At 67.1% G+C, this 111,224-nt stretch carries 107 protein-coding genes, 4 tRNA genes and 1 riboswitch (2 of these 112 cut by a window edge); of the genes, 43 read left to right on the top strand and 68 right to left on the bottom strand.

Annotation, left to right across the window (positions count from 1 at the left end):
* The 4 genes in view from RCAP_RS12680 to RCAP_RS19645 are tightly spaced (at most 12 nt apart) and all read right to left on the bottom strand, a layout consistent with a single transcriptional unit that may run on beyond the window.
* On the bottom strand, positions 1-341 hold the 5' portion of the coding sequence (locus RCAP_RS12680; RefSeq protein WP_013068268.1) for a GNAT family N-acetyltransferase. The gene continues 136 nt to the left of window position 1, outside the view; only the first 341 of its 477 coding nucleotides appear in the window; its start codon is at positions 339-341; its stop codon lies beyond the left edge, outside the window.
* Between the two features lie 12 nt (positions 342-353).
* On the bottom strand, positions 354-833 hold the full coding sequence (locus tag RCAP_RS12685; protein WP_013068269.1) for a DUF2948 family protein: 480 nt from the start codon (positions 831-833) through the stop codon (positions 354-356).
* A complete protein-coding gene (gene murA / locus RCAP_RS12690; RefSeq protein WP_013068270.1) occupies positions 830-2,098 on the bottom strand; it encodes a UDP-N-acetylglucosamine 1-carboxyvinyltransferase in 1,269 nt (422 codons plus the stop codon). Before murA ends, RCAP_RS12685 begins: the two co-directional genes overlap by 4 nt.
* Positions 2,099-2,102: 4 nt before the next feature.
* A complete protein-coding gene (locus RCAP_RS19645; protein ID WP_013068271.1) occupies positions 2,103-2,264 on the bottom strand; it encodes a hypothetical protein in 162 nt (53 codons plus the stop codon).
* A gap of 122 nt (positions 2,265-2,386) precedes the next feature.
* Between RCAP_RS19645 and RCAP_RS12695 the strand changes: the two genes are divergently transcribed.
* Positions 2,387-2,461, top strand: a tRNA-Thr gene (locus RCAP_RS12695).
* A gap of 504 nt (positions 2,462-2,965) precedes the next feature.
* Here the strand turns inward: RCAP_RS12695 and RCAP_RS12700 are convergent.
* Positions 2,966-3,244, bottom strand: coding sequence for a hypothetical protein (locus RCAP_RS12700; RefSeq protein ID WP_013068274.1), 279 nt, complete (start codon positions 3,242-3,244; stop codon positions 2,966-2,968).
* 594 nt (positions 3,245-3,838) lie between these two features.
* Between RCAP_RS12700 and RCAP_RS12710 the strand changes: the two genes are divergently transcribed.
* The 9 genes from RCAP_RS12710 to RCAP_RS12750 all read left to right on the top strand — a co-directional run bounded on the left by RCAP_RS12710 (position 3,839) and on the right by RCAP_RS12750 (position 11,390).
* Positions 3,839-5,311 carry a reverse transcriptase domain-containing protein gene (locus RCAP_RS12710; protein WP_023925646.1) on the top strand — a complete coding sequence of 491 codons (1,473 nt, stop codon included), beginning with the start codon at positions 3,839-3,841 and terminating at the stop codon, positions 5,309-5,311.
* Between the two features lie 568 nt (positions 5,312-5,879).
* Positions 5,880-6,545, top strand: coding sequence for a recombinase family protein (locus tag RCAP_RS12715; RefSeq protein WP_013068276.1), 666 nt, complete (start codon positions 5,880-5,882; stop codon positions 6,543-6,545).
* A gap of 232 nt (positions 6,546-6,777) precedes the next feature.
* On the top strand, positions 6,778-7,014 hold the full coding sequence (locus RCAP_RS12720; RefSeq protein ID WP_131618315.1) for a hypothetical protein: 237 nt from the start codon (positions 6,778-6,780) through the stop codon (positions 7,012-7,014).
* A 25-nt stretch (positions 7,015-7,039) separates the two neighbouring features.
* Positions 7,040-7,387 carry a hypothetical protein gene (locus tag RCAP_RS12725; RefSeq protein ID WP_013068278.1) on the top strand — a complete coding sequence of 116 codons (348 nt, stop codon included), beginning with the start codon at positions 7,040-7,042 and terminating at the stop codon, positions 7,385-7,387.
* Positions 7,388-8,344: 957 nt separating this feature from the next.
* Positions 8,345-9,268 carry a hypothetical protein gene (locus RCAP_RS12730; protein WP_013068281.1) on the top strand — a complete coding sequence of 308 codons (924 nt, stop codon included), beginning with the start codon at positions 8,345-8,347 and terminating at the stop codon, positions 9,266-9,268.
* Between the two features lie 91 nt (positions 9,269-9,359).
* The gene (locus RCAP_RS12735; RefSeq protein ID WP_013068282.1) at positions 9,360-9,569 is read left to right on the top strand and encodes a hypothetical protein; all 210 of its coding nucleotides are present in this window, start codon (positions 9,360-9,362) and stop codon (positions 9,567-9,569) included.
* Positions 9,566-10,021, top strand: a complete 456-nt coding sequence (locus tag RCAP_RS12740) for a hypothetical protein (RefSeq protein ID WP_013068283.1) — start codon at positions 9,566-9,568, stop codon at positions 10,019-10,021. The genes RCAP_RS12735 and RCAP_RS12740 overlap by 4 nt, the downstream gene beginning before the upstream one ends.
* Positions 10,022-10,116: 95 nt before the next feature.
* Positions 10,117-10,251 (top strand): hypothetical protein, encoded by a 135-nt coding sequence (locus RCAP_RS20070; protein WP_013068284.1) that lies wholly within the window; start codon positions 10,117-10,119, stop codon positions 10,249-10,251.
* Between the two features lie 389 nt (positions 10,252-10,640).
* Positions 10,641-11,390, top strand: a complete 750-nt coding sequence (locus RCAP_RS12750; protein WP_013068285.1) for a phage antirepressor — start codon at positions 10,641-10,643, stop codon at positions 11,388-11,390.
* A gap of 191 nt (positions 11,391-11,581) precedes the next feature.
* Here the strand turns inward: RCAP_RS12750 and RCAP_RS12755 are convergent, their stop codons facing one another.
* Together RCAP_RS12755 and RCAP_RS12760 are read right to left on the bottom strand one after the other, a co-directional pair.
* Entirely contained in the window at positions 11,582-13,006 is a 1,425-nt protein-coding gene (locus RCAP_RS12755) for a site-specific integrase (protein ID WP_013068286.1), read from the bottom strand.
* An 86-nt stretch (positions 13,007-13,092) separates the two neighbouring features.
* Positions 13,093-13,167: transfer RNA gene (locus RCAP_RS12760), tRNA-Asn, on the bottom strand.
* Positions 13,168-13,648: 481 nt separating this feature from the next.
* Between RCAP_RS12760 and RCAP_RS12765 the strand changes: the two genes are divergently transcribed.
* Together RCAP_RS12765 and RCAP_RS12770 are read left to right on the top strand one after the other, a co-directional pair.
* Positions 13,649-14,662: an extracellular solute-binding protein gene (locus RCAP_RS12765; protein WP_013068287.1), complete on the top strand. Its 1,014-nt coding sequence runs from the start codon at positions 13,649-13,651 to the stop codon at positions 14,660-14,662.
* Between the two features lie 8 nt (positions 14,663-14,670).
* Positions 14,671-16,359: an ABC transporter permease gene (locus tag RCAP_RS12770; protein WP_013068288.1), complete on the top strand. Its 1,689-nt coding sequence runs from the start codon at positions 14,671-14,673 to the stop codon at positions 16,357-16,359.
* On the opposite strand, the gene RCAP_RS12775 is transcribed toward RCAP_RS12770, so the two are convergent.
* Positions 16,356-17,231, bottom strand: coding sequence for an MBL fold metallo-hydrolase (locus RCAP_RS12775; RefSeq protein WP_013068289.1), 876 nt, complete (start codon positions 17,229-17,231; stop codon positions 16,356-16,358). The genes RCAP_RS12770 and RCAP_RS12775 overlap by 4 nt on opposite strands.
* A gap of 39 nt (positions 17,232-17,270) precedes the next feature.
* Between RCAP_RS12775 and RCAP_RS12780 the strand changes: the two genes are divergently transcribed.
* Positions 17,271-18,611 carry an ATP-binding protein gene (locus RCAP_RS12780; protein ID WP_013068290.1) on the top strand — a complete coding sequence of 447 codons (1,341 nt, stop codon included), beginning with the start codon at positions 17,271-17,273 and terminating at the stop codon, positions 18,609-18,611.
* Between the two features lie 21 nt (positions 18,612-18,632).
* Here the strand turns inward: RCAP_RS12780 and RCAP_RS19650 are convergent, their stop codons facing one another.
* Positions 18,633-18,770: a hypothetical protein gene (locus RCAP_RS19650; protein WP_013068291.1), complete on the bottom strand. Its 138-nt coding sequence runs from the start codon at positions 18,768-18,770 to the stop codon at positions 18,633-18,635.
* 413 nt (positions 18,771-19,183) lie between these two features.
* Between RCAP_RS19650 and lon the strand changes: the two genes are divergently transcribed.
* The 3 genes from lon to RCAP_RS12795 all read left to right on the top strand — a co-directional run bounded on the left by lon (position 19,184) and on the right by RCAP_RS12795 (position 22,271).
* Complete coding sequence (gene lon, locus RCAP_RS12785; RefSeq protein WP_013068292.1) at positions 19,184-21,595, top strand: endopeptidase La; 2,412 nt, start codon at positions 19,184-19,186, stop codon at positions 21,593-21,595.
* Between the two features lie 135 nt (positions 21,596-21,730).
* Positions 21,731-22,177 carry an HU family DNA-binding protein gene (locus RCAP_RS12790; protein WP_013068293.1) on the top strand — a complete coding sequence of 149 codons (447 nt, stop codon included), beginning with the start codon at positions 21,731-21,733 and terminating at the stop codon, positions 22,175-22,177.
* Between the two features lie 19 nt (positions 22,178-22,196).
* Positions 22,197-22,271 (top strand) — tRNA-Val (locus RCAP_RS12795).
* Positions 22,272-22,391: 120 nt separating this feature from the next.
* Here RCAP_RS12795 and RCAP_RS12800 read toward each other — a convergent pair.
* Together RCAP_RS12800 and RCAP_RS12805 are read right to left on the bottom strand one after the other, a co-directional pair.
* A complete protein-coding gene (locus RCAP_RS12800; RefSeq protein WP_013068294.1) occupies positions 22,392-24,041 on the bottom strand; it encodes an FAD-dependent oxidoreductase in 1,650 nt (549 codons plus the stop codon).
* A 128-nt stretch (positions 24,042-24,169) separates the two neighbouring features.
* Positions 24,170-24,245 (bottom strand) — tRNA-Thr (locus RCAP_RS12805).
* A 102-nt stretch (positions 24,246-24,347) separates the two neighbouring features.
* Here RCAP_RS12805 and RCAP_RS12810 point away from each other — a divergent pair.
* Complete coding sequence (locus RCAP_RS12810) at positions 24,348-25,235, top strand: hypothetical protein (RefSeq protein ID WP_013068295.1); 888 nt, start codon at positions 24,348-24,350, stop codon at positions 25,233-25,235.
* 15 nt (positions 25,236-25,250) lie between these two features.
* Here RCAP_RS12810 and RCAP_RS12815 read toward each other — a convergent pair whose 3' ends face one another.
* The gene (locus tag RCAP_RS12815; protein ID WP_013068296.1) at positions 25,251-25,499 is read right to left on the bottom strand and encodes a DUF2312 domain-containing protein; all 249 of its coding nucleotides are present in this window, start codon (positions 25,497-25,499) and stop codon (positions 25,251-25,253) included.
* A gap of 140 nt (positions 25,500-25,639) precedes the next feature.
* Between RCAP_RS12815 and RCAP_RS12820 the strand changes: the two genes are divergently transcribed.
* Positions 25,640-25,855: a hypothetical protein gene (locus RCAP_RS12820; RefSeq protein WP_013068297.1), complete on the top strand. Its 216-nt coding sequence runs from the start codon at positions 25,640-25,642 to the stop codon at positions 25,853-25,855.
* Here the strand turns inward: RCAP_RS12820 and RCAP_RS12825 are convergent.
* The 10 genes from RCAP_RS12825 to RCAP_RS12865 all read right to left on the bottom strand — a co-directional run bounded on the left by RCAP_RS12825 (position 25,848) and on the right by RCAP_RS12865 (position 36,898).
* Positions 25,848-27,785: an enoyl-CoA hydratase/isomerase family protein gene (locus RCAP_RS12825; protein ID WP_013068298.1), complete on the bottom strand. Its 1,938-nt coding sequence runs from the start codon at positions 27,783-27,785 to the stop codon at positions 25,848-25,850. The genes RCAP_RS12820 and RCAP_RS12825 overlap by 8 nt on opposite strands.
* Positions 27,786-27,911: 126 nt before the next feature.
* Positions 27,912-28,235 (bottom strand): TraR/DksA family transcriptional regulator, encoded by a 324-nt coding sequence (locus RCAP_RS12830; protein ID WP_013068299.1) that lies wholly within the window; start codon positions 28,233-28,235, stop codon positions 27,912-27,914.
* Positions 28,236-28,320: 85 nt separating this feature from the next.
* The gene (locus tag RCAP_RS12835; protein ID WP_013068300.1) at positions 28,321-29,577 is read right to left on the bottom strand and encodes a FliM/FliN family flagellar motor switch protein; all 1,257 of its coding nucleotides are present in this window, start codon (positions 29,575-29,577) and stop codon (positions 28,321-28,323) included.
* 83 nt (positions 29,578-29,660) lie between these two features.
* The gene (locus RCAP_RS12840) at positions 29,661-32,393 is read right to left on the bottom strand and encodes a sensor histidine kinase (RefSeq protein ID WP_013068301.1); all 2,733 of its coding nucleotides are present in this window, start codon (positions 32,391-32,393) and stop codon (positions 29,661-29,663) included.
* A gap of 3 nt (positions 32,394-32,396) precedes the next feature.
* The gene (locus RCAP_RS12845) at positions 32,397-32,687 is read right to left on the bottom strand and encodes a hypothetical protein (protein WP_013068302.1); all 291 of its coding nucleotides are present in this window, start codon (positions 32,685-32,687) and stop codon (positions 32,397-32,399) included.
* Entirely contained in the window at positions 32,687-33,115 is a 429-nt protein-coding gene (locus RCAP_RS12850) for a response regulator (protein WP_013068303.1), read from the bottom strand. Before RCAP_RS12850 ends, RCAP_RS12845 begins: the two co-directional genes overlap by 1 nt.
* 60 nt (positions 33,116-33,175) lie before the next feature.
* A complete protein-coding gene (locus RCAP_RS12855) occupies positions 33,176-34,531 on the bottom strand; it encodes a helix-turn-helix transcriptional regulator (RefSeq protein ID WP_013068304.1) in 1,356 nt (451 codons plus the stop codon).
* Between the two features lie 230 nt (positions 34,532-34,761).
* Entirely contained in the window at positions 34,762-34,917 is a 156-nt protein-coding gene (locus RCAP_RS19655; RefSeq protein ID WP_013068305.1) for a hypothetical protein, read from the bottom strand.
* 108 nt (positions 34,918-35,025) lie between these two features.
* Positions 35,026-35,481 carry a hypothetical protein gene (locus RCAP_RS12860; RefSeq protein ID WP_013068306.1) on the bottom strand — a complete coding sequence of 152 codons (456 nt, stop codon included), beginning with the start codon at positions 35,479-35,481 and terminating at the stop codon, positions 35,026-35,028.
* A gap of 91 nt (positions 35,482-35,572) precedes the next feature.
* Complete coding sequence (locus RCAP_RS12865) at positions 35,573-36,898, bottom strand: aspartate aminotransferase family protein (RefSeq protein WP_013068307.1); 1,326 nt, start codon at positions 36,896-36,898, stop codon at positions 35,573-35,575.
* Positions 36,899-37,041: 143 nt separating this feature from the next.
* Between RCAP_RS12865 and RCAP_RS12870 the strand changes: the two genes are divergently transcribed.
* The 4 genes from RCAP_RS12870 (at position 37,042) to accC (ending at position 40,506) form a co-directional block, all read left to right on the top strand.
* Entirely contained in the window at positions 37,042-37,692 is a 651-nt protein-coding gene (locus RCAP_RS12870) for a TetR family transcriptional regulator C-terminal domain-containing protein (RefSeq protein ID WP_013068308.1), read from the top strand.
* Between the two features lie 111 nt (positions 37,693-37,803).
* Entirely contained in the window at positions 37,804-38,358 is a 555-nt protein-coding gene (locus RCAP_RS12875) for a hypothetical protein (RefSeq protein ID WP_131618316.1), read from the top strand.
* Positions 38,359-38,654: 296 nt separating this feature from the next.
* A complete protein-coding gene (gene accB / locus RCAP_RS12880; RefSeq protein ID WP_013068310.1) occupies positions 38,655-39,152 on the top strand; it encodes an acetyl-CoA carboxylase biotin carboxyl carrier protein in 498 nt (165 codons plus the stop codon).
* A 7-nt stretch (positions 39,153-39,159) separates the two neighbouring features.
* Positions 39,160-40,506 carry an acetyl-CoA carboxylase biotin carboxylase subunit gene (gene accC / locus RCAP_RS12885; protein WP_013068311.1) on the top strand — a complete coding sequence of 449 codons (1,347 nt, stop codon included), beginning with the start codon at positions 39,160-39,162 and terminating at the stop codon, positions 40,504-40,506.
* A 27-nt stretch (positions 40,507-40,533) separates the two neighbouring features.
* On the opposite strand, the gene RCAP_RS12890 is transcribed toward accC, so the two are convergent.
* Positions 40,534-41,241, bottom strand: a complete 708-nt coding sequence (locus tag RCAP_RS12890; RefSeq protein ID WP_013068312.1) for a methyltransferase domain-containing protein — start codon at positions 41,239-41,241, stop codon at positions 40,534-40,536.
* A 64-nt stretch (positions 41,242-41,305) separates the two neighbouring features.
* Here RCAP_RS12890 and aat point away from each other — a divergent pair, with 64 nt between their 5' ends.
* Positions 41,306-41,944, top strand: coding sequence for a leucyl/phenylalanyl-tRNA--protein transferase (gene aat / locus RCAP_RS12895; protein ID WP_013068313.1), 639 nt, complete (start codon positions 41,306-41,308; stop codon positions 41,942-41,944).
* Here aat and RCAP_RS12900 read toward each other — a convergent pair.
* From RCAP_RS12900 to RCAP_RS12920, 5 genes are all read right to left on the bottom strand, one after another.
* Positions 41,908-42,276 (bottom strand): DUF2155 domain-containing protein, encoded by a 369-nt coding sequence (locus tag RCAP_RS12900; protein ID WP_013068314.1) that lies wholly within the window; start codon positions 42,274-42,276, stop codon positions 41,908-41,910. The two genes, aat and RCAP_RS12900, sit on opposite strands and share 37 nt — an antisense overlap.
* Positions 42,273-42,746: an outer membrane lipid asymmetry maintenance protein MlaD gene (gene mlaD, locus RCAP_RS12905; protein WP_013068315.1), complete on the bottom strand. Its 474-nt coding sequence runs from the start codon at positions 42,744-42,746 to the stop codon at positions 42,273-42,275. The genes RCAP_RS12900 and mlaD overlap by 4 nt, the downstream gene beginning before the upstream one ends.
* A 44-nt stretch (positions 42,747-42,790) precedes the next feature.
* Positions 42,791-43,165, bottom strand: coding sequence for an NADH:ubiquinone oxidoreductase subunit NDUFA12 (locus RCAP_RS12910; RefSeq protein ID WP_013068316.1), 375 nt, complete (start codon positions 43,163-43,165; stop codon positions 42,791-42,793).
* Between the two features lie 122 nt (positions 43,166-43,287).
* Positions 43,288-44,562, bottom strand: coding sequence for an ATP-dependent Clp protease ATP-binding subunit ClpX (gene clpX / locus RCAP_RS12915; protein WP_013068317.1), 1,275 nt, complete (start codon positions 44,560-44,562; stop codon positions 43,288-43,290).
* A gap of 121 nt (positions 44,563-44,683) precedes the next feature.
* Positions 44,684-45,313, bottom strand: coding sequence for an ATP-dependent Clp protease proteolytic subunit (locus RCAP_RS12920; protein ID WP_013068318.1), 630 nt, complete (start codon positions 45,311-45,313; stop codon positions 44,684-44,686).
* Positions 45,314-45,520: 207 nt separating this feature from the next.
* On the opposite strand from RCAP_RS12920, the gene RCAP_RS12925 reads away from it, so the two are divergent.
* Positions 45,521-46,090, top strand: coding sequence for a hypothetical protein (locus tag RCAP_RS12925; RefSeq protein ID WP_013068319.1), 570 nt, complete (start codon positions 45,521-45,523; stop codon positions 46,088-46,090).
* Between the two features lie 13 nt (positions 46,091-46,103).
* Positions 46,104-48,746 carry a methyl-accepting chemotaxis protein gene (locus RCAP_RS18605; RefSeq protein WP_013068320.1) on the top strand — a complete coding sequence of 881 codons (2,643 nt, stop codon included), beginning with the start codon at positions 46,104-46,106 and terminating at the stop codon, positions 48,744-48,746.
* Positions 48,747-48,752: 6 nt separating this feature from the next.
* Here the strand turns inward: RCAP_RS18605 and uraH are convergent, their stop codons facing one another.
* Positions 48,753-49,109, bottom strand: a complete 357-nt coding sequence (uraH, locus tag RCAP_RS12935; protein ID WP_013068321.1) for a hydroxyisourate hydrolase — start codon at positions 49,107-49,109, stop codon at positions 48,753-48,755.
* A 133-nt stretch (positions 49,110-49,242) separates the two neighbouring features.
* Here uraH and puuE point away from each other — a divergent pair, with 133 nt between their 5' ends.
* Together puuE and RCAP_RS12945 are read left to right on the top strand one after the other, a co-directional pair.
* On the top strand, positions 49,243-50,658 hold the full coding sequence (puuE, locus tag RCAP_RS12940; RefSeq protein ID WP_013068322.1) for an allantoinase PuuE: 1,416 nt from the start codon (positions 49,243-49,245) through the stop codon (positions 50,656-50,658).
* A complete protein-coding gene (locus RCAP_RS12945) occupies positions 50,655-51,485 on the top strand; it encodes a bifunctional allantoicase/(S)-ureidoglycine aminohydrolase (protein WP_013068323.1) in 831 nt (276 codons plus the stop codon). Before puuE ends, RCAP_RS12945 begins: the two co-directional genes overlap by 4 nt.
* Here the strand turns inward: RCAP_RS12945 and RCAP_RS12950 are convergent.
* The 3 genes from RCAP_RS12950 to RCAP_RS12960 form a co-directional block, all read right to left on the bottom strand.
* The gene (locus RCAP_RS12950) at positions 51,482-52,744 is read right to left on the bottom strand and encodes a glycerate kinase type-2 family protein (RefSeq protein ID WP_013068324.1); all 1,263 of its coding nucleotides are present in this window, start codon (positions 52,742-52,744) and stop codon (positions 51,482-51,484) included. The genes RCAP_RS12945 and RCAP_RS12950 overlap by 4 nt on opposite strands.
* Positions 52,732-53,418, bottom strand: a complete 687-nt coding sequence (locus RCAP_RS12955) for a D-lyxose/D-mannose family sugar isomerase (RefSeq protein WP_013068325.1) — start codon at positions 53,416-53,418, stop codon at positions 52,732-52,734. The genes RCAP_RS12950 and RCAP_RS12955 overlap by 13 nt, the downstream gene beginning before the upstream one ends.
* A gap of 96 nt (positions 53,419-53,514) precedes the next feature.
* Positions 53,515-55,080, bottom strand: a complete 1,566-nt coding sequence (locus RCAP_RS12960; RefSeq protein ID WP_013068326.1) for a bifunctional metallophosphatase/5'-nucleotidase — start codon at positions 55,078-55,080, stop codon at positions 53,515-53,517.
* A 159-nt stretch (positions 55,081-55,239) separates the two neighbouring features.
* Between RCAP_RS12960 and RCAP_RS12965 the strand changes: the two genes are divergently transcribed.
* Together RCAP_RS12965 and RCAP_RS12970 are read left to right on the top strand one after the other, a co-directional pair.
* Positions 55,240-55,578, top strand: coding sequence for a DUF952 domain-containing protein (locus RCAP_RS12965; protein WP_013068327.1), 339 nt, complete (start codon positions 55,240-55,242; stop codon positions 55,576-55,578).
* On the top strand, positions 55,575-56,633 hold the full coding sequence (locus RCAP_RS12970) for a quinone-dependent dihydroorotate dehydrogenase (protein WP_013068328.1): 1,059 nt from the start codon (positions 55,575-55,577) through the stop codon (positions 56,631-56,633). The genes RCAP_RS12965 and RCAP_RS12970 overlap by 4 nt, the downstream gene beginning before the upstream one ends.
* 153 nt (positions 56,634-56,786) lie before the next feature.
* On the opposite strand, the gene acs is transcribed toward RCAP_RS12970, so the two are convergent.
* Both acs and RCAP_RS12980 read right to left on the bottom strand, forming a co-directional pair.
* Complete coding sequence (acs, locus tag RCAP_RS12975; RefSeq protein WP_044033718.1) at positions 56,787-58,721, bottom strand: acetate--CoA ligase; 1,935 nt, start codon at positions 58,719-58,721, stop codon at positions 56,787-56,789.
* A gap of 341 nt (positions 58,722-59,062) precedes the next feature.
* Positions 59,063-60,712 carry a SulP family inorganic anion transporter gene (locus RCAP_RS12980; protein WP_013068330.1) on the bottom strand — a complete coding sequence of 550 codons (1,650 nt, stop codon included), beginning with the start codon at positions 60,710-60,712 and terminating at the stop codon, positions 59,063-59,065.
* Positions 60,713-60,799: 87 nt separating this feature from the next.
* Between RCAP_RS12980 and RCAP_RS12985 the strand changes: the two genes are divergently transcribed.
* Positions 60,800-61,279 (top strand): HugZ family pyridoxamine 5'-phosphate oxidase, encoded by a 480-nt coding sequence (locus tag RCAP_RS12985; protein ID WP_013068331.1) that lies wholly within the window; start codon positions 60,800-60,802, stop codon positions 61,277-61,279.
* A 9-nt stretch (positions 61,280-61,288) separates the two neighbouring features.
* Here the strand turns inward: RCAP_RS12985 and RCAP_RS12990 are convergent, their stop codons facing one another.
* Positions 61,289-63,580, bottom strand: coding sequence for a glycosyl hydrolase family 28-related protein (locus tag RCAP_RS12990; protein ID WP_013068332.1), 2,292 nt, complete (start codon positions 63,578-63,580; stop codon positions 61,289-61,291).
* 239 nt (positions 63,581-63,819) lie between these two features.
* The gene (locus RCAP_RS12995; protein ID WP_013068333.1) at positions 63,820-65,424 is read right to left on the bottom strand and encodes a lysine--tRNA ligase; all 1,605 of its coding nucleotides are present in this window, start codon (positions 65,422-65,424) and stop codon (positions 63,820-63,822) included.
* 104 nt (positions 65,425-65,528) lie between these two features.
* Between RCAP_RS12995 and RCAP_RS13000 the strand changes: the two genes are divergently transcribed.
* Together RCAP_RS13000 and RCAP_RS13005 are read left to right on the top strand one after the other, a co-directional pair.
* Entirely contained in the window at positions 65,529-65,951 is a 423-nt protein-coding gene (locus RCAP_RS13000) for a tellurite resistance TerB family protein (RefSeq protein WP_013068334.1), read from the top strand.
* 67 nt (positions 65,952-66,018) lie between these two features.
* Positions 66,019-66,205: riboswitch (cobalamin riboswitch) on the top strand.
* Positions 66,206-66,289: 84 nt separating this feature from the next.
* Complete coding sequence (locus tag RCAP_RS13005) at positions 66,290-66,634, top strand: cysteine-rich small domain-containing protein (RefSeq protein ID WP_013068335.1); 345 nt, start codon at positions 66,290-66,292, stop codon at positions 66,632-66,634.
* Here the strand turns inward: RCAP_RS13005 and dacB are convergent.
* From dacB to RCAP_RS13040, 7 genes are all read right to left on the bottom strand, one after another.
* Positions 66,625-68,073 carry a D-alanyl-D-alanine carboxypeptidase/D-alanyl-D-alanine endopeptidase gene (gene dacB / locus RCAP_RS13010; RefSeq protein WP_013068336.1) on the bottom strand — a complete coding sequence of 483 codons (1,449 nt, stop codon included), beginning with the start codon at positions 68,071-68,073 and terminating at the stop codon, positions 66,625-66,627. The two genes, RCAP_RS13005 and dacB, sit on opposite strands and share 10 nt — an antisense overlap.
* Entirely contained in the window at positions 68,064-68,693 is a 630-nt protein-coding gene (locus RCAP_RS13015; protein ID WP_013068337.1) for a nicotinate-nucleotide adenylyltransferase, read from the bottom strand. Before RCAP_RS13015 ends, dacB begins: the two co-directional genes overlap by 10 nt.
* 77 nt (positions 68,694-68,770) lie before the next feature.
* A complete protein-coding gene (locus RCAP_RS13020; RefSeq protein WP_013068338.1) occupies positions 68,771-69,832 on the bottom strand; it encodes a GGDEF domain-containing protein in 1,062 nt (353 codons plus the stop codon).
* On the bottom strand, positions 69,829-70,419 hold the full coding sequence (locus tag RCAP_RS13025; RefSeq protein ID WP_013068339.1) for a heme NO-binding domain-containing protein: 591 nt from the start codon (positions 70,417-70,419) through the stop codon (positions 69,829-69,831). The genes RCAP_RS13020 and RCAP_RS13025 overlap by 4 nt, the downstream gene beginning before the upstream one ends.
* A gap of 61 nt (positions 70,420-70,480) precedes the next feature.
* The gene (locus RCAP_RS13030) at positions 70,481-72,211 is read right to left on the bottom strand and encodes a DUF4153 domain-containing protein (protein WP_013068340.1); all 1,731 of its coding nucleotides are present in this window, start codon (positions 72,209-72,211) and stop codon (positions 70,481-70,483) included.
* Between the two features lie 56 nt (positions 72,212-72,267).
* Complete coding sequence (locus tag RCAP_RS13035) at positions 72,268-72,963, bottom strand: HAD family hydrolase (RefSeq protein ID WP_013068341.1); 696 nt, start codon at positions 72,961-72,963, stop codon at positions 72,268-72,270.
* Between the two features lie 9 nt (positions 72,964-72,972).
* On the bottom strand, positions 72,973-73,239 hold the full coding sequence (locus RCAP_RS13040) for a DUF3572 family protein (RefSeq protein ID WP_051394397.1): 267 nt from the start codon (positions 73,237-73,239) through the stop codon (positions 72,973-72,975).
* A 104-nt stretch (positions 73,240-73,343) separates the two neighbouring features.
* Between RCAP_RS13040 and RCAP_RS13045 the strand changes: the two genes are divergently transcribed.
* Positions 73,344-74,744 carry a diguanylate cyclase gene (locus RCAP_RS13045; RefSeq protein WP_013068343.1) on the top strand — a complete coding sequence of 467 codons (1,401 nt, stop codon included), beginning with the start codon at positions 73,344-73,346 and terminating at the stop codon, positions 74,742-74,744.
* A 94-nt stretch (positions 74,745-74,838) separates the two neighbouring features.
* Here RCAP_RS13045 and RCAP_RS13050 read toward each other — a convergent pair whose 3' ends face one another.
* The 4 genes from RCAP_RS13050 to RCAP_RS13065 form a co-directional block, all read right to left on the bottom strand.
* Positions 74,839-75,411 carry a periplasmic heavy metal sensor gene (locus RCAP_RS13050; RefSeq protein WP_013068344.1) on the bottom strand — a complete coding sequence of 191 codons (573 nt, stop codon included), beginning with the start codon at positions 75,409-75,411 and terminating at the stop codon, positions 74,839-74,841.
* A 19-nt stretch (positions 75,412-75,430) separates the two neighbouring features.
* Complete coding sequence (locus tag RCAP_RS13055; protein ID WP_013068345.1) at positions 75,431-75,814, bottom strand: hypothetical protein; 384 nt, start codon at positions 75,812-75,814, stop codon at positions 75,431-75,433.
* Positions 75,807-76,391: an RNA polymerase sigma factor gene (locus RCAP_RS13060; protein ID WP_013068346.1), complete on the bottom strand. Its 585-nt coding sequence runs from the start codon at positions 76,389-76,391 to the stop codon at positions 75,807-75,809. The genes RCAP_RS13055 and RCAP_RS13060 overlap by 8 nt, the downstream gene beginning before the upstream one ends.
* Positions 76,392-76,465: 74 nt before the next feature.
* The gene (locus tag RCAP_RS13065) at positions 76,466-77,065 is read right to left on the bottom strand and encodes an EF-hand domain-containing protein (protein WP_013068347.1); all 600 of its coding nucleotides are present in this window, start codon (positions 77,063-77,065) and stop codon (positions 76,466-76,468) included.
* A gap of 170 nt (positions 77,066-77,235) precedes the next feature.
* Here RCAP_RS13065 and RCAP_RS13070 point away from each other — a divergent pair, with 170 nt between their 5' ends.
* Positions 77,236-77,979 (top strand): NUDIX hydrolase, encoded by a 744-nt coding sequence (locus tag RCAP_RS13070; protein ID WP_013068348.1) that lies wholly within the window; start codon positions 77,236-77,238, stop codon positions 77,977-77,979.
* Here the strand turns inward: RCAP_RS13070 and RCAP_RS13075 are convergent.
* The 8 genes from RCAP_RS13075 to putA form a co-directional block, all read right to left on the bottom strand.
* Complete coding sequence (locus RCAP_RS13075; protein ID WP_013068349.1) at positions 77,952-78,455, bottom strand: lipocalin family protein; 504 nt, start codon at positions 78,453-78,455, stop codon at positions 77,952-77,954. The genes RCAP_RS13070 and RCAP_RS13075 overlap by 28 nt on opposite strands.
* A complete protein-coding gene (locus tag RCAP_RS13080) occupies positions 78,443-78,787 on the bottom strand; it encodes a hypothetical protein (RefSeq protein ID WP_013068350.1) in 345 nt (114 codons plus the stop codon). Before RCAP_RS13080 ends, RCAP_RS13075 begins: the two co-directional genes overlap by 13 nt.
* The gene (locus RCAP_RS13085; RefSeq protein ID WP_013068351.1) at positions 78,765-79,811 is read right to left on the bottom strand and encodes an aldo/keto reductase; all 1,047 of its coding nucleotides are present in this window, start codon (positions 79,809-79,811) and stop codon (positions 78,765-78,767) included. Before RCAP_RS13085 ends, RCAP_RS13080 begins: the two co-directional genes overlap by 23 nt.
* 69 nt (positions 79,812-79,880) lie before the next feature.
* On the bottom strand, positions 79,881-80,531 hold the full coding sequence (locus tag RCAP_RS13090) for an aminotransferase class IV family protein (RefSeq protein WP_037091844.1): 651 nt from the start codon (positions 80,529-80,531) through the stop codon (positions 79,881-79,883).
* Positions 80,471-81,628 carry an aminodeoxychorismate synthase component I gene (locus RCAP_RS13095; RefSeq protein WP_238530199.1) on the bottom strand — a complete coding sequence of 386 codons (1,158 nt, stop codon included), beginning with the start codon at positions 81,626-81,628 and terminating at the stop codon, positions 80,471-80,473. The genes RCAP_RS13090 and RCAP_RS13095 overlap by 61 nt, the downstream gene beginning before the upstream one ends.
* A gap of 30 nt (positions 81,629-81,658) precedes the next feature.
* Entirely contained in the window at positions 81,659-82,807 is a 1,149-nt protein-coding gene (locus RCAP_RS13100; RefSeq protein ID WP_013068354.1) for a CaiB/BaiF CoA transferase family protein, read from the bottom strand.
* 92 nt (positions 82,808-82,899) lie between these two features.
* Positions 82,900-83,388, bottom strand: coding sequence for a cbb3 -type cytochrome c oxidase assembly copper chaperone PccA (gene pccA / locus RCAP_RS13105; RefSeq protein ID WP_013068355.1), 489 nt, complete (start codon positions 83,386-83,388; stop codon positions 82,900-82,902).
* Positions 83,389-83,455: 67 nt separating this feature from the next.
* Positions 83,456-86,839, bottom strand: a complete 3,384-nt coding sequence (putA, locus tag RCAP_RS13110; protein WP_013068356.1) for a bifunctional proline dehydrogenase/L-glutamate gamma-semialdehyde dehydrogenase PutA — start codon at positions 86,837-86,839, stop codon at positions 83,456-83,458.
* Positions 86,840-86,949: 110 nt separating this feature from the next.
* Between putA and RCAP_RS13115 the strand changes: the two genes are divergently transcribed.
* Positions 86,950-87,414, top strand: coding sequence for an Lrp/AsnC family transcriptional regulator (locus RCAP_RS13115; RefSeq protein WP_013068357.1), 465 nt, complete (start codon positions 86,950-86,952; stop codon positions 87,412-87,414).
* A gap of 2 nt (positions 87,415-87,416) precedes the next feature.
* Here RCAP_RS13115 and selD read toward each other — a convergent pair whose 3' ends face one another.
* On the bottom strand, positions 87,417-88,481 hold the full coding sequence (gene selD, locus RCAP_RS13120; protein ID WP_013068358.1) for a selenide, water dikinase SelD: 1,065 nt from the start codon (positions 88,479-88,481) through the stop codon (positions 87,417-87,419).
* A 181-nt stretch (positions 88,482-88,662) separates the two neighbouring features.
* Between selD and RCAP_RS13125 the strand changes: the two genes are divergently transcribed.
* Positions 88,663-89,517 carry a universal stress protein gene (locus tag RCAP_RS13125; protein WP_013068359.1) on the top strand — a complete coding sequence of 285 codons (855 nt, stop codon included), beginning with the start codon at positions 88,663-88,665 and terminating at the stop codon, positions 89,515-89,517.
* A 7-nt stretch (positions 89,518-89,524) separates the two neighbouring features.
* Here RCAP_RS13125 and RCAP_RS13130 read toward each other — a convergent pair whose 3' ends face one another.
* On the bottom strand, positions 89,525-90,013 hold the full coding sequence (locus tag RCAP_RS13130) for a hypothetical protein (RefSeq protein WP_013068360.1): 489 nt from the start codon (positions 90,011-90,013) through the stop codon (positions 89,525-89,527).
* 432 nt (positions 90,014-90,445) lie between these two features.
* On the opposite strand from RCAP_RS13130, the gene RCAP_RS13135 reads away from it, so the two are divergent.
* Entirely contained in the window at positions 90,446-90,883 is a 438-nt protein-coding gene (locus RCAP_RS13135) for an RbsD/FucU family protein (protein WP_013068361.1), read from the top strand.
* Positions 90,884-90,967: 84 nt separating this feature from the next.
* Here the strand turns inward: RCAP_RS13135 and RCAP_RS13140 are convergent, their stop codons facing one another.
* The 4 genes from RCAP_RS13140 to RCAP_RS13155 are packed head-to-tail and all read right to left on the bottom strand — an operon-like array spanning position 90,968 to position 95,692.
* Positions 90,968-92,431, bottom strand: coding sequence for an FGGY-family carbohydrate kinase (locus tag RCAP_RS13140; RefSeq protein ID WP_013068362.1), 1,464 nt, complete (start codon positions 92,429-92,431; stop codon positions 90,968-90,970).
* Complete coding sequence (locus RCAP_RS13145) at positions 92,428-93,390, bottom strand: transketolase family protein (RefSeq protein ID WP_013068363.1); 963 nt, start codon at positions 93,388-93,390, stop codon at positions 92,428-92,430. Before RCAP_RS13145 ends, RCAP_RS13140 begins: the two co-directional genes overlap by 4 nt.
* On the bottom strand, positions 93,390-94,214 hold the full coding sequence (locus tag RCAP_RS13150) for a transketolase (protein WP_013068364.1): 825 nt from the start codon (positions 94,212-94,214) through the stop codon (positions 93,390-93,392). Before RCAP_RS13150 ends, RCAP_RS13145 begins: the two co-directional genes overlap by 1 nt.
* Before the next feature lie 11 nt (positions 94,215-94,225).
* On the bottom strand, positions 94,226-95,692 hold the full coding sequence (locus tag RCAP_RS13155; RefSeq protein ID WP_013068365.1) for an L-fucose/L-arabinose isomerase family protein: 1,467 nt from the start codon (positions 95,690-95,692) through the stop codon (positions 94,226-94,228).
* A gap of 352 nt (positions 95,693-96,044) precedes the next feature.
* Here RCAP_RS13155 and RCAP_RS13160 point away from each other — a divergent pair, with 352 nt between their 5' ends.
* The 5 genes from RCAP_RS13160 (at position 96,045) to RCAP_RS13180 (ending at position 101,190) form a co-directional block, all read left to right on the top strand.
* On the top strand, positions 96,045-96,986 hold the full coding sequence (locus RCAP_RS13160) for a D-ribose ABC transporter substrate-binding protein (protein ID WP_013068366.1): 942 nt from the start codon (positions 96,045-96,047) through the stop codon (positions 96,984-96,986).
* A 63-nt stretch (positions 96,987-97,049) separates the two neighbouring features.
* Positions 97,050-97,697 (top strand): DUF2291 domain-containing protein, encoded by a 648-nt coding sequence (locus tag RCAP_RS13165; RefSeq protein ID WP_013068367.1) that lies wholly within the window; start codon positions 97,050-97,052, stop codon positions 97,695-97,697.
* A complete protein-coding gene (locus RCAP_RS13170) occupies positions 97,694-99,232 on the top strand; it encodes a sugar ABC transporter ATP-binding protein (RefSeq protein WP_013068368.1) in 1,539 nt (512 codons plus the stop codon). Before RCAP_RS13165 ends, RCAP_RS13170 begins: the two co-directional genes overlap by 4 nt.
* A complete protein-coding gene (locus tag RCAP_RS13175; RefSeq protein ID WP_013068369.1) occupies positions 99,229-100,287 on the top strand; it encodes an ABC transporter permease in 1,059 nt (352 codons plus the stop codon). Before RCAP_RS13170 ends, RCAP_RS13175 begins: the two co-directional genes overlap by 4 nt.
* Before the next feature lie 93 nt (positions 100,288-100,380).
* Positions 100,381-101,190: a DeoR/GlpR family DNA-binding transcription regulator gene (locus tag RCAP_RS13180; RefSeq protein ID WP_013068370.1), complete on the top strand. Its 810-nt coding sequence runs from the start codon at positions 100,381-100,383 to the stop codon at positions 101,188-101,190.
* 227 nt (positions 101,191-101,417) lie between these two features.
* Here RCAP_RS13180 and RCAP_RS13185 read toward each other — a convergent pair whose 3' ends face one another.
* Complete coding sequence (locus RCAP_RS13185) at positions 101,418-103,451, bottom strand: bifunctional aldolase/short-chain dehydrogenase (protein ID WP_013068371.1); 2,034 nt, start codon at positions 103,449-103,451, stop codon at positions 101,418-101,420.
* 83 nt (positions 103,452-103,534) lie between these two features.
* On the opposite strand from RCAP_RS13185, the gene RCAP_RS13190 reads away from it, so the two are divergent.
* Positions 103,535-104,506 (top strand): sugar-binding transcriptional regulator, encoded by a 972-nt coding sequence (locus RCAP_RS13190; protein WP_013068372.1) that lies wholly within the window; start codon positions 103,535-103,537, stop codon positions 104,504-104,506.
* Positions 104,507-104,732: 226 nt separating this feature from the next.
* Here RCAP_RS13190 and mtnA read toward each other — a convergent pair whose 3' ends face one another.
* The 6 genes from mtnA to fabA form a co-directional block, all read right to left on the bottom strand.
* Positions 104,733-105,836, bottom strand: coding sequence for an S-methyl-5-thioribose-1-phosphate isomerase (mtnA, locus tag RCAP_RS13195; RefSeq protein ID WP_013068373.1), 1,104 nt, complete (start codon positions 105,834-105,836; stop codon positions 104,733-104,735).
* Positions 105,837-106,012: 176 nt separating this feature from the next.
* The gene (locus tag RCAP_RS19365) at positions 106,013-107,881 is read right to left on the bottom strand and encodes a calcium-binding protein (protein ID WP_013068374.1); all 1,869 of its coding nucleotides are present in this window, start codon (positions 107,879-107,881) and stop codon (positions 106,013-106,015) included.
* A gap of 120 nt (positions 107,882-108,001) precedes the next feature.
* Positions 108,002-108,826 carry an alpha/beta fold hydrolase gene (locus tag RCAP_RS13205; RefSeq protein ID WP_013068375.1) on the bottom strand — a complete coding sequence of 275 codons (825 nt, stop codon included), beginning with the start codon at positions 108,824-108,826 and terminating at the stop codon, positions 108,002-108,004.
* Positions 108,827-108,880: 54 nt separating this feature from the next.
* Positions 108,881-109,669: an enoyl-ACP reductase FabI gene (locus RCAP_RS13210; protein WP_013068376.1), complete on the bottom strand. Its 789-nt coding sequence runs from the start codon at positions 109,667-109,669 to the stop codon at positions 108,881-108,883.
* 5 nt (positions 109,670-109,674) lie between these two features.
* Positions 109,675-110,904, bottom strand: coding sequence for a beta-ketoacyl-ACP synthase I (fabB, locus tag RCAP_RS13215; protein ID WP_013068377.1), 1,230 nt, complete (start codon positions 110,902-110,904; stop codon positions 109,675-109,677).
* Positions 110,905-110,927: 23 nt separating this feature from the next.
* Positions 110,928-111,224, bottom strand: partial view of a bifunctional 3-hydroxydecanoyl-ACP dehydratase/trans-2-decenoyl-ACP isomerase gene (fabA, locus tag RCAP_RS13220; RefSeq protein WP_013068378.1) — the 3' portion only. 213 nt of this gene lie beyond the right edge of the window; 297 of the gene's 510 nt are visible here — the last part of the coding sequence; its start codon lies beyond the right edge, outside the window; the stop codon is at positions 110,928-110,930.

Consider the following 111,224-nt stretch of genomic DNA (forward strand, 5'->3'; position numbering starts at 1 on the left):
ACGGCGCGCAATTCCTCTTCCAGCGCCGCCAGAAGCGCGCGGCCGCAGCCCTTGCCCTGCACTTCGGGGGCGGCAAAGAGCAGCCGGATCCGGCCCTCTCCGTCGGGCTGGTGGCGCCAGTCGATCGCGCCCACGGCGACGATGCCCTCGGGTTCCGCAACGAACAGCCGCTGGTCGGCGTCGTTCAGGATCGAGGCCAGCGCCTTCGGGCTGTTCGAGGCGACCCAGGGCCGGATGCGCTCCGGGTCGTCGCGGTGATCGGCCCGGCACAGGGCGGTGATCGAGGCGCCGATGACCGCCGACAGGACGGGAAGTTCCTCGGATCTTGCAGGACGGATCATGGTCTGGGCCTTCTATTCCGGGTGGGTCGGCGCCTGCCCCGAAACGGCCCGGTAAGGCCGCGTCACATCCCGCAGATCGACGGACAGGCATTCGACCCCCGCGGCAATCGCACCATCCCCCGCAAGGGTGATCACCACGCGCCCTGCCCCCTCGGCCTCCGGTTCGAAGCCGATGTCGAGCAGCGAGAGCACCAGATCCGGGTCCTTGCGGTCAAACCCCTGCGAGGCGACCTGGATCACATCCGAGAGCACCAGCAGCGCCTGCACCCGCTCGTAGGGGCGGCCCTCGGCCTCGGCTGCGGCCTTGTCCTCCCAGCGGAAGCGGTTGAGCAGCATCGAAAGCCGCCGGGCTTTCGGCTCGTAGCGGATTTCGGTCACCGGCAGGACGGCATCCTGAACCAGCGCGGCCAGCACGCCCAGATCCGCCGCGCTTTCCGCGCGCAGGCTCAGCGGCGCTTCGGCCCCGTCGTCAAACCGTGCATCCCGGCTCATTCGCCCTTCACCCGTTCGATCTGCGCCCCGACGGCGCGCAGCTTTTCTTCCACCCGTTCGTAGCCGCGATCAAGGTGGTAAACACGACTGACCACTGTCTCGCCTTCGGCGGCCAAGCCGGCCAGAATCAGGGAAACCGAGGCCCGCAAATCAGTTGCCATGACCCGGGCGCCTTTCAGCCGGTCGACGCCATGCACTTTTGCAACACCGCCATGCACCTCGATCCGTGCCCCCATCCGCGCCAGCTCGGGCGCATGCATGAAGCGATTCTCGAAAATGCGCTCCTCCAGCACCGAAGTCCCCTCGGCCGTGCACAAAAGCGCCATCATCTGCGCCTGCAGATCGGTCGGGAACCCCGGGAAAGGCTCGGTCACCACATCGACGGCGCGGATGCGGCCGTTCTTGCGTTTCACCTTCAGCCCGCGTGCGGTTTCCTCGACCGAGATCCCGGCGGCATCCAGTTTCTCGCAGAAGCTTTCGACCAGCGCGATCCGGCCACCCAGGCATTCCACCTCGCCGCCGCAGATCGCAGGCGCCAGCATGTAGGTGCCCAGCTCGATCCGGTCGGTGACCACGGGATGGGTTGCCCCGTGCAGCCGGTCGACGCCCTGAATGGTGATGTCCGAGGTGCCCTCGCCCTCGATCTCGGCCCCCATCGCGCGCAGGCAGCGGGCCAGATCGACGATTTCGGGCTCTCGCGCGGCGTTTTTCAGCACGGACGTGCCCTTGGCCAGAACCGCCGCCATCAGGAAATTCTCGGTCGCGCCGACGGAAGCAAAGCGCATCTCGTGCACCGCCCCTTTCAGCCCGCCGCGGGCCTGGGCGTGCAGATAGCCTTCCTTCAGCTCGATCTCGGCGCCCAAAGCGGTCAGCGCATCGATGTGAATGTCCATCGGCCGCGCCCCGATCGCGCAACCGCCCGGCAGCGAGACGACCGCATGGCCCAGCCGCGCCAGAAGCGGGCCCAGCACCAGATTCGAGGCCCGCATCTTCCGCACGATGTCATAATCGGCGACCGGGTTGATCGCGCCGTGGCACGAGGTGGCCAGCACCTTGCCGTCCTGCAGCGCGGTCACCTCGGCGCCGAGGCTGGCCAGAAGCTGCGTCATCGTGCGGATGTCGGAGAGCCGCGGCGCATTGGTCAGCGTCAGCGGTTCTTCCGACAGCAGCGTCGCGGGCATCAGCGCCAGGCAGGCGTTCTTGGCCCCCGCGATCGGGATTTGCCCGGAAAGCGGCCCGTTGCCGCGCACAAGGATGCTGTCCACTCGCTCACTCCTCCGGGCCGGTTTCGGCCGTCTTGTTGTTGTCTTCGGCCGAGCGCGCCCGTGCCTGCGCCTTGCGCCGCGTCAGATTGGCGCGCAGGGCGGCGGCCAGACGCTCTTCGCGCGTGGCGTCGGGGGGTGTTTTCCGGCCGGAGCTGTCCTTTGTCATGGGCCCTTTTAGCGAGGCCGATGAAATGTGTCGAGAGAGGGTGAATATTTGGCTTGCGCACCCCGCCCGAGTCGTCTAAATCCGCGCCACGGTCGGAAGCGACCAGCGTGAAAGCGCCGGATGCTGCAGTAGCTCAGTGGTAGAGCACTCCCTTGGTAAGGGAGAGGTCGAGAGTTCAATCCTCTCTTGCAGCACCATCCCTCCCAAAAAATCAATTGGTTAGGCGGAGATGGTGGCTGCTGCTATCTGTTACCCCGCGTTACCCCTGCCAGAATCACCCGCCCAAGCATCCACCAAACCTCGCTATTGCTTTCGCGCACGTCTGCCGCAGGGCCGAGGTGGCGGGCGTCGCTGCAGACGTTCCCGCGCGGCTCCTACCGATCAGCCGATCAGACGGTTGAATATCGCCTGCAAGCGAGCGTCGATGGCACCCCGTTGCCCTTCCGCGATCAGGTTCAGAAACTCGACCACCTGGGCATCCCCTAAAGCAATCATGAAGCCTCGGCCATCTTGGGCTGTGTCCCGGCACCGCGCGCACAGAGGCAGATGGATCCAGCACCATCCTGATAGGCGATGTGGCGGCTCCCGCCCGGGCGGCGGTTGAAGACACGCGCCGTCGCGCGGTCAAAGCTGACAGCTTCCATTTCTGTATCCTTGATGATGGGGAAATCGCCGCCCGACCTCACGCCGGGCGGCGGGGGTCAGGCGGCGCGGATGGCGACCCACCAGCCCTTGTGATCCACGACAAGGCGGAGGGCCGGGTCAGCCTTCATCGCGCCGTTCACCGTCATCATGGCGCGATAGACGACCGTGGTCGCGCCGTTGATTTCACGGGTTGCGTATCCACCACCCCAATCGACAGTGATCCCGCGTCCATCATCGTCACGGGTGATCTGGCAGAAGTCGGGCCGGAACGCCCGGTGCGCGCCATTTAGCACGGCAAGCGCGTCATCCAAGTTTTCAACATTCGTGTAGGCCATTGAGCGCCCCTTTCAGGGATAGGGCACTGGCGCGTGGGGGGCTCCGCCCGACCAACAAACACCAGCACCGGGTTTCGGTGTTCATGGTGAATCTGGTTCGGGCCATCTGGCGTGCTGCTCTCGGCAGGCCGCTCAAGGTTTCCGGTCCTGCCCCCGGGCCGTGGCGTGGCCCGAGGTCGGGCGCTCCTATCACAGGACAGCCTCGATATTGGCACCACCCTGCCACTTGTCAACCGCAAGATGTGGCTTGGCGCTCGGGGCGACGCGGGAACACAAAAAGAACATCGCGGGTCTTGTGCTGAGGGCTTCACGGCCCCATATTGGTGGTATGGCTCCCAGAAGGGCGGGCGCCAGTTACGTGTTTAAACTGTCAAGGCCAGCTTCCGGGGCGGTGCAGATCGCGAGTTCCATAATTCGGGCTCCTTTCGCCAGCCACGCGGGCGGCGTTGCGGCAATCCGGCAATACCACATTGCCAGGTGCGTCACAGTGTATACGACCACGTCAAAGACGAACGCACACCGCAGAACGGCGGGGGCGGAGATGTTAAGGGTCAGTGCGTTGACCCAATGCTCCGTCCCCACTCGTGGAGGGCCATGCAAGACGAGTTCGACTTCACCACCAAGGACCTGAAGCACTACCCCCATTTTGACGCCCCCCTCTCGCTGAGGGAAATCCGCCGCCTTGTCACCTCGCCAGAGAGGGTTGCGGCCAATTCGTTCTACCCGTTCTTCCTCTATGAGGAGTCATGGCAGCCGTACCGCTCTGCGGACGCAGCGAAGCCTGACAAGAAGACGCGCCCGATCCGGTACGGCGCCCGGCGCGATGCGTACATCTTCGCATTCTACCGGCGGAAGCTGTCGCGCCTCTATGAGGCGAGGCTTCGCACCTTGGGCATTGAGGACTGCCCCATTGCCTACCGCCAAGTTTCCAAGTCGGGACTGGGCGGCGGGAAGTGCAACATAGACTTCGCCAAGGATGCGTTTGACGAGATTGACCGGCTGGGCGACTGCGTTGCCGTCGCGCTCGACATCAAGGGTTACTTTGAGAACCTCGACCACCGGCGCATCAAGCAAATCTGGTGCGACCTGCTGGGCGTGGCTGAGCTTCCGCCCGACCACTATGCAGTCTTCAAGAATATCACCAAGTACCACTTCGTTGACCAGAGGACCACCTACAGGCGGCTGGGCTACTTCGGCCTGCGGGAGCGGAACGGGGAGATGATCGACGGCTTCCTGCGGCCCTACCGCGACATGCCCAAGCAGCTCTGCTCCAATGCTGACTTCCGGGCGAAGATATGCGGCGGGGACCCTGCCTATCCGTCCATCATCAAGAAGAACGACAAGCCCCATGGTGTGCCTCAGGGGGCGCCGATTTCAGACCTCATCGCCAACTTCTACCTTTTGGAGTTCGACGTGGTCATGGCGGCCTATGCTCGCGCCCGGGGTGGGCGCTACATGCGCTACTCTGACGACATCCTCCTGATCCTGCCCGGGGGTGCCAGCGAGGCCAGCGCCGCCGTCGCCTTCGCCACGGCGGAGATGCTGAACCACGGCCCCGAGTTGCGGATCAAGGACAGCAAGACCTGCGTGGCACAGTTTGAGCGTGTTGCGGGGGCGCTGCGCTTCCAACACCTCGCGCAGCGCCCGGACGAACCCGCCAAGAATGGCTTTGAGTACCTTGGCTTCCGCTACGATGGGCGCTGCGTTTATGTGCGCGACAGCACCATTTCCCGCTTCTTCGGGAAGGTCGCCGGGGCGGCCAAACGGGACGGGCGGCGGCATGTGGAGGCAAACCCGGCGATGGATGCCGGGGACCTGATTCGTGCGTTCGACTTCTCTCTGTTCTCGCAGCGCTTCAGTCGCGTGAAGAAGGAGAAGCTGACAGACGACTACCGCAGTTGGACGTTCTACTCATACCTCAAGCGCTCGGCAGAGGCGTTCGGCCCGAAGGGCGACCGCATCTTGAAGCAGGCTCGGGGCTTTGATGACTTCATGAAGGCAAGGGTTTCCGGGGCCATCGTCACGGCGGCAGCCAAACGCAAAGCGCCCGCCAAAACCGCTGCTTGAGCGGCTCCCAGCAGGCGCCTTCCGTCCTAGCTTCCCGTCTTAGGAGCCTCGTGGGCTGCAAGTCTTTGATTTCTTGGCTCCGGCGGTAGGCGCGGAGGGATTAAACCCAACTCGGCAGAATTGCCGATTAGTCCTTTAATATCAGGGCTTAAGCTGACCGCCCGTCCAGCCCGGCCATCATGCGTGTGTGCCTGACGTGCTTCGATTGTGTGCCTAGACTAGGCCGCCCGCACGGCAAGCGCCAGCCGCAAAAGCGATCAGGGCCGCATATTTTGGCGGAAAAATCCGAGCCACCACCTCGACCGAAGTGCAGCCGCGCAGCCCCCCCCCGGTGGCCGCCCGCCCTGGGCCCGTTCAGGTCGCCCAGCACGCTCCCGAGGCCGCCCCAGCGCCGCCCCTCCCGCCACCCCGGCACCTCTCCCGGTGCAGCCAAGGGCACCCAAATAGGCGTCCCTACTGCATGGGTGTCCGCCTCCCGGCTCAGTCAATTTACATTCACAACGTTCGTTGACATTTGATATTTGTTGCCCCACCTTGGTTCCGACAGATCAAACAGGGGGCCGCAGCCGTGCGCCAGTTCGTTATCTACCGCCGTGTCAGCACCGAAGAACAAGGCCGCTCCGGGCTAGGGCTTGAGGCCCAGAGCCGAGACGTTGACCTTTACCTTGCCAACTATGCCGAGACGCCCTTTGAGGTTCTGGGCGAGTTCCTTGACGTGACCTCGGGGCGGGACAACGACAGGCCAGAGTTGAACAAGGCGCTGGACCTGTGCCGCCGCACCGGGGCCGAATTGCTGGTCGCCAAGCTTGACCGCCTCTCCCGCCGCGTGTCCTTCATCGCCGCGCTTATGGATGATCCCAAGGTGAAGCTGCGGGTGGCCTCCATGCCGAACGCGGACAAGTTCCAGCTTCATATCTATGCCGCGCTGGCGGAACAGGAACGGGACTTCATCTCCCTGCGCACCAAGGCCGCGCTTGCCGAGGCGAAGGCCCGGGGTCAGAAGCTAGGAGGGCTGCGTGATGCCACCGGCAAGCGCAATGAGGCTATCCAGCGGGACGCCCGCAGCTTTGCCGAACGGGTGCGCCCGATAGTGCAGCCCATGCGCGCCTCCGGGGCCACCTTGGCGCAGATCGCAGAGGCCCTTGGCGGGGCTGGCATCGCGACACCGCGGGGCGGGGCGTGGACGGCAACGCAGGTCAAGCGGGTGCTGGACCGGCTGGATAGTGTTGCATAAATGTCACTCACCGTCACCCTATCTGTGTGTTTTCTCCGATTGTTTCAGCGGCAGCTTTTGTGACCACGCGACAACCCCCTGAGGCAGCGTAAGAAGTCACAGAAAGCTGCGCCCATATGTGCCCATTGCGGGATTATAACGTGATTTCCTTAGGTTGCACCGCGACGTTATGAAAGGGACACGTCAACAAACCGCAAGGGACACCACCGTGACAGCCGCCATAACCCACGCCATGGGCCTGTTCGAACAAGCCAAGGACCACGGCGTAACCCCCTATGGATCACCTAGCGCACACCGCGCCTTGGCAGCGTGTATCCAATCCTCCGGCCACCTCCTGACCATTGCCGAGGAAGTCGCGGCGGGGCGGCTGGATGGAGACATTGCGCGTCAGTTTCTGCGCGCCGCCGCCGTCTCGTTGCCTAGGGCCATGAAGGCCGTCGAAACCCTCCAGAACGCCGCCAAGCACTGACACAGCCAACCGATAGGAAACCGCCATGACCACCACCACGACCCCTGAAGCCGCCACCCTGAACGCCCTTCTGGCCGCTGCCGGGGACCGCCTTGACCAGATCGCAGGGGAACACCGCCTGAGCCGCGAACAGATCGTCGCCATGAACACCGCCCGCCTTACCGCTGAGTTTCTCTATGACCTTGCCGAGGGGTTTGCGCGGGGTGAGGCGGCAGCACCTATGCCCCGCAGCCCAGCAATGCCGCTTTCCGCCCGCATGGTCATGGCGAAGCTTGCAGAGCTGCAATTCGGCTGCGGCGTCCAGATCGCCCCCGACGCGGCGCAATGGCAGGGCCGGGACCATGCCAAGGGGCCGTTTGACGAAGCGGCGTAAGATCGCCCCTCCGGCATCTATCAGAGCAACAAGAGGCCCTGCTTCGGCGGGGCCTTCTGCTTTCCGCACGGGCCACGGCTAGCGTCTCCCATTCAAGTTGAAGGGGTGCCGAGGGGCATTTACCCCGCAAAGTTTGCGGGGTGAACACCCAACGAAATTCGTGGGGTGCGCATGTCCTCAACTTGAGGACTTACAGAAGCGCGAAATTCGCTCTTCCGTCTGCCCCCAGAAAGTTTCTGGGGAGGGAAGGCGGGCGGGCGGCGATCAAGCGCAATGACGCTGCGTTTGGTCACATGTCCCCTACGGGGGCCGTCCCCCCGAGGACGTAACCTTTACTCCGATTAAAACTATCCGACGAGACGGCGCTTCCCCCAAAAGTATTGGTGGGAAATTCCCGCCGCTTCCTCAATGGCGACGAGGTGAGTGAGATTTCTCGCTCCGATCTTGGAACAGGGTCTCAAATTGAGATCATGTTCCCGGCCGGGTATCGACACAGCCTCCGGTCTAACGTCAAAACTTCTGACGTTAGCTTCCCGAACACCCTGAAAATTTTTCAGGGTAAGTGCGTCCACACGGTCAACCTCGTCTCGGAAAGCGGCCTCTACAAGCTCATCCTCCGCGCCCAGAGGTCCGGCCCTGAACCCTCGGAGTTTTCGAGGGTATCGTCGGGAGAAGGTGGCGACGGGCGCAAGCCCGCAGATGCTTCAAATACGCCCGCACAGCGCCGTCCTCTCCCGCCCCATATCCCCCTAGGGGAAAACGGAAGGCGCGCCTAGGGGCAATCTTTGAGCCTCTCAGGGTCACCCATTTAGGACGCACTACAGGAACAGTCCACCCATTTAGGACGTACCACAGGAGCGGGCCAGTCCGTCCAATTTCCCCTTACTACAGGACACCCCAAGTCCGTCCCCCTCATCCCGTCAAACAACATCAACAATCCCAAGAGGAAACGACACAATGAGCCAGAACACCATCCACCTTACCGAGGCCGAGGCCGTCCGCATGGCCGATGAAGCCGCCGCCGCCCGCCGCAGCACACCTTACAACGGCTTCCAACCTGCCGCCATCACCTCCGACCGTCACGAAGTCATCATCCGGGGCGGTCAAGTTGCCGAGGTCAAGAGCGCCAGCAAGACGCTGGGCGTCCCGACCGGCTATGCCGAACATCACCGCCCCGGCTTCATCCGCATTCCCGGCGCCGGTGAGACGACGATTGCCGCCGCCAAAGCTGCCGGGTTCTTGCCGCATACCTGGCAGGAGGGCGATAAGCTCCCTTTTGACGACGCCCCCAAAGGTCCGCAATCGGACCCCCAGCGGGGCAGCGACAAGGCCACTGAGGCGGCCGAAGACAAGCCGCAGGAACGCACCGTTGCAGAGCACCGGGCCAAGGTCGCCGGGGACATTCTGGACCGTGCCGACAAGGCGCTGGGCGCAGAGGTGACGGACAAATACCTGAGCGATGCAGTCGAGACGGGGGTTATCCCCGAGGAAGGACTTCCCGAAGGTTTCACGCCGGTCATGGTGAAACAGGTCTACCAAGGATACGTCGCCCAAGCTGACGCAGTGCTGGCCCCCGTGGGCGCCTCCGTGGCGTTGCTGCAGGACATGCTGACCGATGACGAGCTTCGCCAAGCGCGCCATCATACCTTGTCCAAGGACAGCGACAGCCTTGCGGACCTCGGACGGGCTGCGGTCAACCGCCTCGCCATGCTGCCCAAGACCGACCCCGAGGGCTTCATGCAGATGGTCGCGGACATGCCCGCCGCCGAGCGCAAGTGCATCGACTTCGACAAGAAGCGCGGGGAATGGCTGGTCAAGATCCCCGGCAAGCCGACCATGAGTTACGGCGCTGCGGTCCGCATGGCCCTTGTCCGCGTCTGACGCTCTCCCCGAACACTGACTAGCGCCCCCGTTGACCACCGCGGGGGCGCCCTTTCGTCATTCTCTACCGTCACCCAGAGGAAACCCGACAATGACTGCTGAAATCTACACCATGCCGCCCCTGCCAACCGCGATCTGTCCCGGCTGCGGGGCCACCTTCACCCCGCCCGTGCTGCCCTCCCGCGCCCGAGGCAATGACACCACCTGCCGCGCCTGTGCCGCCGCCGCCATCGAAGCAGAGCGCGCAGCCGAACGCGCAGCTTACACCGACATGTGCACCACGGGGACCATCCTGAAATGAACGCAGAACACCCCATCGCCCGCCTTCTGAACCTCACCGCCGCCTTCGGCATCGACCCGGCCAAGCTGACAGCGCAATTCGACACGCTCCGGGGGGACCCGGACGCGGACGCCATGTCCGACAGCGAAGGCGCGGTTGTCGCCCGTGCCGTGCATGACCTCATTGAAGCCTGTGCCAGCGCGGATCGGATCATCAAAGCGGCGGTCATCGCCAAGGCCATCGGGGACTATCTGGCCGAGGCCCAGCGCCAAGCGCAAGAGCCGCCCCGACACCCCATGCAGCGCGCAAGGGACGCCATCGCAGCCCACGAACGGGACACCGGAACGCGCCCCTCTTGGGCCGACCGGAAGGCCGTTGCGGCCATCGCCAGAGCCGCCAGCGCGCCCCGTGACGTGGTGCGCTTCCTCTTGCGGTACCCCACCTGCACCCTCGGCATGGGGGCCTCTCAGTGAGCCGCAGCGTTGATTTGACGCCGGTCCCCGTATGGGTCGCCGGTAAGGGCTTGGTCAGTCCCCCCGGCTGGATCAGCCCGGAGACGCGGGCACTCATGGACAAGGCGCAGCGCGAATGCGCAGAGGCGGCAGAAGTCATCGCCGCGCGCAAGGCCAGTCCCCAGGGCGACGACAAGGGCGACGGGACACCTGCCGGGTTCGTCATCGACCCCACGGGCGGGCAGCGATAGGCCCACCGACTCACCCACAGGCCCGCCAAGGGGCCGTCTAGGTTTGCCATAGGCAGCCCACCTGAAACCCCGGAAGGCCCCTGTGCGGGCCTCTCCGTGAGTCCTGAGCGCCGCCCGCTCCGATCATCCACCTAGCCTTCGCATTGCCAGCTTCGTTTGTGTCGAGATTTCCCCTCGGCTGCCGATGCGTGCGGGGGTGACGGCCCGCCGCTGGGTGGATGATCCGAACGGGCGGGCGCTCTTCTCCTATCCTTCCATTCTCTCGCATGGCGCCCCTGCGCGACCCGTTCGGCTGATCCTTTCCGGCCCTTCGGGTGCCCGTGGTGGGGCTGCCGGGGGCGTCATGCCGGGGAATGGACCCCGATAACCACCACACAGAAAGGAAACCCATGAACGAACTGACGACCTTCCAATTCCAGCCCGCAGAGGGCACCGAAAGCGCCCGCCCGGTGCGCACCGTGACCATCGACGGTGAACCGTGGTTCATTGCCCGCGACGTGTGCGACGTGCTGGGCCTCGACAACGTGACGAAAGCACTCCTGAGCCTCGACCCCGATGAAAAGGCCCTGAATAATGTTCAGTCCCTTGGCGGCGCGCAGACGACAAACATCATCTCGGAAAGCGGCCTCTATGCTCTCGTGCTGCGGTCGCGACGGCCCGAGGCGAAAGCCTTCCGCAAATGGGTCACGGCGACCGTGCTGCCGACGATCCGCAAGACCGGCTCTTACGTTCGCGGCGAAGAAGCCTTTGACGTGACCACCGAGGCTGGCCTTGCTGCCGCGACGATGCACGTCATGGCCGCCCTGCAAGCGAAAGCGGACGGGTTCAAGGCGATGTATGAGGCCGCCAAGCCCAAGGCCGACGCCTTCGCGGTCATCGCAGAGGCCACGGGGTCTATGACCGTCACCGAGGCCGCCAAGGCCCTGAAAGCGAAGCGGGTGGACCTCTACGGCTTCCTTGAACATCGCAAGTGGGTCACGAAGGGCAAGGGGCGTCAGGCCACGGCATACGCCCTGCGCACCGGCTACATGGACACGCGGACCCATACGGACCCCCGAGGGCGCGTCCGCACGACCCCCGTGGTGACCCCCAAGGGCTTCGCCTATCTGGCCCAGGTCAAGGCTCAGAACAGGGCCTAGACGGTGTAAGGAAGGAGGGGGTTGACAGAGAGGTTTGCACCCTCCGGGCACCTGCGAATCAATTAGGACGCACTACAGGAGGGGGCCCCCCTTTACATGTTACTTAACATGTATGGGATGCTCAAAGTGAGCGACTAGGCGAGGGTATGACCAGCGTCCCGATAGCGCCTCCCACTCACTCCCCCTCCCCCTCATTCCTCCCCTGGGTGCTGACTATCAACCTCTGACAGGTCCACCCCGAGGGCCTTCTTCATCGCCTTCGTGGTCTGCCGCAGTTTCGCCACCTCGCCCCCATACACCCGATCCCCGACACTCCCGAGGGCGTGACCAAGGATCAGGTTTTGTTCCAGTGTCGCCACCTCGGCCAGAATGAGGGCGTCCTTCATGTTGTGCCGCAGCGAATGGACAACGTGTTTGGGGTCTTTGGTCACGGTGCGAAGGTGCTTCATCAACGACGCTGAGGCCGCGTCAGCGCCCCGCTCAGACGCATAGTCCGGGAACAGTAGGTTGCCCTGCCGGGGCAGCTTAAGGGCCTCCTTGGCGGCTTCCAGAGCGTCACCGACGAGGGGCACAGACCGGCGAGAGGCTTCGGTCTTGAGCCGCCTGTTTTCGTGCCATGTGACCTTGATATGCGGGAACTCCCCGCCCGTCGCCACGTCTTCGACCCGCAGCCCCGTGACCTCGGCAAGGCGGCATCCGGTCCCTTCAAGGATACGCCAGATCAGCCCCAAGTCGGCCTTGGCGTGGCCCATGATCCGCTCACGGACCTTCCGCAGCACAGTTGCAGGAAGGGGGTCACGTTTCTCCCCGTCCGACGCACGGCCCCGCACGGTGCCCAGAGTGAGCTTGTTAAACGGGTTCTGAAAGGTCGCCGGAAGGGGCAACTCAGTGGCCGCGAAGTTGATCACGGCTTTCAGCCCGTTCATGTCTCGCGCCACCGACGCGGGGCTGATCTTCTCGCCGTTGTCCTTGAACCGGGACAGCATGTAATCGCGGACCCTGCGCGCATCATCACGCGTCAGGTCAACAAGGACCGGATCAGACCCGAGGGCAGCGCGGACGTGGCCGACGATCCGCTCGACCTGCCCAGCAAACCGCGCCAGTGCCTCCTCTGCTTCGCCGCTCTTGGCCCGTTCTTCGAGATAGAGCCGCTTTGCGTCTTCGAGCGTCGCAGCGGGTGCGGGGTATCGCTTCGGCCCGAGGCGCAAAAGGTTGATCGTATGGCGCTCCACAGGGGGCACCCCGATAGGCTCAAAATGGTCTTGCGGGAAGCTATCGGCCAGTGAGTCGGCGGCAAGCTCTAACTCTCCCTCCGTCGCGCCGCGCTCGATCAGGTCAGCCCGACGACGCAGCGCCTCGGCATAGGCCGCCCGGTCTGACGCCTCCGACGACGACGCAGCCGCAGCCCCGGCAAGCCGCCGCTTGGCCTCGGCAATCTCGCGCTCAACTTCGGCATGGTAGCGGGGATAGGCGGCCAGAGCGGCCTTCTCAGAATCACCCAGCTTGCGCTTGAACTCGCGCTTGGTGATTACGGATGCGACCTCTTTGGGAACTCTCCGGCGATACTGCCAGCTTCCCGATTTGGTGCGCTCTACATGCTTCAAGACCATTCCCATGTGTGCCTCGCGTGTGCCGCAATGTGCACCGAGAGGGACGCAAAGTCACTGAAATCCTTGATATTCAGGACTTCAACTTGGGATTATGGCTCCGGCGGTAGGGATCGAACCTACGACCAATTGATTAACAGTCAACTGCTCTACCGCTGAGCTACGCCGGAACACGAGGGGGTGTATAGCGGCGGCTGAATCGGGGTGCAAGGGGGGGGCAACGTTTTTTTCGTCGCCCGGAAACATGTCTTCATCGACCGTTCCTGTCATCTTCATCAACCGCCCCTCTCGGCGTCAGGCGGGGGAAACGGGCGCGTCCCTTGGGCAAAAGGGCAATCGCGCCCGCAATCGCCTGCGCGCCCCGACGCCGGGTCCTCCGCGGGAACCGCGCGCGCAGCCCTCCGCCCCGGCCGTTCACGAAAACGTTTCCTGTCCGGGCGATGACCCCGTCGGCGCCGCAGCGGGGCGCGCGGCGAATCGCGCCCTCGCCCGTCGGGCCGACCGGGTCTCGCCGGGGCGGACACCCGCCGGGCCCGACACAAAGCTGAGGCAAATACTCATATTTATTTCTTGACGGATTTAGTCATGCATGCGATCCCGATCCGGCCCGACAGCGGGCGACATGACCTTTCCAGCCCCGGAGGCCCTGCCATGACCCTTTCCCCGCGCGCCCTGCTTCTGACCTCGGCCCTGCTTGCCCCCCTGCCCCTCGCGGCGGCCGAGCTCAATCTTTACACCTCGCGCGAGCCGAAACTGGTCGAGCCGCTGCTTTCTGCCTTCACCGCCGAAACCGGGATCGCCGTCACCACCGTCTTCCTCAAGGACGGGCTGGCCGAGCGCGTCGCGGCCGAGGGCGCGGCCTCGCCCGCCGATGTGCTGATGGCGGTCGATGCCGGCAACATGGCCGATCTGGCCGCCAAGGGCCTGACGCAAGCCATTGACTCCGAAGCCGTTCTGGCCGCCGTGCCGAAAGAGCTGCGCGACCCGGAAAACCAGTGGGTGGCGCTGTCGATGCGGGCACGCGTCGTTTATGCCGCCAAGGATCTGGGCCTGACCGCGATCACCTATGAAGAACTTGCCGATCCGAAATGGGCGGGCAAGATCTGCATCCGCTCGGGCCAGCACCCCTACAACACCGGGCTTTTCGCCGCCTATCTGGCGCATCACGGCAGCGCTGCGACCGAGACCTGGCTGACCGGGCTCAAGGCCAATCTGGCGCGCAAGCCCGGCGGCGGCGACCGTGACGGCGCCAAGGACATCCTGGGCGGCATCTGCGACATCGCGGTGGCGAATTCCTATTACGTCGGGCTGATGCGGACGAACGAGAAAGAGCCCGAGCAGAAGGCCTGGGGCGAGGCGATCACCGTGCTTTTGCCCAGCTTCAAGGACGGCGGCACGCATGTGAACATCTCGGGCGCGGCGATTGCGAAACACGCGCCGCACAAGGCCGAAGCGGTGAAACTGCTCGAATATCTCACCTCGGATGCGGCGCAAAAACTCTATGCCGAGGCGAATTTCGAATATCCGGTCAAGGGCGGGGCGGAGCTGGCGCCGATCGTCGCCGCCTTTGGTACGCTGACGGTCGATCCGCTGCCGCTGACCGAGGTGGTGAAAAACCGCAAGGAAGCCAGCGCGCTTGTCGACAAGGTCGGTTTCGACAACTGAGCCCGGCCATGGCCGTGACCGATCTGGCCCCGCGCCTGCCCGGGCGCCTGCGCCCCCGCCCCCTCCCGGGGGGCGGGTCGATCTGGCTTTGGGCGGCGGGCGGCATCGCCGCGCTGGTGCTGGCGCCGGTGGCGGCGCTGCTTTGGCAGGCGGCGCAGGGCTCGGACGGGCTTTGGGGCCATCTGTGGGCCTATGTGCTGGCGCCCGCGCTGGGGCAGACGGTGATCCTGCTGGCCGGGGTCGGGATCGTCGTCACGGTTCTGGGCACCACGCTCGCCTGGCTGGTGGCGGCGCATGACTTTCCGGGCCGCAGGCTGCTGGATTGGGCGCTGCTTTTGCCGCTGGCCGTGCCAAGTTACATCATCGCCTTCGTCTATCTGGAGGTGACCCATCCGCTCGGCCCGCTGCAAGACGGGCTGCGGGCGCTTTTGGGCTACGCCTCGCCGCGGGAGTTCCGGCTGCCCGACATCCGCTCGATGCCGGGGGCGATTTTGCTTTTGGGGCTGGTGCTTTATCCCTATGTCTACCTGCCGGTGCGGGCGATGTTCGCGATGCAGGCGGCGGGGCTTCTGGAGGCCGGGCGGATGCTGGGTTGCACGCGGCGGGGGCTGCTGTGGCGGCTGGCGCTGCCGCTGGCCCGTCCGGCGATCGCGGCGGGGGCAAGTCTGGCGCTGATGGAGACGCTCAACGACATCGGCGCGGCCGAGTTTCTGGGCGTGCGCACGCTGACCGTGTCGATCTATGCCACCTGGGTCACGCGCTCGGACCTGCCGGGGGCGGCGCAGATCGCGCTGGTCATGCTGGCCGTGGTGGCGGCGCTGGTGGCGCTCGAACGCTTCGCCCGGCGCAGGCAGCGCTTTGCGGGCGGGGCGCAACGGATGCGCCCGCTGGTGCCGGTGCGGCTGACGGGGCTGCGCGGCTTTGCGGCGCTGGGGCTGGGGCTGGTGCCGGTCCTGCTGGGCTTTGGCGTGCCGCTGGCCTGGCTTTTGTCCGAGGCCGTGACGCGGATCGCCGAGACCGGGATTTCCGCGCAGCTGCGCGCCGAGATGCGGGCGACGCTGCTTTTGGCGACGGCGGCGACGGTGGCGGTCGTGGCGGGGGGGCTGGTGGTGGCGCTGACGGCGCGGCTGTGCCCCGGCGGGCCGGGCGCGCTGATCGGGCGGCTGGCGAGCCTTGGCTATGCGATGCCCGGAACCGTGGTGGCATTGGGCGTGCTGGTGCCGGTGGGGGCGCTGGACCGGCTGCTCGACGCGGCGGCGCGGGCGGCTCTGGGTCAGGGCACCGGGCTGGTGCTGATCGGCTCGGGGCTGGCTTTGGGCTATGCCTATCTGGTGCGGTTTCTGGCGATCGCTGTGGGCGGCTGCGAAAACGGTCTGGCGCAGATCCCGCGCGCGCTCGATCAGGCGGCGCGCAGTCTGGGCCATGGTCCGGCGGCCAGCCTGCGCCGGTTGCATCTGCCGCTTCTGCGCCCGGCCCTGATCGCTGCCGCGCTGCTCGTCTTTGTCGACACGATGAAGGAGCTTTCGGCCACGCTTCTGCTGCGCCCGCTGGGGGTCGAGACCTTGGCCACCCATCTTTATGGCGAGGCGGCGCGGGGCAGCCACGAAGACGGCGCCATCGCGGGCCTTGCCATCGTCGCCGTGGGCATCCTGCCGGTGATCGCGCTGGCGCGGCTGGCGCAGCGGCGGGGCGCCTAACCGGCGCGGGCAAAGACCGCGGTCACCGCCAGACCCGGATCCGCCACCACCCGGCCCTGCCCGACCAGTGCCACCAGATGCGCGAAAAGATTGCGCGACGCCGCCCGGTGCAGGGCCGCGGGCGTATCGGCATAGACCCGTCCGGTCAGCGTGGAAAGCGTCGCGGGCCCCTCGGTCAGGGCCTGCAGGATCTGCGCCGTGCGGGCCTGCCGATGCGCCGCAAGCTCGGCCAGCCGCGCCGCGGGATCGGGCACCGGATCGCCATGGCCGGGATAGAACACCCGCGCCCCCTGCCCCGCCAGCCGGTCAAGCGAGGTGAAATAAGCCTCCAGATCGCCATCGGGCGGCGAGATCAGCGTCGTCGACCAGCCCATCACCACATCGGCGGTGAAGACCGCCTCGCCCATCGCGAAACACAGGTGGTTGCCGAAATGCCCCGGCGTGTGCAGCGCCGTCACCGACCAGTCGCCCAGCGCCAGCCCCTCGCCATCCGCCAGCGTCTCATCGGGGCGAAAGCCCGCATCCACCCCCTCGCCGCCGCCCGCCAGCCCGGCCTTGGCCAGCGCCCGCATCGCGGCCGAGCGCCCCGCCGCCGCATCGCCAAAGGCGAAGACCGGCGCCCCGGTCAGATCGGCCAGCGGCCGCGCCGCCGCGGAATGATCGAGATGCGCATGGCTGACCAGAATCGCCGCCACCCGCTCGCCCGGGGCAAGGCGGTCGAGCAGCGCGCGCAGATGCCCCGGATCGGCGGGCCCGGGATCCAGCACCGCCACCGCGCCCCGACCCAGCACATAGGAACAGGTGCCCCGCTGCGTCAGCGCCGAAGGGTTGGGCGCCACAAGCCGCCGCACGCCCGGTTCCAGATCCTCCATCCCTCTTCCCCTCTGCCGCTGTCAGGGCTAGGTTGTGGCATGAATTTCGCTTGGCTCAAACACTTCCTGCCGCGCGGTCTTTACGGCCGGGCCGCGCTGATCCTGATCCTGCCCGTCGTCACCATCCAGCTGGTCGTCTCGGTCGTGTTCATCCAGCGCCATTTCGAGCGCGTGACCGAGCAGATGACCACCTCGATGCTGCGCGAGATCGCGCTGGTGATCGACCGCGCCGAGACCGCCGAGACCCAGGCCCAGGCCGCGACGCGGATGGCCGAGCTGGCACAGGCGCTGGATCTGCAGCTGGACCTGCCCGCGCCCCGGCCCGTTCCCGCCGCCGACCGGCGCGAGATCACCGATTTCACCGGGCTGACCGTGCAATCGACGCTGCGCGCGGGCCTGCCGGGGATGATCGCGCTGGATCTGACCGCGGGCGGGCGGGTGCAGCTTTGGGTCGCGACGCGGCACGGGCCGCTTTACATCGGCTTTCCGCGGATCTGGGTCTCGGCCTCCAATCCGCATCAGCTGCTGGTGCTGATGGTCTTCGTCTCGGTGCTGATGACGCTGATCGCGTTTTTGTTTCTGCGCAACCAGTTGCGGCCGATCCAGCGGCTGGCCCGCGCCGCCGAGGCCTTCGGCAAGGGCCAGGTCGCGCCCTATCGCCCCACCGGCGCGCTGGAGGTGCGGGCGGCGGGCAAGGCCTTTCTGGAAATGCGCGACCGGATCGAACGGCAGACCGAAAGCCGCCGGCTGATGCTGTCGGGGATCAGCCACGATCTGCGCACGCCGCTGACCCGGCTGCGGCTGGGTCTTTCGATGCTGCCCGAAGAGCCCGAGACCGAGGCCGAGATCGCCGCGATGGCGCGCGACGTGACCGAGATGGGCAAGATGATCGACGCCTTCCTGAATGTCGCGCGCGAAGAGGCGATGGCGGGCGAGCCCGAACGGGTGGAGATCTGCGCCTTTGTCGCGCACGTGGTCGAAGATGCCGTGCGCGCCGGGCAGCCGGTGCAGCTGGTGGCCTGCCCCGATGCGCCGGTGCAGGCGGTGCTGCGCCCCGATGCGCTGCGCCGGGCGCTGGAAAACCTGATCGGCAATGCGGTGCGCTATGGCACCCGGGCCGAGGTTTCGGTCACGGTGCGCCCGCGCAGCCTGCGGCTGGTGATCGAGGATGACGGCCCCGGCATCCCCGCCGAGCGGCGCGAAGAGGCGATGCGGCCTTTCACCCGGCTGGATCCCGCGCGCAATCAGGACCGCGGTCAGGGCGTCGGGCTGGGGCTGGCGATCGCCGCCGACATCGCCCGCGGCCATGGCGGCAGCCTGACCCTGCTCGAGGGCAAGCGTCTGGGCGGGCTGGCGGCGGAACTGTCGCTGCCGCTTTAGGCGCCGCATCAGCGGATCGGCCTAGAGGATCAGCACGAAAAGCCCGACCCAGATCCCCGCCCCGGCCAGAACCGAGGGCAGGATCCACCAGCCGGAGGCCGATCCGGGCGCCGCGACCTTCTTTTCGTCAGAGGGCGCGACCGGAGGGGAATTTGACAAGGCGGCAGATCCCGGCCTGGCTTCGCATCGCTCATCACGCCCGCGCTCCCACGCTGCCCCGCCCGCCCGCCCGGGACCGATTCTTGCAACCTCAGGGTAAGGTTCGGACCGAAGCCGCTTCAACCCCCGGTCTGCGCGGCGGCGGTTTTTCGCCCGCCGCCCGGCGCAAAAGGTCAGCTGGCGGCGCAAAAGGCGCGCGCAGGCCGCCGCTGTGCGGGTTGTCGCGCATTCGAACCAAGCCGGGCTTGCGATGCGGGGCGTTCTGCCGCAGTGTGAAGACTTGATGACGGCGGGGCGGGCTGTCGGTTCGGCGCAGTTGAACTGTGCCTCCCCCCCCCCTAGATATGGGGCATGGGAAGGGACGGGTTGCCAATCGCGGGACCAGTGCCTTTCGCCGCAAACAAGGACAGACAATGACCGCACTCCCCTCCACCCATCCGGTCCTGCCGCTGCGCGACATCGTGGTGTTCCCGCACATGATCGTGCCGCTTTTCGTCGGCCGCGAGAAATCCGTCCGCGCCCTTGAAGAGGTGATGGCCGACGACCGGCAGATCCTGCTGGCCAGCCAGATCGACCCGTCGATCGACGACCCCACCCATGAGGGGATCTTCCGCGTCGGCGTGCTCGCCAATGTGCTGCAGCTGCTGAAACTGCCCGACGGCACGGTCAAGGTGCTGGTCGAGGGCAAAAGCCGGGTGCGGATCACCGATTTCGTCGAAAACGACCGCTTCTTCGAGGCGCAGGCCGAAACCCTGACCGAGGTCGAGGGCGATCGCGACACGATCAAGGCGCTTCTGCGCTCGGTCGCCGAGGAATTCGAACGCTACGCCAAGATCAAGAAGAACATCCCCGAAGAGGCGATGGCCGCGGTGTCCGAAACCCGCGAGGCCGACAAGCTCGCCGATCTCGTCTCGGGCCATCTCGGGCTTGAGGTCAAGCTCAAGCAGGAGCTGCTGGAAACGCTGGATATTTCCGAGCGGCTGGAAAAGGTCTACGGGCTGATGCAGGGCGAGGTCTCGGTCCTGCAGGTCGAGAAGAAGATCAAGTCGCGCGTCAAGTCGCAGATGGAAAAGACGCAGCGCGAATATTACCTGAACGAACAGATGAAGCCCATTCAGCGCGAGCTGGGCGATGGCGAGGACGGTCAGAACGAGCTCAACGAGCTTGAGGAAAAGATCGCCCGCACGAAACTGTCGAAGGAAGCCAAGGACAAGGCCGAGGGCGAGCTGAAGAAGCTGCGCTCGATGAGCCCGATGTCGGCCGAGGCGACGGTGGTGCGCAACTATCTGGACTGGCTGCTCAATCTGCCCTGGGGCGTGAAAAGCCGGGTGAAGAAGGATCTGATCGGCGCCGAAAAGGTGCTCGATGCCGATCACTACGGGCTGGAAAAGGTCAAGGAACGCATCGTCGAATATCTGGCGGTGCAGGCGCGGTCGGACAAGCTGAAGGGGCCGATCCTGTGCCTTGTCGGTCCGCCGGGCGTCGGCAAAACCTCGCTCGGGCGGTCCGTTGCCCGCGCGACGGGGCGGGAATTCATCCGCATCAGCCTTGGCGGCGTGCGCGATGAATCGGAGATTCGCGGCCACCGGCGCACCTATATCGGGTCCATGCCGGGCAAGATCATCCAAGCGCTGAAAAAGGCCAAGACCACCAACCCGATGATCCTGCTCGATGAAATCGACAAGATGGGGCATGATTTCCGCGGCGATCCGGCCTCGGCGCTTTTGGAGGTTCTCGACCCGGAACAGAACGGCACCTTCGTCGATCACTACCTCGAGGTCGAATATGACCTCTCGAACGTGATGTTCCTGACCACGGCGAACAGCTACAACATGCCCGGGCCGCTTCTGGACCGGATGGAGATCATTTCGCTTGCGGGCTACACCGAGGACGAAAAATCCGAGATCGCCCGTCAGCACCTGATCCCCAAGCAGGTCAAGGCGCATGGGCTGAAGAAGGGCGAATTCACCCTGACCGACGGCGCGCTGTCGGATATCGTGCGCTATTACACCCGCGAAGCCGGGGTGCGGAACCTGGAACGCGAGATCGCGAAAACCGCCCGCAAGGCGGTGACCGAGATCCTCAAGGCCAAGGGCGCGGTGAAATCGGTCACGGTCGATGAGGCGAAGCTGGGCGATTATCTGGGCGTGAAGCGGCACCGCTATGGTCTGGCCGAGGCCGAGGATCAGGTGGGCGTCGTCACCGGTCTGGCCTGGACCTCGGTCGGCGGCGATCTGTTGCACATCGAGGCGCTGAAACTGCCCGGCAAGGGGCGGATGAAGACCACGGGCAAGCTGGGCGACGTGATGAAGGAATCGATCGAGGCGGCGTCGAGCTATGTCCGCTCGATCGCGCCGGAAATCGGGGTGAAGCCGCCGAAATTCGAGACGCTGGACATTCACGTCCACGTCCCCGATGGCGCGACGCCGAAGGACGGTCCCTCGGCCGGGCTGGCGATGGTGACCTCGATCGTCTCGGTTCTGACCGGCATTCCGGTGCGCAAGGACATCGCGATGACCGGGGAAGTGTCGCTTCGCGGCAATGCGATGCCGATCGGGGGCCTCAAGGAAAAACTGCTGGCGGCGCTGCGCGGCGGCATCAAGACCGTGCTGATCCCCGAGGAAAACGAAAAGGATCTGGCCGACATCCCGGCCAACGTCAAGGAAGGGCTGGAGATCATCCCGGTGACCCATGTCCGCGAGGTTCTGACCCGTGCGCTGGTGCGCGCCCCCGAGCCGGTGGAATGGGACGAGGCCGCCGAGGAAGCCGCCGCCGCCGCCCGGGCCGCTGCCAAGGCCGAAGCGGCGGGCGCCACGGCGCATTGATCTGCCCCTGAAACGGGCTCTGACGCGCCCCCCTTGCGGGGGCGCGTTGTTTTTTCCGGGCCCGGCCTTGCACCGCATGGATTGTTGCGCCGTTGCGGCCTAACCTTGGCGTGACAGCAAACCGATGGGGCCGAGATGCGCAAATCCACGAAGAAATCCACCGCGGCAAAGGCCGTGCACCCGGAGCCGGTGCCCGAAGAGGTCGCACCCGGGACGACGCCCGAAGCGGCACCCGAGACCGCACCCGAGGCGGCCCCCGAGACGGCCCCCGAGACGGCCCCGGTCGCGGTGCGGGTGCAGGTGAAGAAAAAGGACTTCGTCGAGCGCGTGGTGCTGCGCAGCGGCGCCAAGAAGCCCGCCGCGCGCGATCTGACCGAGGCGGTGCTGGCGGTGCTGGGCGAGGCGCTGGCGAAGGGCGAGACGCTGGTTCTGCCGCCTTTGGGCAAGATTTCGGTGGCCCGCGCGGTCGGCAAGTCGGGCGGCGAGATCCTGCATGTGAAGCTGCGGCGGATGGCTTTGCCGGAAGATGCGAAAAAGGACGAAGATTCCGCGACAGACCCCCTTGCGGATGCCGAGGAGTGAGGCTAAACACCGCTCCACCGGGCGATTAGCTCAGCGGTAGAGCGCTTCGTTCACATCGAAGATGTCAGCGGTTCAAATCCGTTATCGCCCACCATCATTCCAAAAGGCGCTGGAAAGTTTCCAGCGCCTTTTTCCTGTCCGAAGCCGGTTTACCGCCAAAACCCCCAGGCCGCGGGCCTTGGGGGCGGTTCAGCGGGCGGGCGGCGGGCCGGGCTCAGGAGCCCGGCTTTTGCGTGTCGGGGGTGTCGGGCTTGCCGGTGCCGGGCAGGGTGACGCCGTGCTTTTCCATGTAGGGGCGGAAATAGTCGCGGAAGGCCTCGAAGCTTTCGGCCAGCATCAGGAATTCGGCGCGGTTCATCACCAGCACCTTGGTGTCCTCGATCGCATGCACCGAGGTCTTGCGTCGTGTCGCCCCCAGAATCAGCCGCTCGCCGAAATGGCCGCCGGGACCGATCACCCGCGTCGTCATCTCGCCCGTGTCGGGGTCGGTCCGCACCATCTGCACCGCGCCCGAAATCACCGTGTAGAACCCGTCCGAGCGGTCGCCCGCCTGATAGATCCGGTCGCCGGCGCGGAAATAGACATGCCGCATCGGCGGCTTCTGATAGGTGCGCAGCTGCACGAGGCTGCGCGCCCCCAAAAGATCCAGCGACCAGTTGATCATCACCCGGATGCGGGTGCCGATGCCGGGCAGAAGCGCCAGATAATAGGACCGCCAGATGAACCAGGCCGGAAAGCCGGTGATGTTGCGCCCGAAAATGTCGGCGACGCCGCGTTTCGCCCCCAGCGAGGCCAGTGCCCCGCGCGAGCTGTAGGCAAAGACCCCGGGCGCCCGCCCCTTCAGCACGGCGGTGATGTTGGCGGCGACGCGCTTGGCCTCGCGCACGGCGAATTGCGCGGTGGGCGGGGCGAAATCGTTGCGCTCCGCGGCATCGTCCTTGAGAGGGATCAGCGCGCAATCGCCCAGCGCCCAGACATCGGTCCGGCCCTTGACGCGCAGGCTGCGATCCACCGCGACGCGGCCCTTTTCCAAGGGCAGCCCCATGCGCAGGATCACCGGCAAGGGCGCATTGCCGATCGTGGCGACGATGGTGCGGGTGTCGATCACCTCGCCGTCGCTGGTCACCAGCTGCCGATGCGTGGCCGAGCGCACGCCGGTGCCCAGTTTCAGCTCGATGCCGTGGCGTTCCAGATGCGCGGTGGCGTAATCGGCCAGCTCTTTCGGCATCTCGTTCAGGATCCGCGGCGCATATTCGACCAGGAGCACGCGGACCTCGGACGGGTCGATGTTGGAATAGAACGGCAGCGAGCGGTCGAGCAGTTCCTTCATCTCGCCCACGGTCTCGACGCCGGAAAAGCCGCCGCCGACGACGGTGAAGGTCAGCGCCCCGCGCTTGGTGTCGGGCAGCGCGGTGACCTGCGCATGTTCAAGCTGCTCGATCACATGCTCGCGCAGACGCCGCGCATCCTCGAGCGTCTTCATCTTCAGCGCATGTTCCTCAAGCCCCGGCATGCGCGAGAAATCCGCCCCCTGCCCCAGCGCGATCACCAGATGGTCATAGGGCACCTCGGTCGGGCGGCGCTGGATGCCCTGAAAGACGATCACCATCTTGCGCTCGAAATCGACGCTGTCGACGACGGCCTTGCGCACCTGCACGCCCTTGAGCAGGAAGCGCAGGGGCGAGACCGCATGCGCGGGCATGATCGAACCCGCGCCCACCTCGGGCAGAAGCGGCTGGAAGACGAAGTAATTCTCGGCGTTGATCAGCTCGATCTCGGCTTTGCGGCCCAGCCTGCGCGCAAGCGCGCGGGCCGTATACATGCCGCCGAAACCCCCGCCCAGAACGACGATCCGCGTGGCCATGACACCCTCCATGCTGCTGCGCGAAGCATAGCCGAACCGCGCCGGACCGCCAGAGCCTATTCACGCCCGCCCGGCCCCGCGATGCAGGAAGGTGACCAATGTCTTGCCGGACCGTCTTGCCAGGGGGCTGGTGCCGGCGGAGGGACTCGAACCCCCGACCCCCTGATTACAAATCAGACGCTCTACCAACTGAGCTACGCCGGCCACGGTGCTGAAATAACCCTCCGGCCGCCCCGGCGCAAGACCGGACGGCGGGGCTTTGCCTTCCCGGCTTTGACCGCTATGGTGGCGCAAGGAGAACACCCAATGCATCTGGTCTTTCATCTGGGCGCGCATGCCACCGATGACGAACGCCTTGTCAGGACGCTGGCCACCAACCCCGAGGCGATGACCGCGGCGCAGTCCCATGCCCCCGCCCCCGCCGCCTATCGCATGGCGCTGCGCGATGCGCTGATCGGGCTCCGCGGGCGGCCTGCCGATGCCGAAACGCAGGACCGGCTGCGCGCGGCCTGCCTGCGCGGCGCCCGCGGCCCGGTCGAGCGGCTGGTCTTCAGCTACGAGAATTTCCTCGCCCTGCCCGAACGCGCGATCGGCGCCAGCGGGCTTTATCCGGCCGCCGCCGACAAGCTGGTGCCGCTGGCCAATCTGTTCCCGCAGGACCGGACCGAGTTTCATCTGGGGCTGCTGGACCCTGCGCTGCTTCTGGTGGCGCTGGCGGCGCGGCAGCCGGGCCGGGATTTCACCGAGATGCTCTGCGGCCATGCCCCCGAGGATCTGCGCTGGGGCCCGGTCGTGGCGCGGATGGCCGAGGCCGCGGACCGGGTCGGCGCGAAACTCGTGCTCTGGTGCAACGAGGATCTGCCGCTGCTGTTCCCCGAGGTGCTGCGGCAGATGGGCGGGCTGCCCGAGGCCGGGGCCTTGATGGGCGAATATGGTCTGGTCGAGGAGCTGATGCAGCCCGAGGGCGCCCGGCGGCTGCGCGCCTATCTGGCCAGCCACCCGCCGCAGACGGCCGAGCAGCGGCGCAAGGTGCTGATCGCGTTTCTGGAGAAATTCGCCCGTCCCGAGGCGCTGGTGGCCGATGTGGCGCTGCCGGGCGTCAGCGCGGATCTGGTGGCCGAGATCGCCGCGCGTTACGCCGCCGATCTGGCCGGGATCGCCCGCCTGCCGGGCGTGACGCTGATCACGCCCTGACGCAGGCCAGCGCGCTTACGACATGCCGAGCGCGGCCTTGTAGATGTCGAGGATCGCCTCTTCCTCGGCCAGATCGTTCTTGTCGCGCTTGCGCATCGCGATGATCTTCTTGATCACCTTGGTGTCGTAGCCGCGGGCCTTGGCCTCGGACATGATGTCCTTCTGCTGCTCGGTGATGTCCTTCTTTTCGGCCTCAAGATGTTCGTATTGCTCGATGAACTGGCGCAGCTCGTCCGCGGCCACGGTATAGGCGTCGTTCGACATGAAGGCTCTCCGAAGGTCGTTACGCGGGATGAAGCCCCTGACTAGCGCAGCCCCGCCCCCCCTTCAAGCCGCAACCCGGCGGCATCGGCGGCTTGCCAAGACCGCCCGTGCAGGGTAGCCCGGACAAAACGGAGGCGGTGATGGACTTTCTGATCTGGGCAGGCGCGGCGGTCTCGCTTTTGGGGATGATCGGCATCCTTTATTGCGCGGCGCAAGTGGCCAAGGCGAAAAAGGCCGGGCTGGACGATGCGGGCCTGCGCGCGGCGCTGCGCGGCATCGTGGCGATGAACCTGGGCGCGCTTTTCGTTTCGGTGATCGGGCTGATGCTGGTCGTGCTGGGCGTGACCTTCAAGTGAAGCGCTCGGCCAGGGTCTGGCCGTCGCGGATGAGCGCATCGAGCAGCGCGGGCGGCGGCGGCGCCCCCTCGGCCGTCAGCGCGCGCAGCCGCTTGCGCAGCGCCAGCGCGCCGATCCGGTCGGCCTGAAACATCGGCCCGCCGTGCGGCGCGGGAAAGCCAAGCTCCACCCCCGCCATCAGATCGATGTCGCCCGGCCGGAACGCCTCGCCCGTCTCCAGCGCGGTCAGGCCCGGCAGCGCCAGCTCGGCCAGGATGCGGGCCAGGATCTCGGTCTCGGACAGCGGGCGCGGCACGATCCCGGCCTCGGCGCGCAGCGCGGCCAGCGCCGTTTCGGCGGCTTCGCCCGTCCCCCCGCCCAGCACCGCCAGCGTCGCCAGAACCGGGCCCGGTTCGCCCCCGGCGGCGATCAGCCGGGGGAAGCTCCGCTCGGCGCCCAGCCGCGCGGCACGGGCAAAGGGCCCCTCGGCAAAGCCCCAGCGCGTCAGCGCCGCATCGACCGCCTGCGGCGCCGCCCCGGCCAGAACGCAGCGATCGGCCGCGCCAAGCCAGGCCGCCTCGACCCGCAAGCCCAGCGCCCGGGCATGGATCACCCGCATCCCGCCCGCGCGCAAGACCGCCGCCAGCCGTGGCAGATCGGCCCGCCGTTCGGGGGTCGCCGCCCAGATCGCCGCAAGGCGCTGGCTGCGGTCGATGCCCAGCTCGCCCGGGCCGGGTGCCGTGCCCGAAAGCGCCAGAACCGCCCCCGCAGGCAGGGCCTGCCGCAGCCGGTCGCGCTCTGCGATGCTGGCGGGTTTCGCAATCACCAGATCAGTCGCCCCGAAAGCCTCGGGCGTGGCCACCGGATCCAGCCGCGCCCAATCGGCGGCGCGGCGGGCGGGATCCAGCTGCCCGGCCGCCACCGCCTGTTCCTGCGCCCGGGCGATCCCGGTCAGAAGCTGCGCCAGCGCCTCGGGCGCGGTGGTGCCGATCTGCACCGACAGCCCGCGCCGCAACAGCGCCCCCGCCTGCGCCACCGAAGGGTTCCAAAGCGCCACCCGGGCCACCGGCGCGACCGCCCCGGCCGGCACGGCGGCAAGCGTTTGCGTGGCCGCCCGCGCCCGGGCCAGATGGCGCAGCGCCGCCGCCGTCTCGCTGCGGGACAAATCGTCATAAGCCACCGCCTCGACATCCAGCGCGGCGGAAAGGGGCAGCAAAAGCGCCGCCTCGGCGACTTCGGCGATGCGGGCGATGGCGGGCAGATCGGCGCGCGCCGGATGGCGGGCCCGCGCCGCCGCCAGCGCATCAAGCGCCGCGCCCGGGTTCGAGAGCGCGCCCTCGCGCGGGGAAAACGGCGCCTCCGGGCCCAGCGCCGCGACGCGCAAGGCCTCGGTCAGGGCGGCGGTCTCGATCGTGCCCTCAGAGGCGACGGCATCGCACAGGCCCAGCGTCATCGCCTGCGCCGGATCCAGCACCCGGCCCGAGAGCAGCACCTCCAGCGCCGCCCCGCCCGCGCGGCGCAGCAGACGCACCGTGCCCCCCGCGGCGGGCAAAAGGTTCAGCCCCGCCTCGGGGCAGTGAAACCGCGTCGTCGCCAGCGCAAGGCGCAGCCCCGCCGCCTGGCTCAGCGCCAGCGCCCCGCCCGAGATCGTGCCCGACAGCACCGCCACCACCGGCACCGTCGCCTGCAAAAGCCGCGTGCACAGCGCCGCAAGTGTCGGCTGCTCGGGGCTGTAATCCTCGGCCGGGTCGATGCCGCAAGGCCAGCCCCCCGGGCCCGCGCGCAGAACGATCGCCTGCAGCCCCGGGGTGGCGAAAGCCTCGGTCAGCGCGGCGTCCAGCGCCCGGCGCAGCGCCGGATCGAAGCCGCAATCCTTCGGCCCCGCCGCGGCGCCCTCCAGCGTCACCAGCGCCACACCATCCCGCCGCTGCACGCTCACCCGTCTTGCCATGCCCCCTCCGGTTTTGCCGCAGGTTACGCGCGCGACCCCGGTCACGGCAAGCGCAACCCGGCCCCAAGCCCCGGTCGGAACAGGAAAATCTTCATGACCCCGCGGGCCTTGGCCGAAGCCGGGGTCTCAGTGCCGGGCGGCGTGGTCGCGGCAGAAGGGGGTGGCGGGCAGAAGATCCAGCCGCTCCTCGGCGATCGGCTCGCCGCAGCTGACGCAATAGCCATATTCGCCGTCGTCCATCCGGGCCAGCGCCGCCTCGATCATCCGCAATTCGGCCCGCGCCGCATCGCCCAGATCCTGCAACACCTCGTCCCCTTCACGCTCGGTCGCCATCTCGGCCCAGTCCTTGGCCTCATGCGTCTCGAACTCGTCCGAGATCTGCGCGATCCGCGCCGTCAGCGCCACCTTGCGGGACAAAAGCTCCGCCCGCCGGAGATCAAGGGATTTCATCGCATCCTCCTGTCCTGCCCGATCGAAACGCAAAACCCGGAAAAACGCCTTGATTCAGGTCAATCGACAGGCCCGGAGACCCGGTTCAGAAGCTGGAGCCGATCTTCAGCGGCGGCAGATCGCCCGCCGGATCCTCGCCGCCGAACCCGTCCAGCGTCAGCCCCATCGGCGGCAGATCGTTGCCGCTGTCGAAACCGCCGAGGCCCCCCAGACCGCCCAGACCGCCCAGATCGCTGCCGCCCTCCAGACCGCCAAGGCCGCCCAGACCGCCGCCACTGCCGGGCAGCGGATCATAGGCCGGGGAATCGATCCGGTCGAGCGGCGCGCGCGGCCCGCTGGGCGCCGATTTCCCGGCAAAGGGGCTTGGCCCCGCCTCGAAGGGCGGCGGCACGACGCGGCGCACCTTCGGTTCGGGCGGCGCCATCAGCTCTTCTTCCTCGTGTTCGATCAGCCGCACCGCGCGCAGGCCGCGATGCTGCCCCAGCCGCGCGGCAGAAAGCTTGCGCCGCCCCACCCCCTCGACCGTCAGATTTTCCAAAGCGTCCGAGGGAATCGGAATGTCCATCCCGGCGCGCAGCCGCATCACCGCCGCCAAGGGCAGCGTCACCCGATGCAGCACCGCATCAAGCTGCGCCGAAGCGCCCATGACCGAATTTTCCAGCCGATGCGCCCATTCCGCGGCCTCGCGGTCGGGGCTGATCGGCCCTTCGTCGGCAAGCCCCGGCAGACGGCGCAGCGAATGGCCGCGCCCGTTCACCGGCACCGCCCAGATCAGCTTGCCCTTGCGTTCGAAGCCGACACCAAAGCCGATTTCCAGCTGCCAGAGCCGGTAGCCCATGTCTTCAAGCAACAGGCCAAGCGGGCGCGGATCATCCAGATAGGAGGCGTAACGGAACCCCCCCGCCCAAATGACGGCCTCGGTCTCGACCAGGCTTTCCTCGATCATCGCCAGCGTGGTGTCCAGAAAATCGACCACCATCGAGGCGTCGATCCGCGTCGGCTTGCGCGGCGGCGGCGGGCCCTTGCCCAGATTGCCGGTCGTCTGCACCTCGATCAGCACCGAAAGCGTCTCGGGCGGCAGGGCGATGATGCCCATGCTTTCCTCGGGCCCCTCGATGATGGCGATCAGCGAAAACGGATCGATCGCCTCGGGCAGATCGGCCAGCGTCCGGCGCCCCTCGCTCACCTGCAGGACCTGCGCAGGCAGCTGGAACATGTCCTGCGCCACCTTCGAGACCGCCTGCACGATCGCCCGTTCGGCCGTGACCGGAGAGCCGTCCGCCGCGGGCCTGCCCGCCTCGGCCTTGCGCCGCATCACTGTCTGAAGCCGTTCTTCCGTCATCCCGTCCCGCCGTTTCCCTGTGCGTCGACGGATAAGGAATCGCAGATCAAGGTTTACAAAAGGTTGAGATCGGCGCCGGAACTTTACACTTTTTCGCGGTCTTTCCCGGGGCTTGCCCCGCCGCCCGCGGTCGGGCCCGCGCCCTGCCGCCGCAGCGGCAGCGTCACGCGGAAGGCCGCGCCGCCCTGCCCCGGCAGATAGTCGATCGAGCCGCCAAGATTGGCCATGATCTCGCGGCAGATCGCAAGGCCCAGCCCCGCGCCGCCCGCCTTCGAGGTGTCGGTCAGCCGCGAGAATTTCTCGAAGATCAGCCCCTGCGCGGCCTTGGGAATCCCCGCGCCATTGTCGCAAAAGTCGATCTGCACCAGCTTGCCGCGCTTTTTCACCTCGATGCGCAGCACGGCGCGTTCGGCGCCGCAATATTTGCGCGCATTCGAAATCAGGTTGATGAAGACCTGCACCAGCCGGTCGGTATCGGTGAAGACCGGCATGTGTTCGGAGGGAAAATCGCGGTCATAGCGGAAATCGCGCTCGGGCCGGGTGGACGACGCCGCCTGCACCGCGCGGTCGATCAGGTCATGCAGGTTCGCCACCGAGATGTTCAGCTGCACCTTGCGGTTTTCCAGCACCGCAAGATCCAGAAGATCGTCCAGCAGACGGGTCAGGCGGCGGGCCTCTTCGTGAATGATTTCCGCATATTGCGCCCGCAGCGGCTCGGGCAGCTCGGGCTCCATCAGGATTTCGGAAAAGGCCCGGATCGAGGTCATCGGCGTGCGCAATTCGTGGCTGATCTGGCCAAGGAACGCATCCTTTTGCACCGAAAGCGCGGTCAGCTTCGCATTCGCTTCCGAGAGCGCGCGGGCGGTGCGGGCCAGTTCCGCCGATTTCGCCTCGAGCTGGGCGGAATATTCCTTGATCTCGGCCGCTTCGTTCGCCACCGCGAGCAGATCCTGCACCGAGACCGCCGCGCCGCCGGTCAGCTGCGAAATCATCGCATGCGCCGTCGCCGCGCCGACCGAACCGGCCAGTTGCCGTTCCAGCGCGGCCAGAAAATCCGGCGTCGGATCGGGCAGGAAACCGCGCTTGCCCTGCGCCGCCGCCTGCGCCTGAAAGAACAGCTGCGCCTCCTCGGCGCCCAGAATGCGCTGCGCCATCGACAGAAGATCCTCGGCCTCGGCCTGGGTGCGCGACCAGCCGCGCGCGCCCGGCCGCCCCTCGAAGACATTGACAAAGGCGACGCCCTGCAGCCGCTCCACCGGGCCGGGGAAGGACAGGATCGAAAACACCAGGAAAGCCAGGGTGTTGAACAGAAGGCTCCAGAGCAGCGCATGAAGCAGCGGATCCAGTCCCCGAATGCCGAAAAGCGCCTGCGGCCGCAGCCAGGTCAGGCCAAAGGGCCCCTCGGCCATCAGCTGCGCCGAAATCAGCCCGCTTTCGCCCACCGAGGGTAGGAAAAGCGCATAAAGCCAGATCGCAAAGCCGATCAGAAGTCCGATCGCCGCGCCCAGATGCGTCGCCCCGCGCCAGTAGATGCCGCCCAGAAGCGCGGGCAGCACCTGCGCCGCGCCGACAAAGGCGATCAGCCCGATCTCGGCCAGCGCCTCGGTCCCGCCCGAGAGCTTGTAATAGCCGTAGCCCATCGCCAGCACGAGCCCGATCGAGAGGCGGCGCGACATCAGCACAAGGCCGCGGACATCGCCGCGCTCGGCCGGTTCGTCGCGGTAGATCGCCAGCCACAAAGGCGTGACGACATGGTTCGACACCATGGTGGAAAGCGCGATGGCGGCGACGATCACCATCGAAGTGGCCGAGGAAAACCCGCCCAGAAAAGCCAAAAGCGCCAGCGTGCCGCGCCCCTCGGAGAGCGGCAGGGTCAGCACGAAAAGGTCGGGGTTCGTCCCGGCGCCCGGATGGCCGAGCCCGACGACGGCGATCGGCACGACAAACAGGCTCATCAGCATCAGATAGGCCGGAAAGGCCCAGCTGGCGGTGCCCAGATGGCGCTCGTCGGTGTTTTCGACGACCAGCACCTGAAACATCCGCGGCAGCGTCAGCACCGCGGCGGCCGAAACGAAGGTGAGGCCCGCAAAGCGGCCGGGCTTCAGGCTCCACTCGGCGATATCCGAGGCGTCGATCCGGGCAAGAATGTCGGAAATCCCCCCCGCGACGCCCCAGACGACCCAGATGCCCACGGCCAGAAGCGCCACCAGTTTCACGATCGCTTCCAGCGCGATGGCGGTGACGACGCCGTGGTGACGCTCGTTCGCGTCCAGATTGCGGGTGCCGAACAGGATGGTGAAAAGCGCCAGCCCCCCCGCGATCCAGAGCGCCGTCGCCGATTGGTCGGGCAGCGCCCAGGAGCCGGGCGTCTGCGCCGCAAAGACGCCAAAGGACAGCGTGACCGATTGCAGCTGCAGCGCGATATAGGGCGTGGCCGAGGCCACCGACATCAGCGTGACGATCACCCCCAGAAGGTTCGACTTGCCGTACCGGTTTGAAATCAGATCGGCAATCGAGGTGACGCGCTGGGTCCGGCCGATCCGCACCAGCTTGCGCAAGACCCACCACCAGCCGACGAAGATCAGCGTCGGGCCCAGGTAGATGGTCAGGAATTCCAGCCCCGAACGCGCCGCATAGCCCACCGCGCCGTAAAAGGTCCAGGCGGTGCAATAGATCGAGAGCGAGAGCGTGTAGACCCAGGGGCTGTGCAGGAAGCGCAACCGGCCCCGGGCGGCGCGGCGCTCGGCGACGAAGGCGATCAGGAACAGCACCAGCACATAGACCAGCGAAACGCCGACCAGCACGTCAAAGGGCATGGCTCAGCCCTCGCCGGTTTCGGGGCGGCTGCCCTCGGCCTCTTCCTCGGCGTCAAGCGCCGGGGCAAGACCACGCGCCAGCGCGGCGGCGGCCAGGATCAGCCCGACCCAGACCGCAAAAAGATAGATCATGCCGCGCGCGGTATCGGGCACCGGCGTCTCGCCCGGATGCCAGAGCATCGGCAGCAGGATCAGCACCAGCCCGACCAGCGGCAAAAGCCGGGCCGCATCCATCATCCGGCGGCGCCGATAGGAGCGCCGGGCCAGAAAAAGCGGCGTGCCGGACCCCGGCATCAGCCCGCCTTGCCCGATCCTGACAAGGCCGGGCCCGCCAAAGCCGGGTCTGCCAGAACCGGGGCGGCGATCGCTTCAAGCGCGGCCAGCACATCGGCATTGGCGAAGGGCTTGGCCAGAAAGGCCGAAGCGCCCGCGGCGGCGGCGGCCTCGCGGTCGCGGACCTGCCCGCGCGCGGTCAGCATCAGCACCGGCGTGCGGCCCAGATCGGCATCGGCGCGCAGCTCGGCCAGAATTTCCAGCCCCGAACAGCCCGGCAGCATCAGATCCAGAATGACCGCCGTCGGCCGCAGCGTCGCGATCCGGGCCAGAGCCGCGGCGCCCGAGGCCTCGACGGTCACATTCCAGCCCGCCCGCGTCAGGATGAACCGGATCGCCTCGGCGATGTTCGGCTCGTCCTCGACCAGCAGCACTTGCTTTTCGGCCATGATCGTCCTCCTCCCCCGGGCCAATCTATCCACGCTTGGCCCCGCGCTGTCAAACCGCCGTCAGCGCGCCGCGATCAGCGAGGGCTCGCGCCGGCCGGCGCAGGCCAGCCGCGGGCAGACCCGGCAGGAGGTGCCGACCGGCCGGGCGGTCTCGAGGCGGCTGGTGGCGGGGGTGACCAGCATCATCGCCTCCATCAGCACCGGGGCGTCGAAACTGGCCGCGGCGCCCTCGGGCGGGCGGGGGGCGGCGAAGGCCCAGGACTGGAAGCGCTGCGGCAACCGCCCGGCCATGTCGAGCGTCAGCCGCAAGGGCTGCATCGGCCGCGAGAGCGCCTCGTAAAGCGGCCAGAGCGGGCAGCCCGCGGCCGAGCGCGGCAGGGCAAAACCGGGCAGCGGGCGGCGCAGGGTCAGCGTGCCCGAGCCGTCGCAGACGACAAGGCCAAGCGGCGGCAGGTTCGCCGCGCCCTCGGGCAGGGTGGCCAGACGGCGGAAGACCGCGGCCATCGGCGCGCCGAACCGCGCCGCCAGCCGCGCCGGGTCCAGCCCGGTCTCGCTCAGCGCGGCCAGAAACGGCTTGAGCGGCAGGATGCGGCTGTCGGCCAGCGCACGGGTCAGATAGGAAAGCGCCAGATCGCGCGCCGCCGAGGCGGCGAGTTCCGGGGCCTGGGCGATCAGCTCGGCCGGGTCGGGCGGATCGGGACGCTCGAAATCGGGCAGATGCCAGCCGCGCGCCGAAAGCCAGGCTTCGAGCTGGTCGAGCGGCGCGGCCAGCCCCGAATCCGTCGCCTCGATACTGTCAAGATAGGCCACCAGCCCCTCGGCCGCCGCGCTCAGCCGCAGGCTTTCCGAGGCGATCGAGGACAGGAACCGCGCCTGCCATTCCGGTTCGATATCCGGGGTTTCGACCAGAATCGCCGCGCCCGAGCGCAGCGAGGTCACCGCCGAAAGCACCTCGTGCAATTCGTCAAGCAGATAAGGATCCTGCCCCATCCGTTCGGAATAGGTCTCCACCACCCGCTCCAGCGCCGCGAGGCGGGACTGGCGGGCGGCCAGAACCTTCGCCCAGCCGGGAAAGCGGCCGACGAATTCCTCGATCCGTTCCAGCTCGGAGGGGTCGATCAGCGCGCCGACGGCATCGCCCGTGCCCGTCCCCGCGCCACCGGCCACCCCGGCCGCAGCCTCGCGCAGGGCTTCGAAAAGCGCGCTTTCGGCGCCTTCGGACAGCGCCACCGGCGCGACGCCCAGCGCCTTGGCAAAAGTGTCGAGCAGCGGCTCGGAAACCCGGCGCCGGTTGTGTTCGATCAGGTTGAGATAGGCGGCCGAAATGCCGACCGCGCGGGCCAGATCGGCCTGCCGCAGTTTCAGCGTCAGCCGCCGTTCCCGTATCCGCGTCCCCGTCAGGGCAGACCGTGCCATCGCTTCCCCGCTTGCCGACCGGCCCCAAGGGGCCCGTCACGCCGTCACTTGCCGGAACTTACCGGCAAGCTTCGGAAATACAAAGCGATTCAACACGCCCCGGCCGGTTGCGCCGGGTTTTCGCGGCCGATGCCACGCGACACTGGGGGCCACGCGACACTGGGGGCCACGCGACACCCGGGGCCACGCGATACCGGGGCGCCAGGGCGCGGCAGGGCCCCGCCCAGCGATCAGCAGGGGTTTTGCACCGTCACGCTCGAGAGCGTCGACAGGTCGGACACGCCGCCTTCGCATTTTTCGGGCGCTTGCGTGCAGCCCGCAAGGGCGGCAAGCGCCACAGCGGCAACAAGGGCAAGCGACGCCTTGCGGGTGGATGTGCAGGTCATGTGCGGCCTCCTCCAGAACGCGGTCGCCGCGGGTTGGCCCGGGCGATGTGAACTACATGGTTCACAGCATGCGCCGCCGCCCCGATCCCTGTCAAGCGGCCTGAAGATTCAGTCGAAACTGCGGAACCGCGCGCCATAGGTGACGGCTTTCTGCGAACACAGATCCATCGCATATTGCAGCCAGACCGAGGCTTTCTGCCCGGAGCCCTGCTTGTCGACCGAGAGTTTCGAACGCCCCTGCGCGATCGCCGGGCCCATGTCGGCGTCGATGTCGCGCAGCCGCTTGACCCAGAACTGCGCCGCCTCCTCGAAATAGCTGCCCGGCGGCGCGCCGCTGGACACGATCGACTGCGCCACGGTCAGGCAATAGCCCGCCTCGACATCCTGGTTGGGGGTGTTGAACAGATGTCCCGAGGGCGCGGCGAACTGGCTTTTCCAGACCCCCCAGAACAGGCCCGCGACCAGCAGCAAAAGCGCGGGCCCGCCCCCCCAGACCAGAAGCGGGGACAGCTGCTCCTCCGGGTTGACGCGCGGTTTCGATTTCTTGCTGGCAGTCGTGGGCATGGCATCCTCCGCCCCCAGAATGGCGCAGAATGGTTGAGAATCTGCCAACGGCGCACAGGAATGCGGGGGCGGTCACCCGCCCCCGGCCCGCTCAGTCCAGCGTGTCGAGCACCGATTTCAAGGTGCCGATCAGCTCGTCGATCTGCGCTTTCGAGATGATCAGCGGCGGGCTCATCGCGATGATGTCGCCGGTGGTGCGGATCAGGATGCCTTTTTCATAAGCCTTCAGGAAGGCGCTGAAGGCGCGTTTCGTCGGCTCGCCCGCGATCGGCTCCAGCTCGACGGCGCCGATCAGCCCCTCGTTGCGGATGTCGATGACGTGACGGGTGCCGCGCAGGCTGTGCAGCGCCTCCTGCCAATAGGGGGCCAGCTCGGCGCAGCGCTCGAAGAGCCCCTCTTCCTTGTAGGTTTCCAGCGTCGCGATGCCCGCGGCGGCGGCGATCGGGTTGCCCGAATAGGTGTAGCCGTGGAAGAGCTCGATCATGTGCTCGGGCCCCTGCATGAAGGCATCGTGCACGGCCGCGGTGGTCAGCACCGCCCCCATCGGAATCACGCCGTTCGTCAGGCCCTTGGCCGTGGTCATCATGTCGGGCTGCACGCCGTAATGCTGCGCCGCAAAAGCCGAGCCCAGACGCCCGAAGCCGGTGATCACCTCGTCGAAGATCAGCAGGATGCCGTGCTTTTTCGTGATCTCGCGCAGGCGCTGCAGATAGCCCTTGGGCGGCAGCAGAACCCCGGTCGAGCCCGCCATCGGCTCGACGATCACCGCCGCGATCGTCTCGGCGCCATGCAGCGTGACGATGCGTTCCAGCTCGTCGGCCAGGTTCGCCCCATGTTCGGGCTGGCCCTTGGAAAAGGCGTTCTGCGCCGGAAGATGGGTATGCGGCAGGTGATCGACGCCGGTCAGCAGGCTGCCGAACATCTTGCGGTTGGTGACGATGCCGCCGACCGAGATGCCGCCGAAGTTCACCCCGTGATAGCCGCGCTCGCGGCCGATCAGCCGGGTCCGGGCGCCCTCGCCGCGGGCGCGGTGATAGGCGATGGCAAGCTTCAGCGCGGTCTCGACCGATTCCGACCCCGAGTTGGTGTAGAACACATGTTCCATCCCCTCGGGCGCGATCTCGATGATGCGGTTGGCCAGTTCGAAGGCCGCCGGATGGCCCATCTGGAAGGCGGGCGCGTAATCGAGTTCCGCCGCCTGTTTCGCGATCGCCTCGCTGATGCGCGGACGGCAATGGCCCGCGTTGCAGCACCAAAGCCCCGCCGTGCCATCCAGCACCTGACGGCCATCGGCGGTGGTATAATGCATGTCCTTGGCGCCCACGAACATCCGGGGCGCTTTCTTGAACTGCCGGTTCGCCGTGAACGGCATCCAGAAGGCGTTGAGATCATTGGGCGTCTTGCGGTCGAGCGCCATGGAAGTCTCCCTGAAGGGCCCGGCTTGGGCCAAATTTTGCGCCCGGATCTCGGGCCGGGTCGTTTGACCGAACGGTCAGCATCAGGCTAACATCGGCGCGGGCGGCGTCAAGCTTCCCGCGCCTGATGAAAGGACCCGACCGCATGCCCTCCGATCCGATGTCCGCCGAACCGATGCCGCTCGAGCCCGCCGCGCGTCCGCTCACCCGCATCCAGAAGCGCAACATCGAGGCGATCCTTGAGGCGGCGCTGGAGGTGTTTTCGGCGCAGGGCTTCCGCGGCGCGACGCTGGATCAGATCGCCACCGCGGCGGGGCTGTCGAAGCCGAACCTGCTTTATTACTTCCCCTCCAAGGAGGCGATCCATCTGGAGCTGCTCAGCTCGCTGCTCGATGACTGGCTGGCGCCGCTGCGCGAGATGCGCGCGACCGGCGAGCCGCGCGACGAGATTATGCGCTACATGCGCCGCAAGCTGGAGATGAGCCGGCAGATGCCGCGCGAAAGCCGGCTTTTTGCCAATGAAATCCTGCAGGGCGCGCCGCGGATGGGGGGCACGCTGGCGGTCGATCTGAAGGCGCTCGTCGATGAAAAGGCGGAGATCATCCGGGGCTGGGCCGCGGCGGGCAAGATCGCCCCGGTCGATCCGCATCACCTGCTGTTCTCGATCTGGGCGCTGACGCAGCATTACGCCGATTTCGACGTGCAGGTCCGCGCCGTGCTCGGCCCCGGTCACGATCCCTTTGCCGAGGCGGAGCCCTTCCTCGACACGCTCTTCGAGCGGCTGCTGCGGCCCTGACCCCGATCGCGGCGTTAACCCTTTGGCGAAATGACGGGTTTTGGTAACTCTTGGGTAACTTGCCGGGCGCATCCTTGTCGACAGGGGTAAAACCGCGAGGAGAGTGGGGAAATGGACCGCATATCGGGGCTGATGCCCCAAGTCGGATGGTCACCTTTGCTGAGCATGGTGCCACCAAAGAAAGCGCCGGCGACGACTGTCGAACCGGCAAACACGTCGTCCGGCACGAATTCCGGCATGGGGGCCGAGGTCGGCACCCAGGCGCAACCCGAGCGGAGCGCGCAATTGCAGGCGCGCAACCGCGACGTGGCGGTCGAGACCGCCGTTCTGGCGCAAAGCCGCGCCGAAGCGGTGCCCGACCCGGATGCGCCGACCGGCCCGCCGCCGACCTTCGACGTCACGCCGCTCGAAGCCAAGGCCGCCGCGCTGATGGCGGTGCCGCCACAGGAGGAGGCGCCCGCCGCGGCCAGTACCGCGCCGCGGGAGCCCGCGCAACCGCCCGCGGAGCCCGCCGTTTCGGCCGAGCCGCAGGCGCCCGCCCCGGCCGAGGCCGCGCCGCGCGCCGAGACCGCGCCGGAGCCCGCGCCGCAACCTGTGCCGCAGCCCACGCCGGACTGGCAAGCCACTTCCGAGACGGCAGAACCGAGTCTCGACGTCGTGCGCTGAACACGGCCGGGCTTGCGTCCCGGCCCTGCGCATCCTTCGCACGCCCGCGCCGCGCGGGCGGTGTTGCGGATCTTCGGCCGCACCGATGCCTTGCCGCCGTCCCTCCGGGTCGCGCGGCCGATGGCACAGGTGCGGCCCGTTTTCATCGCGAAATCCGCCCGCCCGGGACCCTCCGGAGCCTTTCCCCTGCGTCATCCGTTCACGCTTTCCTCGCCCGCGCGCCTCGCGTATAAGCGGGGCACATGAACGCGCCCCATCGATGCCCCGGGGCCCCTGAAGAGTCTTCCGAGGACCGCATGACCAAACAATCGCATGAAAACGACGTCGCCTTCATTCAGGCGCTGGCGGAGTTGCTGAACAAGAACGACCTGACCGAAATCGCGGTCGTGCGGGAATATGGCGAAGACGACAGTCTTGAAGTGCGCGTGGTGAAACAGGCGACCGTCGTTGCCGCGCCCGCCCCGGTCTATGCCGCCCCGGCGCTGGCAGCCCCCGTCGCGGCCGCGCCCGCCGCTGCCGCCGCCCCTGCCGCCGCGGCCGACGCCGATCCGGCGAACCACCCGGGCGCCGTCACCTCGCCGATGGTCGGCACCGCCTATCTGGCCCCCGAGCCGGGCGCCTCGGCCTTCGTCAAGGTCGGCGACACGGTCAAGGAAGGCCAGACGCTGCTGATCGTCGAGGCGATGAAGACGATGAACCACATTCCGGCGCCGAAATCGGGCACGGTGAAGCGCATTCTCGTCGACGACGGCTCGCCGGTCGAATACGGCGCGCCCCTGATGATCGTCGAGTGAGGTCGCAATGTTCGACAAGATCCTGATCGCCAACCGGGGCGAGATCGCGCTGCGCGTGATCCGTGCCTGCCGCGAGATGGGGATCGCCTCGGTGGCGGTGCATTCCACCGCTGACGCCGACGCCATGCATGTGCGCATGGCCGATGAAAGCGTCTGCATCGGGCCGAACCCCTCTTCGGAAAGCTACCTTTCCATTCCCGCGATCGTCGCCGCCTGCGAAATCACCGGCGCGCAGGCGATCCACCCGGGCTATGGCTTCCTGTCGGAAAACGCCACCTTCGTGCAGGTGCTCGAAGATCACGGCATCACCTTCATCGGCCCGAAGGCGGAACATATCCGCATCATGGGCGACAAGATCACCGCCAAGGACACGGCGAAAAAGCTGGGAATTCCGGTGGTTCCGGGCTCTGACGGCGGTGTGCCCGACTTCGAGGCGGCGAAGAAGGCCGCCGCCGAGATGGGCTATCCCGTCATCATCAAGGCCACCGCGGGCGGCGGCGGGCGCGGCATGAAAGTGGCGCAATCGGAGGCGGAACTCGAAATCGCCTTCCGCACCGCGCGCAGCGAGGCCAAGGCCGCCTTCGGCAATGACGAGGTCTATATGGAGAAATATCTCCAAAGGCCGCGTCACATCGAGGTGCAGATCTTCGGCGACGGCCGCGGCCGCGCCGTGCATCTGGGCGAGCGCGATTGCAGCTTGCAGCGCCGCCACCAGAAGGTGTTCGAAGAGGCCCCCGGCCCCTGCATCACCCCCGAACAGCGCGCCCGCATCGGCGGCATCTGCGCCAAGGCGATGGGCGAGCTGGGCTATTCCGGCGCGGGCACGATCGAATTCCTCTATGAAGACGGCGAATTCTACTTCATCGAGATGAACACCCGCCTGCAGGTGGAACATCCGGTGACCGAGGGCATCTTCGGCGTCGATCTCGTCCGCGAACAGATCCGCGTCGCGGCGGGCGAAGAAATAGAATTCACGCAGGAAAACCTGCAGATCCGCGGCCATGCGATCGAGGTGCGGATCAATGCCGAACGGCTGCCGAACTTCGCCCCCTGCCCCGGCAAGATCACGCAATACCACGCCCCCGGCGGGCTGGGGGTGCGGATCGATTCGGCGCTTTATGACGGCTACAAGATCCCGCCCTATTACGACAGCCTGATCGGCAAGCTGATCGTGCACGGCCGCGACCGCAACGAGGCGCTGGCCCGGCTGAACCGCGCCTTGGGCGAGCTGATCGTCGATGGCGTCGACACCACGATCCCGCTGTTCCGGCAATTGCTGGAAGAGCCCGACATCCTGAAGGGCGATTACTCGATCCACTGGCTCGAGAAATGGCTGGCCAAGACCTACGGCTGACGAAAGCGCCCCCGCAAGGGGGCGTTTTCAGCTCTTCGGCCGCAGCACGCAGGTGGCGCGGCGCTTGCCGGTGGGGCGGAAGTAATCCGCGACAAAACGCCGCTTGTTCGGCCGCACGTCGGACCAATCCACCCAGTCGGTCCGGTAGCCCAGCACATCCGCCATCGCCTCGAGCGCGCCAAGGCTCGGAATGCCGATCAGCGCCTTTTCCTGCCCCGCGACCTGCGCCAGCGCGTTCAGATCCTTGCTGGGATCCTCGCGCACCAGATCGATGACCTGCCCCGGCCGCTGCGAGAATTCGCTGTCGAGCAGCACCAGCCGCGGCTGGAACCGCGTCACCAGCTGCAGCAGCCGGAAATGGTCCATGATGTGGTAAAAGATGCCCAGCACGCCGATCACGTCATAGCGCGCGCCCGCGGCCAGATCGGCCTCCATGCCGTCGAAAATGTCGCCGCAGCGCAGCGTGACCCGGGCGGCGGCTTCGTCTTGCGGAAATTCGGCGAAGCGCTCGATCAGATGCGGTCGGCCCTCGATCCCCACCACCTCGGCCGCCCCCGCCGCGGCAAAGGCATAGGACCAGCGCCCGTCATGCGCCGCCAGATCCAGAACCCGCGCCCCCGCCAGATCGGCGGCAATCGGCGCGATCAGCTTGCGATGGCGCTGATTGAGCCGCCCGATCGCGTAATCATCGCTTTCATACCGCGCGACCGATCGCAAAAAATCGAAAAATCCCATGGCATTGCCGCGCTTTCGTGTCAAACTCGGGAAAGTCTATGGATCGGGGTGATGGTTGGCAACAATGACGGCAGGGCTTAGTCCGGAATTACTGCTTTCGGCCTATGCGCAGGGCATTTTCCCGATGGCAAGCGCCAGAGACGCGGCGGATCTGCATTGGTTCGAACCGCGGCTGCGCGGCGTGGTTCCCTTGCAGAATTTCCACATCTCGCGGTCCCTTGCCCGGGTCATCACCCGCGAGACTTATCAAATTCGAACAAACACCGCGTTTCGGGCCGTGGTCGAAGGCTGCGCCGACCGGCCCGAGACCTGGATCAACGCGGCGCTGTTCCGCCTCTATGACGCCCTGCATGAGCTCGGCGCCGCCCATGCGGTCGAGGTCTGGCAGGGCCCGGATCTGGTGGGGGGGATCTTCGGGGTGACGCTGGGGGGGGCGTTCTTTGGCGAAAGCATGTTCTCGCGCGCGCCGAATGCGTCGAAAGTGGCGATGGCCTATACGGTCGACCGGCTGATCCGCGGCGGTTTCAGCCTCTTCGACACGCAATATCTGACGCCGCATCTGCAAAGTCTGGGCGGGGTCGAGATCCCCCGGATCGAATATCGCAGGCGCCTGCGGGTGGCGCTGGGGCAGAGCGCGGACTTCACCGCCCCGCCAGCCGCAACGGCTCAGTCGATCTTGCAGCGCAGAACCCAGACGTCGTAGCGCTGATGATCCAGCGCCGAAAGCGCCGGGTTCTGCGCGATCATCCAGCCGCGAAACACCTCGCGGCCGATCGCGGTATCGGTGATTTCCAGAAAGGCATAGGCGTTCGAGGCCGGGTCATCGGCCGGATAGCGGCAATCGGTCAGCCGCACCGAAAGCGAGCCATAGTCAAGGCTTTGCCCGACCGACAGCGGCAGGTCGGTCGCCGCCCCGGCGATCTTGTCGAGCCCGCGCAGGGTGGCGCCGGGGGCCTCGGCCAGGCCCTCGGGGGCCTCCTGCGCGCCCGCGGCCCCGGCCGTCAGCAGAACCGCGACCAGCGCCGCGCGAATCATGGCGCCGCCCCCTCGGGGGCTTTCTCGCCATCCTTGGCACCGGCGAATTTCATCATCAGACCCAACGCCGAGACCGCGCCCTGGGTATCGACGATCTCTTCGCCCGGGCCCAGATTGACCGGGCTGCCGCCGGGCAGGATCTCGACGAAGGCGCCGCCCAGAAGCCCCTCGGTCGCGATCAGGATCTGGCTGTCATCGGGAATGTCGACGCCCGGTTTCATCGCCACCGTGGTATCGGCAAAAAACGTCTGCGGGTTCAAAGCGATATCGGTGACCGAGCCGACCTTGACCCCGGCCATCCGCACATCGGTGCCGACGGTGATCCCCTCGACCGAGCGGAACGAGGCTTTCAGCGGATAGCCGCTAGCCGCGGTGCCGAAGCTGTGCCCCTGCCCCGCCCACAGAAAAAATCCGACCGCGACGGCCAGAACGGCCGCCCCGGTAAGCACTTCGACGCGATTTTCACTCATGATTTCCAGCCGGTTGCACGGAAGGACGGGGGATGCGGGCGCGGTTACTCCGGCTGCCAGGCATCGTAATCGCTGCGGGCCGCGGGCTCGGCCCGACGCAGCGAGCCCGGCGGCACGAAAGCGGTGGCCAGGCCGGTCTGATTCTGCTGATGCGGCAGTTCCCAGGGCTTGTGATCCAGCGGCGCCCGGGTCGGCGGCTCGTTCCAGGTGAAATGGATCCAGCCGTGCCAATCGGGGGGGATGCGGCTGGCCTGCACTTCGCCGTTGTAGATCACCCAGCGCCGTTTGCCATCCTTGCTTTGGTAGTAGCAATTGCCCTCGGCATCCTCGCCGACCTTCACCCCGTGACGCGCGGTGAAGATCTGGGTGCCGAGAGTCTGGCTGTTCCACCACGTCAGCAGGCGCAGCAGGAATTTCATATCTCACCTCCGCATCTTTGGCCCCGTTATAGCGGCAGGGCCACCAAGGTCCAGTGTTTTGCGGACCCGTTCAGCACAAAGGGCGGGTTTCCCCGCCCCTTCCGTTTCACGACGACCGGGGCTCAGCCAGCGGTCTTCGGTTCCTTTTTGCCCGAGGTCTCGGCGTAGATCAGCAAGGGCTTGGCGCCATTGGCCATTTCCACCGCCTCGTCATTCACCACCACCTCGCGCACGCCTTCCATGCCCGGCAGTTCGAACATCGTGTCAAGCAGGATGTCCTCCATGATCGAGCGCAGGCCGCGCGCGCCGGTCTTGCGCTTGATCGCGCGGGCGGCAATCGCCTTCATCGCATCGGGGGTGAAGGTCAGCTTCACGCCCTCGATCTCGAATAGCCGCTGGTATTGCTTGACCAGGGCGTTCTTCGGCTCGGTCAGGATCGTCACCAGCGCGGCTTCGTCCAGATCTTCCAGCGTCGCGATCACCGGCAGACGGCCGACGAATTCCGGGATCAGACCGAATTTCAGCAGATCTTCCGGCTCGAGTTCCTTGAACAGCTCGCCCGCGCCCCGCGATTCCGGGTCCTTCACATCGGCGCCAAAGCCGATCGCCGAACCCTTGCCGCGCTGCGCGATGATTCGATCCAGCCCCGCAAAGGCGCCGCCACAGATGAACAGGATGTTCGTCGTGTCCACCTGCAGGAATTCCTGCTGCGGATGCTTGCGCCCGCCCTGCGGCGGAACGCTGGCCACGGTGCCTTCCATGATCTTCAAAAGCGCCTGCTGCACCCCCTCGCCCGAGACATCGCGGGTGATCGAGGGGTTGTCCGACTTGCGGGTGATCTTGTCGACTTCGTCGATGTAGACGATGCCGCGCTGCGCCCGTTCGACGTTATATTCGCTGGCCTGCAGAAGCTTCAGGATGATGTTTTCGACATCCTCGCCGACGTAACCGGCCTCGGTCAGCGTCGTCGCATCGGCCATGGTGAAGGGCACGTCCAGAATCCGCGCCAGCGTCTGGGCCAAGAGCGTCTTGCCGCAGCCGGTCGGACCGATCAGCAGGATGTTCGACTTCGCCAGTTCCACATCCTGTTTCGAGCCGTGGTTCAGACGCTTGTAATGGTTGTGCACCGCAACCGAGAGCACGCGCTTGGCATGCATCTGCCCGATCACGTAATCATCCAGCACCTTGCAGATGTCGCGCGGCGTCGGCACGCCATCCGTCGCCTTGAGACCGGTGGTCTTGGTCTCCTCGCGGATGATGTCCATGCACAACTCGACGCATTCATCACAGATGAACACGGTCGGACCCGCGATCAGCTTGCGCACCTCGTGCTGGCTCTTGCCGCAGAACGAACAGTAGAGGGTGTTCTTGCTGTCGGAGCCGGAATTGTTCGCCATCGTCATCCTCGAATGGCCCGACCCGGGCCTTTGGGGGCTGTCCTGGGCCGAAGTCTAGGACAGCACCACGTTCTTCTCAATCGCAAATTCCCCGCTCCGGTTAAGAGCGGTCATCGATTTGTCATTTTCCGCCGTCGAGGCTCGGCCGCGCCGAAAGAATCTCGTCGAGATGGCCCCATTCCAGCGCCTCCTCGGGCGACATGAAGCGGTCGCGTTCCAGCGCCTCGGCCACTTCCTCGAGCGAACGGCCGGTGTGGCGGACGTAGATCTCGTAAAGCCGCTGCCGGATCTTCTCGGTCTCGCGGGCGTGGATCATGATGTCCGTCGCCTGACCTTGGAACCCGCCCGAGGGCTGGTGCACCATGATGCGCGAATTCGGCAGCGAGAAGCGCATGCCCTTTTCGCCCGCACAGGCGATCACCGAGCCCATCGAGGCCGCCTGCCCGATCACCAGCGTCGAAACCTTCGGCCGGATGTATTGCATGGTGTCGTAGATCGCGAGGCCCGAGGTGACGACACCGCCGGGGCTGTTGATATACATGGAAATTTCCTTCGAGGGATTCTCGGCCTCGAGGAACAGCAGCTGGGCGCAGATCAGGCTCGACATGCCGTCATGGAACGGCCCGGCCAGAAAGATGATCCGCTCCTTGAGCAGACGGGAATAGATGTCATAGGCCCGCTCGCCGCGCGAGGTCTGCTCGACCACCATCGGCACCAGCGTATTCATGTAAAGGTCGACCGGGTCTTTCATTCGCTGCCTTTCCTCGTGATGTCCGCCAAGCCTTAGCGCGCGTCTCTTACCCAAGTCTTAGTGTCGCGCGGCCCCCCCTGCAAGGGCAGCGACTTAAAAGAGAGGAGTTGGAATGATTCTTGGCGATTAATCGGGCGGAAAGAGTTGCGCGCTAGGCTGTGCGACAAATGTTCTCGGGGGAACCGTCCCCGCAACCGGAGCCAGCCCATGAAATCCAGCGCAGCGATGCTTGTTCTCGCGCTTCTCGCCCTGCCCGCGCAGGCCGAGGATATTTCACCGCAAGTCAAGGAAATCGTGGAAAAAGAGCTGCGCGCCTGGGCCGCGGATCCGGCCCTTGTCGCGGCGGTGATCGCCGCGAACGAAGCCCATGCCGCGCTGAGCCAGCCGCAGATCGAGTCGCTCGACGCCGCCTGGCGGACCGAACTTGAAACCAGCACCCGTCCGACCATCGATCCGATCCTCGCCGCGCCGGAATCGCAGGCGCTCAAGGCGAAGATCGAGGCTGGCGGCGGCCGCTTCACCGAGGCTTTCGTCACCGACAGCCACGGGCTGAACGTCGCCCAGGCCGGTCCGACCTCGGACTACTGGCAGGGCGACGAGGCGAAATTCCTCGAAACCTTCCCGAAGGGCGCCGAGGCCATCCATGTCGGCGAGGTGGAATTCGACGAATCCTCGCAAAGCTACTCGGTGCAGGCCTCCTTCACCGTGATCGACCCCGCCAGCAAAGCCCCGATCGGGGCGATGACGGTGGGTCTCAATGCCGAAATGATCCAGTAATCCGGGGTCCGAGATGAGCGCCAAGACGTCCGCTTCCGTCAGCTTCTTCCATTCGAGTTTCTTCCGCGCCACCCTTCTCGTCGCCGCCTCGGTGCTGGCGGTCGTGGTCTCGATGACGCTTTACAACGTGCACACGACCACCGAGCTGGCGCTGAAACAGCTGCAGCAACAGGCCCAGGGCGCCAGCGGCATCATCGCCAAGCAGCTGGTCGGGCCGATGCGCTTTTCGGACAAGCTGCAGCTGGGCAAGGCGCTGCAGGACGTCGTGGACGATCCCTCGAACCCCGCCGACATGATGATGGCGGTGAACGAAAAGGGCGAAGCGCTGGCCACCTATGCGGCCGAGGGCGCCGACACGGCCGAGCTGACGGCGATGGCGCAGACGCTTGCCGGACAGAAATCCGTCGTCACCTCGGAAGACGGGCTGACCATCGCCACCCCGGTCACCGGCGCGACCAGCGGCACCGTCCTTGGCTATGTGCTGTCGCACTGGTCCGAGGAACAGACCGATGCCGCGATCGCCTCGGCCACCCGCACCAGCCTGATCGTCTCGGGCCTGATCCTGATCGCGGCGATGCTGCTCACCAGCTTCTTCTTCCGCGCGATGATCTCGCTGCGGCTGGGCCGGATCAACACCGCGATGTCGGCGATCGCCGACGGTGCCCTGGCCACCGAGGTGCCCTATACCGGGACCAAGGACGAAATCGGCCATATCGCGAAATCCCTTGAAGCCTTCCGGCAATCGCTGGAGCAGGCCGAAGCCACGAACCGCGTCGCGCTGATGCGGGGCACGGCGCTCGCCTCGGCCTCGACCGCGATCATGCTGACCGACACCGCGCATGTCATCACCTGGGCGAACGAGGCGATGGTGAAGCTGATGCGGGTGCATGCCGCGGCGATCCGGGCGCGCAATCCGGATTTCGACCCGGACAACATGATCGGCTATCGCGCCGACCGCATCGTCGAGGGCGGCACCGAGATCGCGGGCGAGATGGACGCCGGGAGCCGGGCCTCGCTCCGCATCGAGCAGGATCTGGCCTCGGGAACCCTGGTGGTGGAAGCGAACCCGGTGATGACGCCGGATGGCACCAAGATCGGCCATGTCGCCGAATGGCATGACATCACCGAGGCGCGGCGCAATATCGCGATCACCGAGGCGATCGATGCGACGCAGCTGCGGGTGGAATTCACCCCGGATGGCCGGATGAGCGCGGCGAACGTGGCGATGTGCGTGATCTCGCAGCGCGACGAGTCGCAGCTGATCGGCATGGATTTCTCGCGGCTGGTGCGGGTGGCCGCGACCGGGGAAATGGCGTTCGAGGCGATTGCGCGCGGCGAAAACGTGATCGGGCGGCTTCTCCTGTCGATCGACGGCCAGGAATTGCTGCTCAACGGCGCGATGACGCCGGTGCGCGACCGCAAGGGCACGATCCGGCGCGTCGTCGCCATCGGCACCGACATGTCGGAGATCGAATCCCGCGAGGCGCACGCCCGGATCGAGCGCGAACGCGCCGCCGCCGAACAGCGTCAGGTGGTCGACCAGCTGCGCGACGCGCTGCGGCATCTGGCCGAGGGCGATCTGACGCAGGCGATCCGCGAGCCCTTCCCGGGCGATTACGAGACGCTGCGGGTCGATTACAACGACGCCACGGCGAAGCTGCGCGAAGCGATGGCGATGGTGCTGGAAAACTCGAGCCTGATCCGCACCGAATCGGGCAGCATCTCGCGCGCGGCCGAGGATCTCTCGCGCCGGACCGAGCAACAGGCCGCGACGCTCGAGGAAACCGCCGCGGCGCTGAACGAGCTGACCGCCTCGGTGAAATCGGCGGCCGATCGCACCTTGAAGGCCAATGACATGGTGGCTCTCGCCCGGCGCAACACCGAATCGAGCGGCCAGGTCGTGCGCGAGGCCGTGCAGGCGATGGGCGAGATTTCCGAAAGCTCGAACAAGATTTCGCGCATCACCTCGGTGATCGAGGAAATCTCCTTCCAGACCAACCTTCTTGCGCTGAACGCGGGGGTGGAAGCCGCCCGTGCGGGCGAAGCCGGGCGCGGCTTTGCCGTCGTCGCCTCGGAAGTGCGGGCGCTGGCGCAACGGTCCTCGGAAGCCGCGCGCGAAATCGCCGGTCTGATCTCGGATTCGGCCGGTCAGGTGAAACGCGGCGTGGAACTGGTCGGACAGGCGGGCAGCGCGCTGGACGGCATCCAAGGCTCTGTCGCCGAAATCGTCACCTTCATGTCGGACATCACCGCCTCGACCACCGAGCAATCGGCCGGCCTGAGCGAGGTCAACACCGCGATCCTGCAACTGGATCAGGTCACCCAGCACAATGCCGCGATGTTCGAGGAAACCTCGGCCGCCAGCCAGTCCCTGGCCCGCGAGGCGGACGGGCTGAACGACACGATGAGCCGGTTCCGCCTTGGCACGCAGCAGGGCACGGGGGCTGCCGCAAGCAACTTCCGGTCGACCCGCCCGGTGGCAGCGCCGGTCGCGCCCGCCCCCGCCGCCGAGCCGAAGGCGCCCACGCCGATCCGTGCGGCCACCCCGGCCCCGGCTCCGGCTCCGGCCCCGGCTCCGGCGCCGCGCGCCAGTGCCCGGGCCTCGAATCTGGCGGTCAAACAGGCGCCTGCCGAGGACAACTGGGAAGATTTCTGATCCGGCTCAACTGCCGCGATAGGTCGAATAGCCGTAAGGCGACAGCAGCAGGGGCACATGGTAATGTGCCCCTGCGTCATTCATCCCGAAGCGGATCGGAATTTCGTCCAGAAACAGCGGCTCTGCCGCGCCCTGTCCGTTCCGGCGCAGATAGGCGCCGACGTGGAAGACCAGTTCGTAACAGCCGGTCGCAAAATCCGCCGCCGCCAGGATCGGCGCATCGGTCCGGCCATCGGCATTGGTGCGGCTTCGGGCCAGCGGATGGCGCCCCGCGGCGTCGATGCGGTTCAGCTCGATCTCGATGCCCTCCGCCGGGCAGCCCCGCGCGGTATCGAGCACATGGGTCGTCAGATATCCGGCCATAGCCCCCCTCTTCCGCCGTGCCCCCGCTCGCCGCGATGTCGCACGGCGAGATGCGAAACGGATGATTTCCTTTTCGAAAAAAACCTGAAACTCTCTGTCATGCAATCCCCCTGCAGCCGGACCGGAGGCTAAGATGACCCGATATCCCAGAGACATGCGCGGCTATGGCGGCTCTCCGCCCGATGCGCGCTGGCCCGGGAAAGCCCGGATCGCGATTTCTCTGGTGCTGAACTACGAAGAGGGCGGCGAGAACTGCATCCTGCATGGCGATGCCGCCTCGGAAGCCTTCTTGTCCGACATCGCGGGGGCCGCCCAATGGCCCGGCCAGCGCCACTGGAACATGGAATCGATCTATGAATACGGCGCCCGCGCCGGGTTCTGGCGGCTGCATCGGCTGTTCACCGGGATGGCGCTGCCGGTCACCATCTATGGCGTCGCCACCGCGCTGGCCCGCAGCCCCGAACAGGTCGCGGCGATGAAGGCGGCGGGCTGGGAAATCGCCAGCCACGGGCTGAAATGGGTCGAGCACCGCGACATGCCCGAAGAGGAGGAACGCCGCCAGATCGCCGAGGCGATCCGGCTGCATGCCGAAGTCGTGGGCGAACGCCCCCGCGGCTGGTATACCGGGCGCTGTTCGGCCAATACCGTGCGCCTGACCGCGGAAGAAGGCGGTTTCGACTGGATTTCAGACACTTACGACGACGACCTGCCGTATTGGCGGCGCTTCGGAAGCCACGAGCAGCTGATCATCCCCTACACGCTCGAAGCCAATGACATGCGCTTCGCCACCGCGCCGGGCTATATCGAGGGCGAGCAGTTCTTCACCTATCTGAAGGACAGCTTCGACACGCTTTACGCCGAGGGCACGGCCGGGACGGCAAAGATGTTTTCGATCGGCCTGCATTGCCGCCTGATCGGGCGGCCGGGCAAGATCGCGGGGCTCAAGCGCTTTCTGGACTATGCCCGCAGCCATGAGGGGGTCTGGTTTGCCACCCGCGGCCAGATCGCGGCGCATTGGGCCGCCACGCATCCGCCGCAAGACTTTGACCGGCCAAGCGAAATGACGCGAAGCGACTTCGTGGCCGCGTTTGGCGCGATTTACGAACACAGCCCCTGGATCGCCGAAAAGGCCCATGCGCTGGAGCTTGGCCCCGCGCATGACTGCGCCGAGGGCATCGCCAGCGCGCTGGCGCGGGTGTTCCGTTCGGCCCCGGAAACGCAGCGGCTGCGCGTGCTCAAGGCCCATCCCGATCTGGCCGGAAAACTTGCCCGGGCGCGGCGGCTGACGGCGGAAAGCACCGCCGAACAGGCCTCGGCCGGGCTCGATGCGCTGACCGATGCCGAACGGGTGGCATTTGAGGAGCTCAACCACGATTACACCGAAAAATTCGGCTTCCCCTTCATCATCGCGGTGAAGGATCACACGAAACCGGCGATCCTTGCGGCCTTCCGCCGCCGGATCGCCAACGACCGCGCCACCGAATTCGCCGAGGCCTGCCATCAGGTCGAACGCATCGCCTGGCACCGACTGAAGGACCTGCTGCCATGACCGGCTATTACACCCCCACCGGCGGCCTGCCGCCGCAAACCGCGCTGATGACCGGCCGCGCGATCTTTACCGAGGCCTATGCGGTGATCCCGAAAGGCTGCTTTTCCGACATCGTGACCAGCTTCCTGCCGGGCTGGACGAAGACGCGGATGTGGCTGATCGCGCGACCGATGAGCGGCTTTTCGGAAACCTTCAGCCAATATGTGATGGAGGTCGGGGCCGATGGCGGGGCCGACCTGCCCGATGCCGACCCCGGCGCGGAACATGTGCTTTTCGTCACCGACGGCGCGATGTGGCTCTCGCTTGATGGCCAGGACCACGAGCTGGCTTCGGGCGGATATGCTTACATTCCCGCGGGCTGCAGCTGGTCGGTCAAGAACGGCGCCGATGATCCGCTGCGTTTCCACTGGATCCGCAAGCTTTGGGAACCGGCGCCGGGGCTGGAAAAACCCGCCGCCTTCGTGACGAACGAGCGCGAGATCAAGCCCGTCGCGATGCCCGAGACCCAGGGCCGCTGGGCCACCACCCGCTTCGTCGATCCGACCGATCTGCGCCATGACATGCATGTCAACATCGTCACCTTCCAGCCCGGCGGGCTGATCCCCTTCGAGGAGACGCATGTGATGGAGCACGGGCTTTATGTCCTTGAAGGCAAAGCGGTTTACAAGCTGAACCGGGATTGGGTCGAGGTCGAGGCGGGCGATTTCATGTGGCTGCGCGCCTATTGTCCGCAGGCCTGCTATGCCGCCGGGCCGGGGCCGTTCCGCTATCTGCTTTACAAGGATGTCAACCGCCACGCCCGTCTGCGCGGCGTGCTTGGCCGCTAAAGGATCAGGAAAGCCCGGAAATCGTTGACATTCGTCAGCGTCGGTCCGGGCTTCACCTGGGTTCCCAGCGCGGCGAAGAAGCGATGCGCATCATGCCCGGCCAGCGCCGCCGCGGGGTCAAGCCCCCGCGCGCGGGCCTTGGCCAGACTGTCCGGGCCAATCACCGCCCCCGCCACCTCGGCCGCGCCATCGACGCCGTCGGTATCGGCCGCCAGCGCCCAGATCCCCGGCGCGGCATCCAGCGTGCGCAGCGCCGATAGCAGAAATTCAACATTCGGCCCGCCCAGACCGGGGTTTTCCCGCAGGGAAACTGTACATTCCCCACCCGAGAGCAAAACCAGCGGCGCCCCCCCCGGGCGACGGGCGCTGGCATAGGTCCGCGCCATCCGCGCCAGTTTCGCCCCCAGATCCGCGGCTTCGCCGGTCAGCGCATCGCCTTGCACCCGCACCGCGCAGCCCTCTGCCCGGGCCAGGGCCGCCGCCGCCGCGAGCGATTGCGCGGGGGCGGCGACGATGACGGTCTCGCAGCGCGACAGCGCAAAGGCGCCCGGGGCCAGCACGCCCGAGCCCGCACGCAGCCGCGCCAGCACCTTCGGCGGCACCTCGATGCGATGATCTTGCAGGATTTTCAGCGCCTCGGCCGGGGTGGTGCCATCCCCCACCGTCGGCCCGGAGGCGATGAAGCTCGGGTCATCTCCCGCCACGTCGGAAATCAGCAGCGCCCGCATCTGCGCCGGAAAAGCCGCCGCCGCCAGCTGCCCGCCCTTGACCGCGCTCAGATGCTTGCGCACCGTGTTGATCTGCTCGATCGGCGCCCCCGAGGCCAGCAGCGCCGCGGTCACCGCCTGTTTCTCGGCCAGCGCCAGCCCTTCGGCCGGGGCGCAAAGCAGCGCCGAACCCCCGCCCGAAATCAGCGCCAGCACGAAATCCCCGGGCGCCAGGCCGCGCAGCAGATCCAGCATCCGCCGGGTCGCCGCAACCCCCGCCGCATCGGGCACAGGATGCGAGGCCTCTATGATTTCAATGCCTTGGCACGGCCGTGCATGGCCATACCGGGTGATCACCAGCCCCTCGCAGGGGCCCCAGAGGCTCTCGACCGCCTCCGCCATCCGCGCCGAGGCCTTGCCCGCGCCGATCACCACCACCCTTCCGGGCGGGCGCGGGCCCAGCACCCGCGGCAGAACCTGCATCGGGTCCGCCGCCGCCACGGCCGTTTCGAAAAGCCTGTGCAACAAGTCCGTCGGGGTCAGGAAAGCCACGTTTCATAATCCGAGACCAGCAGATGAAGCGGGTCCTCGTCCTCTTCGATATCCGCGAAACGACCGATCGGATCGCGGAAGATGTTGTCGGTGCGGTCGTCATTGACCGTGGAAACCTCGCCGATCAGTACATCTCCCCCCTCGCCCCAGAAGGCGTGCCAGTTGCCCGGCATCAGGGTCACGCTTTCCCCGGGCGCAAGCCGCAGGATACCGCCCGCAGGCAGGCATTTCGTCACCCCGTCCGAGGCGACAACGACGGGCGCCCCGGGGTCAAGCGCCCCCGCGGCATCCGAACTGAACATCTCGACCGCCAGCGTCGCGCCACCGCGATTGATGATATCTTCCGCCTTGACGATATGGCGGTGCAGGGGCGAGAGCTGATTTTCCCGCGAAATCATGATCTTCTCGGCGTAGCACAGGCCCCCGCCCCGGGCGAGATCCGCGGCCCGGCCATTGCGGGCGGTGAACAGGAACAACCCCATCCGGGCGAAATCGCCCTGACCGTAATCGGTGATGTCCCAGCCCAGACGGGCCGAGACGATGCCGTCGATCTCGGCGCGTCGCGCCTGCATCTCGCGCGGGGACCAATGGGCGAAGGGGGGCAGGATCTGGCCGAAGCCGCGCAGGAAGGCCTCGGACTGGCGCAAGATGGTGTTGATCTCGGATCGCTTCATGGCCGCACCTCTGCCCCGAGGGTTGCGCAACACCCGATCACAAGCAAGTGAAAAGCGGGGGGAAATCCCCCCCGCGACGCAATCCGGGCGAAGTCTCTACTTTCGGGTGATCCGGCCATCGACGGCCGCCGCATAGGGCGAGTGCCGTGCCAGAAATTCCGCCGTCACATCGGCCAGATCGGGACCGAAGTCATAGGCATTCATCCCCTCGGCCGCGAACATCCTGTAGCCGTCGCCGCCGCCGCGCAGGAAGTTGTTGGTCACCACGCCATAGGTTGCCGTTACGTCAAGCGGCGCCCAGCCGAGCGCGGTCGCCACCTGCACCGCGCTGACGCGCGCCCCCGCGGGCTTGGCCGGATCGAAGCTGTATCTCAGCCCCGCCACCTGCGGAAACCGCCCCTCGCCCTCCTCGACCGCGCCGACGCCGTTTTCCAGCGCCGCCAGAATCGTCGCCCCCTTCGCCTCGAAGGTCGAGAGCGTGTTCTGGAACGGCAGAACGGTCAGCACCTCGCCCATCGTCACCGGCCCGGCATCGATCGAGGCCCGCAAGCCCCCGCCATTCGTGATCGCAATCGCGATGCCCTGATCCTTGACCCGGTCCAGCATCGCCTCGGCCACCAGATTGCCCATCGCGCATTCCGTCTGCCGACAATGATCGCGCGATCCGTCGATCTCGGAGGTGCTTTCGGCAACGACCTTGTCGCGGATCTCCTGCAGCGGCTTGGCCAGCTCCGCCACCCGCGCCGCCACCGCCGCATCGGGCGTGACCGAGGCATCGAGCAGAATGGGTTCCCCGCCCGCCGATTTCAGATGGCCCGCATCGTCGAAGGTCAACACCAGATGGCCCAGATATTTCGAATAGGCATAGGCCGAGACGACCGGCACCCCGCCGACCATCGTCGGATAGGCGGCGCCCTTCGGGCCGAACAGCGTGTGCGAATGCCCGCCCACCACCGCGTCGATCCCCGGAACGGCGGCGGCGATCTCCTGATCCTTGACGAAACCCGTGTGCGGGATCGCAATGATCTTCGTCACCCCCTGATCGGTCAGCGCCTGAACATCGGCCTTCAGGCTTTCGATCTCGTCCTGAAAGGTGATGTCGGGCCCGGGCGAGGAAGTTTCCACCGTATCGGTCGCCAAAGCCGAGACCAGACCGATCTTCTCGCCCCCGGCCTGCAGCACGACCGTATCGAAGATCTTGTCCTTTAGCGATGAGCGGCTCAGATCCAGGTTGCCGGAGACCAGCGGAAATTGCACTTTTGCAACAAAAGCCGCCAGACCCTCGGGACCGTCGTCGAATTCGTGGTTGCCCACCGCCATCGCATCATAGCCGATCTTCGACATGAATTCGGCGGTGTCCGCGCCCTTGTAGGTGGTGTAGAAAAGCGAGCCCTGGAACTGATCGCCCGCATCCAGCACGATCACATTCTGCCCCGCCAGCTCTGTCCGCAGCGCCGCCACCTTCGCCGCGACGCGGGCGATGCCGCCAAAGCATTTCGCCTCGGCGGCGTCCTTCTCGGAACAGGTGCTGTCGTATTTGTTGATCTCCTCGATCCGCGAATGCAGATCGTTCGTATGCAGGATGTGCAGCGTGTAATCGGCCTGGGCCGCCCCGGCGGTCAGGGCCAGCGCGGCGGTGGAAAGCAGCAGACGGACGGACATTCGATCCTCCTCGGTTGAGAATGGGCCTACTGTGACGCGCGCGGGGCGGCGCTGTCAAAACCGGATTGGGCTTTTCCGCGGCCTGCCGCGGGACGGCGCCGGGACGAAAGCCCGCTGCCGGGGATTGACCATTTTCCGGGCAACGGGCATGAAACCTGCATGCTGATCTACAAGATCCTCCGCCGCCCCGAATGGGATGCGCTGTGCGCCGCGGGTGAGACCGCGGGGGCCCCCGTCGATCTGGCCGATGGCTTCATCCATTTCTCCACCGCTGCGCAGGTCGTCGAGACTGCGGCGAAGCATTTCGCCACCGAAAGCGATCTGGTGCTGGTGGCGGTGGCGATCGAACCGCTGGGCGCCGATCTGAAATGGGAAGTGTCGCGGGGCGGCGCGCTTTTCCCCCATCTTTACCGCCGCTTGCGCCGGGCCGATGTGGTGTGGGACACCGCATTGCCGCTCGGCCTTTGCGGCCATATCTTCCCCGAGGCGCTGTTATGAACATCACCGAACGGCTGGGGCTGACGCTCCTGCACGGGCTTGACCCGGAAACTGCGCATGGTCTGGCGCTGAAAGCCCTGCAGATGGGGCTTGTGCCCGGTTGCGGCCCGGTGACCGGGGCGCGGCTGGCAACGACGGTGGCGGGGCTGGCGCTGCGGAATCCGGTGGGGCTGGCGGCAGGATTCGACAAGAACGCGGTGGCGCTGGGGCCGCTGATGCGGGCAGGCTTCGGATTTCTCGAGGTCGGCGCCGCGACCCCGCGCCCGCAGGAAGGCAATCCGAAACCGCGGCTGTGGCGGCTGGCGGAAGATCGCGCGGTGATCAACCGCTTCGGTTTCAACAACGAGGGGATGGAGCCGATCGCGGCCCGTCTGGCGGCGCGGCCCGCGGGCGTGCCGGTCGGGCTGAACCTTGGCGCGAACAAGGACAGCGCCGACCGGGCCGCCGATTTCGCCACGGTGCTGAAGCGCGCCGGCGCGCATATCGACTTTGCCACGGTGAACGTGTCCTCGCCCAATACCGAAAAGCTGCGCGACCTGCAGGGCAAGGAGGCGCTCGCGGCGCTTTTGCGCGGGGTCCTTGCAGCGCGGGCGGAACTGGGCCGTCCGCTGCCGGTCTTCCTGAAGATCGCGCCGGATCTGAGCCCGGCGGAGCTGGAGGACGTGGCCGAGGTCGCCCGTGCGGTGGGGATCGACGGGATCGTGGCGACAAACACCACGCTCTCGCGCGAAGGTTTGAAAAGTGCAAGTTCAAGCCAGGCGGGCGGGCTTTCGGGCGCGCCCTTGTTCGAAAAGTCCACGCGGGTACTGGCACATCTCTCGAAGCTGACAGAGGGGAAACTGCCGCTGATCGGCGTCGGCGGGATTTCCTCGGCCGAGGAAGCCTATGAAAAGATCCGCGCCGGGGCCTCGGCGGTGCAGCTTTACTCGGCGATGGTCTACAAGGGGATCGGTCTGGCGGCCGAGGTCGCGCGCGGCCTGGATGCGCTTTTGGCGCGCGACGGCTTTGCTTCGGTCGCGGAAGCCGTGGGCACCGGTCGCAGCCGCTGGCCCTGACCCGCCCGTAGCTGCGGGGGTTTCACACCCCCGCACCCCCGTGGCGTATTTGCGCCAAGAAAAAGCACAGACTTTTGCCCGTTCACCCTGGCGCAAATCTCCCGGGGGGAGAGTGGCGCAGGCAAGTCGGGGGGCGGCGCCCCCCGCCTCCGGTCAGGCCCGGTTCATCCGGTTGTCGATCAGCTCCTGCACCACGCCCGGATCGGCCAGCGTCGAGATGTCGCCAAGCGCGCCATAGTCGTTCTCGGCGATCTTGCGCAGGATCCGGCGCATGATCTTGCCCGAGCGCGTCTTCGGCAGGCCCGGCGCCCATTGGATCAGATCGGGCGAGGCGATCGGGCCGATCTCGGTGCGGACCCATTTCACCAGATCCTTGCGCAGATCCTCGGAAGGCTCGATCCCGTTCATCAGGGTCACATAGGCGTAGATGCCCTGGCCCTTGATGTCATGCGGATAGCCCACCACCGCCGCCTCGGCCACCTGCGGATGCGCGACGAGCGCCGATTCCACCTCGGCCGTGCCCATCCGGTGCCCCGAGACGTTGATCACGTCATCGACCCGGCCGGTGATCCAGTAATAGCCGTCCTTGTCGCGCCGACAGCCGTCGCCGGTGAAGTAATAGCCGCGATACTGGCCGAAATAGGTCTCCTGGAAGCGGTCGTGATCGCCCCAGACCGTCCGCATCTGCCCGGGCCAGCTGTCGGAAATGCAGAGCACCCCCTCGCATTCGACCTCGCCGATCCGCACCGCGGTCTGCGGGTCCAGCACCACCGGCTTGACGCCAAAGAACGGGTTCGTCGCCGAGCCCGGTTTCGTCGGTGTCGCGCCGGGCAAGGGCGTGATCATGTGCCCGCCGGTCTCGGTCTGCCAGAAGGTGTCGACGATCGGACATTTCCCTTTTCCGACATATTTGTCGTACCAGACCCAGGCCTCGGGGTTGATCGGCTCGCCCACCGAGCCCAGCACCCGAAGCGAGGAAAGGTCATATTTCTCAACCCATTCCGGGCCCTGACCCATCAGCGCGCGGATCGCCGTCGGCGCGGTGTAGAACTGATTGACCTTGTGCTTTTCGCACACCGCCCAGAACCGCCCCGCATCGGGCCAGGTCGGCACGCCCTCGAACATCAGCGTCGTCGCGCCGTTCGCCAAGGGCCCGTAGATGATGTAGCTGGGACCCGTCACCCAGCCCACATCGGCGGTGCACCAGAACACGTCGCCGTCCTTGTAATCAAACGTGTATTGGTGCGTCATCGCGGCATAGACGAGGTAGCCGCCCGTCGTATGCACGACGCCTTTGGGTTTGCCGGTCGAGCCCGAGGTGTAGAGGATGAAGAGCGGATCTTCCGCATTCATCGGGCGGGGCGGGCATTCCGGGCTGACGTGCTCCATCAGGTACAAAAGGTCGACATCGCGGCCATGCACCCAGCTGATCTGATCGCCGGTGTGCTTGACGACAAGGCAGCGCACCTTGTCCGAGCAGTGCAGAAGGGCGGCATCGGTATTCGCCTTCAGCGGCGTGCGGCGGCCACCCCGCGGCGCGGTATCGGCGGTGATCACCAGTTTGGCGCCGCAATCATTGATCCGGTTCGCCAGCGCATCGGGCGAAAAGCCTGCGAAAACAATGGAATGGATGGCCCCGATCCGGGCGCAGGCGAGCATCGCATAGGCCGCCTCGGGGATCATCGGCAGATAGATCACCACCCGGTCGCCGCGCATGATGCCCTGGCTGAGCAGCACGTTCGCCATCCGGTTCACCTTTTCGGAGAGCTCCTTGTAGGTGATGTGACGCGCCGGTTCCTTCGGGTCATCGGGCTCGAAGATGATCGCGGTCTGCAGCGCGCGGTCGCGCAGATGCCGGTCGATGCAGTTCACGGACGCGTTCAGCACCCCATCCTCGAACCATTTGATCGAGACCTTGCCGAAGGTGAAATCGGTATTCTTCACCTTGGTATAGGGCGTGATCCAGTCGAGCCGCTTGCCCTCGCGCCCCCAGAACGCATCCGGATTCTCGAGCGATTCCCGATACATCTCGAGATATTTCGCGCCATTCGCATGCGCAGTCTCAAACCCCGCCGGAACCTCCCGCATCTCGGGCGCTGCGACCACCTGTTCCTGCTTCCCCATCTGTCCCTCCCTCTCTGACGGCGCGTCCCGGGCCTTGGAAACCCGTCACACCCCAAGGCATCATTCCCCTAGGGCAATGTAAAGGGATTGTCACACCCAATGTAATTGTCCATTCCGACTAGGGGATTTTGTAAATTCGTTCACAGTGGGGATGGGCATTTTTGTAAATTTCGTGACTTTCCCGCCCTGTTCACGGTTTCGGGAGCAGGAGCACGGGCCGGGGCGCGAGGGCGCGGGGGGGCCGCGGCGATCTGCCGCGGCAGGGCTTGTGGCGCCCGGATCCGCAACGGCGGCCGAATCGTCGCTCAGGCGGCGTCGAGCCTCGCCAGCGCCGCCTCGGTGTCGGGGCAATAGCACAAGAGCGGTTCGGTCAAGCCCTGGGCGCGCATCGCCGCCTCGATCGCGGGCGTGGCGCCCAGCACCATCAGCCGCTCTCCGCGACGTCCCAGTTTCTGCGCCATCTGCCCGATCATCCGCGCCCCGGTGCTGTCGACGAAGCCGACCCCGGAGACATCGAGCAGAACCGCCCGCGGATGGCTGGCGATCCGGTCCAGCACCGAGCCCAGCCGCGCCACCGAGCCGAAAAACACCGCCCCGCGCAGGTGATAGGTGACGACATCGCGCCGCGCGGGACCGGTGCTGCGGGCATGCGTCACCCCCTCGTCCAGCGCGGTCATCTCGGACATGTGGCGGATGAAGACCAGCCCGCCCAGCGCGAAGCCCAGCACGATGCCCTCGGCCAGATCGCGAAAGACGACGACGACGAAGGTGACGATCAGCACCAGCGCATCGCCCTTGGAAGAGCGGATCAGGGCGGCCATCTCGTGCCGCTCGATCATGTTCCAGGCAACGATGCCCAGAAGCCCGGCCAGCGCGGCCAGCGGGATGTAGCCCGCCAGCGGCGCGGCGACGATCATGAAACCGAGGATGAAGAGCGCATGAAACATCCCCGCCGCGGGGCCGCTGGCGCCGGCGCGGACATTGGTTGCGGTGCGCGCGATGGTGCCGGTGACGCAAAAGCCGCCAAAGAGCGCCGCCCCCATGTTCGCCACGCCCTGCGCCACCAGCTCGATGTTCGAGCGGTGCTGCGTGCCCGACATGCCATCGGCGACCATCGCCGACAGAAGCGACTCGATCGCGCCCAGCAGGGTGAAGCTGAAAGCCCAGGGCAGCGCCGCCCGCACCGTCTCGAGCGAGATCTCGGGCAGGGCCGGGGCGGGCAGAAGCCGCGGCAGGCCGCCAAAGCGCGACTGGATCGTCTCGACCGGCAGGTTCAGCAGCGTCGCCGCGAGCGTGATCGTGGCGATGCCCAGAAGCAGGCTGGGCAGACGGGGGGCAAAGCGTTTGAGCGCCTCGATCAGCGCGACGGTGGCCAAAGCCACGCCCACCGCGGTCGGGCTGACCGTGTCACGCGCCGCCCAGAGCGCGGAGAGTTTTTCCAAGATCGGCCCGGGTTCGCCCCCCGCCAGGGTCAGCCCGGCCATATCCTTGATCTGGCTGGCGAAAATGATCACCCCGATGCCCGAGGTGAAGCCCACCGTGACCGGATAGGGCATGTAGCGGATCGTCGAGCCCAGCCGCAGAAGACCGAGCACCGCCAGCATCCCCCCCGACAGGAACGTCGCCAGCACCAGCCCCGAAACCCCGGTCGCGGTGACGCAGGCCAGCACCAGCACGATGAAGGCCCCCGCCGGACCGCCGATCTGATAGCGCGATCCGCCCAGCGCCGAGATCAGGAAGCCGCCGATGATCGCGGTGAACAGGCCCCGCTCCGGTCCCACCCCCGAGGCAATGGCGATCGCCATCGACAAGGGCAGCGCGACAATCGCCACCGTCAGCCCGGCCAGAAGATCGGCACGCAGCCGCGCCAGATCGTAGCCCTCGGCAAAGGCGGTGACGGACATCGGCAAAAGGGGCTCGGCCCCGACCCTTGCGGGCAGGCTTTCATTGCGCATGGCGGCTTCTTCGTTATGGATACGGGGCAGCAAACAGCGCCGCCACGGTCGCTGTCAAGCCCGATGCCCTCACCATTCGGAGAGACAATGTCCGAAACGCGAAAAGATCCCGTGCAACCCGCCGATGACGAGGCCCGCCAGCTGGCGCGGGAGCTGATCACCGCCGCCCGCTTTGCCGCGCTGGGGGTGATCGACCCCGAGACCGGCTTTCCCTTCGTCAGCCGCATCGCGCTTGGCACGACGCCCGAGGGCGGTCTGTGCACGCTGGTCTCGGGGCTTTCGGCGCATTCGCGCGCGCTGCGGGCCGATCCGCGGGTGTCGCTGCTCGTGGGCGAGCCCGGGACAAAGGGGGATCCGCTGGCCCATCCGCGGCTCACGCTTCTGGCCACGGCCAGCCCCCTGCCCCGGACCGCGGCATTGCAGGCGCGCTGGCAGACCGATCACCCCAAGGCGAAGCTTTACATCGATCTGCCGGATTTCTTCTTTGTCGGCTTTTCCTTGCGCGCGGGGGCGCTGAACGGCGGCTTCGGCCGCGCCTTTCGCCTGGCCCCCGCGGATCTGACCTGAGGCCCCGCCTCAGTTCGGCGTGTCGATGCGGATCACCACGTTGATCTTGCCCTTGGCGGCCTCGGGCCAGGTCACGTTGACCAGATTTTTCCCCGCGCCCTGCTCGGCGGTGATGAAGGGCATGGCCGTGACCCGGGCGCCCGCGGCATTGGTGATCGCCCCCACCGCCACCACGCTTTCGACATGCCGCGCCCAGCCGCCAAAGGGCAGATAGGCCGCGGCATCGGCGCTCCAGACCGATTGCGCGCTCGACTGCGTCACCTGCACCATCACCGGGTTCACCGTCATCTGGCTCACCGCGTTGAAAATGTTGTTCTGGAACGTGATGTTGCGCATCCGCGCATAGTCGAGATCGGCAAAGCTCGTGTCCACCTTCTCGATCCGGTTGATGTTGCCGTTCAGCGCCTTGAAGACGTTGTTCGACACCGTCAGCCCCTGGATGTAATGGCCGCTGCCATAGGGCTTGATCGAGAGCCAGGTCACCCAGGCCGCGACATCATCCATGATGCAGGTGTTGCCGGTCATCGTCAGCCCGCCAAAGGAATATTGCGTGCCGAGGTTCGGATCGGGCGAATATTCGTTCGTCCATTCGATGAAGTTGTTGTCGATGTAATTGCCGGTCACCGTCGATTGCACGTTGGGCGTGGTGAAGACCAGCCCCGGCACCCGCGGCCCGTCCACCTGCCCGTCGCCCTGGAACCAGTGGTTGCCCACGATCACATGGCCGGTGCCGTCCAGCACCATCGTCGTGCCGAAGCGCACGAAACGCGAATCGCGGATCTTGGTGTCATTCGCATTGACATTGACACAGACCGAGGTCCGGTTCTCGACATTGACATCCAGCTCGTTCGACAGGAAATCGCAGCGGTCGATGTAGAGGTTCTGGCACCCCCGCCCGATCGAGGTGATGGCGCGGTCCTTCGGCTTCACCATCCAGCAATCGCGCAGCCCGAACGTGTCGCCCTCGCGCGCCAGCAGGATGCCGCTTGCCACCCCGCCCAGCAGGAATTCGACATTGTCGATGGTGAAGCGGGCCAGATAGTCGAAGCCGGAAAAATCAAGCGCGTATTTGTAGCGCCGGAACGTGTAGCTGCGCGTGCCCGAACCGCCGTAAAGCGGCTGCGACAGCGTCAGCTTGGCCGCGCCGGGATCGACCGCCAGCACATAGACCTCGCGGCCGACGCCGGTGCCGCTCACCCGCGCGCCGACCGGGATGTTGGCGATATTCGTCACATTGCTCAGCGTCGTCGATTGCGACGTGGAATAGGTCGCGTTCGAGGTGACGGTGGTGGTGCTCCAGGCCGTGTTGTCGCTGACCGAGATCTGCCCGTTCGCCAGCACCCGCCGGTTCGACCAGCTCGAAGTATCGGGCACCGCCGCCTTGACATCGATCGGCCCGGTCAGATCGACCCGCCGCCCGCACAGATCGAAGATGTTGTTGTCGGTATAGGACAAAAGCGCCTGCAACCCCTTCCTCAGCGCCAGTTCCTCGTCGCCGAAGGCCTTCGCATAGGTCGGAAAGTCGAAATTCTTCTGCAGCACCAGCCGCGCCGCGGTCGGCATGATCAGCGTGCCGGTGAAGCGGATCGGGCTGTCGATCGAGAGCGAGGACCCGATGCGGTAGCTGCCCTCCGGCACGATCAGGCTGCGCCCGTCGGCGGCGGCATCGGCGGCCAGAAAGGCGGCGCGGTCATCGGTGGTGCCGTCGCCCTTGGCGCCATAGTCGCGCACATCGACCACATCCATCATGTCGCGCAGGAAAGCTTCGGTGATATCCTCGATGACGATATCCTCGATCCGCACCACGCCCCCGGTCTGCCCGGTCAGATCCAGCCCGAAATGGCCATAGACAGGCACCGTGCCCCAGGCCATGTCGACACCCGCGCGCGTGCCCGAGCCGACGATCGCCTGCACCGTCACCACCTTGCCATAGGTGGTCAGCGTGACCGGGCTGGCCACTTCGACCAGCCCGTTCACATGCGCATTCGCCGCGCTCATCGCATAGCCCGCGATCCGCACCGCGCAGAAATTGCCCGAGACCGCCTTCACCTTGGCGGTGATGCGCAGATAGACGCCGGGCAGGATCGGCGTCTGCCCCATCCAGCGCAGCTTCTGCGTGCTCTGGGTCTTGGTCATCTCCAGACAGGTGCCGAAATCGGCATCCGCCGGCACCAGCGCCGCATTCACGGCCCCCGCATAGGTGGCCGATCCCGCCGTGCCATTCTCGCTCGACCATTGGCCCAGCCCCAGTTCGAAAGCAGAGGGGGTCAGGTTCACCCCATCGGTGATCGCGATGTTCATCCGAAACTCCTTCGTGTTCGGCCCGCCCCAAGATGCGGCACGCAAAGGCCGGGCGCGGCGCAAACACGCCACGCGACCGCCACCGGCGCTCCGCAGGATCGGGGATTTCACCGGGCCATCACGCCCCGGCCAGACCAGACCTAGCCGTGAAAATTGAAGAAGATCTGACGACAGCGCGCGCTGCCCGGCCCCCGGACAACGCGCGCAAAAGTCTTTTGCATCAAGGGCTCAGCCCGTGATCAGGCCTTGATCAGCCCGCCCGCCAGCGCGGTTTCCATCAGCGCGATGGTTTCGCTGACGCCATAAAGCGCGATGAACCCGCCAAAGCGCGGCCCCTGGCTTTGGCCCAAGAGCACCTCGTAAAGCGCGGTGAACCAGTCTCGCAGCGGCTCGAACCCGTGTTCGGTGCCGACGGCGAAGACGATCGTCTGCAGCCCCTCGGACGGGTCCTCGAATTGCAGATGCAGGTCGGTCGCGGGCAGCGCCTTCAGCCGTGCCAACAGATCCTCCATCGCCGCGCGTTCCTTGTCGGAGGGCAGCCGGAAGGTCCGGGTCGGCGCGACGAAATCATGGAAGTAGCGCACCGCAAAGCCCGCCGCCGCGTCCAGATCGGGGTGGGTTTCGGGCGTCGCCTCGGGCGCATAGCGCTTGATGAAGCCCCAAAGCCCGGCCTTGTCGCTTGCCCCCGCCACCGAGGCGAGGTTCAGCAGCATCGCAAAGGGCACCACCAGGTTCGACTCGGGCGGCTGGCCGCCGTGAATGTGCCAGACCGGGTTGTCGATCTGCTTCTCGACCGGCTGCGTCGGATAGGCGCGCAGCTGCTGATGGTATTCATCCACCGCTTTCGGGATCACATCCCACCACAGCCGCTTCGCCGTCTTCGGCTTTTGATACATGAAATAGGACAGGCTTTCGGTCGCCGCATAGCTCAGCCATTCGTCGATCGTCAGCCCGTTGCCCTTCGACTTGGAAATCTTCTGCCCCTGATCATCCAGGAACAGCTCATAGGTGAAATGCTCGGGCTTCCTGCCGCCCAAGACCTCGCAAATGCCGTCATAAATCGGCGTGTTGGTCGAATGGTCCTTGCCATACATCTCGAAATCGACATCCAGCGCCGCCCAGCGCATGCCGAAATCGGGCTTCCACTGCAGCTTCACCTTGCCGCCCGTCACCGGCAGCGTCCATTCGCGGCCGTCCTCGTCGTCAAAGGTGATCAGCCCGTTCTTCGCATCGACATGCTTCATCGGCACGTAAAGCACGCGGCCGGTTTCCGGATGGATCGGCAGGAAGCAGGAATAGGTCTGCTGACGTTCTTCGCGCAACGATTTCAGCATGATCGCCATGATCGCGTCATAGCGTTCGGCGCAAAGCATCAGCATCTCGTCGAACTTGCCGGACTTGTAATAATCCGTCGCGCTGGCGAATTCATATTCGAACCCGAACGTGTCCAGAAACCGGCGCAGCATGGCGTTGTTGTGATTGCCGAAGCTGTCGAATTCGCCGAACGGATCGGGCACGGCGGTCAGCGGCTTTTGGATATTCGCGTAAAGCAGCTCCTGCTGCGGCACGTTTTCGGGCACCTTGCGCATGCCGTCCATGTCGTCGGAAAAGCACAAAAGCCGCGTCGGAATGTCCGAGATGATTTCAAACGCGCGGCGGATCATCGTCGTGCGCGCGACCTCGCCAAAGGTGCCGATATGCGGCAGCCCACTCGGGCCATAGCCGGTCTCGAACAGCACATGGCCCTTTTTCGGCGGCGCCTTTTCGTAGCGTTTGAGCACCCGACGCGCTTCCTCGAAAGGCCAGGCTTTGGAGTTCATCGCAGCGTCGCGCAGGGTGGTCATGGTCAAATCCTCATCCGGGCGCCCCATGCGCCTCGCGCCTGACCTATTGAACGGGGCCTGAAACGTCAATAATTCTTGCGGCAGACCCAGAAAAGGAAACGCCCGTGACCGACACCCTGCCCTCGCTTTCGCCGCAAGACGCGCTTGTCGCCGTGATGGTCGCCGTCTCGGCCTCCGACGCGAAGATCCGCACCGCCGAACTGGTCGCCATCGAGCGGATGGTGAACCACATGCCGATCTTTGCCACCTATGACATCGACCGCATCCGCATCGTGGCGCAGACCGTCTATGCGCTCTTCGAGGAAGAGGAAGGCATCGCCGCCCTGTTCGGTCTCGTGCGCGCGGCGCTGCCCAATCATCTTTACGAAACCGCCTATGCGCTGGGCTGCGACGTGGCGGCGGCCGATGGCGTGCTGCACCAGCCCGAGCTGCGCATGCTGGAAGAAATCCGCGACGAGCTGACGATCGACCGGCTGCATGCGGTGGCGATCGAATGGGGGGCGCGGGTGCGCCACGTCACGCTCTGACACCGCCCGATGTCGGCCAAGCGCCCCGACACGCCGCAAAGCCGATTGACACCGCCCCATCGCGCCCCCATCTTCAGCGGGCCTTGGTCCTGCGGCACGCCGCCGCGGGGTAATAGGGAAGCCGGTGCAACTCCGGCGCTGCCCCCGCAACTGTCAGCGGCAAGCCTTCTGCAACACCCACTGGCCCCGGCCGGGAAGGGGCAGCAGGCGCCCGAGCCGCAAGCCAGGAGACCTGCCAGGCCAAAGACCATCCCGGGCGGCGGGCCCGGAGGCATGGACCCCGCTTGCGCGGGCCGCGCCTGTCCGCCCTCGGCCCGACACAACGGAGCGGCCAGGCCATGGAACCGAAAGACACGACAACGAACACCGCCTTCAAGGGCTACACGAACAGCACCTGCCCGTTCCTGCCCTGCCATCCGGGGGTGAAGCGCGCCTTCAACTGCCTGTTTTGCTACTGCCCGCTCATCGCCTATGAATGCCCCGGTCCCTATCAGACCTACACCGACCGCAACGGCTTGACGCGCAAGGATTGTTCCGCCTGCACCCTGCCCCATGACGGCTACGAGCAATCCTGGAACTTCATCCAGAAATGGCTCGACTATCCGCAGCCCTGGTCGGGCAAGCCGCAGACCGAGCCGCCCACCCCGCGCCCCCGTCCGCCGGGGGCAACCGATCAGCCGTAAAGCGTCGCCCAGCGGGTGATGAGCTGGCTCTGCAGCAGTTTCGAACGCCCGACCCAGCCGCGCGAGCCCTCCGCCTGCTCGGCCTCGCGCGATTGCGCCCGCCGCGCCAGATCGCCGGTGAAGATCGCAAAGGTCAGCTCGGTGCCGTCGGGCGCCGTGATATAGCCGGTCAGCGTCGAGACGAAATTCAGCGTCCCGGTCTTCGCATCGACGCGGATCTGCGCGCCCTTGACCTTGCCGCCCGCCTCGTCGCGCAGGTTGAACGGCTTCATCAGGCCCCGCAGCCCGACCTTCGGCCCCAAAAGCGTCACCGCCCTGACCATCTCGATCGGCGCGATCCGGTCATCGCCGCCCAGACCCGAATGATCGACGAACCGCGCCCGCGTGCCGCCCAGCCGCCCGCTCAGCCAGTCGCTCATCGCCGCGCCCGAAGCGCCGCGCGCCGCATTCGCCCCCCGCGCCGCCGAGGCCGTCATCCCCACCGCCTCGGCGGTGATGTTGGTCGAATATTTCATCATCGAGCGCAGGATCTTCGGCAGCGCCTCCGAGGGCTGGCCGACCAGAACCCGCGCCCCCGCAGGCAGCGCCCGCACCGGCTCGGGGGCGGGCAGATCAATGCCGCGCGCCCGCGCCAGCGTCTGGAACACGTCGCCCGCATAGGCCTCGGGCAGCCGCACCGGCAGCCAGCGGCTGCCATCCTTGCCCAGCGCGCTTGCCGCCACCGTCCAATGCTCGCGCCCGCCCGCCTGCCGATACTCGAACAGCGGCGCCTGCCGCGCCACCGCCGCCACATCGGCCGTATAGACCTTGGGCACATGGCGCTCGGAGCGCGCATCCATCGCCAGCGCATAGCCGCCCTTGGCCCGCTTCCATTCGAAATGGACGCGGTTGTAATTCAGGATCAGCCCGGAAATCGCCGGGTTGTAGCCCACATGCACCGGCTGATCGGCCGCGATCGCCTCGGCATAGGGCAGCGCGCCGCCCCAGACCAGAAACCGCCCGCGCACGCCCGTCACCCCCTGTTGCGCCAGCGCCGCCGCCAGATCGGCCAGCCCGTCGGTGCTCAGCGTCGGATCGCCGCCCCCCGCCAGGATCAGATCGCCCTCGACCCGCCCGCCCGAGACCGGCCCCGTCGCCAGCACCCGGGTCTGAAAGCGGAACTGCGGCCCCAGCGTTTCCAGCGCATAAAGCGTGGTGATCGCCTTCGCGGTCGAGGCGGGCGCCATCGGCTTGCCGCCATCGCGCGCCTCCAGCACCAGCCCGCTGCGCGCATCGGCCACCACATAGCCGACATCGCCGCCCAGCCGCGCCGCCGCGATCAGCTCCTCGCCCGACAGCAGTCGCAGCGCCGCACCCTCGGCCCGCAGCACCGCGGGCGTGGCCAGACCGGCCCCCACCCCCAGCATCCCGCCCAGGATCCCCCGCCGCGTCACGTCCATGCCCGTCTCCCTTCCGCTGCGTCCCGCCAATCGCCCCCGGCCCGGATCGCAGACGAGGACAGATCGGACATCGGCATCTGCACGAAACACCAGGCGGGCAAGTCCGCGCAAGCCAGAAGCCGCGCCTGCGCCGCACGAAGCCGTGCGCGTGCGAAGATCCGGGCCGCAAGCGCCTGCCGCGCCACCATCCGATGCCCCGGCCGCGCCAGCACCCCCACCGGCACCGCCGCCAGAATCGACCGCCAGTCCTCCCAGCGGTGGAACTGCGCCAGATTGTCGGCGCCCATCAGCCAGACGAATCGCACGCCCGGATAAAGCGCCTTCAGCCGGGCCAGCGTCTGCGCCGTGTAGCGCGTGCCAAGGCCCGCCTCGAGCCCGGTGACCACCACTTTCGGATCGGGCATCACCCGGCGCGCCCGGGCGATGCGTTGCGCCATCGGCGCCGGGCCGCGGGTCTTCAGCGGATTGCCCGGGCTGACCAGCCACCAGACCTGATCCAGACCGAAGCGGCGCAGCGCCTCGCGGGTGATATGGGCATGCCCGGCGTGGGCCGGGTCGAAAGACCCGCCCAGAAGGCCGATGCTCTGGCCGCGCGTGGCGATCGGAAACCCCTGTCTCATGCCCCTGCCCTACCCGATCGGTCCGGGCTGCGCCACCGGCTTGTGACAGCGCCGCGACAGCCGTTCGGGCCGGCGGTTCAGGTCTGCGACCGCGACCCGAAGCGCAAGGGCGCGATCGTCCAGCGCCCGCGCCCGGCGCGTTTCGATTGATACATCGCCGCATCGGCCTCGGCCATCAGCTCCTCGGCCAGCGCGGGACGGCATTCCAGCGCGATCGCCACCCCGATCGAGGCCGAAATCCGGCAATCCACCCCGTCCAGCCGGATCGGCTCCTCGATCCGGCCGATCAGCCGCTCGGCCATGGCCTCGATCATCGACCGCTCGACCGGGCCGCGCAGCAGGATGATGAATTCGTCGCCGCCCAGCCGCGCCACCAGATCGCCGCGGCGCACCTCGTCGCGCAGCACATGCGCCGCCCGCACCAGCACCGCATCGCCCGCCGCATGGCCCAGGGTGTCGTTGACCTGCTTGAAGAAATCCAGATCGAGATGCAAAAGCGCAAAGTTCCGCCGCCCACGCGTCGCCGATTTGACCGCATGGCCCAGCGCCGCATCGAAGGCACGCCGGTTCGCCAGCCCGGTCAGCGGATCCAGCTGCGCCTCGGTCTCGGCCTCGGCCTTGGCCAGCCGCAGCCGCCCGGTCAGGGCGGTCAGCTCGCCCAGAACCGCCGCCTTCGCCTCGGCCAGAAACAGGAATTCCATCGCCAGATCGGAAGCGGCGAAATCCGCCTCGGTCAGGCCGAAATAGCGCACCGCCTCGGACAGCTGGATGCCAAAGGACAGGTTCACCAGCACATCGGCCTGTTCGCCCGGGCCCAGCGCCACCGCAAGACCGCGCAGGTTGAACATCGGATAGCGCACCAGCGTCATCACCAGCCGCCGCCCGGTCAGCGCGACCTCGCGCCCGGGCTCGACGCCCCGGGCCCGGCGCAGGGTGAAATGGCGGGCGAAATCCGCCCCCTCCGCCCGCTCCGGCCCCTGACCGACGATCCGCGCCAGCGTCGGCCCCATGGCGCGGATCCGCCCGCGCGCATCCAGCCACAGAAACATCGGCATCAGCCGCGCCAGCATCTCGGTGTTCAGCGTCAGCACCGGCTCCGGCGCCGGGACCGACGCGGCCACGGGCAGGATCCGGGTCATGACGCCTCTCCCATCTCGGGGGCGGCCAGATCGAACTGGCGCGCAACATGATAGGTGGTGAAATGCAGCTCGACCTGCACCCGTTCCGCCCCCTCGCGCGGCTCGAGCAGGTCGATCAGCACCAGGGCGCCGTAATCATCGGCCATCGCCCGCATCAGCCCCGCCATCACCGCGCCCCAGCCCGGAAAACGGCCGCGCACCAGCAGGGTGAACCGCCCCTGCGCCTCGGATTGCAGCGTCAGTTCCGGCAGTTCCAGATCGGGCAGCGCCATCTGCGCGCGGCCCTGCAGATCATCAAGCGAAAACAGGAATTCCAGATAATCCGGGCCGCCAAAGCGCAACAGCCGCCGCAGCGGTTCGGTCTGCGCCACTTCCGCGCCGATATCTTCCAGCAATTGCTCGCGCGTCTTGCCGGTCAGCCCCTCGGCCACCGCCAAAAGCGCCTCGGTCGTGTCATCGGCATAGGTCAGCATCGCCTCGAACCCCTCGGGGCCAAGGCGCAGACGATCGGCCACCTCGCGCCAGACGGCGCTGCCGTGGTGCTTGCACAGGAAAGCCTGAATGGATTTGTTGACGATGCCGAGCATGGACCCTCCTCGCGCGGACCATAGCGCAACGGCTGTTAACAAACCCCCAATCCGGAAGCGGTCACGGCGTGATGCCGACCTGCCAGCGGCCCAGCCGCAGCACCTGCACCGTCACCGAGGCCGTCTCCGGCGCCCCCGCGCGCAGCGCCGCGATCATCTCGGCCACCGAGACCGTGTCCCTGTCGCCCAGCACGATCTGCCCGCCCCGGACCCAGTCGCCGCTCTCCTGCCGCCGCAGGACCTGCACGCCATCGGCGCTGAAATACCCGGCCGCATTCAGGAAAACCGCCTCCGGTCCGGGCACTTGCGGCAAAAGATCGGCCAGAACCAGCGCGCAGCGGCCGCTGCCGCCGCCCGCCGCCGCGGCACAGCCGCCCAGATCCGGCGCCCGCAGATCCCCCGCCAGCGTCTCGGCCAGCCCCTCGGGCCAGGCCGCGCCCGCAGGCCACAGCGTCACCGCCGCCCGCAGCCGGTCAAGCGCGGGCGCCCCGGTTTCAGCCGCATGCTCGAACTGCCAGCGCCCCTCGGCCGTTGCCAGCTGCTGCAGCCGTTCGGCCAGCGCCGCCTCGTCGCGCGCCCCGAGCCGCTCCAGCCCGCGTTGCCCGGCAAGGCCCCAGTCGTGCTTCATCTCCCACAGCGGCAGCTGCGCCACCGTCGCCCGCCCGGCCTCGAACCGCGCCAGCTGCGAGCGCACCGCGATCGCCTCGGGCGAGAGACCCGGGCTCAGCCACAGCACCGCCAGCGCCAGGATCGCCAGCGCCATTGCCACGTTCACCCGCCGCAGCGCCGCCCGCCAGCGCCCCCCCAGACCCAGCGCCAGCAGATAGCCCAGCCCGTAGCCCGCCACCACGAAGGCCAGCGCCGAGGCCGCCACCCGCTCCGGCGTCCAGCCATATTGCCCGATCCGCAGGGCCAGCGCCCAGATCGCCAGCCCCGCCAGCACCGGCACCAAAGCCATCAGCCCGCGCGCCGAAAGCGTCAGGATCAGCCCCTGCGCCGCCTCGACATCATCCTCGTCCGCCACGATCGAGATCAGCCCGATCGCCGCGATCGCCGTCGCCAAAAGCGCCGAGGCCGCCGAGATCTCGCCAAAAAGCGCGCCCAGGCCGCGCAGCGGCAGCGCCGCGACAAAGACCACCACGACGCCCAGCACCAGCGGCGTCAAAAGCCGCAACAGCCGCAACAGAAGATAAGGAGAGACCGTGTCCGACAGCTCCGTCACCACCGAAAAGGCCAGCCCCAGCACCGCGCCCGAAATCAGCCACAGCCCCAGATCGTCGCGCAGCACGTCATGCAGCACCGTCACGCCCACCAGCTGCAACAGCGCGCCCAGCAGCCACAGCACCAGAAGCGCCGTCGCCACGAACAGCCCCGCCGAGACATAGCGCACGACAATGTTCCAGCTTTCGGTGAAGAGCACCCGGTAATCGGTCAGCCCGGCGCGCCCGCCCAGCCCCCAGCCCAGGGCAAAAGGCACCGGCATCACCGCCAAAGCCACCATCGCCCCGCCCAGATGCCCGGTCGCCAGCATCTGCGCCCCGCTCTCGAAGCCAAGCCCCTTGAGCGCGACAAGCCCGCCCGCCACCGCCGCGATCGCCCCGCCCGCAAGCGCCGCCCGCCGCAGCCCCAGATCGGCCGCCATCGCCAGCGTCGCAAAGAAGAAGGCCCCGGCCCCGACCAGCGCCGGCACCGCCAGCCGCCAGGTCTCCAGCACCTCGAACCGGTCGAAAAGCCCCCAAAAGGCGAACCCGCCCAGCATCCCGATCAGGATGAACTGCACCCGACTGCTCATCTGCGCCTCCGTTTTGGCCAGCTTACCCAGCCCCGGGCGGATTGGCGAGCCACCCGTCACCGCCCCGCCAACCAGCCCGCCAGACCGTCGATCGTCGGCAGGACCACATCGGCCGCAGGCGCCAGCACCTCGGCCGGGGCCGGGCCGGTCAGCACCGCCACCGCCCGCATCCCCGCCGCCCGCGCCGCCGCCATGTCGTGCAGACTGTCGCCCACCATTGCAACCTGTGCGGGAGCAACGCCCAGTTGCGCCGCAAAGGCCAGCAGCTGGCCCGGCGCGGGTTTGCCGCCAAAACCGCTGTCATAGCCCGCGATGAAATCGAAGAACCCGGAAATCCCCTCGCGCTGAAGTTGTGCCCGCGCCGAGGATTCGCTGTCGTTCGTCGCCACGCCCAGCCGCAGACCGGCCCCCCGAAGCCCGCCCAGACAGCGTTCCAGATTGACCGCCGCCACCTGCGGGGCGCGACATGCCGCCGCATCCAGATCGCGCACCAGCGCCGCCACCGACTGCCCGGGCAGATGGGCCGCGATCAGCTCGGCCACCTCCGCCACCGTGCCCGCGATCACCGGCGAGTGGCGCTCGAACCGCCCCGCCGCCGGATCATAGCCGATCACCTGCGCCAGCCGCCCGGCCAGCGTCGCATCGCCCCCAGCCAGATCCAAGGTCACCCCCCGCGCCCAGGCCCCCCAGGTCGCGTCAAAATCGAAAAGCGTTCCATCCTTGTCAAAAAGGATCGCAGCAATATCAGACACTTGAAACCCTCACGTCCAGTTGCGCCCCGCCGCGCCATCCAGCACGGCCGCCGCCAGCGCCAGCTCTTCGGGCCGCACCGCCAGCGCCGCGGCGCAGGACCGCACCCAGTCATCCTCGCGCAGGAGATGCGCCAGAACCGCGCGCTGCATCGCCGGTTGCGCCGCCTCGGCGCGCACCTGTGCCGCATCCGCGCCGCTTGCGCCCAGAAAGGCCAGCCAGACCGCCTCCTCGCCCGCCATCCAGCCCAGCGCGCGGATCGCGAGAATTTGTGCCAAATCCTGCTGCAATCTGTGTCACTCCTAGAATTGAAAGAGTTTGTTAACCTTTGGGTAGCCATGATAGGCTCTGCGGGCGGCAGGTTAAAGGAGCGGAACGGTTCATGGCAGGGAAAATCCTGATCGTGGACGATGTGGCCACGAATCGGATCGTACTCAAGGTGAAGCTCTCGGGCGCCCGGTACGAAACGGTTCAGGCTGGCACGGGACAGGAAGCTCTGCGTCTGGTGACGCTGGAGCTGCCCGATCTTGTCTTGCTCGATGTGCAGCTGCCCGACATCAGCGGCATCGAAGTGTGCCGCCGGCTGAAATCGGACCCGCTGACACAGAACCTGCCGGTGATCATGGTCACCGCCTTTCCCTCGCCCGAAACCCGGCTCGAGGCGCTGCGGGCGGGCGCCGATGATTTCATCGTCAAACCCTTCGAGGAACTGACGCTGCTCGCCCGGTTGCGCTCGCTGATGCGGATGCGCGAAACCGACGAGGAATTGCGGCTGCGCGAAAGCACCTGCCACGAGCTTGGCTTCACCGAGCCGCCGGTGCCCGTGGCCGAACCGCCCGCGGTGATCTGCCTGGTCGCCCCCGACCGCGAAACCTGCGTCGGCTGGAAGGCTGCGATGGCCCGGTTCCTGCCGCAGGACACGCTGCGGGTGCTGGATTACAACGAGGCGCTGACCGCCGCCGCCGAGATGCCGCCGCCCGATGCCTATGTGATCTCGGCCGATCTGGCCCGCCCGGGCGAGGGGCTGCGGCTGATGTCGGAGCTGCGCTCGCGCGCGGGCTCGCGCCATGCGGTGATCTGCATCGCCGTGCGCGAGGGGGCGCGGGAAACCTCGGCGGTGGCGCTTGACCTTGGCGCCTCGGATCTGACGCCGGTGAAACTCTCCGACCCGGGCTTTGCCGAGGAAGCGGCGCTGCGTCTGCGCACCCATATCTCGCGCAAGCGTCGCCACGACCGGCAGCGCGAACGCGTCGCCGACGGGCTGCGGCTGGCCCTCGTCGATCCGCTGACCGGGCTTTACAACCGCCGCTATGCGATGCCGCATGTGGCGCGGCTGGCCGAACGCTCGCGCCACAGCGGGCGGTCTTTCGCGGTGATGGTGCTCGACATCGACCGTTTCAAATCGGTGAACGACACCTATGGCCATGCCGCGGGCGACCGCGTGCTGATCGAGGTGGCGCGGCGGCTGACACTGAACCTGCGCCAGGTCGATCTCGTTGCCCGCGTCGGCGGCGAGGAATTCCTGATCGCCATGCCCGAAACCTCGCTCGAGGCCGCGCGCGCCACCGCCGAACGGCTGTGCCGGGTGATGGAGGAAACCCCGTTCGAGCTGCATGACGGCCACGCGCTGCGCATCACCGTCTCGATCGGTCTGGCGCTGGGCGGCGGCCATGGCGGCACCGGCACGGTCGAACAGGTGATCAACCAGGCCGACCATGCGCTGATGAGCTCCAAGGCCGAGGGGCGCAATCAGGTCAAGATCTTCAAGCTGCCCGCCGCCTGACCCGTCCCGCCTGACCCATCCCCCGGGCGCAGAACGAAAACCCCCGACCTTGCGGCCGGGGGGGTCTCGATTTTCAGGTCTCGGTGTGCCGGTCTCAGTTTTCGGGCGGCGGCGGCGGCGCGTCGCCCGGCCCGCGCCCGTGGTTGCGCTCCTCCAGATGTTTCGACAGCCGGTCCATCCCGCGCCGCAGCCGCTCGACAAAGCGCTCCCGCTGCTGCGGCGTCATCTTCGCCAGCCGCTCGAGGATCAGGTGCTCGCCGATATCCATGCGCTTGAGCGTGCGTGCCCGCATGTCAGCCAGCACCAGACGCACCCCCTCGGCATCAAAGGGCTCGGCCTTCAGCGCCGCTTCAAGCCGTTGAAAATCCACGCGGACCGCGGCCCGCATCGCCTCGAAATTCGTCCCCCGCCGCTCTGCCGCCTGCCGCATCGCCAGCCGGTCCTCGCGGCTGAAGGCGCCGCCCAGCGGCCCGAAGGTCAGCGCATCCTGTCCCCGCTCCATCACCGGCGGCGGCGGTTGCCTCCGATGCGCGATCACCCCGCCGACGACGGTGCCCAGCACAAGGAAGTTCACCGTGACCGAGGCGATGAAGGCGATCTTCATCCAGCCGCGCAGCCCGGATCGGGGCGCGGGCTCGGTCGGCGGTGTCGTCGTCTCCGGGTTCATCCTGCTCCCTCCCCTTCGGTCATTGCATCACCGCCAGCGCCAGCACATCGGCATCGGGCAGGTAATTGTCCGTCTCGGCGCTGGCCGTGCTGACGGCGCTGCCAAGGCCCACCGCCTGCACCAGCGTCGGCGTCCCCGCCAGCCCGATCCAGAGCCCGGCCACCGTCGCCGTCGCCATGCCGCCCGCAAAGCCGCCCAAAGCCGCCCAGCCGCCCAAAGCCGTCGCCAGCGCCGCCACCCGCCCGCGCCGCCGCGGCCCCGGCACGGCGGGCCGGGGCTGCAGCCCCTCCGCCTGATCTGTCAGCCGGGCCAGAAAATCCCCAGACGGCGCTGGCGCCGCCGTGCGTGCCGCCCGGAAAAACCGTTCCAGATCCGCATCTTCGAACTCAAAACGGTCAGTCATGGCCATACCCCAGTTCCGCCCGGCGCGGCGCCAGAAGCTGCGCCAGCGTCCGTTTCCCCCGCGCCGTCAGGCTTTCCACCGCCTCGACGCCAATCTCCATCGCCGCCGCGATCTCGGGGTTCGTCAGCCCCTCGAGATGGCGCAGCACCACCGCCTGCCGCTGCCGCGCCGGCAGCTGCGCCAAGGCCAGCTCCAGCGCCTGCGCGCGGTCGGTCTCGATCATCCCCTCCAGCGCCGAGGCCGCGCCATCGGGCAGCTCGGGCGCCTCGTCCAGCCCGACACCGCGGCGCCGCCGCAGCCGGTCCGTCGCCAGATTGGTCACCACCCGGTACAGCCAGGTCGAGACCTTCGCCTCGCCCATGCGCCAGTCGGGGGCGATCTTCCACAGCCGCAACAGCGCTTCCTGCGCCAGATCCTCGGCCTCGGCCCGGTCGCCCAGCATCCGCACCGCCAGCCGATAGGCCAGCGGCCCGAGCCGTTCCACCAGCGCACGCGCCGCCGCCCCGTCGCCATTGCCATAAAGCACCAGCAGGGTTTCGTCGGACAGGGTGCGGATCTCGTCGAAGGCCATCTCCATCGGTCCCAAGCACTACCGCCAATGCGCCCTCAGGGCAACCGCGGCCCCCGATCGGGGGGCCGCCGCCTGCCCGCTCAGTTCTGCGCCGGACCGAACCAGCCCTGCCCGTCCCGCGGACCATGCCCGCCCGGATCCTTCGGGCCGTGATCGCCGCGACGGTCCTGCATCCGGTCCATCATCCGCGCCCGCATCACCTCGCGCGCCTGCGCCAGCTCCGCCTCGGTCACCGCGCCGTCATTGTCGGCGTCGATCCGGTCGAACAGCCGCACCGCACCGGGCGGAACCATCATCTCGGCCGCCGAAAGCTTGCCGTCGCCATCCGCATCCTGCGCCGCGATCCGCGCCCTGACCCGGTCCTCGACGCGGGTCTTCTCGCGCGCCAGATCGGCCGCGATCATTTCCTCGGCGCTCAAAAGCCCGTCGCCATTGGCATCGATCGTCTTGACCCGCTCGGCCCGGCCCGCCTGCACCTCGGCCCGCGTCACCTTGCCGTCACCATCCTTGTCGAAGGCCTTGAAATCGAACTGCAGCCCGACCGGCCCGGGGCCGCCGGGCCCGCCCATCGGCATCATGTCCGGCGCGGGCGGCGCCTCCTGCGCCAGCACCGGCAGCACCGACCCCAGCGCCACACCCGTCGCCAGAACCGCCGTCATCGTTTTCTTCAGGATCGTCATCGTCGTCACTCCTTGCCGCGGCCCCATTCCCGCCGCCGATGATCTCCAAACGCCGCAGGTCCCCGGTTCCGTCGCCGCGCGCAAAGCTTTGCAGGAAAAATGACGCGGCATTCCGCTTTCGCCCGCGCGCAGGCTGCGGTTAGACTGGCCGAAACCCTGCGCGAGGTCCGATGAGCCCCCCCGATCCCCAGCCCGACACCGCCGCCCCCGACAAATCCGCGCTGCGCGATGCCGCCACCGTCCTCGTGCTGCGCCGCGACCTGCCCGCGGGCCCCGCCGTGCTGATGGGGATGCGCGGCGCGGGCGCGGCCTTCATGCCGTCGAAATACGTCTTCCCGGGCGGTGCGCTCGATGCCGCCGATGCCGCCGTGCCGCTGGCCCGGCCGCTGCCCGAGCCCTCGGCCGCAAGGCTGGCGCTTGAGGCCCCCGCAGGCATCGGCCCGGCGCTCGCCGTCGCCGCGATCCGGGAATTATGGGAGGAAACCGGGCTGATCCTTGGCACCCCCGGCGCCTGGGACGGCCCGGTGCCCGCCGACTGGCAGGGCTTCGCCGCCACCGGCCATCGCCCCTCGGCCGCCGGGCTGCACTTCGTCTTTCGCGCCATCACCCCGCCCGGCCGCCCGCGCCGCTTCGACGCGCGGTTCTTTCTGGTCGATGTCGCGGAAATCGCCTCGGACCCCGACGATTTCTCGCGCGCCTGCGACGAGCTCAGCCATCTGCACTGGGTCGCCCTGACCGAGGCCCGGGCGCTGGCCCTGCCCTTCATCACCGAGGTCGTGCTGGCCGAGGTGCAGGCAAGGCTTGCCTTCGACACCGCCGAGCCCGCCTCGATCCCGTTTTTCGACAACCGCGGCCCGCGCGCGACCTTCGCCCGGCTGGGCCGATCTCAGCCGCCAATGCGGCTCAGATCATAGCCATTGAAATCAAGCACTTCGCGCGCGGCGGCCAGCAGATCGCCCCGCCCCTTGCCCGGCCGCACCAGCACCACCGCCCAAGCGCCCGAGGGCGTGCCCAGCGCCGCCACCCGGTAATCCTGATCGACCCACAGCACCCAGACCGGCTCGCCGCGATAGGCCTTGTCGGGCGCCATCCGCCCGCCCGGGCCGGTCAGCGCCGCCTGCCCCTGCAAGACCGCAGGCACCGCCCCCGCGCAATCGACCCCCGACAGCGCATAGGCGCCCCGCCCGTCCCAGCGCCAGCTCTGCTTCGCGCCGCCACAGCGCGGCGTCGCACTCATCGCCACCTGCCAGTCGCCACCGAACCGCGCCGGATCGAACAGCGCCGCCGAGGTGATCATCACCTGCGGATCGCGGATCGGCGCCACCGGCGCAGGCGCCTTGCCCCCGCAGGCGGCCAGCGCCAAAAGCCCGGCCCAAATCACTCGACGCATTGGTTCACCTCGATCCCGGCATCATTCAGCACGGCATTGCAGCCCAAAAGCGGCTTTGCCGGGGCGCAGGTCCGCGACCGCGCCAGACAATCCCCCGCGCAGTCCGCGCCCGCGCGGCAGGATTTGCCCGCATCCGTCGTGCGGGTGATGCAATATTCCATCTTGCCCAGGCGCGCCCATTGCCCGCCCTTGCCCTCGCAGGCCTGACGCGCCGCGGCCACGGCCTCGGGCCCGCCGCCCTGCAAGGGGGCGCCGTCGCCGCCCGGTTTGCAGGCGGCCAGAGCCGCCACCAAAAGCAGCGCCAGCGCCTCAGAACGGCATCGGATGGCCATGATGCACCCTTTCGATCGCGCCAAGCAGCGTCTTGTCCAGCCCCCGCCCCGCCGCATCGAGCGACTTTTCCAGCTGCCCGACCGAGGTCGCGCCGATGATCGGCACCACCGGGAAGGGCCGCTGCAGCACCCAGGCAATCGCCATCGTCACCGGGTCAAGCCCCGCCTCGCGCGCAAGGCCCACATAAAGATCCGCAATTTCAAAGGCGCGCGGATTGGACCGCCCGCCCAGCTCGCGGTTGATCGACCGGCGCGAGCCCGCAGGCACGGCCCCGCCCGAATATTTCCCGCTCAGCATCCCCGTCGCCAGCGCCGAATAGGCCAGCAGCGTGACGCCTTCGTGCACGGCCACCTCGGCCAGATCGGTGTCGAAAAGCCGACACATCAGCGAATATTCGTTCTGCAGGCTTGCGACGCGCGGCCCATGCCCCGCCTCGGCCAGCCGCAGCGCCGTCATCACGCCCCAGGCGCTGTCATTCGAGAGGCCGAAATGCCCGATCTTGCCCTCGCCGCGCAGCACGGCCAGGGTTTCAAGACAGGCGCAGAAATCCTCCTCGATCTCGGCCTTGCCCGGCTGCTTCGTCGCGTCGAATTTCCAGTTCTGCCGGAAGTGATAATCGCCCCGGTTCGGCCAGTGGAACTGATAAAGCTCGATGTGATCCGTTTGCAGCCGCCGCAAGGACCCCTCGACCGCGGTGCGGATCGTTGCCGGGGTGATCGGGCCGCCGTCGCGCACGGCCTTCATCGCATTGCCCGCAACCTTGGTGGCCAGCACGACATCGCGCCGCCGCCCGGTCTTCGCAAACCAGCTGCCGATGATCTCCTCGGTCCGCCCGACGGTTTCGGCGGAAATCGGATTGACCGGGTAAACCTCTGCGGTGTCGATGAAATTCACGCCGCGATCGAGCGCCAGATCGATCTGGGCATGCCCCTCGGCCTCGGTGTTCTGCGTGCCCCAGGTCATCGAGCCCAGACACAATTCGCTCACCATCAGACCGGTGCGCCCCAGTTCCACTTTCCGCATGATGCCCCCTTCGGTTGGCGCCGACCCTGCCACAGCGGGGGGCGATTTGGAATCCCTCTCGATTGGCGCTCAGATCACTTCCGCCGGAACCAGCCCGCGCAAAGCATTGCCCAGAAAAAGCCGCCCCTCGGCCAGATCGGGCCAGCGCAGAACCGCTTCGCGCGCGCGGCCGGTGGCCAGCAGTTTCGCGCGCAAAACGCCCGGAAGCGCGCCGCAGCCGAGCGGCGGCGTCCACAGAAGATTGTCGCGCCACAGAAAGACATTGGTGATCGTGCCTTCGACCACCTCATTGCGTTCATTCAGAAAAATCGCCTCGTCCCAGGCCGCTGGCAGATCCGCCCGGACCCGGTCATACAAATGCCGCTCGGTCGATTTCACCTGCCGCCACGGATCGTCCGAGGCCACGCGCCCCTCGGCCAGCCCCACCCGCCACAGCGCTTTCGCCTTGGGCAGGGGCGCGGTGGTCAGCTCGGGCACCCCATCCAGCCCCACCGTCAGCCGCAGCCGCAACGGGTCCGAGGCGCTGACCGTTTCGATCATTTGCTCGACCCGCCACAGATCGCAAGGAATGTTCAGCCTGCGGCACCCGGCCTCCAGCCGCGCCAGGTGATGCAGGATCAGCGCCACCCCCTCGCGCGGGGCCCAAAGCATCGTCTCGATCAGCCGCACATCGGCGGGGGCGCCGTCACGAAGGCCGCCTTGCTCAGCGCTTCCGCCCATTCCGTCCCCCCCTCGCTGTCATGCACCACCCCGCCGCCGACATTCAGCACCGCCACGCCCGACCGCAGGGTCAGGCTGCGGATGGCGACGTTGAACGCCATTCCGCCCGCGGGCGCAAGCCAGCCGATGGAGCCACAATAAACGCCGCGTTGACGGGGTTCGAGGTCGCGGATGATCTGCATGGCGCGGATCTTCGGCGCCCCGGTGATCGAGCCGCAGGGGAAAAGCGCCTGACAGATTGCTTCGAAATCAACGCCTTGCCGGATCTGCGCGGTGACGGTCGAGGTCATCTGATGCACCGTCGCATAGGTTTCGATGTCGTAAAGCGCGGGCACGCGGACCGAGCCGATCTCGGAAATCCGGCTCAGATCGTTGCGCAACAGATCGACGATCATCAGGTTTTCGGCGCGATTCTTCTCCGAGCCCCGCAGCCAGTCCACCGCCTGCGCATCCGCCGCGGGTGTTGCCCCGCGCGCCACCGTGCCCTTCATCGGCCGCACCGTCGCCCGCCCCGCGGCGTCGATGGCGAAAAACAGCTCGGGCGAGCGCGACAGAACCGCGAAATCCTCCGCTTCGACCAGCACGCCATGGCCCACCGGCTGCGCCGCCTTCAGCCGCGCGTAAAGCGCCCGCGCATCCCCGTCCCAGCGGGCCTGCAGCGGAAAGGTCAGGTTGATCTGATAGACATCGCCCGCGGCAATATAGTCCTGCACCCGGGCAAAGGCCTGCAGATATTCGGCCTGGGAAACGGTCGGCGAAAATTGCGGCACCGCCGCGGCGGGCGCGGCTTCGGGCAAGGGCGCTTCGGGCGCGTCATAAACGCCAAACAGCATCAGCGGCACATCGCGGTTTTCGGGCATCAGCGGTGCAAGTTTCGCCGAAAAGGCATATCCCAGCTCATAGCTCAGCATCCCCGCCAGCCATTTTCCGGCGGCGCGCGCGCGGGCGATGGCTTCGAAAGCCGGGCCGATGTCCTCCAGGCTCTCGGCCCGGATCAGCGCGGAAGGCCGCGCAAACCGCACGGCCCGGCCCTCGGGACCGCGGTCGAATTCGAAACTCAGGCTGGCCACGTCGTCCTCGCGCTCACTTCGCCCCAATAAAGCGGGGTTTCGCCGCGCGGCAATGCCTCAACCGACAGAAAAATGCCACGCACCGTCACCCAGCGCCGGGCTGGCCTTGTCCAGCGCCAGATCCGAGCGCGAAAAGACGATCGGCGTGCGCAGACCGGGCAGGCCCTCGGGGGCGATCTTCATCCCGCGCGCCGCGATCTGCGGCTCGGCCAAAGCTTCGGAGACGTCGTTGATCGGCCCGCCGGGCACGCCCGCCGCCGCCATCGCCGCGATCAGATCAGCTTTCGGCCGTGCCGCCGTGACCTCGGCGATGCGGGCGCAAAGCGCGTCGCGATGCGCCACGCGGTCGGCATTCGTCGCGTAATCCGGATGCGCGGCCTCGGCGCTCAGCCCCAGCATCTTGCACAGGGCCTGAAACTGCCGGTCATTGCCGCAAGCGATGATGAAATGCCCGTCAGCGGCTGGAAATACCTGATAAGGCACGATATTCGGATGCGCATTGCCCAGACGATGCGGCACCATCCCGCCCAGAAGATGGTTCATCGCCTGATTGGCCAGCACCCCCACGCCGCAATCGAGCAGGCTCATGTCCACCTGCTGCCCGCGCCCCGAGCGCGCCCGTTCGGCCAGCGCCGCCTGCACGCCGATGACGCCATAAAGCCCGGTGAAAATGTCGATCCAGGCGACGCCGACCTTTTGCGGCTCGCCGTCCTTCGGGCCGGTCAGATCCATGATCCCGCACAGGCCCTGCACCAGAAAATCATAGCCCGGCTGCGCCGCCCGCGGCCCGGTCTGCCCGAACCCGGTGACCGAGACATAGACCAGACCGGGGTTTTCCGCGGCCAGACTCTCGTAATCCAGACCGAACTTTTTCAACCCGCCCAGCTTGAAGTTCTCGATCACCACATCGGCCTCGGCGATCAGCCGTTTCAGCCGCGCCAGATCGTCAATGTTCGAAAAGTCACATGTGACCGAGGTTTTTCCCCGGTTTGCGGCATGAAAATAGGCGGCCACGGTTTCAAAAGTGCCATCAGACCGCAGCCGCTCGATGAAGGGCGGGCCCCAGCGGCGGGTGTCGTCGCCCTCGGGCGCTTCCACTTTTACAACTTCGGCGCCCAGATCGGCCAGAACCTGACCGATCCAGGGACCGGCGAGTATCCGCGCCAGTTCCACCACCTTCAGCCCCTTGAGCGGCGCATCGGACATCGGACCCTCCCTTGCTGCCGTCTTCCTAGCCCGGGACGGCGGCCAGATCGACCGCCGTTTTCACCGCCAGATATGCCTTTTAGGCATGGATCTCAGGGGGTCATCTTGTGGCCCGACATGTCGGGCGCCTTGCCCGCCGTCGTCACCATGAACTCCACCGGCACCTTGCCCGCATGGTCGAAGACCAGGGTTCCGGGCAGCATCACCCCTTCGGCGATCGGCGCGGTCAGCCCCATGAACATCACATGCAGCCCGCCCGGCGCCAGTTTCACCGTCGCCCCCGCGGGCACCTCGACCGCGCCGACATCGATCATCCGGGTCACGCCCGCGGCATCGGTCTCGCTCGAATGCATCATCGCCATCGCGGCGAAATCGACCTCGACCGCGGTCAGCCGGTCGGCGCTGTCGCCCGCATTGACGATGGTGAAATAGCCCGCCGCCGCCTGCGCCCCCGGCATCACCGCCGGGATCGCCGGATGGATGATCGTCAGCGCCCCGGCATGGGCCTCATGCGCCTGCCCCGACATCGGCATCAGCGCCAGCATCAGCGCGCAAAGCGGCGCCGAAAGTTTTCCGATCATCTTTCTCTCCCTTGATCGCGCCCGCAGGCGGTGCTGCAAAGTGCCGCAGGCGGGCGCAAAGGGCAAGTCACCCGGCCAGCAAAGCCGCATTGCCGCCCGCGGCCGTCGTGTCGACGCAGAGATGGCGTTCATGCGCAACATGGGCCAGATCGGGTTTGGCAGTGATCAGCGGCACCAGCGGCCCGGGCCGCACCGCCAGCGCCTGCGCATAGGCACGGCCCATCTCGGCCGCGCCCCACCACAGCACACCGGCCAAAGGTGTCAGCGTTTCCAAAGCCTTGGGGGACACGGCCCCGCTTGCCTGAACCGCCTGCCCGCCCAGCGCCACAACCGCCGCCGCCTGCGCCGAAGCTGCTTCGGCCCCCGGCCCAAGGCAGAGGATCGGGCCGCGTTGATGCCGCGTCAGCCGGTTCAGCTCGCCCGTCGGGCCGGGCAGGAAGATCTCGTCCAGCTGCGTCTCTCTCGCTTCGGGCAGGATGGGCGTTGCAGCCTCTGTCCAGCCGCCGACCGCCACGACAGGCTCTGGCGCGTAGAAGCGGTTCAGATAGAGCGGCCCGCCCGCTTTCGGGCCGGTGCCGGAAAGCCCCTCGCCGCCAAAGGGTTGACTGCCCACGACCGCGCCGATCTGGTTGCGATTCACATAGATGTTGCCCGCCCGGATCGTCTCGGCCACGGTTTCGACACGGGCATCGATGCGCGAATGCAGCCCGAAGGTCAGCCCGTAGCCGCGCGCATTGATCGCCGCGATCACCGCGGGCAGATCCTCGGCGGCGAATGTTGCAAGATGCAACACCGGGCCGAAGATTTCGCGCTCCAGATCGGCAATGCCGCCGACCTGCAGCAGCGCCGGGGCGACGAAATGGCCGCCCTCGGGCGCGGTGCTGCGATGCAGGATGCGCGCCTTGTTCGCGGCCAGATAGGTCTCGATCCCGGCCTTGGCCTCGGCGTCGATCACCGGGCCGACATCGGTCGAAAGCCGCGCCGGATCGCCCGAAACCAGCTCCTCCATCGCGCCTTTCAGCATCCCGATCAGATGCGGGGCGATATCGTCCTGAACGTAAAGACAGCGCAGCGCCGAGCAGCGTTGCCCGGCCGAGCGGAAGGCCGAGGCGACGACATCGCGCACCGCCTGTTCGGGCAGCGCGGTGCTGTCGACGACCATCGCATTGAGCCCGCCGGTTTCCGCAATCAGCGGCGTGCCGGGCGCCAGATGCGCGGCCATGGCACGGGCGATGATCTGCGCGGTCTCGGTCGAGCCGGTGAAGACCACGCCCGCCACGCGCGGATCGCGGGTCAGCGCGGCGCCGACGGTGGGGCCATCGCCCGGCAAAAGCTGCAGCGCCGTCTCGGGAACCCCGGCCTGATGCAGCAGCCGCACCGCCAGCGCCGCGATGATCGGCGTCTGTTCGGCGGGCTTGGCCAGCACCGCATTCCCCGCCATCAGGGCCGCCGCGACCTGCCCGGTGAAGATCGCAAGCGGAAAGTTCCAGGGGCTGATCGCCACCACGGCACCGCGCGGGGGGCGCGTATCCGCCGCCCCTTCTGCCGCATAATAGCGCAGGAAATCAACAGCCTCGCGCAGTTCCGACACGGCATCGCCCAAGGTCTTGCCCGCCTCTTGCGCCAAGGCGGCAAAGATCGGGCCGAAGTTTTCCTCGTACAGATCGGCAGCGCGGCACAGCACCGCGGCCCGCGTGGCGGCGGGCGCCGACCAGACCTGCGCGGCGTCCAGCGCCAGAGCCACCGTCGCCGCATCGGCCTCGGTCACCTGCGCCACGACCGCGCCGGTGGCCGGGTTCCGCACCGGGCGCAAGGTGCCCGAGACCGGCCCCGCCACGATCGGCGCCGCATCGGGCAGGGTCACATCCCGCGCCGCCTCGATCCGCGCCAGAACCTCCGGGTCGCTCAGATCGAAGCCTTGCGCATTGACCCGTCCCGCGCCGAACAGATCCGCAGGCGCCAGAAGCCCGCGCGGCGCCCGCGCCGTGGGCAGCGCCGCAAAGGGACAGGCCGCGACCTCGGCAGGCGGCACGCTTTCATTGACGATCTGGTTCACGAAAGACGAATTCGCGCCGTTCTCCAAAAGCCGCCGCACCAGATAGGCGAGCAGGTCGCGATGCGCCCCCACCGGCGCGTAGATCCGGCAGCGCCCGCCGGTCTCGCGCAGCACGATGTCATGCAGCCGCGCCCCCATCCCGTGCAGGCGCTGGAACTCGAACGGGCGGCCCGCCGCCATCTCCAGCACCGCCGCGACCGTATGCGCATTATGCGTCGCAAATTGCGGATAGATGCAGTCGTTCAGCCCGAAGAGCTTCGCAGCCAGGCAGATATAGGCGACATCGGTCCCGGTTTTCGAAGTGAAAAGCGGAAAGCCCGGGTGCCCCTCGACCTGGGCGCGCTTCATTTCGGCATCCCAATAGGCGCCCTTCACCAGCCGGATGTTGATGCGCCGCCCGGCCGCCCGTGCCATCGCGGCGAGCGCGTCAATCGCCGCCCCGGCGCGCTTGCCATAGGCCTGCACGACGGCGCCAAAGCCCTCCCAGCCCGCGGTCTCGGGATCGGCGATCACCGCCGCCATCACCCGCAGGGACAAGGCCAGCCGGTCCTGTTCCTCGGCGTCGATATGGAGCGCAATCCCCGCCCGCGCCGCCGCCCGCGCCAGATCGCGCACGACCGGCACCAGCTCGGCCATGACCCGCGCCTCCTGCGCCACCTCATAGCGCGGATGCAGCGCCGAAAGCTTGATCGAAATCCCCGGATTGGCCGCGATCGAGCCCCGGGTCGCGGCCTTGCCGATCGCCGTGATCGCCTGCGCATAGGCCAGCCGGTAACGCTCGGCATCCGCCGCCGTCAGCGCCGCCTCGCCCAGCATGTCATAGCTGAACGTATAGCCCTCCGCCTCGCGCTTTTCGGCGCGTTCCAGCGCCTTTTCAATGGTTTCGCCCAAGACAAACTGCCGGCCCATCTCGCGCATCGCCTGACCCACGGCGGCGCGGATGACGGGCTCGCCCAGCCGCCGCATGGCGCCCCGCAACGTGCCCGCGATGCCGCCCGCGCCGTCATCCAGCACCTTGCCCGTCAGCATCAGGGCCCAGGTCGAGGCATTGACCAGCGAGGAGGCCGCCGTGCCCAGATGCTTGCCCCAGTCCGAGGGCGCGATCTTGTCCTCGATCAGCGCGTCGATCGTGGCGGTGTCGGGCACGCGCAGCATCGCCTCGGCCAGACACATCAGCGCCACGCCCTCGCGCGTCGACAGCCCGTATTGCGCCAGAAAATGTTCCATCAGGCTCGGCTTCGCCTCGGCCCGGATCCGCGCCACCAGATCGGCGCCGCGTGCCGCGATCCGGTCAAGCTGCGGCTGCGGCAGCGCCGCCTGCGCGACAAGCGCCTGCAGAACCTCGGCCTCGGGGGCGAATTTGGCCTTCGGGCCAAGGGCGGAAAGGTCGGTCATGGGTCGGGGCACTCCTTGGGCGTTTCCCCGATGATACCAGCAAGGCGCTGGACGATGTGACCATTCAAGGCCATCATCACAGGCGATCCGACCAAAAAGGGGCCAAGACCATGACCGACCTGATCGACGCCACCGACCGGCGCATCCTGCACGAGCTTTGCGCGAATGCGCGCATCCCGGTCACCGAGCTTGCTCGCAAGGTCGGGCTGTCGAAAACCCCGGTCGCCGCCCGCATCCGCGCAATGGAGGAGATGGGCCTGATCACCGGCTACCGGGCGATGCTCTCGCCGATCCGGCTGGGGCTGATCCATGTCACCTATGTCGAGGTGAGGCTGAACGACACGCGCCAAAAAGCGCTGGAGCAATTCAACGCCGCCGTGCGCGAAATCCCCGAGGTCGAGGAATGCTACATGATCGCGGGCGGCTTTGATTACCTGCTGAAGGTGCGCAGCCATGACATTGCGGAATACCGCAAGATCATGGGGGAAAAGCTCTCGGCACTGCCGCATGTTGCGGCAACCTCAAGCTATGTCGCGATGGAGGCGGTGGTGGAGCAGAACAGCCCCAGCCTGTGAGCTCAGACGATGCGCAGCCGCGGCGTGGCGCTTTCCCCCAGCACCCGGCCCACCGCCGCGGCGTGATCGAAGCCGTGACGGCGGAAGGTCGCAAGCACCTCCCCCAGCGCTTCGGGCGCGCAGGCGACGAGAAGCCCGCCCGAGGTCTGCGGATCGGTCAGGATCCCGCGGTCCAGATCGCCCAGATCCGCGGGCAGGTCGATCCCGGCGCCATAACTCGCCCAGTTGCGCCCCGAAGCGCCGGTCAGATGGCCCTCGGCGGCGGCCTCCATCACCCCGGGCAGACGCGGCACGGCGGCCCAGCAAATCTCGATGTCGCAGCCCGATCCGCGCGCCATTTCAAGACCATGGCCGCCAAGGCCGAAGCCCGTCACATCGGTCATCGCATGCACGGCCGCGATCTCGCCCAGATCGGCGCCGGGCGTGTTCAGCTGCGTCACCGAGGCGATCAGCTCGGCCTCGGCAAAGGGCGGCAGCTGGCCCTTTTTCAAGGCGCCCGAGAGGATGCCGACGCCGATCCGCTTGCCCAGCACTAGCACGTCGCCCGGCCGCGCCCCGGCATTCGTCTTGACCCGGTCGGGATGGACAAGGCCCAGCGCCACCAGCCCATAGATCGGCTCGGCGGAATCGATCGTATGCCCGCCCGCCACCGGAATCCCCGCCGCGGCGCAGACCTCGGCCCCGCCCTTCAGGATCGCGCCGATCGTGGCCTCGGACAGAACCTTGATCGGCATCCCCACGATCGCCAAGGCCAGGATCGGCCGCCCGCCCATGGCGTAAACGTCCGAGAGCGCATTCGTCGCGGCGATGCGGCCGAAATCGCGTGCATCATCGACGATGGGCATGAAGAAATCCGTCGTCGCCACAAGGGCTTGGCCGTCATTCAGTCGCCAGACCGCGGCATCGTCGGCCGTCGCGATCCCCACCATCAGATCCTTGGGCACGAGCGGCACGACAGTGTCGGAGAGGATCCGCTCCAGCACCCCGGGCGCGATCTTGCAGCCGCAACCGCCCCCGTGCGAGAGCGAGGTCAGCCGCGGCTCGGTCTTCGGGGCGGTGTCGGTCATCGCGAACTCCTGTGGCGCCGAAACTGCGCGCTTATAGGCGCAGCCCCGCGCCGGGCCAAGCATGATTGCGCAAAACCTGAGCTGCGTCCCCGTCCCGGCTTGGATTTGCCCGCAAAGCCGTGTATCCGGCGGCGCGGCCCGGTGGTGCGAGAGTCGCACGGTGCCGCCGTCAGGAGGACAGATGACCGGGAAGATCGTCGCATTCGTCGATGGCTCGATCTACGCCACAAGCGTGTGCGACCATGCGGCCTGGATTTCGAAACGCACCGGCGCGCCGGTGCAGCTGGTCCATGTGCTGCGCCCCGGCGGCGCCCCGGCGCTGACCGATCCGGCCGATCCGGCGCCCCTGGGCGCCCGCAGCGGCGTGATGGAAGAACTTGCCGCGCTGGATGCGCAGCGGGCGCGGCTGATGGCGGCGCATGGGCGCGCGCTGATCGAGGATGCGCGGGTGCTGCTGGAAAAGGCGGGCGTCGCCGAGATTTCGGCCGAGCTGCGGCAGGGCGATCTGCTGGCCACGGTGCAGGCTTTCGAGGCCGAGGCGCGGGTGATCCTTCTGGGCAAGCGCGGCGAGGATGCCGATCAGGCGATGGACCATCTGGGCGCCAATCTGGAACGGATCGTGCGCTCCTGTGCGCGGCCGGTCTTTGTCGCCTCGCGCGCTTTCAAGCCGATCGAGCGGGTGCTGGTCGCCTATGACGGCGGCGTTTCGGCGATGAAGGCGGTCGATCACCTGTCGCGCAGCACGCTGTTCCCCGGGCTTTCGGTGCAGATCGCCGCGGTGGGGCAGGCCACGCCCGAGGTGAAAAAGGGGCTCGAGGCCGCGCAGGCGATGCTGGCCGCGGCGGGGATCGCGGCGGAAACCGCGGTTCTGGCGGGCCAGCCCGAGGCGGCGCTGCGCAAACTGGCCGAGGAAGAGAAATTCGATCTGCTGGTGATGGGCGCCTATGGCCATTCGCGGATCCGCAGCCTGATCATCGGCTCGACCACCACCGCCACGATGCGCGCCTGCAAGGTGCCGGTGGTGCTGATCCGCTGATCCCGCGCTAACAGGCCCGCGCCTCCTCGCGCAGGTCAGGAGTGGGAAGCGTGGGGGCAGGAAGCGTCGGGGCGGCGCAGCGGCAGGCGGTCAGATCTGCCGCCCGTTCCTGTGCCGCGACGGCCTCTGGCGTCGGCGCGGGCGGCATCACATCGGCCACGAAGCGCGCAAGCTGCAGCACTTTCCCGGCCATCTCCCAATGCGCCTGCGCGGCGTCCTCGGGGTAAAGCAGGGCAACATTGCGCCGTGCGACGATCTCGCGGCACAGCTCGCGGCTGGCGTCGAAGCCCGGCTGGCAATGGCAGCTTTGCCGGTGCAGCGACAACAGCAGCGATCCCTCGACCAGGCCCGGTGCCGCCCCCATGCCGCAGCGCATCAGCCAGGTCACCAGGATTTCCTCGGCCATGGCCATGATCCGGTCCAGCCGCGGCAGGGGCTCGTGCCCGGCAAGCCCGGCCTCGAGCCGGGCGACGATCTCGGCAAAGGGGCCGGTCATCCGCAGGCCTCCGGGTCGGGGGTGGGTGCAACCTTTGGTTGATAGATGCAGTGAACCGTCATATCAGGCCCCTCCCCGGGCAGATCATGGTCGCGACATCGCAGATGGTCCGCGCAAATGGCCTTCGGTTTCTGGCGGCGCTCGGCCGTTCCGAACCGTTCTGGCCCGGCCTTTCGAAGTCCCCGGCCCCTGCCGCGCCCGTATCAAAGACCGGACGGGCGGATGCTCTCTTGTGTCCCGGGGCAAGCGCACTCGCCCTTAGGGTGAGTCAGGTTCCCTCACCAACCCATCGATTGTCAAAGGAATTCGTTGCTGCGCCGCGGCACCCCAAAGCACCGGGCGGGGGCGCACAAACCCTTGCGCTTTGCCCGCCGCGGGTCTTTGATCGCGGCGGGTCCGGCCCCGCGCCGCCCGCGAACACAAGGTGAGACCATGCTGAAGAACATCGACCCGATCCTGACGGCGGATCTGCTTTACACGCTGCGCGCCATGGGCCACGGCGACGAGATCGTGATCGTCGACGCCAATTTTCCCGCCGAAAGCTGCGCGCAGGAGCTGATCCGGATGCCCGGCCTGAGCGCGACGCAGGTGATGGACGCGATTCTCTCGGTGATGCCGCTTGATGATTTCGTGCCGGAAGCCGCCTTTCACATGGAGGTGGTGGGCGATCCCGCGGCCGAACAGCCGATCTTCGCCGATTTCCGCGCCATTCTGGCGCGTCACGAAGGCCCGGCGGCGAAACTGGGCCGGGTCGAGCGGTTCGATTTCTACGCCCGGTCGAAACAGGCCTTTGCCATCGTCGCCACCGGCGAGACCCGGCTTTACGGCTGCCTGATCCTGAAAAAGGGCGTGATCCGTCCGCAGGCGTGACAAGGAACCGCCCGCAAGCGGGGACTTGCGGGCGGTCACACTCCCGAAGCGCCGGGGGAGGAGAAGGAGGGCGCCGGGAATGGCTCAGCCGGGCAGCGCGGCCTGGGCGACGGCATGGGCCCAGGCGCGGCGTTGCCGGTCGCGCTCGGCCGGTCGCAGGCCGGGGTGGAACGGCGGTTTCGGCGCGGCGAGCGGCAGCCGGTGGCCAAGGGCCGCCATCGCCATCGCGGCCACGCCCATCGCCCCCACCTCTTCCAGCGCCGCGACCTGCACCGGACGGCCGATCAGATCGGCCTGCAGCTGCATCAGGAAATCATTGCCCGAAGCGCCGCCATCGGCCGAAAGCGCCGCCAGCGGATGGCCGATATCGGCCTGCATCGCCTCGAAGACATCGGCGATCTGATGCGCGATGGCGTCAAGCGCCGCCCGCGCCAGATGGGCGGGGCCGGTGGCATGGCTCATGCCGGTCAGCGTGCCGCGGGCCGCGTCGTTCCAATGCGGCGCGCCAAGCCCCGCCAGCGCCGGAACGAAGCTCACGCCGCCCGCATCGGGCACGGTCTGCGCCAGATCCGAGAGCGCCCGGGCATCCGCGAGCCCCAGCAGTTTCGCCATGAAGGCCGCCGCCTGCGCGGAGACGGTGATATTGCCTTCCAGCGCATAGGCCGTGCCCTGCCGGTCCGTCCAGCCGATCGTCCCCGAAAGCCCGTGGCGTGACGTCACGCGCGCCGGCGTCAGCGTCATCAGCGAGGAGCCCGTGCCATAGGTCGCCTTGACCGCACCGGGCGCGCGCACGCCATGGCCGTAAAGCGCGGCATGGCTGTCGCCCATCATCGCGTGAATGGACACGCCCGCAGGCAGCGCCGTCACCCCCGCGGCCGTCGTGCCGAACAGGCTGTCCGAGGGCAAGGGCTGCGGCAGGCAGGCCATCGGCACGGCAAAGATCGCGGCAAGCTCGGGCGAGAAGCTCAGGCTTGCGGTGTCGAACAAAAGCGTGCGCGCGGCGTTCGAATGATCGGTCGCATGCACCGCGCCGCCGGTCAGGTTCCACAAAAGCCAGGCATCGACCGTGCCCGCCCGCAGCCGCCCGCTGTCCTGCGCGGCCGCCACGGCGGGGATGTTGCGCAAAGCCCAGGCCAGTTTCGAGGCCGGAAACAGCGGGTTGAGACCAAGCCCCGTCGCCGCCGCGACCACCGGGCCGATGCCGGTCGCCGCCAGCGCCGCGCAATCCTCGGCCGTGCGCCGGCATTGCCAGATCATCGCCGGGCAGAGCGGCTGATGGGTGACCGCATCCCACAGCACCAGCGTCTCGCGCTGGTTGGCGATGGCGATGGCATCGACCGGGCCGGGCGCCGCCTGCAACGCCTGCGCGATCACCTGCTGCACCGAGGCCCAGAGGGCCTCGGCCGATTGTTCCGCCCAGCCGGATTGCGGGTACTGCGTCACCAGCGGGGCCGCGGCGCGGGCCAGCACCGACCCGTCGCCCGCGACCACCAGAGCCTTGGTGTTCGTCGTGCCCTGATCGATGGCCAGAACCCGCAGCGCGCTCATTTCGTCCCCCGCGCCAAGACCTTGCGCACCGCCGCCGAGATCCCCGCGACGGAAAGCCCGTATTCCTCGAACAGCCATTCGGTCGAGCCGGTGGGCACGAAGCCCGGAAAGCCCAGCCGTTCGACCGGCACCGGGCATTCGCCCGCGGTGATTTCCGCCACCGCGCCGCCCAGGCCCCCGCGGACCGAGGCTTCCTCGACCGTGACGATGGCGCCGGTTTCGCGCGCCGCCGCCAGAATGGCGTCAACATCGATGGGATTGATCGTGGCCATGTTCAGAACCCTTACCGAAAGGCCCTTGTCCGACAGCCGGTCCGCGGCCTCGGCCGCCAGATGCACCGTCGTTCCGCAGGCAATCACCGTGACATCGCCGCCCTTGCGCACCACCTCGGCCTTGCCGGGGGTGAATTTGCGGCCCGGAATGTCGAGATCGGGCACCGGCATGCGCGACAGCCGCAGATAGACCGGCCCGTCATGGCCCGCCGCCCATTTCACCGCTTCCGCGGTTTCCCAGGCATCGGCGGGGGCGATGGTGGTGATCGTCGTCAGGGGCCGCAGCCAGGCGAAATCCTCGATCGAATGGTGCGTCGCGCCCAATTCGCCATAAGCCACGCCCGAGGATTGACCGACCAGCTTCACGTTGAACCCGGCATAGGCCACATCGGCCTTGACCTGTTCGAGCGCGCGCCCGGTCAGAAAGCACGAGGCCGCCGAGACGAAGGGGATCCGGCCCCCGTTCGCCAGCCCCGCGGCCACGCCCACCATCAGCTGTTCGGCAATGCCGACATTGATCAGCCGGTCGGGGAATTTCTTCTGAAACCCGTTCAGCTTCGACGAGCCGACCGAGTCGTTCACCACGGCGACGATGCGCTCATCCTCGGCCGCCAAAGCCTCGAGCGTTTCCACCCAGGCATTGCGGCAATCGGCCAGACCCGCCTTGATCGGTGCAGCATGCGACATCACACCAGCTCCTTCATCGCTTGCGCGAATTGCGCATCATCGGGCACGCCGTGGTGCCATTTCGCCTGATTTTCCATGAAGGACACGCCCTTGCCCTTGACCGTATTGGCGATCACGCAAAGCGGCTTGCCCCGGCCCTTGGGCGCGGCCGAGAGCACATCCAAAAGCGCACCAAGATCATGGCCATCGACCACCGCCACCTCAAACCCGAAGGCGCGGTATCTCTCGTCCAGCGGTTCCATCCCCGAGGTCTCCTCGGTCGATTGGCCCTGCTGCAGCCGGTTGCGGTCGATGATCAGCGTCAGGTTTTCAAGCTTGCGGAACCCGGCCGTCATCGCCGCTTCCCAGTTCGAGCCCTCCTGCTGTTCGCCGTCGCCGGTCAGAACGAAGGTGCGATAGTCCGCCCCGGTCAGCTGCCCCGCAATCGCGATGCCCGTCGCCACCGGGAAACCGTGGCCCAAGGGCCCGGTGTTCGTCTCGATCCCCGGCAGATAGTTGCGGTTCGGGTGCCCGTTCAGCTTCGAGCGCGGCTGCATGTAGGTCTGCAACCAGCCCTCGGGGAAATAGCCCGCGGCACAAAGCGCGGTGTAAAGCGCGCCGGTCGCATGGCCCTTCGACATGATGAACCGGTCCCGCTCGGCCCAGTCGGGGCGGGTCGCGTCATGGCGCATCACCCCGAAATAAAGCGTCGCCAGAATGTCGATGGCGGAAAAATCGCCGCCCGGATGGCCAAGCTGCGCCCTGTGCACCATGGCAAAGGCGGTCCGGCGCATCCACAGCGCCTTTTCGCGAATGCGGTCCACGGTTTCGGTTTTCGGGGTCATGGCATCCTCTGTCAGAAACGGTGGGGGGTGAAGAGCTGCGGCTCGGGTTCGCCCCCGTGGTGGTAGATCGGCCAGCCAAGGTAACGGACCACGGCCTCGTTCAGCACATCGGCCACATGGCCGCGCACCATTGCGACATGGTGTTCAAAGCCGTTGTGGCTGACGAATTTCATCAGCTTGCGCAGATGGGGCACATGGGCGACGGCGATGCCGCCATCCATCCCGAAGGGATCATCAGTGAAATCCCCCTGCCCCAGATAGCATTTCATCGTGCCGTTGCGGTCATCGGTCGAGAGCCGGAAATAGGTCATCGGACCGGCCTTCACCTTGCCCTTGACCGCGCCGAAACATTTCGACCGCCCGATGGTTTCGCCCAGCACGTCAAGCTCGCCGATCTCGGGCGTGTCCCCGATGAAGCTTTTCGGATAGTTGCCGCAATGGGTGCAGACGCATTTGTCGGGCTCGGTGCCGTAGTTGTTGTTCCAGTCAAGCAGCGCCGCGGGCTGGCCCGAGGCCAAGGCGAGCGCATACATCGAGACCGCGCCGATCACGTCGACCTCGCAGGCGGAGGGCAGCAGCTCCTCGCCCATCATCGACATGGTGACGCAGGTGGCGCAGCCGAAATTGTCCTGCAAAGACCGCCAGCATTGAATGGCCGAGGCGTCGCAGCCGTTCTCCTCGATCCAGCGGTTGACGGCGAGGGTCCATTTCGCCTGTTTCAGGATCTGCCCGGGCTGGATATGCGCCGGGATCTTGCCATAGGCCTTGAGCTTGGTCAGCTTCGCCGCCAGATCCGGGTCGGCGTCGTCAATCGCGCCTGCCAGCTGCAACAGTTCCGACAGATCCGCCGTGACCACGGTCATGCCGCTGGCCTGCAACAGTTTTTCCGAAAACCGCATGGTCTGGAACGGGCTTGTCCGCGCGCCGATGGCACCGATACGGGCGTTGCGCAGCCCCCGCACGGTGCGGCAGATGCGGGCGAAGCGTTCCAGATCGGCACCGAATTCCGCGCCCCCGGTGTCGCAGGTATGCGTGGTGGTCTCGGTGAAGGGCACGCCATATTGCCAGAAGTTGTTGGCCACCGAGAACTTGCCGCAAAAGGCATCGCGGCGGGAGTGCACATCGACCTTGCCGATTTCATCGTTGCTGGCCTGCAGCAGGATCGGCACGTTCAATTTCGCGCGGTTGACCAGCTCGGCGATGGCGATTTCGTCGCCGAAATTCGGCAGGCAGATCACCAGACCGTCGATCTCGTCCCGGTGCGCCTTGAAATGTTTCGCATAAAGCTCGGCATCGGCGATCGACTGCACGGCGCCATTCGCCGTCGCCTCATGGGGCAGGATCACCGCATCGACGCCCAGCCGGGCCAGCTGCGCCAGAACCTCGTCGCGCGCATCCTTGCAGGGCGCGGGGCTGAAAAAGGCGCGGCTGCCGATCACCACGCCCAGCGTGACCTTGCGGTGGATATGCTGGCTCATGTCTCTCCTCCCGACATTCGCTGCCCCGCTGCGCCCGACCTGCGCGCCTCGCGGGTTGCTTTCGATTACTTTCGATTGCTTCGTTTTAATACGAGTCGCCGCCCCGACGCAAGCGCCGCGACAGGCGAAAGCCGCACAAACTAACCCCCTGAGATTGCAGTGCATTCGCAGAAATTCATGCCGCAGCGCCGCAATGACCGCAAACATTCAGGGTCAAGAATGTGATTATTGCGAAAGCAAGCGAAATAATCGAAAGCGAAACGAAAATACTTGACGGCAATCGAAGCCCGGGCGCAGGATCAGCCCGGGGAGTCGCCCCCGGTCGGGGGGCGCGCGACAACGGAGGATACCCATGAACGTGAAGAGACGCCTTCTGGTGTCGGTTTTTGCCGTCGCCATGACCGGTGTGATGCCGGGCTTTGCCGCCGCGGCGGACACGATCGCCATCATCACGCCCAGCCACGACAACCCCTTCTTCAAGGCGGAAGCCGACGGGGCGGCGGCGAAGGCCAAGGAACTGGGCTATGACACCATGGTTCTGGTGCATGACGACGACGCCAACAAGCAATCGGAACTCTTTGACAGCGCCATCGCCGCGGGCGTCAAGGCGATCATCCTCGACAATGCCGGCGCCGATGCGACCGTGGCCGCGGTGCAAAAGGCCAAGGATGCGGGCATCCCCTCGTTCCTGATCGACCGCGAAATCACCGCCTCGGGGATCGCGGTCAGCCAGATCGTGTCGAACAACTACCAGGGCGCGCAGCTGGGCGGCGAGGAATTCGTCAAGCTGATGGGCGAAAAGGGCGATTATGCCGAGCTTCTGGGCAAGGAATCCGACACCAATGCGGGCATCCGCTCGCAGGGCTATCACGACATCATCGACCAGTATCCGGACCTGAAACTGGTGGCGAGCCAGACCGCGAACTGGTCGCAGACCGAAGCCTACACCGTGATGGAATCGATGCTGCAGGCGCACCCGGAAATCAAGGGCGTGATCTCGGGCAACGACACGATGGCTATGGGTGCCTGGGCCGCTCTGGAAGCCGCCGGGCGGACCGATGTGGTCGTGGTGGGCTTTGACGGCTCGAACGACGTGCGCGACTCGATCAAGAAGGGCGGGATCAAGGCCACCGTCCTGCAACCGGCCTATGCGCAGGCGCAGATGGCGGTCGAACAGGCCGACAAATACCTGAAAACCGGCTCGACCGGCGTTGACGAAAAGCAGCTGATGGATTGCGCGCTGATCAATGCCGACAATGCCGCCAAGCTTGAAACCTTCGCGCTGTCGAACTGATCAAAGACCGTCCCCGGCGCGCCGATATCCCTCGGCGCGCCGGATTCCAAAGGATCCACGGCCATGAAATCCCCCCTAGTGACGGCCCTGTGCCTTGCGGTTGCGCTTGGCACCACGGGCTGCAAGATCGTGCCGAAAACGGCGGAAAACTCTGCCGCCCCCGCCGCCGACGCCAGTGGCGACGCGGCCCGCATCACCACGCTTCTGGCCGAGAGTTACGAGGCGAAGCTTCTGCCACTGATCGCGGTGCAGGCGCAGACGGCGCGCACCCTGCGCGGCCAGATCGCCGCCGGGCTGGACACGGCAGGCGCGGCTTACGGCGCGCGCGGCGCGGGCAATGGCTCGCCCTGGAATTTCGCGCTCAAGGATCAGGGCAAGGTCATCAAGGCCGAGCTTGGCACGCGCGCGCGCATCCTTGATCTTGATACCGATGGCGACGGCGCGGCGGATCTGACGCTGCAGCTGGGCCCGGTGATCAAGGGCAATGCGCTGCGCGATGTGGCGCCGAAGATCTATGATTTCACCGCCTTCCGCGACCAGATGGAATTCGGCAAGCTGGGCCGGGCGCTGAACGACCGCGCCGCGGCCGGGCTGAGCGTTCCCACCGAAGACCCGACCGGCAAGACCGTCGCCTTTACCGGCGTCTTTTCGCTGCGCACGGCCTCTGACAAATGGCTGGTCACCCCCATCGCGCTGACGGTGCTGCCATGACGGAACAGCATCCGATCGGGCTGAAGATGCGCGGGGCGGTCAAGGTCTACCCCGGCACCCGCGCGCTCAAGGGCGTGGATTTCGATCTGCGCATGGGCGCGGTCAATGTGCTGGTGGGCGAAAACGGCGCCGGCAAATCGACGCTGATGAAGCTGATCGCCGGGGTCGAGGACATGACCGAAGGCACGATCACCATGGACGGGCGCGAGATGCGCTTTCGCACCAAGGCGGACGCCGTGGCGGCGGGGATCGGCATCGTGTTTCAGGAACTGAACCTGTTTCCGAACCTGACGGTGGCGGAAAACATCTTCATCGGCCATGAAACCACGCGCGGCGGCATCGACATCGACATCGAGGCGCATCGGCGCGCGACGCGCGTGCTGATGGAGCGGCTCGAACAGAACATCCACCCCGACACGCCCTTGGGCAATCTGCGCATCGGGCAACAGCAGATCGTGGAAATCGCCAAGGCGCTGGCGCAGAACGCCCGCATCCTGATCCTCGACGAGCCCACCTCGGCGCTGTCGGCGGCCGAGGTCGAGGTGCTGTTCCGCGTCATCGACGAGCTGAAAGCCCAGGGCGTCGGCATCGTCTACATCAGCCACCGGCTGGAAGAGCTGATCCGCGTCGGCGATTACATCACCGTGCTGCGCGACGGCACCATCACCGGCGCGCGCAGCATGGAAGGGGTCGACATCCCCTGGATCGTGCAGGCGATGATCGGGTCAAGTTCGAAAGAATACGGCCGCTCCGAGGTCGCGCATTTCGGCCCCGAGATCTTTCGCGCCGAAGCCATCACCCTGCCCCGCGCGGGGGGCGGCTTCACTGTCGATCACGTCTCGCTGTCCATTCGCGCGGGCGAGATCGTCGGGCTTTACGGGCTGATGGGCGCGGGGCGGTCGGAATTTCTGGAATGCGTGATGGCGCAGCACCCGCATTCGGGCGGCCGCTTCTTCGTCGAGGGCAAGCCCTTGACCGAACGCGACGTGCCCGGGCGCATCGCGCGCGGCATCGCGCTGATCCCCGAAGACCGCAAGCGCGACGGGCTGATCCAGATCATGTCGATCCGGGAGAACCTGACGCTCTCGTCCCTGCCCGGCTTTGCGAAACTCTTCCACCTCGATCTGAAACGCGAGGCGCAGACCGCGCTGGATTTCATCAAGCGGCTGACGATCAAGGTGGCGAGCCCGGAAAACCCGGTCTCGTCGCTTTCGGGCGGCAACCAGCAAAAGGTCGTCATCGGCAAGGCGCTGATGACCGGGCCGAAGGTGCTGTTGATGGACGAGCCCTCGCGCGGCATCGACATCGGCGCCAAGGCCGAGGTCTTCCGCACCATGCGGCGTCTGGCCGCCGAGGGTCTGGGCATCCTCTTCGTGACCTCGGACCTCGACGAGGTCCTGGCCCTTTCCGACCGCATCATCGTCATGGCGCAGGGCCGCGTGACCGGTGAGTTCCCCTCCGGCACCGAAGCCGCGAAGGTGATCTCGGCCACCACCGTCCCCGTTGCGCAAAATTCGAAGGACATCGCCGCATGAGTGCCGCACCCGCCTCCTCGCCCGCGCCGGGCTCGCCCCTGCTTCTGACGCTGCTGCAGGCGCGCACCTATGTCGCGCTGATCCTGGTCTTCGGCTTCTTCGCGATCATGGCGCCGAATTTCCTGTCGGTCGCCAACAGCGTGATCGTGGCGAAACATGCCGCGCTGACCGCCTTTCTGGCGATCGGCATGACCTTTGTCATCATCACCGGCGGCATCGACCTCTCGGTCGGCTCGACCGTCGGGCTGTGCTCGATGGTCTCGGGCTGGCTGATCCTTTACGGCATCGACCTTGGCACGGTCGGCACGATGCAGTTCAACACGCTGGAAATCACCCTGATCGTGATGTGTGTCGGCGTTTTCGTGGGCTTCGTGAACGGGATATTGATCACCAAGCTGAACGTCGCCCCCTTCATCGCCACGCTGGGCACGCTTTACATCGCCCGCGGTGCGGCACTGCTGTCGTCGGGCGGGCGGACCTTCCCGAACCTCTCGGGCAATCCGGACTACGGTTCGGCCAGCTTCCCGGCGATCGGGGCGGGCACCTTCCTTGGCCTGCCGGTGCAGATCTGGATGCTGATCGCGGTGGGGCTTGTGGCCGCCTATATCGCCAAACGCACGCCGCTTGGCCGCCATATCTATGCGGTGGGCGGCAATGAACGCGGCGCGGCGCTCTCGGGTGTCAAGGTCAACCGGGTCAAGCTTTTCGTCTACATGTTCTCGGGCTTTTGCGCCGCCATCGTCGGGCTGATCATCGCCTCGCAACTGCAGGCGGCGCATCCGGCGACGGGGGAAACCTTTGAACTCAACGCCATCGCGGCGGCGGTTCTGGGCGGCACCTCGCTCTCGGGCGGGCGCGGCAAGATCGGCGGCACCATCGTCGGCGCCTTCGTGATCTCGATCCTGTCGGACGGGCTGGTGATGATGAGCGTGTCCTCGTTCTGGCAGACCGTGATCAAGGGTCTGGTGATCGTCGCCGCCGTGGTCATCGATCAGGCGCAAAGCAAGCTTCAGGCCCGCGTGGCATTGCAACAGGAGGCCGCGCTGGGCCGGTGAGGATTGGGCCGTTGACCGGCCCGCCCCCCGCCCCTAAGGAGGTCAGGGACATTCCCTGACCTTCCCATACCCCGCAACCGATAGGCGAATCCCGTGTCGACGAAACCCGTTCCGATCCGTGACGACAGCAAGGCCGGTCTGCTCTCTGAACCGCGGCGGCGTCGCATCCTTGAATGGATCGAGGAAGAGGGCTCGGCGCGGGTGCGCGATCTGGCGGTGGCCTTTCAGGTCTCCGAGGCGACGATCCGGCAGGATCTGGAAAAGCTGGAAGCCGAGGGGTTCATCACCCGCGAACATGGCGGCGCGTTTCTGAACGCGCCCTCCTCGCGCGCCGAGGGGCTGGTGCTGCATCATCAGGACAACATGGACAAGAAGCGGCGGATCGGCGCGCTGGCCGCTTCGCTCGTCAGTGACGGCGAGACGATCATTCTGGATGCGGGCACGACGACGACCGAGGTGGCGACGCGGCTGGTGACGCGGCGCAATCTGACGGTGATCACCAATGCGCTCAATATCGCGATCATTCTGGGCTCCGTGCCGGGGACGGCAGTGCACATGCCGGGCGGGCAGTTCAAGGCCCCCACCCTCTCGCTCTCGGGCGACAAGTCGGTGGATTACTTCCGCAACATCTTTGCCGGAAAGCTGTTTCTGGCGACGGCCGGGGTGGCGCTGGATGCCGGGCTGACCTATCCGAGCTTCGCCGATCTGCAGCTGAAAGAGGCGATGATCCGCGCGGCCTCCCGCGTCTATCTGGTCGCCGACAGCTCGAAGATCAACAAGAGCTCCTTCACCCGGCTGGGCTCGCTGGCGGTGATCCATGCCTTCATCACCGATGACGGGATTTCCGACAAGGACGCCAAGGAATTCGAGGCCCGCGGCATCGAATTGCTGATCGCGACCTGAGCGGCGCCCGATTGACCGAGGCCATCGCCGAGGTCATGCGGAACATCAGCCCGGTGACCGCCGAGTGCTTCAGGCACTCGGCCAGCGCCCGCCCCGCCCATGGCGGGCGCTTCTCGCCCGCCGGGGCTGGCGCCGGCCTCTGGTGTGCTTGGGGATGCGGTCGTGCTGAACCGTTGCCCTGACGGGCGGGGAAAGGCGATGCCTTTCCTGATCCGCCCGAGACGCCCTCAGCGCAGCGCCGCCTCGATATTGCCGCCGTCCACCGTCATCACATGCGCCGTCGTGCGTTCGGCCCGGGCCAGCGCCACGAAAGCCTCGGCCACATGCCGCGCCTCGACCTCGGCCTTGAGCAGGTTGCCCGCCATGTAGGTCCCGGCATCGATCCCCCGCGCCGAGGACCGCGCCGCGATCATCTCGGGCGTCAGCAGCCCGGACCGGATCCGGTCGGCATTGATCCCGTTGACCCGGATGCCTTCGGGCCCCAGTTCCAGCGCCAGTTGCCGCAACAGGAAGAAGCTCGTCGCCTTCGGCAACCCGTAGGCCGCAAAGCCCTTGCCCGGGTTCACCGCCTGTTTCGACACGTTGAACAGGATCTGCCCCGGCTCGGCGCCGCGCGTGCCGCGCCCGGCCGCCTGCGCCCGGTAAAGCGCGATGGCCGCTTGCGAAAACGCCAGATGCGAGAAGAAGTTCAGCTCGAAACTGCCGCGCAGCACCTGATCATCGAGCGTCGCGATATCGCCGGTGATCGCCGCCCCCGCATTCGAGACAAGGATATCCAGCCCGCCAAACCGCGCCGCACAGGCCGCCACCGCCGCCGCCGCCGCGCCCGGTTGCGTGATGTCGCAGCCATGCCCTGCATGATCGCGGCCCAAAGATGCAACGGCCTTTTCCAGCCCCTCGCCGGGACGATCGACGATGAAGATCGACGCACCCAAGGCCGCGAAAGCCTCGGCCGTGGCCAGACCGATCGCCCCCGCGCCGCCCGTCACCAGCACCACCCGGCCCTGCAGGGCGGGCGCCTTGGCATTGCCCAGCTTCGCCAGCTCGAGCGGCCAATATTCCATGTCGAACAGGTCGGCATCCGAAATCGAGCGGAAGCCGCCCGCCACCAGACCATCCGCCTTCACCCGGGCGGATTGGCTGCCGATATCGGCCGCGATCCGCGCGGCCTTCGCATCCGCCCCCACACCGACGGCGCCGATCCCCTCCAGCCAGATCAGCCCCGGCATCGGATTGAGCATCGCCACCGGGCCGCCAAAGCGGGCCTTGTTCGCCTCGAAATAGGCGCGGTAGCGGGCGACGTAATCACTGACCGCCGCGCGCATGCCCTCGGGCGTCTGCGCATCCTTGCGCAGCACCAGAACCTCGCCCTTGGTGCGGATGACGTGATCGGGGGTCACCACCCCGGCCCGCGCCAGATCCTCCAGATCGGGACGCGACACAAAGGCCCGCGTCGCGTCATCGGCGCGCAGATCAAGAACCGGCAGCGCCGCCGTTTCCGGCAGCGCCGCGGCCAGCGCGCCGCGCAGACCCGCCAGCACCGGGGCAATCTCCGCCACCGGCAGGGCGGCGGCCGGAACCAGAGGCGCGGGGCGGCGATCCTTCAGCCAGGCCTCGACCGTGTTCGCATGCTCGATCACCTTGAAATAGCTGGATTTCGCATCTGGCCCCCAGGTGAAATGGCCGTGGTTCTTCAACAGCAATGCCTCGACGCCCGGATGCGCCTGATAGGTCGCAAGCCCCGCCTTGGCCAGACCGAAGCCCGGCTTGACAAAGGGCACGAGCGCGATCTTGCCGCCGAAAAGCTCGCGCAGCGCGGCCTCGGCCTCGGGCAGGTTCGCCAGCACCAGAAACGGCGTCGCATGGGTGTGATCGACGAATTTATGCGGCAGGAACGCATGCAGCAGCATCTCGACCGAGGGGTTGGGCGCGGCGGGATCCAGCAGGTTCAGCCGCTGCAGCTTCACCAGCACGTCATCGGCCACCGCGTCGAAATCCTGCAGCCGCAGCATCGGCTCCAGCCGCACCGCAGGCATTCCGGCCGCGTCGATCGTCGCCAGATCATGGCCCGAGCCCTTGACATGCAAGACCGACACCGTCTCGCCGAACAGGTCCAGCGCATCGGTCTTCACCGAGCTGTTGCCGCCCCCGTGCAGCACCAGCTCCGGCTCCGCGCCGATCAGCCGCGCGCTGTAGATCCGCTGGCCAAGATCCCCCCCGGCAGCCGCAGCCGCCGCGTCACTCCAGAGATTGCGGATCATCGGGGTCTCCTTTTCCTCACGGGCGCTGGATTTCCTTACTTTTGTCACCTATTTTTGTCAAACGGCGAAACCCGGAGGGCCAAATGGCAGGCACGACACGGCGACGGTCCTTGGGCCGGATCAGCGGTGAAAACGCGGTGATCGAGGTGGCGTGGATGTATTATCACGACGGCCGCAACCAGCAGGATATCGCCGAGGCTTTGGGGATTTCCCGCGCGACGGTGGTGAACTACCTGCAGGAGGCGCGCGAAACCGGGCTGATCCGCATCACCTTGGCGGCGCCCGCCTTTACCGCGCATCGGCTATCGCTTGAACTTTGCACGAAATTCGGTCTGGCCGAGGCCTATGTCGTGCCCGATGACGGGCTGGCCCCGGACCCGGCCTTTGCCCGTGTCGTGCGCGGGGCTGCCTTGTGGCTGCCCGACCTTCTGGCGCCCGGCGACCGGCTGGGCGTGGCATGGGGCCGCACCGTCTATGCGCTGGCCGAGCGGGTCGAAAACCGCGCGATCGAGGATCTGACGGTGTTGCAGCTGGTGGGCTCGATGGCGACGCCCTATGGCTTCACCGCCGAGGCCTGCTCGACCCGGCTCGCGCAACGCCTGGGGGCGCGCTGTCTGAACCTGCATGCGCCCGCGGTGCTGAGCCGCGCGGCGCTGGCCGAGGAATTGCGGGCCGAGCCGATCCTGCGCGCGCAGCTGCAGGCGCTGCAGGGGGTGAACAAGCTTCTCTTTTCCGTCGGCACGGTGAGCGAGAACAGCCATGTCGTCAGTTCCGGTCTGGCCACGCCCGAGGAGCTGGCCGCCCATGTCGCGCGCGGCGCGGCGGGGGTGATCTGCGGGCGCTTCGTCGATGCGATGGGGCGACAGATGCCGGGCGAGACCGAGGCGCGGATGATCGGCATCGACCTGCCGCGGCTGGTGGGGCTGGAGATGGGGATTCTGGTGACGCCGGGGCTCGACAAGGTCACGCCCAGCCTTGCGGCGATCCGCGGCGGCTATGTCACGCATCTGGCGACCTCGACCCGGGTGGCCGAGGCGCTGCTGGCGGCGGCTTAGGCGGAGTTCGGGCGGAACAGGAAACGCGATCCGCGTTTCCCCGCCCGCCGCGCGGCCGTGGTCACAAGACCGTTTCACCAGGCACACCAGAGGCCGGCGCCTGCCCCGGCGGGCGAGAAGCGCCCGCCGGGGGCGGGGCGGGCGCTGGCCGGCGGCCTTTGGGGCCGCGGCCGGACAAGGGGAAACGGTCCGAAAGGCCGAGGCGATGGCCTCGGCCAGAGGGGCCTCAGCCCAGCATCGCGGCTTTCAGATCGGGGAACATCGCCGCCATCGCCTCGGCCTGCGCCGGGCACAGCCCGCGCTCGGTCAGAAGCCCGGTCACCAGCTCGCAGGGCGTCACGTCAAAGGCCGGGTTGCGCGCGGGCGTGCCGTCGGGCGAGATCTGCACGAGCTGGATCTTGCCATCCGCGCCGCGGCCCTGCACCAGCGTCACCTCTTCGGAATTGCGCTCCTCGATCGGGATTTCCTTCACCCCGTCCTGCACCCGCCAGTCGATCGTCGGCGAGGGCAGCGCGACATAGAAGGGCACGCCATTCGCCCGCGCCGCCAAGGCTTTCAGATAGGTGCCGATCTTGTTGCAGACGTCGCCGCGCGCGGTGGTGCGGTCGGTGCCGACGATCACCATGTCGACCTCGCCGTGCTGCATCAGATGGCCGCCCGCGTTATCCACCACCAGCGCATGCGAGATGCCGTGATGGTTCATTTCCCAGGCGGTCAGCTGCGCGCCCTGATTGCGCGGCCGGGTCTCGTCGACGAAGACATGCACCGGGATCCCCGCCTCATGCGCGTGATAGATCGGCGAGGTGGCGGTGCCCCAATCGACCGTCGCCAGCCAGCCCGCATTGCAATGGGTCAGGATATTGACCGTCTGGCCGGGCTTTTTCGCCGCAATCGCCTTGATGATCTCCAGCCCGTGCAGGCCGATGCGGCGGTTGATCTCCACATCCTCGTCGCAGATCTCGGCGGCGCGTTTCGCCGCCACGCCCGCGCGCAGCTCGGGCGGGACCGGGCGCAGCACCCGCACCATCTCGTCAAGCGCCCAGCGCAGGTTGATCGCCGTCGGACGGGTCTCGTGCAGCACCTCCCAGGTCTCGGCCAGACCGGCATCCGAGGGGTCCTCCTGCATCGCCACGGCCACGCCCCAGGCGGCGGCCGCCCCGATCAGCGGCGCACCCCGCACCCACATGTCGCGGATCGCCACGGCGAAATCGGCGCGGCTTTGCAGATCGACGATGCGCAATTCATGCGGCAACCAGCGCTGGTCGATCACCTGCACGATGCCGCGCGCGTCCTGCCAGATTGTGCGATAGGGGGTTCCGTCGATCTTCACCGCATCCTCCTTTGCCCGGCTTGCGGGCCTGATTTGGCCGCAGGTGTTCCATCGGATGCAGCATAAGTCAAACGCTAATGACAATTGCAAAGCCGTCAGGGCGCCGCTGCGACGAAGCGCCCCGCGAAGGCCCGGGCCCGCCCCGCAGGACAGGCCCGGGGTCTTTCGGACCGGGGTCAGATCACCAGGAAATCATCCGCCGACAGGATCGAGCCGGTGACGAAGGCGACCAGCACCCGGGCGCCCGCCCCGGTGCCGTCGGCGTCATAGTAAAGCCGCGCCGTCGCCGTATCGAACAGGATCCGGTCCCCCGCATCCATCGCCCGGCCGCCCTCGTTCGCGACAAAGGCGCTGTCGGCCAGCGTCCCGCGCGCCAGCGTGGTGAAGATCGCATCGTCAAGCCGGATCTGATCGTAACCGGCGTAGAAATCGGTGATCATGTCCACGTTGCTCGCGCCCAGCGCGGTGTTGAAGACGATCACGTCATTGCCCAGCCCGGTGGTGATCACGTCATTGCCCAGCCCGCCCGCCAGCAGGTTGTCGGCATCATTGCCGATGATCCGGTTGTTCAGCGCATTGCCGGTGGCGTTGATCGTGTAAGTGCCGGTCAGGGTGACATTCTCGACGAAGCGGACGCCCGCATAGGCATCAAGGTTGATCGTCACCGAACTGCTGACATGATCGCGCCCGCCCGCATCGGTGGTGCCGCTCGGGGTCACGGTCTCGAAGATGCGGTCGCCGCTTTCGTCGACCAGATAACTGTCATTGCCCGCCCCGCCCTGCATCCGGTCGGCGCCGGTGCCGCCATCCAGCGTGTCATGGCCGTCGCCGCCCTGCAGGGTGTCGGTCCCGGCCATGCCACGCAGAAGGTCGTTGCCAAGCCCGCCCGCCAGCAGGTTCGCCGCCGCATTGCCGGTCACCCGATTGTCCAGCGCATTGCCGCTGCCCACCATGACCGCGCCGTCCAGCACCAGATTTTCCAGATTGGCGCCCAGCGTATGGCCGGAATAGGTCGCGATCACCGTCTCGGTGCCGCCGCCCGCGGCCTCGGTGATCCGGTCGCCCGCACGATCGACGACATAGACATCATTCCCGGTGCCGCCGCGCAGATCATCGGCGCCAAGGCCGCCGTCGATCCGGTTCGCCCCGGCGGTGCCGAGGATCGTATCCGCCCCCGCGCCGCCGATCGCATTTTCGACGCCCACCAGCCGGTCGGTGCCGACATGGGCCGCATTCACCGCGCTGCCCGCCAGAAGATCGATCAAGATCCCCGAGGCCGCGGTGACGGCGCGGTAATCGGCCGTATCAAGGCCCGCGCCGCCCAGCAGCAGATCGTTCGACACATCCATCGCCCCGGCGCTCAGCATGTCATCGCCGGTGCCGCCGGTCAGCGTGTCCCGCCCCGCCGCGCCGTTCAGCGTGTCGTTGCCCTCGCCCCCCGCAAGACTGTCATTGCCCGCAAGGCCCAGGATCTCGTCGTTGAGGGCGCCGCCCGTCAGCGTATCGGCCAGGGTCGTGCCGCGGATCACGTTGTCGATGTCAAAGCTGCCCCAGTCGATCGCGGCGCCGGTCGGGTAAAGCGCGGGGCTGGGCACGCCCCAGGACAGGTAATTGCCCGCCCAGGCGGCCATGGCCGCGGCCGAGGTGAAATCAGGCAGTGCCACCCCGCCCAGATAGACGAAGATCTCGTCGAAGCCGACCATCACGGGGGTTCCCGCCACATCGACCACGACATGGCGGCTGATGTGCAGCACATCGGTAAAGGTGCCGTCGTCGTAATGCACGCGCCGGATCGCGACCATGTGCCCCTGCCCCAGCGCCTCGTTCACCGGCCCAAGGCTGGCCAGCACATAGGACATGCTGGAATCCTCGAACTGCGTCGGATCGGTCATGCCATTGTCGGACAGAACGAAGGTGTTCTGCCCGTCGGGCACCCGCAGGGTGACGTTGGTGTGCTGCAGGGTGTTCACCTGCTCGGTCCAATCCGTCGGATCGGGAAAGCGGCGTGTCAGAATCCAGGAATCGAAACGATAAGAAAGCGTCATGGTGTCCTCCCGTACCAGAGCGGGGGAATTGCCTCACGAAGGCGTGAGCCGCGCCATGACCGGCGTCAACTTTGGTTAAAATGCGGGGCATCTTGCGAAAATGCCGCAGGACTGCCGCCCTCAGCCGGGCAGGCGCCCGATCCAGGCGCGGATCAGCGCGACCGCCTCGGGCTCGTCGAGAAAGGGGATATGCGGGCGGCCCGGAACTTCGGCGAACAGCAGATCGGGGCGGCGGCGGCGCATCTCGGCCACGGTTTCGACAGAGAGAAGGTCGGAATTCGCCCCCCGGATCAGCGCGACGGGCAGACCGGCGCAGGCGTCAAAGAGCGGCCATGTTTCCAGCACACCGCTGTCAAAGGCGTGGATGAAAGCGTCGCGCAATTCCGGATCATAGTTGATCTTCACGCCTTGCGGGGTTTCGATGTTGTGCCGCTCGGTTTCCTCCAGCCAGCGGCGCATCGGCACATTTTCATAGCCGACCATCGCGGCAGGCAGCTTTTCCACCAGCTCGGCAAAACTCTTCGCCACCGGGTTGCGCCCCACCACATCGAAGATCCGCATCAGCCCCGCGCGTTCAAGCACCGGGCCGATGTCGTTCAGGCACAGCCCGGTCAGCCGGTCATGGGCGGTGGCGGCCAGATACATGCCGATCATCCCGCCGCGCGAGGTGCCAAGGATCGCCGTCTTTGCGACGCCCAGATGGTCGAGCAGCTGCAGCGCATCGGCGGCTTCCCGCACCACCGTATAGGTCGCGGCGCCGGTCCATTGGCTCTCGCCGCGGCCGCGATAATCCATGCGGATCAGACGGCAGGGCGGCAGATGCGCCGCCAGATAATCGAAATCGCGGCCCGTGCGGGTCAGACCGGCGAGCGCCAGCACGACAGGCCCCTGCCCTTCATCGGTGAAAGCGATCTTCGCGCCATCGTCTGCGGTGAAAAACGTCATCCTACCCTCCAAAAGCAAAGGGCGCCCGAAGGCGCCCCGTGTCACAATCCATCCTCAGATGTTCTCGGGTTGCGGCATTCCCAGCACATGATAGCCGCAATCGACCATCACCACATCCCCCGTCGTGCAGGCGCCGTAATCGGAACAGAGGAACACCGCCGAGCCGCCCACCGCCTCCAGCGTCGCATTGGCCCGCATCGGGCTGTTGGCTTCGGTGTGGCGGAAGGTTTTCCGCGCGCCGCCGATGGCCGCACCCGCCAGCGTCTTCATCGGCCCGGGGCTGATCGCATTGACGCGGATGCCTTGCGGGCCAAGGTCATTCGCCAGATAGCGCACGGCCGATTCCAGCGCCGCCTTGGCCACGCCCATGACGTTGTAAAACGGCGTCACCCGGTTCGAGCCGCCATAGGTCAGCGTGATCAGGCTGCCGCCATTCGGCATCAGTTCCGACGCGCGCCGGGCGATGTCGATGAAGCTGTAGCAGGAAATCGCCAGGCTGTTCTTGAAGTTGTCGCGCGTGGTGTGGATGAACCGCCCCGCCAGCTCGTTCTTGTCGGAATAGGCGATGGCATGGATGACGAAGTCGATCGTGCCCCATTCGTCCTTGAGCCGCTGGAACGCGGCATCGAGCGAGGCATCGTCGTTCACGTCGACATCGACCAGGAAGCTTGAGCCCACCGAAGCCGCCAGCGGCTCGACGCGCTTGCCGAAGGCCTCGCCCTGATAGGAAAAGGCCAGCTCTGCCCCCTCGGCCGCAAGCGCCGAGGCGATGCCCCAGGCGATCGAGCGCTCGTTGGCCACGCCCATGACGAGGCCGCGTTTTCCCTTCATCAGATCAGCCATCAGACTCAGCCCTTGTAAGCGCTCATCACCAGCGTCGCATTGGTGCCGCCAAAGCCGAAGCTGTTCGACAGAACCGAGTCGAACTCGACGTTTTCGACCAGCTTGGTGGCGATTTCCTCGGGCTTGATCGCGGGATCCAGCTCGGTGACGTTTGCGGAAGCGGTGATGAATTTGCCCTGCATCATCAAAAGGCAATAGATCGCCTCATGCACGCCGGTCGCGCCGAGGCTGTGGCCGGTCAGCGATTTCGTGGACGAGATCGGCGGCACCTTGCCCGCGCCGAAGACGCGGCGGACGGCCTCGACCTCGGTCACGTCGCCCGCGGGGGTCGAGGTGCCATGCGCGTTGATATAGGTGATCTGGCGGCCTTCGGGCAGCGTGCCCAGCGCCAGCCGCATCGAGCGTTCGCCGCCCTCGCCCGAGGGGGCGACCATGTCATAGCCGTCCGAAGTCGCGCCGTAGCCGGTCACTTCGGCATAGATCTTCGCGCCACGGGCTTTCGCATGTTCGAGTTCCTCCAGAACCAGCACGCCGCCGCCGCCCGCGATGACAAAGCCGTCGCGGGTCGCGTCGAAGGCGCGGGCCGCGGTGGTCGGCGTGTCGTTGTATTTCGACGACATCGCGCCCATCGCGTCAAAGAGGCACGACAGCGTCCAGTCCAGTTCCTCGCCGCCGCCGGCGAAGATGATGTCCTGCTTGCCCATCTGGATCAGTTCGGCCGCGTTGCCGATGCAATGCGCCGAGGTCGAGCAGGCCGAGGTGATCGAATAGTTCACGCCCTTGATCTTGAAGGGCGTCGCCAGACAGGCCGAGTTCGTCGACGACATGCAGCGCGTCACCATGAACGGCCCCATGCGCTTGGGCGCGCCCTTTTGCAGCACGGTCTGATGCGCCTCGAAGAAGTTCGAGGTCGAGGGCCCGCCCGAGCCCATGATCAGCCCGGTGCGCGGGTTCGAGATGTCGCTTTCCTCAAGCCCCGAATCGCGGATCGCCTGTTCCATCGACAGGAAGTTGTAGGCGGCGCCGCGGCCCATGAAGCGCAGGTTGCGCTTGTCGATATGGTCTTCCAGCACGATCTGCGGCGCGCCATGGATCTGGCTGCGGAAACCGCGTTCGGCATATTCGGGGGCAAAGACGATGCCCGAGCGACCGGCCCGCAGGCTGGCCGAAACCTCTTCGGCAGAGTTGCCGATGGGGCTGACGATGCCCAGCCCGGTGATGACGACGCGCCGCATGGGGGCCTCCTGTCCTTCTTCGCTCAGCTCTCGGAGAGAGCCACTTTCATGTCCTTGACGACATAGATCACTTCGCCGTCGGCCTCGACGATGCCGTCGGCGACGCCCATGGTCAGACGCCGGGTCTGCAGGGCCTTGGTGAAATCGACCTTGTAGGTCAGCATCTTGCGGTCGGGGCGGACCATGCCGGTCAGCTTCACCTCGCCCACGCCCAGCGCATAGCCCCGCCCCGGCCAGCCGCGCCAGCCCAGGTTGAAGCCGGTCAGCTGCCACAGCCCGTCAAGGCCAAGGCAGCCCGGCATGATCGGATTGCCCGGAAA

The sequence above is a fragment of the Rhodobacter capsulatus SB 1003 genome, from assembly GCF_000021865.1.
GTDB classification, from domain to species: Bacteria; Pseudomonadota; Alphaproteobacteria; order Rhodobacterales; family Rhodobacteraceae; genus Rhodobacter; species Rhodobacter capsulatus_B.

Excerpts from the sequence above, each read along its gene's own strand:
- RCAP_RS12800 (WP_013068294.1), bottom strand. The coding sequence starts at position 24,041 with ATGGCCACGCGGATCGTCGTTCTGGGCGGGGGTTTCGGCGGCATGTAT.
- RCAP_RS12955 (WP_013068325.1), bottom strand. The coding sequence starts at position 53,418 with ATGAAGCGATCCGAGATCAACACCATCTTGCGCCAGTCCGAGGCCTTC.
- RCAP_RS13190 (WP_013068372.1), top strand. The coding sequence starts at position 103,535 with ATGGCAGGCACGACACGGCGACGGTCCTTGGGCCGGATCAGCGGTGAA.
- RCAP_RS12835 (WP_013068300.1), bottom strand. The coding sequence starts at position 29,577 with ATGACGGAAGAACGGCTTCAGACAGTGATGCGGCGCAAGGCCGAGGCG.
- RCAP_RS12985 (WP_013068331.1), top strand. The coding sequence starts at position 60,800 with ATGTCCGAAACGCGAAAAGATCCCGTGCAACCCGCCGATGACGAGGCC.
- RCAP_RS13155 (WP_013068365.1), bottom strand. The coding sequence starts at position 95,692 with ATGAGCCAGCATATCCACCGCAAGGTCACGCTGGGCGTGGTGATCGGC.
- RCAP_RS13065 (WP_013068347.1), bottom strand. The coding sequence starts at position 77,065 with ATGACGATCCTGAAGAAAACGATGACGGCGGTTCTGGCGACGGGTGTG.
- RCAP_RS13080 (WP_013068350.1), bottom strand. The coding sequence starts at position 78,787 with ATGGCCATCCGATGCCGTTCTGAGGCGCTGGCGCTGCTTTTGGTGGCG.
- RCAP_RS13100 (WP_013068354.1), bottom strand. The coding sequence starts at position 82,807 with ATGTCCGATGCGCCGCTCAAGGGGCTGAAGGTGGTGGAACTGGCGCGG.
- pccA (WP_013068355.1), bottom strand. The coding sequence starts at position 83,388 with ATGATCGGAAAACTTTCGGCGCCGCTTTGCGCGCTGATGCTGGCGCTG.
- RCAP_RS13125 (WP_013068359.1), top strand. The coding sequence starts at position 88,663 with ATGACCGGGAAGATCGTCGCATTCGTCGATGGCTCGATCTACGCCACA.
- RCAP_RS12820 (WP_013068297.1), top strand. The coding sequence starts at position 25,640 with ATGGACTTTCTGATCTGGGCAGGCGCGGCGGTCTCGCTTTTGGGGATG.
- RCAP_RS12770 (WP_013068288.1), top strand. The coding sequence starts at position 14,671 with ATGGCCGTGACCGATCTGGCCCCGCGCCTGCCCGGGCGCCTGCGCCCC.
- putA (WP_013068356.1), bottom strand. The coding sequence starts at position 86,839 with ATGACCGACCTTTCCGCCCTTGGCCCGAAGGCCAAATTCGCCCCCGAG.
- RCAP_RS12850 (WP_013068303.1), bottom strand. The coding sequence starts at position 33,115 with ATGGCCGAAAAGCAAGTGCTGCTGGTCGAGGACGAGCCGAACATCGCC.
- RCAP_RS12845 (WP_013068302.1), bottom strand. The coding sequence starts at position 32,687 with ATGCCGGGGTCCGGCACGCCGCTTTTTCTGGCCCGGCGCTCCTATCGG.
- RCAP_RS13025 (WP_013068339.1), bottom strand. The coding sequence starts at position 70,419 with ATGCTCGGCATCGTCAACAAATCCATTCAGGCTTTCCTGTGCAAGCAC.
- RCAP_RS13020 (WP_013068338.1), bottom strand. The coding sequence starts at position 69,832 with ATGACCCGGATCCTGCCCGTGGCCGCGTCGGTCCCGGCGCCGGAGCCG.
- RCAP_RS12925 (WP_013068319.1), top strand. The coding sequence starts at position 45,521 with ATGAAATCCAGCGCAGCGATGCTTGTTCTCGCGCTTCTCGCCCTGCCC.
- RCAP_RS13170 (WP_013068368.1), top strand. The coding sequence starts at position 97,694 with ATGACGGAACAGCATCCGATCGGGCTGAAGATGCGCGGGGCGGTCAAG.
- RCAP_RS18605 (WP_013068320.1), top strand. The coding sequence starts at position 46,104 with ATGAGCGCCAAGACGTCCGCTTCCGTCAGCTTCTTCCATTCGAGTTTC.
- accC (WP_013068311.1), top strand. The coding sequence starts at position 39,160 with ATGTTCGACAAGATCCTGATCGCCAACCGGGGCGAGATCGCGCTGCGC.
- RCAP_RS13055 (WP_013068345.1), bottom strand. The coding sequence starts at position 75,814 with ATGACTGACCGTTTTGAGTTCGAAGATGCGGATCTGGAACGGTTTTTC.
- acs (WP_044033718.1), bottom strand. The coding sequence starts at position 58,721 with ATGCGGGAGGTTCCGGCGGGGTTTGAGACTGCGCATGCGAATGGCGCG.
- RCAP_RS12700 (WP_013068274.1), bottom strand. The coding sequence starts at position 3,244 with ATGGCCTACACGAATGTTGAAAACTTGGATGACGCGCTTGCCGTGCTA.
- RCAP_RS12890 (WP_013068312.1), bottom strand. The coding sequence starts at position 41,241 with ATGGGATTTTTCGATTTTTTGCGATCGGTCGCGCGGTATGAAAGCGAT.
- RCAP_RS12840 (WP_013068301.1), bottom strand. The coding sequence starts at position 32,393 with ATGCCCTTTGACGTGCTGGTCGGCGTTTCGCTGGTCTATGTGCTGGTG.
- RCAP_RS13090 (WP_037091844.1), bottom strand. The coding sequence starts at position 80,531 with ATGGGCGGAAGCGCTGAGCAAGGCGGCCTTCGTGACGGCGCCCCCGCC.
- RCAP_RS13175 (WP_013068369.1), top strand. The coding sequence starts at position 99,229 with ATGAGTGCCGCACCCGCCTCCTCGCCCGCGCCGGGCTCGCCCCTGCTT.
- RCAP_RS13145 (WP_013068363.1), bottom strand. The coding sequence starts at position 93,390 with ATGTCGCATGCTGCACCGATCAAGGCGGGTCTGGCCGATTGCCGCAAT.
- RCAP_RS12825 (WP_013068298.1), bottom strand. The coding sequence starts at position 27,785 with ATGGCAAGACGGGTGAGCGTGCAGCGGCGGGATGGTGTGGCGCTGGTG.
- RCAP_RS13005 (WP_013068335.1), top strand. The coding sequence starts at position 66,290 with ATGGAACCGAAAGACACGACAACGAACACCGCCTTCAAGGGCTACACG.
- lon (WP_013068292.1), top strand. The coding sequence starts at position 19,184 with ATGACCGCACTCCCCTCCACCCATCCGGTCCTGCCGCTGCGCGACATC.
- RCAP_RS12775 (WP_013068289.1), bottom strand. The coding sequence starts at position 17,231 with ATGGAGGATCTGGAACCGGGCGTGCGGCGGCTTGTGGCGCCCAACCCT.
- RCAP_RS13165 (WP_013068367.1), top strand. The coding sequence starts at position 97,050 with ATGAAATCCCCCCTAGTGACGGCCCTGTGCCTTGCGGTTGCGCTTGGC.
- RCAP_RS12750 (WP_013068285.1), top strand. The coding sequence starts at position 10,641 with ATGAACGAACTGACGACCTTCCAATTCCAGCCCGCAGAGGGCACCGAA.
- RCAP_RS12815 (WP_013068296.1), bottom strand. The coding sequence starts at position 25,499 with ATGTCGAACGACGCCTATACCGTGGCCGCGGACGAGCTGCGCCAGTTC.
- RCAP_RS12910 (WP_013068316.1), bottom strand. The coding sequence starts at position 43,165 with ATGAAATTCCTGCTGCGCCTGCTGACGTGGTGGAACAGCCAGACTCTC.
- RCAP_RS13030 (WP_013068340.1), bottom strand. The coding sequence starts at position 72,211 with ATGAGCAGTCGGGTGCAGTTCATCCTGATCGGGATGCTGGGCGGGTTC.
- RCAP_RS13130 (WP_013068360.1), bottom strand. The coding sequence starts at position 90,013 with ATGACCGGCCCCTTTGCCGAGATCGTCGCCCGGCTCGAGGCCGGGCTT.
- RCAP_RS12865 (WP_013068307.1), bottom strand. The coding sequence starts at position 36,898 with ATGGCGCTCGACCGCAAGACGCCCAATGATCTCAACGCCTTCTGGATG.
- RCAP_RS13185 (WP_013068371.1), bottom strand. The coding sequence starts at position 103,451 with ATGATCCGCAATCTCTGGAGTGACGCGGCGGCTGCGGCTGCCGGGGGG.
- RCAP_RS12730 (WP_013068281.1), top strand. The coding sequence starts at position 8,345 with ATGAGCCAGAACACCATCCACCTTACCGAGGCCGAGGCCGTCCGCATG.
- RCAP_RS19645 (WP_013068271.1), bottom strand. The coding sequence starts at position 2,264 with ATGACAAAGGACAGCTCCGGCCGGAAAACACCCCCCGACGCCACGCGC.
- RCAP_RS12900 (WP_013068314.1), bottom strand. The coding sequence starts at position 42,276 with ATGATTCGCGCGGCGCTGGTCGCGGTTCTGCTGACGGCCGGGGCCGCG.
- clpX (WP_013068317.1), bottom strand. The coding sequence starts at position 44,562 with ATGGCGAACAATTCCGGCTCCGACAGCAAGAACACCCTCTACTGTTCG.
- RCAP_RS12830 (WP_013068299.1), bottom strand. The coding sequence starts at position 28,235 with ATGAAATCCCTTGATCTCCGGCGGGCGGAGCTTTTGTCCCGCAAGGTG.
- RCAP_RS12965 (WP_013068327.1), top strand. The coding sequence starts at position 55,240 with ATGCTGATCTACAAGATCCTCCGCCGCCCCGAATGGGATGCGCTGTGC.
- RCAP_RS13140 (WP_013068362.1), bottom strand. The coding sequence starts at position 92,431 with ATGAGCGCGCTGCGGGTTCTGGCCATCGATCAGGGCACGACGAACACC.
- RCAP_RS12710 (WP_023925646.1), top strand. The coding sequence starts at position 3,839 with ATGCAAGACGAGTTCGACTTCACCACCAAGGACCTGAAGCACTACCCC.
- RCAP_RS12990 (WP_013068332.1), bottom strand. The coding sequence starts at position 63,580 with ATGAACATCGCGATCACCGATGGGGTGAACCTGACCCCCTCTGCTTTC.
- RCAP_RS12875 (WP_131618316.1), top strand. The coding sequence starts at position 37,804 with ATGGACCGCATATCGGGGCTGATGCCCCAAGTCGGATGGTCACCTTTG.
- RCAP_RS13075 (WP_013068349.1), bottom strand. The coding sequence starts at position 78,455 with ATGCGTCGAGTGATTTGGGCCGGGCTTTTGGCGCTGGCCGCCTGCGGG.
- RCAP_RS13210 (WP_013068376.1), bottom strand. The coding sequence starts at position 109,669 with ATGGCTGATCTGATGAAGGGAAAACGCGGCCTCGTCATGGGCGTGGCC.
- RCAP_RS12685 (WP_013068269.1), bottom strand. The coding sequence starts at position 833 with ATGAGCCGGGATGCACGGTTTGACGACGGGGCCGAAGCGCCGCTGAGC.
- fabB (WP_013068377.1), bottom strand. The coding sequence starts at position 110,904 with ATGCGGCGCGTCGTCATCACCGGGCTGGGCATCGTCAGCCCCATCGGC.
- RCAP_RS20070 (WP_013068284.1), top strand. The coding sequence starts at position 10,117 with ATGGACAAGGCGCAGCGCGAATGCGCAGAGGCGGCAGAAGTCATCGCC.
- RCAP_RS13015 (WP_013068337.1), bottom strand. The coding sequence starts at position 68,693 with ATGAGACAGGGGTTTCCGATCGCCACGCGCGGCCAGAGCATCGGCCTT.
- RCAP_RS12755 (WP_013068286.1), bottom strand. The coding sequence starts at position 13,006 with ATGGGAATGGTCTTGAAGCATGTAGAGCGCACCAAATCGGGAAGCTGG.
- RCAP_RS12790 (WP_013068293.1), top strand. The coding sequence starts at position 21,731 with ATGCGCAAATCCACGAAGAAATCCACCGCGGCAAAGGCCGTGCACCCG.
- RCAP_RS12995 (WP_013068333.1), bottom strand. The coding sequence starts at position 65,424 with ATGACCACCCTGCGCGACGCTGCGATGAACTCCAAAGCCTGGCCTTTC.
- RCAP_RS19365 (WP_013068374.1), bottom strand. The coding sequence starts at position 107,881 with ATGACGCTTTCTTATCGTTTCGATTCCTGGATTCTGACACGCCGCTTT.
- RCAP_RS13070 (WP_013068348.1), top strand. The coding sequence starts at position 77,236 with ATGAGCCCCCCCGATCCCCAGCCCGACACCGCCGCCCCCGACAAATCC.
- RCAP_RS12735 (WP_013068282.1), top strand. The coding sequence starts at position 9,360 with ATGACTGCTGAAATCTACACCATGCCGCCCCTGCCAACCGCGATCTGT.
- accB (WP_013068310.1), top strand. The coding sequence starts at position 38,655 with ATGACCAAACAATCGCATGAAAACGACGTCGCCTTCATTCAGGCGCTG.
- RCAP_RS12980 (WP_013068330.1), bottom strand. The coding sequence starts at position 60,712 with ATGCGCAATGAAAGCCTGCCCGCAAGGGTCGGGGCCGAGCCCCTTTTG.
- RCAP_RS12970 (WP_013068328.1), top strand. The coding sequence starts at position 55,575 with ATGAACATCACCGAACGGCTGGGGCTGACGCTCCTGCACGGGCTTGAC.
- RCAP_RS13050 (WP_013068344.1), bottom strand. The coding sequence starts at position 75,411 with ATGAACCCGGAGACGACGACACCGCCGACCGAGCCCGCGCCCCGATCC.
- RCAP_RS13045 (WP_013068343.1), top strand. The coding sequence starts at position 73,344 with ATGGCAGGGAAAATCCTGATCGTGGACGATGTGGCCACGAATCGGATC.
- RCAP_RS13060 (WP_013068346.1), bottom strand. The coding sequence starts at position 76,391 with ATGGAGATGGCCTTCGACGAGATCCGCACCCTGTCCGACGAAACCCTG.
- RCAP_RS12765 (WP_013068287.1), top strand. The coding sequence starts at position 13,649 with ATGACCCTTTCCCCGCGCGCCCTGCTTCTGACCTCGGCCCTGCTTGCC.
- RCAP_RS12725 (WP_013068278.1), top strand. The coding sequence starts at position 7,040 with ATGACCACCACCACGACCCCTGAAGCCGCCACCCTGAACGCCCTTCTG.
- puuE (WP_013068322.1), top strand. The coding sequence starts at position 49,243 with ATGACCCGATATCCCAGAGACATGCGCGGCTATGGCGGCTCTCCGCCC.
- RCAP_RS12960 (WP_013068326.1), bottom strand. The coding sequence starts at position 55,080 with ATGTCCGTCCGTCTGCTGCTTTCCACCGCCGCGCTGGCCCTGACCGCC.
- RCAP_RS13135 (WP_013068361.1), top strand. The coding sequence starts at position 90,446 with ATGCTGAAGAACATCGACCCGATCCTGACGGCGGATCTGCTTTACACG.
- uraH (WP_013068321.1), bottom strand. The coding sequence starts at position 49,109 with ATGGCCGGATATCTGACGACCCATGTGCTCGATACCGCGCGGGGCTGC.
- RCAP_RS12810 (WP_013068295.1), top strand. The coding sequence starts at position 24,348 with ATGCATCTGGTCTTTCATCTGGGCGCGCATGCCACCGATGACGAACGC.
- RCAP_RS12740 (WP_013068283.1), top strand. The coding sequence starts at position 9,566 with ATGAACGCAGAACACCCCATCGCCCGCCTTCTGAACCTCACCGCCGCC.
- aat (WP_013068313.1), top strand. The coding sequence starts at position 41,306 with ATGACGGCAGGGCTTAGTCCGGAATTACTGCTTTCGGCCTATGCGCAG.
- RCAP_RS12855 (WP_013068304.1), bottom strand. The coding sequence starts at position 34,531 with ATGGCACGGTCTGCCCTGACGGGGACGCGGATACGGGAACGGCGGCTG.
- mlaD (WP_013068315.1), bottom strand. The coding sequence starts at position 42,746 with ATGAGTGAAAATCGCGTCGAAGTGCTTACCGGGGCGGCCGTTCTGGCC.
- RCAP_RS12720 (WP_131618315.1), top strand. The coding sequence starts at position 6,778 with ATGGGCCTGTTCGAACAAGCCAAGGACCACGGCGTAACCCCCTATGGA.
- RCAP_RS12945 (WP_013068323.1), top strand. The coding sequence starts at position 50,655 with ATGACCGGCTATTACACCCCCACCGGCGGCCTGCCGCCGCAAACCGCG.
- RCAP_RS12860 (WP_013068306.1), bottom strand. The coding sequence starts at position 35,481 with ATGCCCACGACTGCCAGCAAGAAATCGAAACCGCGCGTCAACCCGGAG.
- RCAP_RS13150 (WP_013068364.1), bottom strand. The coding sequence starts at position 94,214 with ATGACCCCGAAAACCGAAACCGTGGACCGCATTCGCGAAAAGGCGCTG.
- RCAP_RS12870 (WP_013068308.1), top strand. The coding sequence starts at position 37,042 with ATGCCCTCCGATCCGATGTCCGCCGAACCGATGCCGCTCGAGCCCGCC.
- RCAP_RS13160 (WP_013068366.1), top strand. The coding sequence starts at position 96,045 with ATGAACGTGAAGAGACGCCTTCTGGTGTCGGTTTTTGCCGTCGCCATG.
- RCAP_RS12920 (WP_013068318.1), bottom strand. The coding sequence starts at position 45,313 with ATGAAAGACCCGGTCGACCTTTACATGAATACGCTGGTGCCGATGGTG.
- RCAP_RS13085 (WP_013068351.1), bottom strand. The coding sequence starts at position 79,811 with ATGCGGAAAGTGGAACTGGGGCGCACCGGTCTGATGGTGAGCGAATTG.
- RCAP_RS12780 (WP_013068290.1), top strand. The coding sequence starts at position 17,271 with ATGAATTTCGCTTGGCTCAAACACTTCCTGCCGCGCGGTCTTTACGGC.
- selD (WP_013068358.1), bottom strand. The coding sequence starts at position 88,481 with ATGACCGACACCGCCCCGAAGACCGAGCCGCGGCTGACCTCGCTCTCG.
- RCAP_RS19655 (WP_013068305.1), bottom strand. The coding sequence starts at position 34,917 with ATGACCTGCACATCCACCCGCAAGGCGTCGCTTGCCCTTGTTGCCGCT.
- RCAP_RS13115 (WP_013068357.1), top strand. The coding sequence starts at position 86,950 with ATGACCGACCTGATCGACGCCACCGACCGGCGCATCCTGCACGAGCTT.
- dacB (WP_013068336.1), bottom strand. The coding sequence starts at position 68,073 with ATGGACGTGACGCGGCGGGGGATCCTGGGCGGGATGCTGGGGGTGGGG.
- RCAP_RS13205 (WP_013068375.1), bottom strand. The coding sequence starts at position 108,826 with ATGACGTTTTTCACCGCAGACGATGGCGCGAAGATCGCTTTCACCGAT.